Origin of the sequence: Caldibacillus sp. 210928-DFI.2.18 (genome assembly GCF_020554505.1) — a bacterium.
Classification (GTDB): Bacteria; Bacillota; Bacilli; order Bacillales; family Caldibacillaceae; genus Caldifermentibacillus; species Caldifermentibacillus hisashii.
This window is the reverse complement of record NZ_JAJCHL010000004.1, coordinates 1-90385: the sequence shown is the minus strand read 5'-3', so window position 1 is coordinate 90385 and position 90385 is coordinate 1. Positions and strand designations below refer to the sequence as shown.

Below are 90385 nucleotides of genomic sequence, written 5' to 3'. Positions count from 1 at the left end.
AGGAGGAAGATAAGTTCCCGTAAGTGCCCGATTGGTTCTACTAACCATCAGTGGGGATAAAAAATCCCCACTGATGGAAGTTTCACTTTATCTATATGATTTTGGATTTAACGCGTCTTTTAATCCTTCCCCAATAAAGTTAATGGACAGTATTGTCAAGGTAACAGCTAATGCAGGAGGAATCCAAATCCACGGTTTATCCTGTAGTACATCAGGTTCATTTGCAAAAGATAACATATTCCCCCAGCTTGGAGTTTCAGATGGAACGCCAAACCCTAAGAAACTTAACCCGGTTTCTGCAACTATCATACTGGCAAATAAAATTGTAGCCTGAACAATGATTGTCGATAAAACATTTGGCAGTAAATGTTTTATAATCACTTTAAAAGGTGAACATCCAATCGATATTGCTGCAAGGACATATTCATTTTCTTTCTCTGCCAAAATTTTGCTCCGAACAATCCGGGCTACACCGCCCAAACTTAATCCACTAATAACCATGATCAATACCCATACGCCGCTAACCTTATTTTGAAGGATCGCGTTTAGTACGATAACGAAAACTAAGAAAGGAAATGTTAGAACAAAATCGGTAAACCGCATTAACAGATTATCAATGGTTCCTCCAAAATAACCGGCTATGGAACCAATAATCGTCCCAGTAACAATAACAAATGCCGTACAGGCAAGCCCGATAAACAAAGATATTCTTCCACCATATAACAATCTTGTAAAAACATCCCGGCCGTTCTTATCTGTACCAAGCCAATGCTCCGATGAAGGTTCCAGTGAAAATGAACCCATATTTATTCTTGTAATATCATGCGTGGTAATGTATGGTGCTAAAAAAGAAACAATACAAACAAAAACCAAGAAACATAAACTAATCATCGCCAGTTTATTTCTAATAAACTTTCTTCGAGCAATGGCCCATGGAGACATACTTTTCGGCGGCTTAATGTTCACGGCACTATTTTTATCTGTCATTATTTCCATTGCCATTCCTCCTAATCAAGCCTAATTCGCGGATCAACAATCCCGTAAAGGATATCAGCAACTAAGTTCCCGACTAATGTTAATACAGAAAACATCATCGTTAATGTCATTAAAACAGAATAGTCGCGGTTCGTTACTGAAGTTAAGAAAAGTTGTCCAATTCCGGGATAGGTGAAAATCGTTTCCGTAATAATCGCTCCGCCGACTAAGTTTACGATATCAAATCCTAAAAATGTCACTAATGGAATCACTGAGTTTCTAAAAATATGAACATTATATATTTTGCTTTCTGAAGTACCTTTTGCACGGGCTGTCCGAACATAATCTTTCCTACTGTTCTCGATAATATCATTACGTAAAAATTGTGTATAGGATGCCGTATTTAATAGTCCTAAAACGAATGCCGGCAATAACACATGATGGAATCTGCTCAGCCAGTATTCAAATGTTCCCTCAGTGACTGAAATATCAACAGATCCATTGGAAGGGAACCATCCAAGATGAAAAGAAAAAATATAAATGGCAAACACACCGGCAACAAAGGATGGTAAGGCCAGTCCGATATAGTTGGCTGCTGCAATTGTATTGTCTCCAAGTGTATATGGTTTCCGACCGGAATAGATACCCATCGCTAACGCTAAAACATAAGTAATAATTAATGAGGTCAAACTTAAAAAGATTGTATTCGGTAAACGTTCCATAATTATTTCATTTGCAGGAATTTTGTAACGGGTGGATTTACCGAAATCACCTTGAACAAAATTGGTAATCCAACGAAAGTATTGTTCATAAATGGGATCATTGTATCCAAGCTTTTCCCGCATCTGCTCAATATATTCCGGATCCGTATTTGCCGGATCAATCTCTCCACCAAGTGAGTCCCCCGGCATTAATTTTGCCAGGGAGAACACAATAATGGAGATAAGGAAAAGCATTGGAATCATAGCTAATACTCTTCGAAGTGTATATTTCAGCATATGCATTCTCCTTATCTTTCAATCAAAGGAACCATTTCATCATTATTGTTTAATCGACCATTTATGCATATCTTCCATTCCTACAGGAGTAATTTTCACACCTTGAACTTTGTTAGAAATTGCATAAACGTCATTTAGCTCCATAATTGGCAGTGCAGGTACTTCTTCGTTAAAGATTTTTTGCCATTCTACATAAAGATTTTTGCGTTTTTCTTGATCAGTACCAACGACTTCAACATCCACAGCTTGTTTCAACAACTCGTTTGCTTCTTCATTGACCCAACGAGGATAGTTCCAAACTGTATCGTCACCCCATAGTGCCCACGGATCCGGGTCAGCACCTGTACCCCATCCGCCATAGAATGCTTCCATTGTTTCATGGTCTTTTTCAATTTGATCGTAGTAGAGGTTTACTTCTGTCATTGTTAAATTCGATTTAATTCCAACTTCTTCCCAATATTGCGTAATGGCTTTGGCACGGGCCTCATATGTCGGGTTGCCGGTATCATAATGAGCAAAATTGATTTCAAACTTTTTCCCGTTTGGATCTTCACGGAAGCCGTCTCCATCCACATCTTTGTACCCGGCTTCATCCAGCAATTGTTTTGCTTTTTCCGGATCATAAGTGTAGTTGACCGGTAATTCACTGTTATCTGCAGCAATCCAATGTGCTGACGGCATTGGACGATTGACCGGATTACCTAATCCGCTAAAGAATTCTTTTACCCACTCTTCACGGTCGATTGCATATAATAATGCTTGACGTAATTGTTTGTTTGCATATTTGTCTTTATCCATTACAACTTTACCGTCTTTAAATGTGCCCAATTTGAATCCGATATAGTAGTAAGAAAGACCCGGAACTTCTTCTATTTTCACGTTTTTTAATTTTTGAATTTCCGGGAGTAATGATGGGTGGAAGGCACTCATATCCACGCCGTCGTTTTCAAGCTCACCAACGATTAATGAACCGTCGATCACTTTTACCACAACTTTATCAAGTTTCGGTTTTCCTTTCCAATAGTCGTCGAAACGAACTAACTCTACAGACTCACCCGGAATGACTTTTTGGATTTTGAACGGACCGGTTCCAATCGGGTTAACGCGTACTTGGTCAGACGCCAACCAATCATCAATATTTTTATTGCCTTTTAGGTCAGCAAAATGTTTTCTATTCAATGGATATTGCCAAATATTTTCTAAGTTATTTGCTCGAGCTTTGTCGAAAGTAATTTCAATTTCATAGTCATTAATTTTTTTCAAACCGGAAATGGAATCTGCTTTTCCTTCGTTAAATTCTTTTGCACCTTCAATCGTGTTAACATTGGACCAACGTTGATGATCCGGGCCAATCGAAGCAATTGTTTCAAGTGCAAAAATCCAGTCGTCGACAACTAACTCATCACCATTGTGCCATTTAACACCTTTTTCGAAAGTAAACTTAAATACTTTGTTATCTTTCGTTTCCCATTTAGCAATATTCGGTTGTGCTTTAATATTTTCATCAAATGTAATCAATGGATCTGTATTGAAAGTTAAAATTTCATTATCAGATTGACTATCATAGAAGTTGACATCTAATATACCTTTAAATTCAGCTTCCATCGCATACGTTAAAGTGCCTCCGTCTTGCGATCCTGATTTGTTGCCTCCGTCACTAGATTTACTTGTCTTTTTGTCCCCGCCGCCACACGCAGCTAATGCAAGCGAAAGAACAAGCATTAGCACTGTTAGCTTTAGAAATGATTTTTTCATTTTTCTCCCCCTTAATAATTTTTGCTTTTGCTAATTGTAAAGAATACATGCTACTTGATGCCCCGGCCTCACCTCCTTTAAAGTCGGTTTAGCTATTGAACACTCTTCTTTTGCCATCGGACATCTCGTATGGAATGGACAACCGGATGGCGGGTTAACCGGACTTGGAACGTCACCTTTTAAAACGATGCGTTCTTTGCTTTTTCTTGGGTCAGGTTCAGGAATGGCCGATATTAAGGCTTGTGTGTACGGATGCAGCGGTTCATTGTAAATCGAATTACGGTCAGCAATCTCCACGATGTTTCCAAGATACATAACGCCAATCCGATCACTCATATGTTTGACGACACTTAAGTCATGAGCGATAAACAAATATGTTAAGCCAAAATCTTTCTGTAATTCTTTTAATAAGTTTAATACTTGGGATTGTACAGAAACGTCCAGCGCAGAAACCGGCTCATCGGCGACAATTAATTTAGGTTTCAGCGCTAATGCCCGAGCAATTCCGATCCGTTGACGCTGACCCCCGGAAAACTCATGCGCATATTTTTCATAGGCATCTTCCGGAAGTCCGACCCGATTTAACAGGTCCATAACTTCTTCTTTTAATGCTTTTTTGTTTGACTTACCAAAGTTTTTTAAAGGTTCAGAAACAATGTCACCAATCATTTGCATTGGATTGAGGGAAGCGTAAGGATCTTGGAATACCATTTGGAAATCTTTTCTTGCTTCACGCAATGCCCTGCCTTGTATATTTGTTATATCTTTACCGTCAAATATAATTTGCCCGTCTGTCGGATTGATGAGGCGCAGGATCGTTCTGCCCGTTGTAGATTTACCACAGCCTGACTCACCTACTAATCCTAAAGTCTCCCCTTTTTTTATTTCAAAAGAAACATCATCCACCGCTTTGACATTGGCAACCGTCCTTCTGAAAAATCCGCCTTTTACAGGGTAATAGGTTTTTAAATTTTTAACTTCTAAGAGAGTTTTAAAACGATTTTTATTACTGTTTATGGTCGTAAGTTTTGGTTGTGCGTTATTCATTGTACGTTCATCCCCTCCTTAGGCCTGCTCGTTTCATATAGTAAACAAGCTACCTCATGTCCTTGTTCAGTTTCAGCCAATTGTGGAGTGACAAATGAGCACTCCGGCATCGCATGTGGACAGCGCGCAGCAAATTTACATCCAACCTTGGGCATATTTTTCAACGAAGGTACGATTCCCTTAATAGACTCAAGTACTTCTCTATCTTCATCCATTTTTGGAATTGCGCCCATTAATAGCTTCGTATATGGGTGTTTCGGATTGTAGAATAAAGTATCCACATCGGTTCTCTCAACAATCTTACCGGCGTACATGACGATAACATCATCACACATTTCTGCAACAACGCCTAAATCATGGGTAATTAGAATAATCGCCATGTCATTTGCACTTTGAATTTCTTTCAGTAATTCGAGAATTTGGGCTTGTACGGTTACATCGAGTGCAGTCGTAGGTTCGTCTGCAATGAGGAGCTTAGGTTGACATGCAATCGCCATCGCGATCATGACTCGTTGCCTCATGCCCCCTGATAATTGATGCGGATATTCGTCAACAATTTTATCCGGGCGGGAGATTCCTACACCTTTCAACAATTCAATTGATTTCTGTCTTGCTTCCTTTTTGGAAATTTCCATATGATTTAACAATACTTCTTGTAATTGATAACCAATGGTAAATACGGGATTTAATGAGGTCATCGGTTCTTGGAAAATCATTGCAATGTCTTTTCCGCGAATATTATTAATCTCATTCTCTGACATTTTCACCACGTCTTTACCGTCAAATAATATTTCGCCGCTGCAAATTTCACTAATTCCTTTTGGAAGAAGCCTCATTACCGATAGTGACAACACACTTTTTCCACATCCGGATTCACCAACAATTCCGACTACTTGGCGAGGCTTGACGGTAAATGATACGTTATCTACGGCATTATAATATTCACGATCAATTTTGAAGGCTGTTTCTAAATGATTAACCTCTAATAATGGTGCTTTTTTAGATGCATGGGTTAATTTGCTCATAATACACCTCTATCTTTTTGAATGATGATTCAGTTATTTTTTTAAAAGTATAAATTTCTGGCAAGGATGCCAATTAGTTGGAAATTTAAGATTTAAGTATAAGTGCACAAGGAAAGTTTTTTTTACAGCCGATAAAGTTTTTCGGTGAACTATGCATCAATGGTCGTTTAAGAAAGTAAACGTTCGTTCATTCGTTATTGTCTGAAAAGTTAAAAAATAACATCCATACTTTGACAAGTCTTATTATCATGATCCGGGTGATTTTCTTATAGAATAAAAAAGTTTAAAAATAAGGTGGAAAGCTTGGATTAGCCTTATTGTCCGGTTCCGGGCGCCTTCTTTAGAAAAGATACGATTCACCCATTGACATCACCTCTAGTTAAAAAATTGACTGATAATACTACAGGTATTATTACTAATTTAATATGTAAATAGCATTTTTATGAATAATAGTTTTATTTAGCCAAATTCTAATTAATGAAAAAACTCTATTTTACAATATAATATTTTGGAAACATATAAATATTCTTGTTTTGATTTGTTTTTGGTAGTTAAAAAGGGATAGGAAAAATGACCGCATAAAAATAAGGGAATGATTAGCACCAAAAAAAGTTACGGGAAAATTAACGCAAGATTTACTTTTACCATATTTACCATGAGATAAAAAATTATACAAGGAGCCGACAGGAATTCGGCTTTCTTAAGTTTAGTAATCAGGCGAAAAAATTCGGCAGTAAAATAAGGGGCCTTCAACAGGAGGAAAAAATCAACCGTAGTTATTAATCAGCAAAAGTGATTGGAGAATTTTTAACTTGAAAGTTATGAAGTTCAACAGTTTTTTCTATAATTCAACAAGTCTTTTACACTATATAAATCGTGTTAACTCATAAAAAATTATAAAAAAGTATTGAATTTCATCCGGTAAATTTGTTATAGTTTTTGATATAGTCTTTTACCTAAAATCAAAGGGGAGTAGTTTTTACAATAAAGCCGTCATTACATGGGTGGACCCCATCGGTTTTATTGGCAACCTTGCGTTGTTAACAAGACCTTTGAATTATGAAATTTACTCATAATTCAAAGGTCTTGTTCGTTTATCATAATTAAATCACTTGGAGGTAGAAAATGGATTTATCACTGTTTTTACAGTATGGCTCAGTTGTATTAATATTAGTAGTATTGGAAGGCTTGTTATCAGCTGATAATGCTCTAGTATTAGCAGTAATGGCAAAAAGTCTGCCTAAAGAGCAACAGAAAAAAGCTCTAAATATCGGTTTAGCATTCGCATTCGCTTTCCGGATTGGTGCGATTTTTATCATTTCATTTTTATTTAATGTATGGCAAGTCCAAGCAGCTGGTGCAGCCTACTTGATTTTTTTAGCGATTAAACATTTTATCAAAAATGACCATAAGGAGAAAAAGGTAAAAGAAAAGAGTTTCAAAGGTGTTGTCACTCAAATCGCTTTTGCTGATATCGCATTTGCCATTGACTCTATTTTGGCGGCCGTTGCATTAGTAATTGCCCTTCCAGCGACAAGTTTCGGTCATATTGGTGGAATAGATACAGCGCAATTTATTGTCATCGTATTGGGTGCACTTGCCGGTCTAATCATTATTCGGTTTGCATCAGCTTTATTTATCAGATTACTGACCGAGCGTCCCAGTCTGGAATCAGCAGCGATGTTAATTGTGGGATGGGTCGGTGTCAAATTGGCGGTTCATACATTAGCCCATGATGCGGTTCATCTCATTCCTCATTCATTTGTTGAAGGACCAATTTGGAACTCGATTTTCTGGGTTGTCATGATTTCGCTTGCTGTCGGCGGTTGGTTTTATTCGGGATCAAAACAAAAAGAAACTCCACTCCATAATGAAACAACTGCTAATATAACGGAAAAAGAGAAACATAGTATATAAAAGTTAATGTCCCTTATTGTTTTCATTAAAAACAATAAGGGACCAATTCTTGAGATAATATGGATACCGCTGTAAACCGTCCTCGGTTCTAGTTATGGATTTAAATCATACTTCTTCCCTTTTATTAAATAAGCAGCACTTTCAGCAATGTTCGTAATATGATCAGCCGTTCTCTCAAGGTGGCGGTTAACTAGGATTAATTGCACAAGCTGGTTTGTCTCTTCAGGATGTTCACTTAAATAAGCGCTAAGTTTTTTATAATTGGCATCACTAAGGTCGTCAATTTGATCATCCATATCCCCTACTTCTTTGGCAAGGCTGATATTTTCCTCAAAAAACGCTTGTAACGATTTCTCCAACATGCTGATACATCTATTCTTCATAGATTCAAGATCTGTTAAATGAATGAGCGAATGAACATTTCCAATCTGGATGGTTGACTTTGCAATATTCACCCCAAAGTCAGCAACACGTTCTACATCTGTAAGAATTTTTATCGCGCCGATAATCTTTCGTATATCTCTGGCCACCGGTTGCTCTTTAACAATTAACCATATCGCCAATTGGTCAATTTCATTTTGCATATCATCAATCTCATCATCATCTTCAATAACCCTTAAAGCCAGCTCAATATCTTGATTTTGAAGCGCAATAAATGACTTTTCTATTAACGTGCCTGTCAGTTCCCCCATCTCCATCATTTTTTCTTGCAGTTCCTGTAAACTACTATCAAAACTCTCCCGAACAACCATTTGAAACCTCCTCGATTCTTTTTTGCCCTTTTTCAATGACCTCTAATTTTGCGGATGTTTTGCTCACGAGACACGTTCTCACGCTGTAAGACAGGATCATCCAAACCGACCAGTTACATAATCTTCTGTTCTTTGGTCACTTGGCATGGAAAAGATTTTGCTTGTCTCATCAAATTCGATAATCTCACCATTTAAGAAGAAGGCTGTTTTATCGGATACCCGTGCCGCCTGTTGCATGTTGTGCGTTACAATGACAATCGTATAGTCCTTTTTCATTGCCGCGATCAATTCTTCAATCTTCAAAGTTGAAATCGGATCTAATGCGGAGGTTGGTTCATCCATTAAAATCACATCCGGCTTCATCGCGATTGCCCGGGCAATACAAACTCTTTGTTGCTGACCACCCGAAAGTCCGAGAGCGGAAGATTTTAACCGATCCTTTACCTCATCCCAAATCGCTGCACCACGAAGACTGTTTTCAACTATTTCATTTAAAACAGCCTTATTTTTAATCCCTTGCATTCGTGGACCATATGCGACATTATCATAAATACTCATTGGAAACAGATTCGGCTTTTGAAAGACCATACCAACCTTCGTGCGCAATTTAATAACATCATTGGATTCATATATGTTTTCATCATCGATAATAATTTCGCCGCTAATTTTTACTCCTTCAATCAAGTCATTCATCCGGTTTAACGTTCGCAAAAACGTTGACTTCCCGCATCCGGATGGACCGATTAATGCCGTTACTTCTTTTTCTTTAATATCAATTGATACATCAAAAAGAGCCTGTTTTTCACCATAAAATAAATTCAAATTCTCTACATGAATTTTTGTTTTCGTTTCAGGTGTTTCTGTTACGGTTGACTTTTCATCTTTTACCATTTTTGGTTCCAGTGTTGTTGTATACATACCCCAGTCTCCTTTTTTAATATTCGGCTTTATTCAATTTTTTTGAGATCCATGTGGCGGAAAAATTAAGTATTAAAATAATCGCAATAAGAATAATGCCAATTGCGGCTGCGAGTTCAATATCTCCGGCTTCCTGTGTGACTAAATATGAATGGACAGTAAGCGTCCGTGCTGATGAAAAAATACTTTCAGGCATGGCAGCTACCGTTCCAGCTGTTAAAAAGATGGCGGCAGATTCACCGATTATCCGTCCCATGGAAAGAATAATTCCCGATAAAATTCCCGGCATAGCACTCGGCAAAATTACTTTATATAAAGTTTGCAGTTTTGTTGTTCCTAAAGCTAACGAACCTTCCCGATAGCTTTGCGGCACCGTCTTTAACGATTCTTCTGTCGTCCGGATAATGACCGGTAAAATAATTATCGTTAATGTCAAGGACGCTGCAATAATGGACATTCCTAATTTTAAAGTCGTTACAAAAAACACCGCCCCAAACAAACCATATATAATTGATGGAATTCCAGTTAAGCTCTCGGTCGCAAAACGAATGATTCTGACCATTCTTCCTTGTTTGGCATATTCTTGCAAATAAACAGCTGCGAGTATGCCAATCGGGGTCGCGATAAGTAAGGAAATGACAATTGTGTATATCGTTGTCACCACCATTGGCCAAATTCCGCCCCCGCCTGATGGGGAATAATCACCAAAAATAAAATCAAAGCTGATAAGTCCAATTCCTTTGTAAAAAATAAAGCCAACAATGGTTACGAGTACTGCAACTGTAAGGAAAGCGGCAAACCATAATAGCCCCAGTAAAATAAGATCCTTAAGCTTTCTCAAACTTAATTACCACCTTTCGAACTGATTCTTGCCAGCACAAAATTTAATAATAAAATAAAGGAGAATAAGACGATCCCGGTGGCAAACAACATTTCTTGATGGGTTCCAAAGGCATAACCCATTTCTAATGCGATATTCGTTGTTAAAGGCCGGATACTGTCAGTCAAGCTGGTTGGGATAATCAAACTGTTTCCAGCCACTAAAATTACTGCCATTGTCTCACCAATTGCTCTTCCCATTCCTAAAACAACGGCCGTCATAATACCTGATTTTGCTGATGGTACAACAACTTTAAAAATTGTCCCAATCTGGGAAGCACCTAAAGCCAATGAACCTTCCCGGTATGATTTTGGAACAGCCCGGATAGCTGTTTCCGCAACAGTAACAACGGTCGGCAACATCATGATGGCTAAAACGAGAATAACGGCGATTAAACTCTGTCCTTTTATTAAACCGAGCTGATTTTGCAAAAAAGGAACGATAACGGCCAGCCCAAAAACGCCGTATAAAACAGATGGAATACCCGCCAACAGTTGTACGGCCGGCGAAATTATTTTTGCGATACTTTTCGGAGCAATCTCTGCCAAAAAAATCGCGGTAAATAAACCGACCGGAACCCCAATGATAAGGGCACCAATTGTAGCGTAAATGGAAGCAACGATCATAGGAAAAATGCCAAATTGATTTTCACTTGGAACCCAATCGTTGCCGAACAAAAAATCAACGATACTATATCCTTCCCCAATAAACGGCTTGGACCCTTTAAAAAACACAAATCCAATAATAAGTAAAAGGCTAATAACAGAAAGAAGTGCACAAAACAGGAAAACTTTCCCTGATAGTTTCTCCATAAAATACTTTCTTTTATTTGATTTTTCTCTTTTTACAGGTAAGGTTGACATTGTTTACTCCTCCGTGGTTGCTAGTACAAATGTTGCTTTATCTTTTGGTTACATTTTTACAGGGATCGCTCCTGTTTCCCTAACAATTTTTTGACCTTCCGAGCTTAATATAAAATCGATAAATTTTTTCCCTTCATCGGAAAGATTTTCCTCTTTATGAACAAATAAAAATGGACGGGACAGACTGTATTTTTGCCGGAGAACATTTTCTGCTGTTGCCTCGACACCATTAATACTTACTGTGTTTATCGATTCATCAATATATTCAAATGAAATAAATCCAACTGCATGTTTGTTTGTTGCAACGGTTGTTTTAATATTTCCGTTTCCGCTGGCAATAATGGAATTTCTAACCAATTCTCCGGATGAATAACCGACAATTTCTTGGAAAGCGTCACGGGAGCCTGAGCCATCTTCACGGGAAACAACAACAATTTCCAGATCATCTCCTCCAACTTCTTTCCAGTTGGTAATTTTTCCTGTAAAAATATCCTTTACTTGTGCTAATGTTAAATTTTTAACATGATTACTTGGATGGGTGACAACAACTATTCCGTCATAAGCAATCACCGTTTCCTGTAAACTCGCCTTCTCTTCCTCCTTTAAATCGCGGGAAGACATACCGATTTCCGAAACACCATTTACGGCATTGGTAATTCCTGCAGATGAGCCAATCTGGTTAATTTCTATATTTACATTGTTCTTCTCTTTATATTTTTCAGCTAATTTCTCTGCTAGTGGTCCGACTGAAGTAGAACCGGAAATGGAAATTGTAGCAGCATTTCCATTTGTTGTTCCTGATTTTTCTTCATTTTTTCCACAAGCGAATAATATAATTGTTAAAACTAGGGTAATAAGAACCATTCCTTTTCTTTTATCTATCATTTGAAAACCCCCAAGATGCACAAATTGCACAATGCTCATTTATATTCTCTCTAATTTAGAGAATAATTATGTTTTGTAAATGAGCTATTAAGTGAATGTAAAGGTTTTGTAAATTTTATTAATAGATTTGTTTGGAGTGAACAGCTATCGGCAATAATATCCCCGGAACTGTCCGGATTGATAAAGTATTTTAAATTATGTCTTGATGATTAGTTACCCAAGAAAATCCCTGTTATATTACGCAAGATTTGCATGAACAGAATGTCTAACAAAACGGCTCCATGGAGCATTTCGAGTGGAAAAATATGTAAAATGTCCCATAGAACGGCTCTATGGAACAAAATTAGAAGAAATACAAATCGAAATGTCCCATAGGATTGACCGAATCACATTCTATGGGACAAAATCGTCGGAAATTGGGGCTGAACTGTCCCATAGAACGGCTCTATGGAACAAATTTGCTATTCAAATTGGATGATTTTGGTATGTACTGATTATTTTTAATTCGGGTCGTTAAACATTCCTTATAAGTCAATCATTTATGTTCTTTATAACTTTTAAAGAAAAATTGAAAACAGTCATATAATGTTTCCCCTATATAATCAGGTAATCCGGCTGTATAGGAATTCATATAAATTGCTTGGTTTTCTATCCCTTTTTGTTCCGGATTCGGAATCGTTAAACTGCGAATATCGTCCAATATCGCCACACTGGCCCAATATTTTTCCGGATTGGCCTTCCGCATATAAGCAAACCGACCACACTCGGCACTAAGTCCGCTATCTTCCGGAATAGTAAAATGACTTAACATAAATTGGCATTGTTCTAGTTGCTGATTATCACCGTCTGCAATCATCGCATTCGTAATTAAATGATTTGCATCTTTTTTGTTAATCTCATCATTATGTTGCGGCAAATAATAATCTAAGTGAACCGCTTCACACAAATCCGCCAGCAATTCTAATCCTAGTCGGCCAAAATCATTAAACATCTGACCGCTGCCAAGATACACCTTTGCTTCATGGTGGAAATCAAAATCGTTAACTAAATCTTTAATACGGTGCTTTTCCATAAATTGAGAGAGCATTTGTTGAAAATGATTGAGTTGAATCGACTTTGTCTTCATGGAACTTCTCCTTTTCTTCCTACATTATGTAAAAATCAAAAGTCAATAAATATAGTAACACAATCATCTAGGAAAAAAGTAAATTTTATTTTATTATTCCTTTTTGTCTTTTTTATTTTCAAATGCTTCTTCAATAATAAAGAATACAATCACAACAACAATTTCAGTCATTAGTGGAATGGTTATCGATTCCATTACATCATCTACTGTATGGAGAGCAATCCAGGAAAAGAGACAGTCCAAAATCATCCGGGTAACAAATAATTTAAATTTGTTTGTTATATATGTTGATAGTAAACCAAAAAGCAGAATCGATAGGAAATCTAGAATAAGAGCGACTATAAAATATACAACTGCAAAAAGAATTAGTGACTGAATCGATTCATAATGAACGCCAAAGATGTGAAATAGTCCGGCAAAGCCAAAAAAGAAAATTCCAATTATAAAGGAAAGTGCCAAGACTACAAGAAGGATCAATGATACAATAACTAAAATCTTTTCAAAAGGCTTCAAATCAGAAAAAGAGTCGTTTTCTTTATGTTTATTCATTTATACTATCCCTTCTGTTGTCGTATTATCGTTCTTCACATTGTTCTTCCAAATCGTCTGATCGTTCGTTTAAAACTCGGTCCGCACAATATAATATAACCTTATTAGTTGATATTTTTTAAGGAAAAATACGGTTCATCGGAAGCTAACTAATTTAAAAGTTTTAAATAATTTTATCCTCTCCCTTTATAAAAATCATTGTTTATGTTTATATCAATAAAATACGAATTGAATATAAGTTGGTTTCAATTTTCCCATAAATTTATTCGTTTTTTATAACCGAGGTTGGATAAAAACCTGGAATAGAGGGTGTGAGTTGCTTTATAATTTGACGATATCATATTATTCAGGCGAGCGTTCCGTTTTCGCTGGGAGCATAATCCAGAGAGGGACAAATAATTTCTCTTAAATTTGCTTTGATTGAGTTTTCATTTATATGCAAATTCACCTTCCTTTAAAAAGTAATGCATTTCCCTTACAATTGAACTGGAAAGATTTTTCAAAAATGCAAGATGGGGGAAAAATATATGGACAAGCATGAATATATGGCTTTGGACGGGATTGGTCTTGCCCAATTGGTGAAACGAAAGGAAGTATCACCTAAAGAATTAGTTGAAGCCGCCTTTAAACGGTTAGAGGAAGTTAATCCAACGCTAAACGCGGTCATTCGTACACGGAAAGAAAAAGTATTTCAAGAAATAGCTGAACTCCGGATTGGCGAGCAAGAATTTGCCGGGGTTCCGATTGTGTTAAAAGATATATCTCAAGCTGTTAAAGGTGAGCCGTTAACATCCGGTTCCAAACTGTTTCTTGATAATATCGCCAAACGCGACTCCAATTTTGTTGCACGGCTCCGGAAAGCCGGGTTCCTTTTTATCGGTCACACAAACACGCCGGAATTTGGTTTAAAAAATATTACCGAACCGGAAGTCCACGGTCCAACACGGAATCCATGGAATACCGAATATTCTCCAGGAGGATCGAGTGGTGGTTCGGCTGCCAGTATCGCTTCAGGGATTGTTCCGATTGCCGGCGCAAGTGATGGCGGCGGTTCAATTCGGATTCCCGCTTCCTTTACAGGGCTATTCGGTTTAAAACCGACAAGGGGAAGAACTCCGGTTGGACCCGGTGTCGGCCGGCAATGGCAAGGGGCCTCGATTGATTTTGCCTTAACAAAATCTGTTCGAGATAGTGCCGCCCTTCTAGATCTTTTGCAAACAGTACAACCGGAAGCCGCCTACCAAACACCGTTATTCCCCGGCAAGTTTAAGGACGTTGTTGAAAAGCCGGAAAAGCGAAAATTCCGGATTGCGTTCACAACGGAGTCACCTGTTGGAACCCCTGTTAGTGAGGAGGCACGTCTAGCCGTGTATAAAACTATCAAATGGCTGGAAGAACAAGGTCATGAAGTAGAAGAAAAAGCAAATAATGTTGATGGAATCCGCTTAATAAAAAATTATTACATCATGAATTGTGGTGAAATGGCCGGAATGGTAGCGTCAATCGAGGAGGAGGCACTCGGAAGGCCAATTACTGCGGCGGATATGGAAATTGTTGCCTGGGTTTTGACCGTCGCAGGAAAATCGGTGACTGCAGCTGATTATACAAGAAGCCTTGATGAATGGGATGTGGCCGCAGCACAAATGGCTGAGTTTCATCGTACATATGATCTTTATTTAACCCCCGCCACAGCAAGCGCAGCACCGAAAGTAGGCGAACTCACCCAGACAGAAAAAGAAATTGCCGAACTAATGAAAGTTGGTGAGCTGACTAAGGTCGAACAGCAAAAACTTGTCTATGATATGTTCGAAGCCAGTCTTACTTACACCCCATTCACTCAACTGGCGAATCTAACCGGACAACCGGCAATTAGTGTTCCGGTTCATTTAACTGCTGCCGGACTTCCCCTCGGTGTCCAGTTCATGGCACCAAAAGGAAAAGAAGACTGGCTCCTGCAACTTGCCGCACAAATAGAACAGTCTGAACTATGGATAGGGATGAAAGGGAATCCGTTGCTTTAAAACCCCGAGGAGGGTCTGCTGCTTCAAATTTGAATGACAGACCCTCCAAATCTTTTAGTAAAGTGAACTAACTTTTATCAACCTTATATTTTCCACAAATAAATACATGATTACACACGGACATTTTTCAACTTCAAGCCAATCGCCCATCTCCACCCAAAAACTAGGGCCACCGCCAAGACAATCATATATAAATATATTCCAAACGGAAGATATAAGCTTAAATAATGCAAACCAAAGAACGGTAAAATGATGAGCATGAGGCCAAAAATATACCAAGAATCACTTTCTTTCGCTGCCTCAAATGGTTCTGAAAACGGCATGGTAATTTTTCTGAACAAAAAGCAAATTAAGGTGTACAGACACGATGTTAAAAAGACAATGACCAAATCCGGTATAATACGAACGCCAAATATAGCGGCAAAAATCACGCTTAACAGGACATAGATAGGAACGTACAACCTGACCAGAAACGCCTTTAATGTCCCGCTAATGATCATTTCCATATTTTGAACTGGAATCACTTGAAAAATCCAGGCTCCTTTATATTTGCCGGAAAAACTTAGCAATAGTACAACAGACGGAATGACAATCATCGCAAAATAGATGGAAAGATACAAGTTGCTTGCAGCTGTTTCGGCAAAAGGTTGCGAGGCGATTTGGTTAAAAAATAGGATAAATGGAATAACAATTGAAAACCCAAGCGATGGGTAGACTCTTAACTTAAAATCGCGTTCCGTTTTCATCATGATGCCGGCAAAGCAAAAAGACGCGCGTTCCGTTTGGTCTCGGCAAATCAGTTTCAGCAAACTTTTTCCAATTTTTCCTCGTTTCTTTTCTTTTTGCGCTTGAAGTGCTGACAGTTTTTCCAAGCTTTTTTCAAATGAAGGTATCAACCGAAGATAAAGGAGAAAGGAAGCAATTGGGATCAGTACAGCAAAAACACTGAGAACAACCATTGTCGGACTGAACACGTGATTTAAAAACATTTCATAAGGTGCTGCAAACCAGATTGGCGGAATAAAAAGATGCCACCATTTTGGAATAAAAACAATATCAAGATTAACAAGCTCAAATGAACGCACAACAACTTGATAGCCCACCATAATCGAGAGCGAAAGTATTATTTGTACATAGTTAATTATATCCTTTAGTTTCTCACCGTCGAAAAACTTTAAAATTGCCATATAGATCAGCGCCGTGATGACAACAATAAACATATTTAGTAAAATTAATTCAATAACAGTAATAAGGAAAAAGATCGCGCCGTGCCGAAATAAACCGGCCAGCACCGGAATCCCGACAAGTGCAGCAGTTAATAACAGCAAATAAAACATAACATGAACATTTTTCGCCATATTAATTGTTTTTCGGTCAATTGGTCTTGTATATAAAATATTTTTATCGCGAATATCCAAAAGCACCGTTGAAAAATCCGATACCATCGTCGTCATCACCATAAACATGATGATCCCAAAAATCAAACTCATTTGAAATAAATAATTCCCGCCTAAAAAAATAAACGGCAGCAAAAATAAACTCATCAATAAGTAGACCCATAACGATTTGATGAATCCATTGCTTTCTTTTTTCACGGTCCCGTCTTTTTTCTTATTTTGGTTGAAGATCGTTGGGACTCTACGCTCATCCATAATCATCTTCACTTGTAAAATTTTCCTCATTACCGAATAATTAACACCCATGCGGTCAAAAAACCATTGCAACTTGTCCAACACTTTTAATCTTTTAAAATCTCTCGTCTCCATTATTACACCTCTTGAACGAGCGAAACGAATCTTCTTCCAATTTCTTCATGGTTATGAAACCCGGTTAATTGATTGAAAATTTCTTCCAGTGTTCCGCCCTGTTTCTTTTGTAACTCGGCAAAAGATCCATCTGCAACAATCTGTCCGTCATTCAGCAAAACAATACGACTGCTGATTTTTTCAACGACATCCATAATATGAGATGAATAAAAAATCGTTTTTCCCTGTGCAGCCAGTTCAGCCAATATTTCCTTAAAGACCATAACACTATTCGCATCTAACCCGTTAATCGGTTCATCCAGAAAAAGCAGCTCCGGATTATGAAGAAGGCTTGAAATAATCAGCAGCTTTTGCCTCATCCCTTTTGAGTAGGAAGCAATTCTCGTATGAAAAACCTCGCCAATGCCAAACAGATCCATTAATCCTTTGGCCTTATATTCGACTAAGTCATGGTTTAGCCCATATAGCTCGCCAACAAATGTTAAATACTCATAACCTGTTAAATTATCATAAACATCGGCCATCTCGGGTACATACCCAATTTTTTTCTTATAGCTAATATCACCATTAGAAATATCACGGCCAAATATTTTTATTTCTCCAGAATAATCCCCTTCCAAACCGAGCAAAATCTTGACCGTCGTACTCTTCCCCGCACCGTTTGGACCGATATATCCGATAATTTGCCCACGGTAAACGTCCAGATCCACCCCTTTCAAAACTTCCTTCTCTCCAAAATTTTTACGCAAATTACGAATTGATAAGACTTCCTCACTCATGAATATCACCTGCTTTTCTTAACTTTATAATTATTTTCGGGATAAGGAAAATAGGCCTTGTCCGTTTATTTTTCATATTATTTGTCGATTTCCTCCGATTAACATATAATTTTGGAAAGCCCTCCTTGTGGCAAAGGAAGCGGAATTTGAAAATTTACATGGCCTCCCTATAATTGGAAACCTCATGAGTTTGAAATCTCCTTACTTATTTCCTGTATAAAACATATCCTTTAGTTTATTTTGGATTAGTACTCTAATCATAACATTGGATTAGTACTCTAATCATAACAAATAATCAGTGTTTATGCGGCTTTTTTATTGCTATTTTTATTTTTAACCACAAATATTTTTAGGTACGAAACTAAGAGTATATTATAATAAATATATCTAGTTTTTTATGAGGAGATTTATTATGAAAAAGAAAATTAAAGTAGTTGCAGGCGTTATAGAAAATGACCAAGGTGAGATTCTTTGTGCATTAAGGTCACCGAAAATGTCAATTTCAAATCATTGGGAATTTCCCGGTGGCAAGGTCGAAGCGGATGAGGATGTTTTTACGGCACTAAAGCGAGAAATAGAAGAAGAATTTAAATGTAAAATTGAGACTTTTGATATTCATAATGAAAACATTCATGAATACGAAACTTTTATTATTCATTTAATTGCAATAAAGGCAAAAATTATTGAAGGAAATCCTGTACCAGTTGAACATTCAAAATTCATTTGGCTAAAAAAGGAAAATCTAAATTCACTTGTTTGGGCACCCGCAGATATCCCAGCAGTAAAATTATTAATGAATGAAAAGTAGTCTTCTCAAATACGAGAAGACTATACCATTTGTGTAAATTCAGTATATAGATTGGCAGGAATTTCATGCTCCAGTTCAAGTTTTACTGTAATTGGCTTTTCTCCTTCATAATGAACCGTATTCCCCTTACCAATGTAAATATACGGTTCTGTTTTTCCATCTATTTCCCGATATTTCCGAGCAAATAAATGAAGATGGATACCCCGCACTTGATTGAAAATAATACTTTGCCCTCTTTCAGAAGATTGTGCCGTGCTATTTGGGGTTTGCCATTGAAAATACCGCCTATCAATAAATTTATCTTTGTAATTAATACTTTCTTTAATATTAGCTTCTTTATGCAAATCAATAAAAAGAAAATATTCATTTCCATTTGTTAAGAGACCGGATCCTCTAAACGAACTGTGTACTTTGCGATAATTTGATAAAAGGGCGACATCCATCATTTGATATTGTTCATATAATTTGAAATGAGGTACACCATAATAATCCCGTTTGAATTCCTTCTCATATCTAAATATGCCATAATGAATGACATCTTTTATATATTTACGATATTGGTCATGTTGAAGGACAAGATAAAACATTTCTGTTCTTGACACTTTACCATTTTTAATTTCAAGAAGTTTGGCACCCCGATTAATTTGTCCTCTATCACAATAATCCTGGTTCAACACTTCAAAAGCATGGCGAATACTATCGTCATCAACCTTTTCAACGTGTTTTAAAATCTCGCTTTTTGCCTCTTTCATCGTAATTTCATGTTGCTCAAGCAAAATTTTAAGAATAACAAACTCATAGATTCGCTTTAAAGGTAGTCTTGCTGACAAATCTTTTAAAGTTCTTTCAAAGGCATCATTCAGTAATAATTTTTTGATTCCTTCTTTCTTCTCAGTTTTTGCAAGGAAGTGTAAATAGGTCTTTTCTCGATTAATAAATTTTACTGGATCGGGTGCGCCATCATATTTTAAATAATCCATTAAAAGATAAGGAATTTTCCTTTGATTCATTTTTTTAAATTCAAAATACTCCTCACGTAAATATTTTAATGAATTAAAATTTTCCCGATCAATTTGTTCGAGAATGCGTTCTTTCGATATTTCATCCATTTGAATATGAGTTGCACCCGGCATATTGGCAAATCCTGTAGACACTGCCACTTTTAAGCTTTCTTTATCGTAATAACGACTTCCATTCAAAGCTATTGCAATTAAGAAAACCTTTGAGTGATTGCCAATAAAATCAAGAACCGTCAAAAATGACTTACTTTCATGCTTTCTTAATCCCCTACCTAACTGCTGAATAAAAACAATAGGAGAACTTGTCGGCCGTAACATGAGGACGGTATTAATTGAGGGAATGTCCACTCCTTCGTTAAAAATATCTACAGAAAAAATAACTTGAAGTTCATCCTTATCATCTTCTAATCGATTAATAAAATAAGTTCTTTCATCAGGGGAATGTTCACCATGTAAATAGACACTAGGATAACCTCGCTTAGTAAACTCATCAGCCATATACTTTGCATGTTCGATACTTGCGCAAAACCCTAAACATTTTCGTTTGTCCCCATCATGACTATAAAAATTCATTCTTTCAATAATGAAATCTACCCGTTTATTTACATTTAACCGCTTTGTTATTTCGGCAATATCGTCAATATCCACATCACTTAAATCTATCCCCTCAATATCTGTAATTCCAAAATAATGGAAAGGGATAATTAAATTTTCTTCTAAAGCCTCATGTAATCGAACTTCAATAGCCACATTATTATTAAATAGTTCAAACACATTCATATTGTCACTACGTTCAGGTGTTGCGGTCATCCCTAGCATAAATTTTGGGATGAAATAATTCATAACAATTTGATAACTGGGACTTGTTGTGTGATGAGCCTCATCGTAAATAATATATTCGAACTCTTCTTTTCCAAATTCGTGATAACATCTAGAAAGAGTTTGAATCGTTGAAAAAATATAATCAGCATTCTTGTCTTTTGTATTTCCTGTTAACAATCCAAAAGTAATATTTTCATTGGGTAATAAAAATTTGAATGTCTCCAGCGCTTTCTTTAAAATTTCTTCCCTATGAACGACAAATAGTAGTTTTTTAGGCTTATAATTTTTCACATCAAAAGCTGACATATATGTTTTTCCTGTTCCAGTCGCAGCAATAACCAACGCTTTCGATTCTCCATAATTTCTCAATCGCTCAAGGCTTTCAATCGCCCTTTTTTGCATTCGATTGGGAACAATATAATTTCTTTCAAATGTTAATTGAGACATTGGCCTTGACTTGTTTATTGTCTTTAGGAAGTTTTGATATTCGTTTAAAAATTCATCAGTTGCTTCTTCACTTATTTTCCACAAATAGTTATATTCTTTTAAAACTTCTTTTATAAAATTCGATTCATTTTTGGAGACAATTTCAACATTCCACTCAATATTACTTTTTAATGCACTTTGCGTAATATTTGCGGATCCAATGATTATTTTAAATGTATCTTGATATTCAAAAATGTAAACTTTTGTATGAAACCCTTTTTCATCAAAATTATGAAATACCTTTAAGTCTATATTATTAAAGGTACGAATTTTCTCTAGCGCCTTGACCTCGGTGAAATTTAAATATGTAGAAGTAATTATTTTTCCTTTTATCTCTCTATACTCCGCTTCTTTTAAGGAATCTAAAAGTAACTGAAGACCACTGAAATTAATAAAGGCCACACTAAAATAGAAAGATTCACACTCATTTAATGATTTGATTAATTCATTTAATAAATTGCCATTATTAGAATTTACAATTAACCGTTTATCTGTTTCCATTTTAAAACCCCTACAAAGTTATTCAATTATTTTTATTTGATCATCATTTACATTTCCCAATAAATCACAATAAACAATTGTTATATATAATATTAGTGTAATCACTTTCTTGTTGTCGTTCCATACTTTTTTCCAAACATCTGTTACTTCCATTATAATTGAATTTGGCAAATACTAAAGCCATATTTCATTATTCATTTATGAAAACTTAAGCAAAATTTCATAATTTATATATATTTTGACTCACAGATGCAATATTTTGTTCAAATGAAACAGATTAAAATTATATTTAAGAAGCTATGGTGTAAATATTTACATAAACAGAAATTAATTGAAACATTTGTTTGGTTATGATATAATATTTTTGAAAATTCGAATCACGATTATGTTAATATTATACTCTGTAGCGTTTATGTAAAGTTGCCAAAAGAAAAAAAAGACGGATTAACGATTTAAAAATGCTGTTTGAAGGAATTATCATTGGAGGCGGTTCAATATTGCGGGGAAATTTTAAGTCTATTAAAATCATTTACTGATGAAGATTTCATGAAAGCACATGAAGATGCAGACGGAAATCTATTTACTATACATCAATATGTTAACGATTTTATTTGGCATGATCAACATCATATTGGACAGATGAAAAATTTTATGAGCAATTAGTATAAGACGGTGCCTGACTGGAGCAGGCAAAGGATTAAGGTGATTAGTAAATTTTTTACATAGTGGGAATCTCAATATCGAAGGGGAATCAAATTGCATAAAAAACAAATGTTTTTGACCCGTTTTACTCATCACCCGCGATTCACTTTTTTGATTGCTGTGGTGATTACCATCTTATTAGGACTAGCATCGAGGAAGTACAGTCAGATGCTCCCATTATTTATTGCAGAAAATGCCGGGGATACAATTTGGGCTGGGATGGTGTATTTCGGTTTTCGGTTCCTATTCGTGGGAAGGAGCCGGTTAACAGCTATTATTCTTAGTTTTTTGTTTAGCTATACTATCGAATTTAGTCAACTGTATCAAGCAGTTTGGGTTAATCAGATTCGGGGGACTGTACTGGGCTCATTAATTTTAGGGAAAGGATTTCTTGTTGTGGATTTGTTTCGATATACGGTAGGGATCATTACTGCAGCTCTTGTAGATAGGGTCTGTCTCAACTGTTTCATGTAAGAAGTGGCTAAGGAACTTTGATGAGCGCAGGAGTTATAAGTGCGGTCTTCCTCAACTATTTACATGTACGAAGGGACAGACACCTTTAGCCGGGTCTAGCTTGTACCGTGGGTCAGACCCGTTCCCAAAATCGCCTCTCTGCAATGACAGCAATAAATTCATCTTTAAAGTTCGGATTATTTTTAGCAAATACAACGCCTAATAAATTATTTTCTCCCGATACCGGAAGATATTTCTCAGCATTCGTTGCAACTCCGATTGGTTTATAATGTTTATATACTTCTATGGAAAAATTCATCATCTCTTGGTTGAATTTCTTTTCTCGTTTCGAACTTCCTCCAACAACATAAAGTGCATCATATAAATTCGGATTTGTTGTTAAAAAAGTTTGGCTGACAGTGATTTTTGTTCCGTCAACTCCAGTTATTGTTCCTAGCTTTTCACTAATAAAATCTATAAAGATGCCGTGTTTCTTGAGTGCATGAATGACATCCCCTACTTCTTCATCGTCAAAATTATGACCTATCAAAATGCCAACTCTTAATGTTATTGGATATTTCGTTGCATTTGCTATACTTAAGGATGGGAAATAAGATGTGACTGAAACTTGGTTACCTCCGCTTGGTGGCTCGACTCCTACATAATCAGCTATCATGGTGGCCATTCCTGCATCCACATGGCTAAGCATTTGTATAGCTTTCTCACGAATTGAGTGACTTTGAACTTTACTGAGTTGAAAACAAAGTGCTTGAATCAAATGCTGTTTTTCAATAAACGATAAACTATTCCAGAAAATTTTTGGCTGAGAAAAGTAATCTTTAAATGAATCAGGGACAGCTTTAACTTTATAGCCCTCGACCTTCTCCGGATAATGCGTATAGCCGCCTTCGCTTGGATGAGATGGAACTGGAAAATTATTGGCCAGAGAATTTTTCTGGTAATTTACTCTGTCAACAGAAATGAAATGCTTCATATATCCCCTTTGCATATAATTATGAACCAGGCAAACCGAACGATTAATCGGGATTTCATTAAAGTTTGGGCTACCCAGTCGATGCATTTGTGTGTCCCTATAGGCAAATAATCTTCCTTGTAAAATCGGATCATCTGAAAAATCTATTCCCGGAATGACATTGGCCGGATTAAATGCCACTTGTTCTACTTCTGAAAAATAATTATCTACATTCCGATTTAAAGTCATTTTACCAATAACGTCTACAGGGACAACCTCTTCCGGCCATAGCTTTGTCGGATCTAAAATATCGAAATCAAATTCAGCCGAATCCCCTTCTTCAAGTATCTGCACACCTAGTTCATATTCAGGGAATGCGCCGTATTCAATCGCATCCCACAAATCCCTGCGATGATAGTCGGGATCAATACCGGCAATGATTTGTGCTTCATCTAACAATAAAGAATGGACACCAAGGACAGGTTTCCATTGAAATCTGACATATGTTGATTTCCCACTTTCATTTACAAAACGAAATGTATTTATACTAAACCCCTGCATCATTCGCCAACTTCTTGGAGCCGTTCGATCTGACATTGCCCACATAACGAAATGAGTTGATTCCGGATTGTTCACAACAAAATCCCAAAAATTATCATGTGCAGAGGATGCTTGCGGGATATCATTATGGGGCTCTGGGTTCAGTGCATGAATCGCATCCGCAAACTTATAGGCATCGTGGAGTATGAAGACCGGTACCGAAAACATTAGTAAATCATAATTCCCATCTTCCGTATAAAACTTAGTTGAAAACCCACGTGGCCCTAGTGTTGTATCACTTGACCCTTTATTTCCTTGCAAATTTGAAAACCGGACAAAAACAGGCGTCTTTGCCCCACGTTCTTGAAGAAAACAAGCTTTTGTATATTGCTGCATTGATTTATAACATTCAAACTCGCCATGCGCCCCAAACCCTCTTGCCTGTACAACTCGCTCAGGTATCCTTTCATGGTCGAAATGCATTTGTTTTTCAAAGAAATGGATATCCTCCATTAAATTTGGACCACGAACTCCTGCTTTTAATGTATATTCATTGTTGGAGATCTTTACCCCTTCATTAGACGTTAGCCTCTTTCCTTTATTGGTAACACGGAACTGATTGAGTTGATCTGTTTTACGATTCCCACTCAACTTCTTGAAGTTCTTTGAATCACCCATGGAATCCCCCTCATATTAGTAAATTTCCATTCTCTAAGTATACGTATGCCAATAGGGAAGTCCAATATTCACTTCAGTCCCTCCATTACCACTCCGCAGTTCTCACTTATCAGCCCTTCAAAGATAGCTTCGATAAATGCAACTACCGGGGCAAACAAACATATAAAGACCCGACTTCACAAAACAGAAGCCGGGATAAAACAGGTACATATCAGAGAGAGCAAATCCGATAGTATTTTTCTCAATGTTGTTCTCAAAAGATAATAACCAATAACCCTTCCATCCTTATCACACGAATACCTGACGTTGTTCTCAAAAGATATTTAACTATAAACCAATAACGCTACCCTAGCTTGGGTTGTCCTTTATCGGTCGCATCCACCCTACATATCAAACAAACTCAACTGTTCTGTTTGACCGAGTCGCTCGATGACGACCGGGTCATGGTCTTGGAAGTATGCCCGGTGTAACCATTGCTCCTTCGTCATCACTTGTTTGTTATTATCGTTCGATTCCCTTAACCGGCAGCTGTAGATAATCGGGAAGTAATCTTGTAAAAATTTCCCTTCTGCATGGGCGGTCAACGTAATGATTTGGAAACCTAATTGTTCGGCAACAAAAAAGACCGGACTTAATACGTGATCGCTTGAAGCTTTACCAAACGGGTTGTCCAATATAACGGCCCGATGAAGTTTTGTGTTGGGGCGATTTTGTTTTTTCTTTTCCGCTACATAATTTAAAATCCCTAAAAATAATGTCATATTTTTACTCCATTTTTCCCCGCCGGACCAGACATTACTTTGTTCCCATGAATACGATCTTGTCGTTACCTTGTTTTCATTCGTTACTTTTCGGCAGCTTACTTTCATTGCTTCATTCTTCATAACGTTTTGCAAGAGTTGCTTCGATTGTAACCACATTTCAATATCTTTTCTTATTTTCATATCATCTTGACTGCCATCCGGTTTGACATAGCGTTCTGATTCTAATTGAGTTAGGATCCATTCGATATAATCTCTGATTCGTTTTTTTCCTTCCTCTTCTTCCCATTCCGGAATCGAGAACGAATAAATGGTTTTCCAGTCATCCCCTACTTTGACCTTTGTTTTTCTTGGAATTTCCCGCAGTTCTTCTACAATGGTTGTTAAATGCGTATGAATTTGGTTGATAAATGCCTGAAGAGCGGCATCTTCTTTGCGAATACTTTCGTTGGCATAATTTATTGCTATTTCAATTCGTTTGACCATGTTTCGCTGAAATTCGAGTAATTCGTCATACGTATCTTTAAAATCGACGCCGTTTTCCGCCATTTTTCGCATCTTAAAGTCGGAAATGGTTTGGCAAAACTGTCTGAACGTTTGTTTCCCGTTTCCGACATTTTTATTTTCCCCGTCAACATTTTCTCGGGCCGACTCCAGTTCACGGATTATCGATTGAACAGACGGTTTTCGGTGATAGGTAAACGCCATTTTCTCATCGGCATTTAAAGGAGTCGCTTCAATATTAGGTGCGTCAAAATGATGTTTTTCAATAAAACGGTCCATTTCCCGTTCAGCTTCATTAATCGATTGTATTTCTTTTTGAATACGGCTCAGTTGCGTATCAATATATTGTTTCTTTTCGTCCAAATCCCGTTTTTCTTGTACTAAAAGGTCTTTTTCTTCATCGAGAGTGGCTTCAGTAAACTCGACTATTTCCACATCAGGATAATTCCGTTGAAACTGGTCAATCGTCAATTGCCATTTTCCTTTTTGCCCTTCTTTTGCCGCCAATTTTTCTGTTTTCATCTTGTCCAAACCTTTAACTTCTTTGGCTAATTGAACCATTAGCCGGCGTGTGTTTTCCATTAATTGTTCGCCATCACTCGGAAAAACTTGTTCTTCATTGAGTTGTGATTGCTCTTTCCGAAGTTCGTCCATATCTAATTGGACTCGGTTGATATTTTGAATGGCATTCTCCCGTCTTGCTTTCCATTCTCCGTAACTTTGACTGATTTTCTGCAATTTTAATTGAATCGTGTTCATTTTTTCTTGAATGGCCAGTTTACTTTCTCCGGTAAAAATCGGACTATAGGAACGCACAGCTTGATATTCATCAAGATTTTCATAGAATCTTAAACTAGACTCGAGATCCCTTTTTCGTTCTACCAGTGATTTTTCCTGCATTTGATAATCAGTCAACTGCCGGTTCCAACGGGTCATCTTTCTTTGGATATTTTCCAATTCATTCATTAGTTGTTTTTCCTTTTTCTTCGCCTCTTCTACTTCACGGACGTATTGAAAATATTCCATCGCCCTTTCCAAATTTCGTTCCAATCCCTGCATTTCTTCTTTGAATTCAGAAATCGTTTCAGCAAATTGTTTTCCTTTTTCTTGGCAGATCCCACCCTTTTCCTCTTCATTCTTGATTTTTCTTGACATTTCATCAATTTTTCGAATATGTTCGGAACGGGATTCATCTAATAGTTGGACTTTTTCAAACGGGTACATGGTAATAAATTGTTGGAAATCTCTTAAGCCTGTCTCCCATTTTTTCAGTTCTTGTTCTTTTGCTTCCCGAGTATCGGTTGCCGCTTTTGCCCGCTCCTTGATTTCTGTTTTCCAATGGTCAAAAGCCTCTTCGTTCATTCCTTTTTGCCAATGAAGCGGAATCACCCATGTATGAACGTCATCCGTCATGATATCAACTGTAGCTGCTTCTTCCAACGTCATTACTTGGATTGGAAAATGCAATTGTTCAGCTGACATCTGCAATTTTTCTTGTAAGGCCGGTTTCGATTTATTCGTTGTGATGAGTGTAAGTGACCATAGTGGATAGGAACACATTTTCTCGTATTCATGTTCATCAAGGGTTTGTAAGTACTCGACACCGGTAAGAAGATAGTCAAATTGGTTTTTCCACGATTTTATGTGAGAATCAATATAGGAATCGCTGAAAAACAGTTGCTGTTTACCGTAATCGTCTACCAATCGGTATGCAATCCGTTCTTTATATAGCAACTCTTTTTTCTCTTTTGATAAAATATCAATCGACTCCTCAAGTCGAGAGAAAATTGATTTTTCCAGATCATAAATTGACTCAAGAGACGACCACCCGGGGCGGAGAAGACTTAATTTTTCAATAAGTATTCGCTGTTCATAATCAATTCTTTCCCTGTCATTCTCAATGATGTTTAAAGAATTTTGCACTTGTTCCCGTTCTGTTTTCAGTTCATCAATACTTTGGCTGATTTCTTTTTGCTCATGTTCCAATTGTTTTATTTCTCCGGTTAATCGGATGACTTCTTCGTCTAAAAATTGATAACGGTCTTGCCAAAGTTTATATTCACTTTCCACCTTTTGTTGTTTCGGATTAGCAAGGAGCAATTGTTCCAGTTTTGCTAAATCCGTTTGACGTGTACGAATCTGATTTTCAATCGCAGCTGTTTCTTTTTGTTTTTCCGATTCGAGTTTCCCGGCTTCATCCAATTGTTTTTGAATCGCTTCGATTTGTTCCTGAATCGGGTTCAACTCGTATTGAACTTGAGAAATTTCTTTTTTAATCTCGTCCATTGTTTCAACAAAGTAGCCGAGCAATGACCGTTTTGCCTCCTCCAGCTGGATTTCAAGGTCCTCCAATTCTTCTGTTTGGTCCAGCTTTTCGATTTCTTTTTCAATCATGGTTAATTCGTCTTGATAGTTCTTTAACTCCAATTTTAGTTTGGCGAGTTTTAAAGAATAATAGTCCCTGTTAACATTTGCCAATTCCTCTTCCCTTTGGCTAAAATTGGCATAAACTTCTTCATATTCTTTTTCCAGCGCCGTAAATTTCGATTTTTCTATGGCGATTTGGTAGGAAGCTTTTTTAACTTGGTAATGATCATAAGCTGATTGCCACTCTGCTAATGTTTGCATCATTCCATGGTGTTCTTCATTCATATTGCTTTTTTGCATCTGGATTTCTTCCCAAATGCCTTTTGCTCGCTGCTTTGTCTTGTCGTATGCAAGTTTTGCTATATGAAGCTTTTCAAAGGTTGCCACATACTTTTCCAACTCAGCTTGAATGCGTTTATTTTCTTCAATCGTTTCCTTTAATTTTTTATATTGTTTTAAGCTTTCATGTCGCTTTTCAAACATATCGGCAAACATTTTCGGATCATGACCGGAAATCGAGTTTTCCACTGTTGGGATTAACAGCCGGTCGAATAATTGATTCGTACTTTTACAATCATCAAAGAAAGCTTCTACACCGCCTTCTGAGCTATTGATTTTAACAATGCTATCCCATTCTTCGGCAATGATATGGTACTGTTCTTCAATGAATTTTCGATATTCTTTAATTGTGGAGAAGGTTCTTGCTAAAAAATTTCTGTCCCGCATGCCGCTATAGTAATCTTGCATTTCTCCTTTTTCCGCCGGACGTTTTCCATTTTTCCCTTCCCTGACAAACGGCATTTCCTCTATACTGTGAGCGTCACCCGCTCCGTACTCATACACATAGCGCAATGAATCCAGTCCGTCTTTTGTTGTAAACAGTGTAACCGCGGTAACGACGTAGCGTCTCGGTCTTTCATTAATTAACCATTCAATCGCAATATGGGCCGGTGCGTTTTCAAGAACTAATGTGTTTTTTATTTTTCTTTCAGCCAGGTCAGTATGGGGGATGATCGCCTGTAGGACCGTTTGAATAAAAACCGTTTTCCCGCCGCCGTTTTCAAGTAGAATTGCACCATTGTACCCATCAAAGAAAAACAGTTCATCATTATAGCGTTTCTTTCCCTCTTCATACACTACATTTGTTAGTCGGATTTTACTGATAGCCGGCATCTTCATTCTCCTTTTCAAAACCGTAAATAAATTCAAAAATCCCTTTGTTGAATTCGACTTCCATAAAGAACCGCTGAATAATGGTCATCGCCTTTTCAGTCAAAGTCACTTCATTATTACCGATATCTTGGATTAAATCTTGGTCTTTTAAAAATCTTCGTACCGTGTCGATAAAGCTTAATCGACTGATCGTATTTCCGGACTGTCGTTTGGCGGTTTCCTTAATATCATCCATATCATCCCATTTCTCGATGATTACCGTCCAATTATAAGAAAACTCTTTTTCTAGTTCTTTTAGCTCATCGATATCATGAGACTTCAGTTGGTCGATGCGGTCCTGGATAGAATGAACCCAGTCTTCCAATGACAGAAATTGTCTTGTCGGCTCATGGCTTTGATAGGAGTCATAAAAGCTGCCAAATAAGATTAATGTACAAAAATAGAGCAAATAAATGTCTCCGTTCGTTGCGCCAGACCGTAAATAATTTTTCTTAATCCAATCATTGGATACGTGGAATGGAGAAAGCCTTGTTTTTGGTACGAAGAAAAGTTGTTCACTTGTTTTAATGATGACACAATCGACTTCGTAACTAAATAGGTCTAGTAATGCGCGGATATCGTCATCGGCATTGTATAGTTGGACACTATCAACACCAAGTACACCGTCTCGCGCCAATTTTGTATACAGTTGAAAGGCTTGGATTACTTTACTCTCTGAATAGTCCATCGTCTGTCCCCTCCAATTCAAATGTCATATCCTGGATGGAATACCTGTCGACTTTTTGAATAATTATATTTCTTTCCGTTACTATTAACACCCGTCCGTTTAAGCTGGACAGTGCCTCACCAAGCACCGTTTTGCCGCTTGTTTCATCCTCGTTTCCGTGATGAACCGGTGAACGCTGGTGCAAAATCAGCCAGAAGTCGTAAAAGTATCTTTGTTGATAGATCTCCTCCATCCCTTGATTTTCCAAATAGGCAAAAAATCCGGATAATGTTCGAACACCATTGTTTTCATAGGATTGAAGAAACAGTTCCATTAATTCACCGTATTTTTTTGTAAGCCATAAACGATACGGATCATTGGTATTGTCATCGTTTACGTCAAGGAAATGATATTCCACTTTTTCCTCGCGTTCCTCAACCAGGTTTTGTTCCGCCAAAACAGTAAGGGGTGACCATGTCCGATTTTCCTCTACTTTTAAAAACGGATGAAGCAACCCTTTCATTGCGTCCATGGGCAGTGGTGCTGATACGACTCGTGACACTAAATCCTGATCAAAATTGAACGATTGCATGCCTGCATAATAAAGCGATTCCTGCGCTGTCATTAAGGTTGTATTTTTTAAATGAAAAGTCTGGTCAAGTAAGTGGGAATGCTCATAATGCACTTCTTCCAGTTCGCGGTTAATTTTTAAAATATAATTGTACGCATTTCGTTCTTTCTTATGGACATCTTGGGCATATAACCGTTCCCTTGTTTCTTTGACAAAATTACGCAACTCCTTAAATTCCTCGTCTTCCCGTTCGAGCCGGCCGTAAATATCATCGAGAAGCTGTTTGTAACGTTCAAAGGTTTCCTCAGATACTATGCTGCGCTGGATTTCATGTTTTAATTTCTCCATGCGGTCCTCAAGGGTTTCCACATCAATCCGCATTTCATTAATTTGTCTGAGGGCCCCTTTAAACTCGCCCTTTTCCAGCTGTTTTCGTAAAATTAATTGATTGATTGACAATTGAAACTCGCTGTAAAACTCTTTTGTGGCAAAAATCAGTTCCAGTCCGTCGTCATCCAATGTATAATACTGTGCATTTGTTTGCACATCAAAATTGTTTGCTTTTAGTATTGAATATTCGATGACACCCGTTTCCTTTTTTTCCCAATCAAAATATTTATAGCTTCGTTTTTTCCCATGTGTCGGTCTGAACGTTTGAATGATGGTCCGGGCATACTCTTCATATTTCTCGTCACGCAATATATAAACTTGATGGGTCATTTCTTTAAGAAAGGCCGCCAATTGCTTAACACCTGTTTTTGATTCACGAATCAGTTTATTTTCAAAGAAAAATAGTAAAGCTAAAAGACCAAGGCCTTTCATATCAATGTTTTTACCTTCTAAGTCAACTTCCCGTTTCCGTTCCAAATCGTATAACGGGTCAAAGAGGGCAAGCCTTCTCATCCGCTCCATGTAACCGGTCGTTATTTCTTTTAGATCAAGGCTTTCCAATCAGATTCCCTCCAAATCGCTTGCAATTGTTTCGATTTTAGTATTTCTTGCGGATAATAAGTTCCCAGTCGTAATAATTTTTGAATTTTGTCTTGATGGAGTTTAGAAAAATTTGTTAAAAAAGCTTGTAATGCTTCTCGATTTTCTAATTGGTAACCTTTTCCTTTTACCGGTTCTTGGGCTAAACAGGCAATGTAAAACGGCAATGCTAATTTTACCGATTGTCGCTTCGTTAACGAGTACCAAATAGACACACCTTCTCGGTCAAGGTCGCCAAAATAAAAAAACTCATGATTGGCTTCGACCGGATATTGAGCGGGAAATTGTTCAATGCTTTTAATAATTACTTTGCCGCTACCATAAATTAAGGTTGAAAATTCGGTATCCACGAGGGCCGGCAACAATCCTTGATACGTCGTTTTATTTTCAACAATAAGATGGAATTGGTTCTCTCTATGAATTTGTCCCGGATTAACCGCAAACATTAACGGTTCTGAAACCGGAATAATTTGTAACCGTTCATAAAGACCAATCCGTTCTAAAACTTCTTTTCCTCCCTTTTCGACAATCCATTTTTCATCATGTACCAGTTCAAAACTACGCTCAGGTGCCGGAACCGGTTCATTGGGGAAACCAAACGCTTTTAAATAATGATCGATTTTTTCAATAAAGGGAAGGTCTTGTTTCCATACGACCGGATCAATCCGGAAGTATTCATCAAGTAGTATGGCGGGATGCAATTTATTCCGGTATATTTGCAATTCTTGGTGATGGCTTGAGGCCAAAACACTTTTTTGAATACGGTACTGATAGGCGAGGGATGGAGTCCGTGCCGTCCGTCCTTTGGATTTTACCATTTCCAGTATCTGGTCCTTTTCCAATTGCAGAATGACGTCCGCAAACTCCTCATAAGTATGAACGAAGGATTTTGTCAATTCTTCTAAACGGGTTAAATCTATCATACGTTTCGGATAAACAGAGAGGATTCTTTTTAATTCTTCCAAACCTAGCACTCCTTTAAACTCACAACTTTTTCTTTAGGTACTTTTATTTTACTAAGGGATTGTGGAAATGTCATTCGTACCTGACTATATTCAGATAGAAAGTTTTGGATGCTATTCCAAAAAGTTTATGAGGAGAACTCATAAAGAGGAATTTATGAGTTCTCTCCTTATCCGGGCTTCCTGACTTAATTCAGCCATCTGTTTCACCTCATTGGGATTACCTTTTTAACTCATCCTTTAATTCCAAAACCTCAGATTCCGTTAATCCTGTAATCTTAATGATCAAATGAAGGTCTAAACCTTCCATCAACATCATTTTCGCATCTTCCCGTTTGCCTTTTTTTATGCCCTCTTCTATGCCTTCCCCACGAATGGAATTTATGTCCTTCAATGCCTTTTCACGGGCTTCCGCCAACATCCGCGCTTCCCTGTCCATACTTACTGTGCGCAACATATCTACCGCATTTTCTATTATCGGGTCTTGATTTGCCATCTCTTCCCACCTCGCATCATCTTCATTTGTTAAAAAGCGTATCCATTTTGCCATCCGGTCATTCGGATGAATCAGATTTTCCTTATACGTTAAGAATGTATAAATTTCCAGCAAAGAAGCGAATTCGACGTAGTGGGAAATTTTAAGAATTAAGTATAAGTGCAACTATGGCTCTGCTCTCGCCTGAAGGCTCAGCAATCGCCAAGTTTTCTTTATCTTGCCTGACAAACTTCAGCATTTCAATAATACGTAACTTAACTCGTTCCTTTCATTTTTATTATACAAAATTTCATGTATTAAATAACGAATGATGGAAGTTTTAAATAAATTTTTATTTGTAGCAATGCTTGTAAAAACGGGGATGAACTTACACACTTTTATTGGAGAGGGACATTAAGCTGACATTTTTAGTAATAATTCGACATAGGTAAAAAAAATCCTTCTAAATCAGGAAAAATTTTTATATTGACGGAGTTTCGCAAACTCTGTATGATTATTAGGGATTTTGCATAGAGAAACAGGTTTTTAACTTGAAGGGAGTCTGCCGTTAATGGCTGAAAATAAAATAAGTTTCTGGATTTTAACCGCTTTGGTTGTTGGAAACATGGTTGGTTCGGGGATTTTTATGCTACCAAGGACACTTTCGGAAGCCGCCAGCCCTGCAGGTGTTTTACTCGGATGGGGTGTAACCGGATTTGGTGTTTTGTTCTTGGCTTTGGTTGTTGGAAATTTAGCGATACGAAAGCCCGAGTTACACGGAGGACCGCAAATTTACGCAAAGGAATTGTTTCCGAAAAATTCAAAAACCTCACTTATATCCGGTTTTATGTCCTCATGGGGTTATTGGATTGGAAATTTTGCCGGAAATGCAGCAATTATTACAACCTTTGCAAGCTATTTATCAACATTCTTTCCAATATTGAATAGTAAATTAGTAATAGTTGAAATTGGCCCATTCACACTTTATTCAGGAAATCTATTAACATTTTTTGTCTGTTCAATCCTTTTATGGGGATTGCATATAATCATTTTAAAAGGAATGGATGGTGCGGGAAAACTGAACTTTGTTGCAACCGCAGCAAAAGTGATTGGGTTCTTCCTGTTTATCATTATTGCTTTATTTACATTTGAAAAAAGTAATTTATTGCCCCTTTACGCCCCAAGATATGAGGAGACAGGTCTATCTCTTGGCTTAGGCGGCCAAGTTTATCACGCAGCAATTTCAACGTTATGGGCATTTTGTGGGGTTGAATCTGCCGTCGTATTTTCCGGACGAGCGAAAAAAAAGCAAGATATTAAAAAGGCAACAATAATCGGTCTCTTGTTGGCATTGGCTATTTATATCGGAATCAGTTTATTAGTAATGGGAATCCTTCCTCAAAATCAATTAGTGCAATCAGAAAAGCCTTTAGTTGATGCGATGGAAATAGTTTTAGGTCCAATTGGTGCTTATTTACTATCCGGCCTGGGCATTATCAGCTTACTCGGCTCGACCATTGGATGGATTTTATTAAGCTCCGAAGTTCCTTATCAAGCAGCAAAACAAGGGATTTTTATTCCGGCCTTTGCAAAAGAGAATAAAAAAGGAATGCCGGTTTTTTCATTAATCCTGACAAACGCATTTACCCAAGTATTTCTTTTTTCAACCATTTCAAACTCGATGGCCAGCGCCTTTGATTTTGTTATCTATATTGCTACCCTTGCCTTTCTTGTTCCTTATTTGATCTCCTCCTTATATCAACTGAAATTAGTTGTGACTGGGGAAACATATTTGGATCATTTTGGCAGGTGGTCGGATGGAATCATCGCCTGTCTTGCCACCCTTTACTCAACATGGGCCATTTTTGCCGGAACCTCTGATTTAAAAACATTTCTTTTTGGAATGATTTTATTGGCAAGCGGTTTGTTCTTCTTTCCACTGCTCCGTAAACAAAAAAATGTACCAACTAAGCAATCTGCCGCATAAAAGGGGAAGTCAAAAGCGCAGGGCGGAAATGGTAGTCTTTTCCGATAACAAACACAAAAAAAGGAGCTATTTAGTTAGCCCCTTTTTCTCTTTGACTTAACTTTCTCTTTACTGTTGCGGTGCAGAAGGTGTAGAAATACTTTGCAGTGCTTCTCCGGCCTCATTTGCATAAATATTTTCTGTGGCAAGATCACCCAAGGCCACCATTCCGACGATTTGGCCGTTTTCTACAACAGGTAAGCGGCGAATTTGATGCTTAGCCATCAAATCGGCTGCTTCATGTACATCCATATTTGGCGTTCCACTGACAATTTGTTGTGCAGTCATCACTTCTGACACAAGTGTTTGTGGATGTTCTCCCTGTGCGGTTGTACGAAGCGTGATATCCCGATCTGTAATGATCCCTACAATCTCCCCGTTGTTATTAACGACCGGCAGTGAACCAATATTATACTCACTCATTAATGCTGCGGCTTCTTGAACCGTTTGTGATTCTTTAATCGTTACTACATCTGATGTCATAATTTCATTTAAATTGCGTGCCATATCATGAACCTCCATTAAAAAATATATTATTTTCATTTCTTCAATTTATAACAATCAAAAGTACAAAATGATCCGTCGGCAACTTTTTTCCAAAAGTAACATTCAAAATCTTTTTCTCAAAAATCATTCCCATGTAAAATAAAAAAATGTGAAGAAATATTACGATTCCTCTTTTAATTCACGAATTTCTACCACTGTCCGTTCTTCCAAAGGACCTCTCAGATGGACGGTGGCCGTTCTTCCGTCTTCATTCAATTCATCAACCCAGACAGAAACTCCATTATATGTAACTTCTACATCATTTGGAGAAGATAATATTTGCTTTATTCTAGTTTGATCCATCGTTTTCCCCCTTCCTTTTGAAACTACTTATAGAGTTTGCAAATGGTTCATTATTATACAAAAACAATGCAGCGAAATCGTCCGTCCCATTTCACGCATCTTTAGTCCCCATCACTTCATTTTAAAAAAATAAATATCAGCATTTTATCTCAAACTTGTCCTAATCGATATAAAATAATTCCCCTCCTTTTGATTAGTTTTTATCACCCGGATACATTGATGTATAATAGAAGCGTGTTTATTTCATTATTTATTGGAAGGTCGGATTGTTATGAAAGAAATGAATGCGATAAAACTTACTTCGTTAACGACAAAAGGCGGTTGCGGTTGTAAGATTGGGCCGAGTGATTTGGAAGAAGTGTTGCGATTGTTGCCACCTTCGAAAAAAGATCCCAATTTACTTGTCGGTCTCGATACAAGTGATGATGCTGGTGTATATAAAATTAGCGATGACCTCGCTCTTGTGCAGACGGTGGATTTCTTTACCCCGATCGTTAATGACCCCTATTCATTTGGTCAAGTCGCCGCTGCCAATGCAATTAGTGATATTTATGCAATGGGTGGTAAACCTTTAACAGCTTTAAATATTGTTGCCTTTCCAATTAGTAAATTAGACAAAAGTATCCTCTCCGAAATTTTGCGAGGAGCCCAAGAAAAACTGGAAGAAGCCTGTGTAACGTTGGTTGGTGGGCACTCCATCGATGACCAAGAACCGAAATTCGGTCTTGCTGTAACCGGTTTGATTCATCCGGATCAAGTTAAAACAAATGCAGGAGCTGTTCCCGGTGATAAACTGATTTTAACAAAACCGATCGGCGTTGGAATATTAACGACCGCGATTAAACGAGATTTACTCAATGATGAACAAATTTCACGGGTTACTAAAGTTATGACTACTTTAAATAAAACAGCTGCAGAATTGATGAAAAAGTATGAAGTCCATGCTTGTACCGATGTAACAGGTTTTGGTCTGTTGGGTCATGCAACTGAAATGGCTAAAGGAAGCAGAGTTGGTCTAAAAATTAGAAAAAACCAAGTTCCAATTCTTAAGGGTGCCCGTGAATTGGCGGAACAAGGCGTACTTCCCGGAGGATCAAAAAATAACTACGCTCATGTACAAAATATGGTTACGTTTCCCGATACAATGGATCAAGTCGACCGCCATATATTATGTGATGCCGTTACTTCCGGCGGTTTATTGATGAGTGTAGCTGCAAACGATGCAGAACAATTATTAACGGACCTTAAAAATGCCGGTTTGGAAGCAAACACAATCGGTGAAGTGAGTGTAGAACCTGTTGGACATGTCATAGTTGAATAATATGCAACTTCAAACAGTGGAGGAATCAATATCCCCCACTGATTGTTAAGTGACAATGCAAACGCATAATGGGTAACCCCTTTCCACTTGCCAAAAAAATTGAAGGTTTTTTAACTCACTAACAATAGTGTAAAGAGTGTTACAACCGCAGAGCAAAATATAAAACGGGCTGAGTTTTTAATTCACTAACAGTAGTGGATAGAAGGGTCTTTTTTGGAGGTAAAACGAATGTTTACAAATATTACGGTAACAGAATTAATCCCATTAATGGAGAATAAACAGATGACATTAATCGACGTCAGGTCTCCCGTTGAGTTTGAAAATTTCTCCATTCCGACTAGTATCAATATTCCTTTTTTTACCAATGAAGAACGTGCAGAAATCGGTACCATTTACACCCAAATCAGTGAAACAGCGGCAAGAGATCGCGGCTTGGAAATTATCTCGGCGAAACTGCCTGATTTTATTAAGAAATTCAAGGCAATCAATGGTGAAAAAACGGTCTTTTGTTGGCGGGGCGGGATGCGGAGTCGGACAACAGCAACACTTTTAGATTTAATGAATATTCATGTCCACAGATTGGACGGAGGGATCCGTGCTTACCGAAAATGGGTAATCGAACAGCTGGAGAATATCCAATTACCACCTGTTGCTTATGTTCTTAGCGGTTTAACCGGAACCGGGAAAACGAAAATTTTACAGACTTTACAAAAGGAAGGCTATCCAGTGATTGATCTGGAAGGAATGGCGAATCATAAAGGATCAATTTTTGGCCATATCGGTCAGCGTCCCAACAATCAGAAAACCTTTGATGCTTTGCTCGTCCATCGACTAAGGGAATTACAACATGCACCATTTATTATGTTTGAATCTGAAAGTAGTCGGGTTGGCAAAGTGACCCTTCCGCATTTTTTATTGGATTTAAAAGGGAAAAGTAACTTTTTGATGATTGAATTACCGATAGAAGAACGAATCAACGAAATTTTAGAAGAATATCGGCCATGGGATAACCAATCGGAATGTTTAGCCGCTTTTCTTAAAATAAAATCACGTATTCACACTCCGGTTGCCAATCAAATTGAGCAAGACCTTAAATCTGAAAATTATAAGCAAGCTGTCCGGTTACTTTTGGAATATTACTATGATAAACGCTATAAACAAATCGAGCCACAATATCCTGACTCGGAAAAAATAATAATACATGTAAAAAATATTGATGAGGCCATACAAGTCGTAAAACATGTTATCCCTCGGAAAGGCTCGGATCAAATTATCCTTTAAACTTTTATTATTTTGACTCCTCATTAAGGGAATAAAAATCCTTAGGCAGAGTTTATGAACTCTTTACAAATAAAGGGAAATTGTGATGAAAGCAGGTTGAAGTTGGGTGAAAAAAAAGCGAATCTTGGTGATTGCTTGCCTAATTGTATTCATATATATTTTCAATCAAAAATTTGATTTTGCGGAAGAAATTAACTTATTAGCCAAGTCACAGGAAGACTCAACAGAAAATGACACAAGCGAAATTAAAAAAATCCAATTAGATGTACCACTCATCAATCAAATGGAACATCCCCGCCTATACAATGGGTGTGAAGTAACAAGTCTCGCCATGTTACTAAATTATCACGGTATAGAAGTGACAAAAAATGAATTGGCAGAAAAAATAGCTAAGGTGCCACTTCAATATGACAATGGTCTTTACGGAAATCCAAATGTCGGATTTGTCGGCAATATGGAGGATGGACCAGGGCTTGCTGTATATCACGAACCGATTTATCAGTTAGCTGTTCCATATGCCGGCAAAAAAGTCATAGATTTAACAGGAGAACCATTTGAAAAAGTTATTAAGCAATTACAAAAAGGGTTGCCGGTTTGGGTAATTGTAACAAATACATTTCAACCGGTACATAATTTCCAAACTTGGGACACGCCACAAGGGGAAATACAGATCACCTTCAGCGAACACAGTGTGGTCATAACCGGATTTGATCAAGAATATCTATATTTGAACAACCCTTATGGAACGAAGAATCAAAAAGTGGACAGACCAGCTTTTATCCAAGCTTGGGAGCAGATGGGGAAACAAGCGATTGTGATAACAAAATAAAGGAATCAAGCCGCATGTGTTTCTTTGGATAGGGTTAGTTGTGAATTTTCTGATGACAGGCTATTTCTTTGTGACTAAAATATGTCCTTGTGGTTCGAGATTAGAATAGTTCATACATTCGTGTTTCTTGTGATTAGGGTAGGGCAATTTTCCTTGTCAATTGGACATGTTAATCTATTTTTTAAAGTCGATAAATCGGTTTTTCCTGTTTTTTGTTAGGATATTTTTTGTCTGTATAACAAAGAATAGAAATATTGCAATAATCTACTCAGAAATTGGCATAAGTAATTAGGAAAGTTCCGATTTGCTTAAGAATACTGGTTAAATTGATCCATATTTAATATTCAATAGGAGGCTAGACGTGAATACGCCCAATTACTTTTGGTTTTTCGTATTATCAGGAATTAGCCTTATCGTCTTTATCATTACAATCATCAAACATAAAGAGAAAAAAAGATTAGTTCAAACCTATTTTTTTATCAGCGGGTTATCCTATATTGTCGACTATTTTATATTGATCATCTTCCACGGCTATGATTATAAACCAAATTTAATTAAGACCTTTTGGTTTGATTCCACTCTTGGGTCAATTGTTTCACAAGGACTTGCCATACCGACAGCTGCCAGCGTAATTGCTGCCTTTCATTATCCATTTGTTATAATTATTCTCACCACCATATCATTTATAGGGATAGAGGAATTATTCATAAAATTTGAACTATATGATCATCATTGGTGGAGGACATGGATTACTTTTTTACTACTACCTATTTGTTTTTATTTAGCAAAGTTCTGGTATGAAAAGCTCAAATATCCGACAAGAGTCGTGCGATATATTACTATGTACTTGACGATCTCTGTTTATTCCAACACCCTTCAATTCTTGTTGATAGTCGTTTTTTCTACCCATCTTTATTCAGTTGAATGGTTTTCCGATCCCTATAGAAATACCTTGGCTCTAAATGCTCTAATCATCTTTTTATTCATGTTCCTCATTACATTTGTGGTAATGTTTCAATTTAAATGGTATTGGATTGCCGGAGTGTTATTTTTTAAATGGCTACTAGATGATTTCTTAGTAAAAAAAGAGCTTTTATTCCTAGCAGAAAATTGGAATCTCTTCTATTTTTCAATATTACATCTTATAACCATTGTCTTGTTTCGATTTATTTATGTTAAATGGTTCACGAATATTCCAAAGCATTATAACCAAATTTACAGATAAAGCTTTATCTTATACTTTAAGAACATAAAGTAAAAAGGGTGCCATCCGTTATTTCAGAATGGCACCTTTTTGCTGAAGAAAAATCATATTTTTCTCAAACGCAAGTAAAAGATTGGATTTGTCGCAAATCAATACCAAAATAAACCCACGTAAACCCGATCCATCGCCAACCTGCTACTGATCTTCTACCTACAAAAATCGGATAAAACCAGAATTGCTGACCATTGTTCAGCCAAACATAGGTGTATCTAAACAAGCAACGACGAATACCACCCGGATCTACCGCAAATACTCCCGCTTGTTGTGTCGGGATAAAAGATGGAGGTGCACCAGTTGGGGGGCCTCCCTGTTCTCCTCCGCCAGGTTGCCCGATTGGAGGCGAAAAGCTTGGTGGACCCTGCTGTGGTCCCAAAATTCCTCCTGGGAAAAAGGGTGGTAGATTAAATTGTCTTTCATCATAGGCGGCCGGAAAATAGTCTGCCATCGAGTACAGCATTGGATGGTAATACTCAGTTCGACTATTTTCATTATACTCATAGTAGGGACTGTAACTTTGATACATAAGCATCTCTCCTCTTCCTTTCCATTCACTTCATCATATTCATTTAGTCATCTCCCTATCAACTTGTACCTAAGAATTGTGTGTTTGCCTATTTCCCGAGATTCTTTCAATGTTCATTCGTAAATTTGTTATGTTGTTTTAGCTAAGATGAATTTTATGAAAAGGACTCACGAAATCCAGTTTCGCTTGAATATGCTTCAATTTCATGTATAATAATTTTTAAGTATATAGGTAAAATTGTTTTCTAGGGTTCCGCAATGATTATGTTGGTCCGGTCCGAGAGAAAACTCACAGTTCTATAGCTGTGCCACGGAGGGATAAAAGCCCGGGAGAAACTGAATTCAACAGTTTTCTCTCAGGGCTTTTTTGTAGCACAAAACTGGAGGTGCGTTTTAATGAATCAACAATGGATGCGAGTCATTATAGCAGCTATTTTGGAAATATTTTGGGTAATTGGTTTAGCCCATGCTGATAGCTTTTGGACTTGGACAGGAACAATAGTAGCTCTAATTCTCAGCAATTACCTAATGATCACAGCTGCACAAGTTCTTCCTGCCGGGACGGTTTACGCAGTTTTTGTCGGATTAGGAACAGTAGGTACGGTGATTTCAGAGATTCTTTTCTTTAGTGAACCATTTAGGTGGGAAAAAATCTTATTAATATTCCTATTATTAATCGGCGTAATTGGCTTGAAATTAGTCACAGATCATCAAGTTGAAGAAGGAGAAAAAATGTGATGGCTTGGTTTTTATTAATTTTGGCAGGCTTATTTGAAGCATTTGGTGTGGCGATGATCAATCAATTGCAGAAAACGAGAAATTGGCAAACGATCGTTTTATTAATTCTTGGATTTGGTTGTAGTCTGCTATGTTTAGGTTATTCATTACGATTTTTACCAATGGGAACAGCTTATGCCATTTGGACAGGAATCGGTGTCGTTTTTGGTACCTTAATCGGAATGTTTATTTATGGAGAGTCGAGAAATTGGAAAAGGGTCCTGTTTATTGCGATTATTTTATGTTCGACTATTGGCTTAAAACTTGTCTCTTAATTAAAAATGCTTCTATTTAAACATGGTCTATCATATTCCTCTGTAATTCATAATTTTTTAAAAATAATTATATCCAATAAATTTCTGATATTGTGGTATAATCTATCAATAACTGCTGTTTGGGTTTAATTTTGGAGGAACATATGAAACAAAAAAACTTAATTAAAAAGTATGATAAGCAAGTAACGATGTATGAAAAAAATCGGAAAAATCCAAACATGGCTGCATGGAGAAGGAAAATCATAAATTCGGCCTATGGTAACATTCTTGAGGTTGGTATTGGAGTGGGCGCGAATTTTTCCCATTATAACAAAGAGAAAGTTCATGTGACAGGGGTAGATTTTAGCGCTGAAATGATCAAAAGTGCAAAAAAGGCTGCATCCCGGTATCAAATCGATACAGAATTGATCCATGCAGATTTGGATGATTTGGACTTTTCACCAGAATCCTTTGATTGTATTGTATCTACACTAACATTATGCAGCTATCCGGATCCCGTTAACACCTTAAATAAATTTAACAGTTGGTGTAAAAATGATGGCAAAATTTTACTTTTGGAACATGGCCTTAGTCACAACCCCTTCTGGTCTTTAACACTCAAAGCGATTGATCCTATCTACTCAAGAATCGCTGGCTGCCATTGCAATGGCAATATCCAAAAGATAGTCGAAAACTCTAAGCTAGAGGTTGAACAAATGGAACGACATTGGGGCGGAATTCTTTACTTAATTTGGGCAAAGCCAGGATTAAAGCCCAAGGAAACTGTATAAGGTATAACAGTTTTCTCCCGGGCTTTCCATTGTTTGCCATAATACGATTTTTTATGATCTTTTACCCAAATTTTCCTGTGCCATTTTGACAAGTTCTTTCACCATGCTACCGCCTAATCTGCCGCCTACTTTCCCTGCTTGCTCGGCAGTTAATTTTCCATTATAGCCTTGTTGTAATGGCACGCCTACTTCCGCTGCAGCCTCAAATTTTGCTTGTTCTGGATTATTGGTCCCAGCTACTTTTGCTTTTAATTGATCCAGACCTTTCCTTGCTTCCGGTACTAATATTTTATTTCTTCGTGGCATATATCCCCCTCCTCTCCTTTATTATGTCCAGAAGAGGGCGGGGCTATTTGTTGGTCATTTTGCTTTTTAAAAACAGGCAGAATGTTGTTTTTAGGTAACAGGACAGCATTAACATTTTTAGTTAAAAAATAAAACCAAATTTCAGAAAGTATTTTAATTATTTATATTTTTATGATTCTCCTCACATTAACAGCGAAAGGAATCAAGGTCCCAGTTTTGCCAATGGAGCGCTGCACTACCATCGACGGAGAGAAGGCAATGGGTACAAGTACTTTCAGAATAAAAGCGGCTCGTAAACACTTTTTCCCCGTTATTCAAAAATATTTCTACTGAAGAATGGTCCTGTAAAATATGAATATGTTTGACTGTTTCAACTAAGCATTTTCGTGTTTCTTTTTCGGATCTGTCAAAACGCATCCGTTCAAAAGTAACGACACCTTGGTCTTTAAAATAAGTAAGTTTCCAATTCCCTTGTAAATGAAGACTAAGTTCTTTTCCGTCAAACTTGTTAATTTCTATCATTATTTCTTGAAGTTGTGTATGAGTGGGAATTTCTTTTTGTTCATGGACCAAATTAAAACAAGCTTCAAAATGATTCCTACGCAACGTCTTCAGTTCATTAACCGGTCTTTGATAAATCTTTCCCTCTTTTACCCTTAACTCTCGTGGGATTGTTAACGCATGTAGCCAATCGTTTTGGACTGTTGGATGGTTCTGTTCTTGCTCATCCCCCATCCCCATCCAGGCAATTAAAATTCGTCTCTTTTTATTATCTGTAAATGTTTGCGGAGCGTAAAAATCAAAGCCATAATCAAGTTCCTGAAACTTGCCATGTTCAAACCTTTTCGTTTGTCTGTTCCAACTCCCGATAATGTAGCCGGATTGGTATAAGTTTTGGAATTGATACTGTTGTGACTCCAGTCCTTGAGGAGAGTAAATCAATACATCTTTTCCATCTAGAGAAAAGAAATCTGGGCATTCCCACATATAGCCAAATTTATACGACATAGAGATTCTAGGACCTGCTAATGGGCCTTCCAGTTTCCATTGGAGTAAATCTAAAGAAGAATATAATACAACAGTCCCTTCTAATGACTCTGTTTGAGCGCCAACCACCAGATACCATCTATCCTTTTCTCTCCATACTTTCGGATCACGAAAATTTGAGGTGTACCCTTTAGGTAATTCAATAATAGGACCTTTTTTTTCAAAATGTATCCCATCCTCAGAAACCGCTAAACATTGATACGATTCTCTGCCGCCATTGTCTGTTCGAACATTCCCGGTATAAAACAAATATAACTTTCCTTGATGCGTTAGCGCTGAACCAGAATAACAACCGTCTTTTTCAAACCATTCACTAGGGACCAAAGCAGGTGGATGCTCCTCCCATTGAATTAAGTCTTCTGAAGAAAAGTGTCCCCATGCTTTAAATGTATGTTTTGTGCCAAAGGGATTCCATTGAAAGAACACATGGTACTTACCTTTAAAATAAACTAAACCATTTGGGTCGTTCATCAAACCGACTGGTGGTGTTAAATGGAAGGCGAGCCTATATGGGTCCTTCATCTTTTTCGTTCGAACTTGCTCTAGTCTTTTGTTAATTTCCTCACGTAATTGTAGATCCTTATTCATAAATGAACTCCTTTTCTCGTTGTCCTCTTTAGGAAAATTACATATAGAAAGTGAAGCGGTATTGAGTATATCTTGACTCTTTACCGCTTTATCAGACTGTAAAATGGAACTTTATCAACTTGCTTTTGATTCTTGATTTTGTTCCGTTAACATTTTATCGGAAAATCCGAACAACCAAGTTAATATAAATGCTGTTGCAATTGCGACGATATTAACCAATAAATAGAGTAAAATTTGTCCATTTAAATAGAGAAGTGTACCAGGAATAACGGTAATAGCCATTCCAGTTGCTTTCAATCCTAAGATTGCTGAAAGGAAACCACCGACTCCTCCACCTATTAACCCCATAATAAATGGTTTGAAATAGCGTAAATTAACACCAAAAATTGCAGGTTCGGTAATTCCTAAAAATGCCGAGAAAGAAGAAGGTAGTGCTAATGCTTTCAATTTAGGCGATTTAGTTTTTAAACCAACTGCAAGAGCTGCGCCACCTTGTGCTGCAACAGAACATGTAATGATTGCATTATATGGGTTATTGCCAAACGCTTCGAGTAATTGAATCTCAAGCATATTAAAGATATGATGAACACCGGTGACAACGATTAATTGGTTAAGTCCGCCAATAATAAGTCCGCTAATACCAAATGGCCATTCTAATATTGACTTAAACACAGATAAGATGATGTTTTCGCTCGAATGGAAGATTGGTCCAATGATAAATAAAGCCAATGTGATCATGACTAACAATGTTAAAAATGGCGTTATAATCAAATCAAACGTTTCTGGAACCCGTTTGCGGATCCATTGTTCTAATTTTGCACCGACAATACCAGCAATGAATGCAGGCAAAACCGAACCTTGGTAACCAACGACTGGAATAAAACCAAGGAACATTAATGGGCTTGCATCTCCGCCTGCTACAGCATATGCATTCGGTAACGCCGGATTTACAAGCATTAAACCTAGCACAAGTCCAATTACTGGGCTACCACCAAATACACGGAATGTGGACCAAGCAACAAGTGCCGGTAAAAAGGCAAATGCTGTATCTGTTAAAACTTCAGTAAATAGTATAAAGTTCTGTGAGATATCATCAGGTGTAAGACCAAATAAGCCTAAAATTTGTTCTTGCATGACAAGACCACGTAAACCCATAAATAAACCCGTTGCAACAAGTACTGGAATAATTGGGACAAATACATCACCAAATGTACGAATAGCCCGCTGAAGTGTACTCCCACTCTTTGCGGCCTCCTGGGCTTGTTCCGCTTTTGTCGTACCACTAATACCTAATTTCATTGCCTCTTCGTACATCCGGTTAACTGTACCAGTTCCAAAAATAACTTGATATTGACCAGAATTAAAAAATGCCCCTTTAACTTTATCAAGGTTCTCAACCCGTTCTTGATCAATTTTCTCCTTATCTTTAACCATCAAACGAAGACGCGTTGCACAGTGAGCGGCAGAAATAATATTATCCTTCCCACCAATTGCTTCAATTAACTCTTCAACAATTTTACTGTTTTCAGACATACATTTTTCACTCCTTATTCTTTAAGTTAGCAATTCATCAAAACAATTATGTGTGACAGCATTCGATAAAGTGACTACAGGTTGATTTTCGCCGACATGGAATCGATTCCTCAAAACTGTAAAAAAATAAAATGTATATTCATCAAGTTGTGGAATCGATTCCACAATAATTAAAAAAGAGGAGGACTATTTAAATCCTTATTTTTTTATGGAATCGATTCCACTTAGTTCATTATATACTATTTCCTTCCCTTAGTCTATAACTTAAAATAATTTTTTCCTTTTTTATTGTTTCTCCTTTTATCTTGCTTAGTAATAATTCCGCAGCTGCTTTACCTGCCCTCTCATTTTTGAAATCAATGGTTGTCAGTTTGGGAGTAACATATTTCGATATATCACTTGCCCCGATACTTGCAATACTAATTTCTTCCGGTATGTTTATATTTTTTTCTTTTAATAATGAAATTGCGCCGATTGCGATACGATCCGTCGCTGCGAACACAGCATCCGGTAAAGTGTAACTCTTATCAATAATTTCTTTCATACATTGATAACCTGATTCTGTCTCAAAACTTCCAATTACAAGCCATTTTTCATTTACCTCGATATGATATTCCGTTAACGCATCCATATAACCCCGTTTTCTTTCAATACCTACTGCATAGTCCGTTTCCGGGACACCGATATACGCAATTCTTTTTTTCCCTCTTTTTATAAACAACTCTGTTAAAAATTTAGCTGCATGATAATCATCGTTAAAAACAGATGCCACATCAGGCATATTTTGTCCAACGACAATAATTGGGACTTGTACTTGTTTAATTTCCTCGACAACTTCGGGAAGAATATTTGTTGCAACGAAAATAATCCCATCAACATGCCGATTAACTAGAAGCCGTAAATATTCAATCTCTTTTTCAACTTGTAAATTCGTTGTCGCTAATAAAATTTGATATCCTTCTTTACTAAGAACCTCATCAATGCCGGCAACGATTTTACTGGCCGTTTCGGTACTGATTCTCGGTAAGATGACACCAATTACTTTTGTTTCTTTTGTTCGAAGGGATTTTGCCTGTTGACTAGGTACATATCCTGTGTCTTTAATAACTTTCATTACGCGTTCGCGAACTTCTTCACTTACATATCCGGAATTATTTATAACACGAGAAACGGTTGTCCGTGATACATTTGCCATCTTTGCAATATCTAAGATTGTTACCAAATCCACCCCTCCATTGATGGGAAAATTACGTTCGATTCCGAATTCCGACATAAACTATGTATATCTTAACATATTCTGTCAAAACGCGAAATACGAACGAAGAGGAAATGGAAACAAGTTGAAATTGAGTAAAACAATAGCTAATTCGGTTAACGAACCAATTAGCTATTGTTTATCAGTAAATATATTAAGTTGACTTTGAAGGTAAAACTTGTTTGTGCATGGTTAATTTTCCGAATATATTTTGGTCATTTTTTGAATCCTACTTAATAACGAACTGTGTTTTACTGTATCCTTCCTTCGTTTTATTGACTTCCAGGATCGCAGGGATTGTATTTTTCAGCTCTTGAACATGGGAAATAATCCCGATCATTCGACCGGTTTGTTGTAAATCGATTAATGTATCAATGGCCTTTGTTAATGATTCCTCATCCAGTGAACCAAATCCCTCATCAATAAACATCGTATCGATCGACACGCCGCCTTGATAACTTTGAATCACATCTGCCATACCGAGAGCAAGTGACAAGGACGCATTGAACTTTTCACCGCCGGATAATGTTTTTACATCACGTGTTTGTCCCGTGTAGGAATCATATATATCGAGTCCAAGGCCGCTTTGTTTCCCTCTTGCTTCTTGCCGCTCACTGCGAAGTAACACATATTGACCATTTGATAAACGCTTTAGTCGTTCATTGGCAGCAATCAGAATTTGCTCCAGAAATTCAATTTGTAAATAGCGTTCAAAAGAAATCTTTTTATCATTTTGTCCACGAATCACATCATAGAGATCTGCGACAATGTTTTTCCGTCTTTCAAATTCTGTAACACGCTCATTTGCTTCAAAAATGTTTTTCTGCAACTTTTTTACATGCTGTAAATACTGTTCTGATTGCCTTAACTGTTCTTGTGCCTGATCGAAGGCTTGTTTTAATTGATCCAGTTCGGTTTTTAATTCGTTTAAATCAACTTTATGTTTGTCTTTTAATGCTTCATGCAAATCTTTCACCAGGAGCTGTAACGAAGCAATATTGTTATAATAAGATTCAATTTCCGCTTTTAACTGTTTTTGGCTTGTTTCTGCCATTTTTGCCTGACGATATGTTTCTTCATTCGAAAAACCGGCTTTATGCAACATTTCAATAAACTGTTGTTCCGCTTTTTCTTTTTTCTTACGGCTTTCATCCAAAGCGAGTTTTGCATTTTCTAAGTTTACCTTTGCTTTGGCGACTTCTTCTTTCGCTGATTGTATTTGTTTTTGTGCCTGTTCCCAAGCTTGCTCCATTGTCTTTTGAATCGCTTCTGTATCAGCGATTTTTGCCTTTAGGACGGATAGTTGTCGTAAATCTTCCGGAATCCGGTTTAATTGTTCTTGATAGACAGCTTTATTTGCTTGATAGGCAGTATTGTGTAATTGGTAGTCTTCCGTAACAGACGCTTGTTGTTCTTCCATCTGACTTAAGTTTGCTTCCAATTTTTCAAGTTGTGTCTTTAAACGAGCCAACTTTTCTTTTTCCGATTGCAATGAATCAACTTCTGCACTTAATTTTTCCCCATCTTCAACCATTTTTATATAAGTTGCTTCAACATTTTGAACATGGAAGCCCAACTGACGAACTTCAATTGCCTTTTCTTCAAGCTCTGCCTTCAAAGTATTATATTTTGCTTTACTATCTCTATAGGCTCCATCAATTTGGTTGAATTCAATTTTTGCAGCATCCAACGCATCTTTTGTTGGTACATCAACATGACCGCCTGCTTTATTCGGATGTTCTGTGCTTCCGCAAACCGGACAAGCTTCACCATCATGTAAATGGGAAGCGAGAATAATTGCTTGACCATTGATCCAAGCGGCTTCCATTGTTTCGTATTTTTGTTTCGCTGTGCTATATTGATTCTCTTTCGTCTTTACATCTTTATCCATTTCTGCTTGTTTTCGTTGTAGTTTTAAATAACCTTGTAACACGGTTGCCTGATTCCGTAGTTCAATTAACTTCTGTTGTTTATCCGGTAATGTATCTACTCGAATCTCCAACCCCTTAATTTGATCGTTTAATTTCTGTTTCTTTTCTTTTTGCTCTTGAATTGTACTGACAATAGAATCCCGATTTTTAGCCAGGTTTTGAACATTTTTTTGTTGTTCCATAAGTTCTTGTTTTTTCATGTCGATCTCTTGGACTAAAGGTAAAAACTCTTTATAACCGTCTAGCTTTTTCCTTATCTCTTCTCGCTCAGCCTTTTTACTTTCCTGTTCCTTATATGAAGCTTCCGCGGTTTGCAAAGTTTGAACGGTACGATGATAAGATTTTTCTATCAATTGAAAGCGAGCAGACTTTTCCTTTTCATCTTTGCGCCATTCATTCACTTGGTTTTCATAGCTTTCAATTTTTCCTGCCCGCTCTGCATTTTCCAGCTGAACTTTCTTCTCTTTAAAAATTGGCTCTTTCGCTCTTTCTTCTTTAAGATGATTTTCTTTTTCTTCCAGATTTTTAAATTCCTCATTAATCCCTTCTGCCTTATGGTACTCTTCAAGTTTTTTATGATAGGCTGCTTCAGCTAATTTTTCGTTTTGTTTATTTGCTTCAATGGACTTCTCATAATAAACAGATTCTTCATCTAAGCCGTCTAAAACTTGGTAGGTATTAAAATTTTCTTGTGCAAGAGTTGCAAATAAAGTTGATTCATCCCGTGCCGGCAATAAAGTTTGAATATCGGAAAAATAGCGGTCACGCGTTTGTTTTTCCCGAGTAAAATCATCCTCTGCCTGTTGTTTCTTTTCTTTTAATCGTTGGCTAATAAGTGTATAGCGTTCGGTTTTAAAAATTTTACGGAGTATTTCCTCTTTATTTTCCGTTTGCGATGTCAGGAGTTTCCGGAACTCGCCTTGTGGAAGCATGACGATTTGAATAAATTGGTCACGCGTTAAACCGACCAATTCTTCTACCTTTTTATTAATCTCGGAAACAATTTGCCGATCCACACACGGAATCTCTTGTTCTCCTATCTTTTCGTAAAATTCGTAAGCCTCGCCAGTTGCTGTTTTGTTTCCTTTTTTCACATGGGAGAGCTGCCTTTTGATTCGATATAAATGACCACGCAATTCAAATTCTAATTCAACAGAAGTATGTACATCATCATCGGCAAAGTCACTACGCAGTCCTTTTACATCACTGCGATCTTCCCCACTGGCCGCTCCGTATAGAACAAAACAAATGGCATCAAAGATCGTTGTTTTCCCGGCACCCGTATTACCGGATATGACAAATATTCGATTTTCATCCAGCTCGGTAAAATCAATGACTTCCCGATCTTTATATGGTCCGAATGCGGTCATGGTCAGTTTAATTGGTCTCATCTTCCTGTCCACCTCTTAGTCTATTGATTTTGACGCCGCAACTTCTTGCGCTGTTCGTTTTAATTCTTCTTGATTTTCTTGTAATATTTCGTTGAGAACTTCCTTGAAAAGCAATTCCGTTTCCTCTGTTACTTCTGTCCCTTTCACTTCTTGATAAAACGCTCGGAATAAAGACAAGTCATCCATTTGATGACGCGCGACTCTTTCTGTTTTTACACTTTGGCGATCCGTTGGCAAAATAATTTTCCGTTCAACATGCATCGCATTTGGGTAAACGGAACGAACCTTTTCCATCGGTGATAAAACCGGTGTCTCATCGAGTAGACGGACGAACACATAGTCTTCATTAATTGGATGTTTTAATAGGTCATCCATCGTGGCTTCGACCGTTCTCATGTCACGGATTGGTTTCAACAGTTTTTTCTCTATTGTTACTTGACCATGTCCGTCCATTTCCACAATGTAAAACCCTTTTTTATGATTTTCCTCTGAAATCGAATATTTAAGCGGCGAACCTGAATAACGAATCTTTTCGTCTAGTACAAAATGTGCTTGATGGAGGTGGCCAAGCGCTGTGTAGTGGAAGTTTTTAAAATGGTTGGCATCAACATATTCCGAGCCACCAATGGCAAGCGGGCGTTCCGAATCACTTGTGTTTTCTTGTTCTTCCCCGTGCGGAGTTACAAAGGCATGTCCGACAAAGACATGGCGCGCATCCGGATTCATATTTTTTTCAATGGCTTCAGTAATTTTTCGCATCGCATCATTATGAGAGCGAATCTCATCATCTGAAAATACATGTCGAACCACACTCGGATCCGTATAAGGTACAAGATGAAAGTGAACCTCGCCATATTCATCTCTCAGGATGACAGGTTCAAACGTCTGAGATAGTTGACCGACAATATGGTAACCATTCGCTTTCATAATGTTACTACCGAAATGAAGGCGTGTCGGGCTATCGTGGTTCCCGGCAACAGCCAAGACCGGAGTTTTTAGCTTGATAACGATAGTTTCCAGTACCTCATCCAGTAAGTTCACAGCTTCCGTTGGCGGTACTCCACGGTCATATAGATCACCGGCAATAACGACTGCATCCGGTTTCTCTTCTTCTATCGCTTCAATAAATTGTTGCAAAACATACCGTTGATCCTCGGTCATGTACACACCTTGGACAAGTTTTCCTAAGTGCCAGTCTGCGGTATGGAAAAATTTCATGGAATAATCGCTCCTTCATCCTTTTGCTTTTTCGAATCACAGGTTCATTGCTTTCATTTTTTATTTATGACCGTTACTTCTCGTCCTTTTCAATATACCACGTTACGTTTCACAACAAAATACAAAATGTTTCTTTCTCGCTCATATTTTACTGTTAAATGGGAGGTCGGGGACTGTTGAATTAACTGGGGGCACTGTTGATTTTTTTCTTTTTACTGTTGAATATACCCTCCTTTACTGTTGAATTTTGGAATTTTACTGTTGAATTACGGGATAGTACTGTCGAATTACGGGGTTCTACTGTTGAATTAACTGGGGGCACTGTTGAATTCTGCACTTTTACTATTGAATACTAAACGGGCACTGTTGATTTTTTTCCCACTCCCCTTACTGTTGTGCCTCCCGAACTTTTTCGCCCCTTCAACAAAAATACAATTGCCAAATGATTTGAGAAAACATTTATTAGATAAAACTACATACAGTGAGTCATCAGTATTCCCTCAAATGCACATTTACATTTTTTAGGATTTTGTCCATTCCATTTTTCCAATGATGACATACTTTATTAGTGAAATGATATGGGAGGTGAATGTTTGATGAGTGGTGGAGGATCCGGATACGGTGCAGGATTTGCACTGATTGTCGTGCTGTTCATTTTGTTAATTATTGTCGGTACAAACTATGTAGGCTTTGGTTATTAAAATAAGTGCCTCACCTCAGGCGATTAGCCGCTGGGGTAGGTAAAAGTTTCCCACAAAGCCTATAAAATCACAATAAGGGAAGGTGTTGCCTCTTTGCAACTGCCTTCCCTTTTGTAAAACTCCAATCAGTGTTTTATTTTAGAGTCCTGAATGGCGGGTAAAAGTGATATAAAAACACCATAATCATTCCTGACTATATTTAGGTAAAACAATGATTGCTTTAAATAAATCGCCATCAATTTGAATGGAAAATTTCCCTCTTTGGATTTCAATTAAACTTTTGGCAATAGATAATCCTAATCCGCTTCCTTCGCTTGTTCGGGATTCATCCCCTCGTTTAAACCGCTCCATTAGTTCATCCGCTGAGATATTTAATTCTGAGGCGGATATATTTTTAAAAACTAACCGCACATCATTACCTAAATCCTCAATATCAACATAGACTCGGGAACCTTCAAGGGCATATTTAAAGATATTCGATAATACATTCTCGATTGATCTCCACAACAACCGACCATCTGCTGTCACAAAAAGTTTATCTGCAGGAAAATTCAACTTAAATTCCAAATTTCTTGCTAAAATTTTATCGCCCACTTCCCCCAAACCTTGGTTAATTAATGAAATGATATCAATTTTTTCAAGATGGACCGGAATATCGCCGCTGGAAGCCTTTGCTGCTTCAAATAAATTATCTGTTAATACTTTCAATCTCTTTGATTTTTGATCCAATACTCCAACATACTCTTCTATTTTTGTTGGATCCTTTTCATTTTTCAAAAGATCCACATAGGTGATAATGGAAGTTAAAGGCGTCCTTATATCATGGGAAACATTGGTAATCAGTTCTGTTTTTAGCCGTTCACTCTTCAACTCATTGTCTACTGCATTTCTCAACCCATCAGTAATGCTGTTAATATTTTCTGCAAGCCTAGCAAATTCCCCTCGTCCTTTTATATCAATGTGATATTGAAGATTTCCGGCCTTAATTTCCTCAACACCTGCCTGAATCGCATTGAAGGACTTAATTTTTTTCAATGCAAACCATGCGGCAACTCCTAGCGTTACCGGGAATATGAAAAATGTTAAAGCAACCAAAAGCGGGTAGCCAACAACAAGCAAAACGGTTTTCACGGCAAGGCTTCCGTTTCGATAAACGTCTCCGATAAAATGAGCAAATTGACTAATGAGATTATATAACAATGTATGCTTAATGAGTGTTTTGTTTTTCCCATGCTTAATAAGTGAAAAAATAAGCACGAAACCAATCGCAGCAATCAAAACCGTTATGGGAAGAATCATTTTGTTATTCATTTCAAACAATAGATCTAATAATACGGTATAAAGTGCAATCAAGGAGACACATAACAGAACGTTTATATCATTATATAATTTATCAATTACATTTAAGTGAACCTCTAGATCTCGAAACGATTTTCTGCCGGTCACCAGAGCAAGATAGATAAAAGATAAGATAAATCCCGGCACTAAGTATGTCAATTTATATAAATTTTTTGCAGAAAGGGCATTATTTTCCTTCCATTCCTTTATATTTGTATTTAAAAACTTATCCGGAAACGCCAAATAAATAACCGTATTTTCCGGATCCAGCTCGTTTACTTGATCAGTAATCCAATATAAATAATCATTTTCCCTCGTTTCCTTTGGATAAATTTCTTGGTCATAATGATCAAATATAAAAAATGCAGGATAAGTTTCGAACTCCTGTCTTTCTTTCATCGTCGTATTTGTGTATACATTTGTACCATCACTGGCATAAAACAACGGTGTTTCATAATCTTCCATTTTTTGTAGTAAAAGGTAATATTCCCTTAAATCTCTTTGAATAAATTTATCCCTCTCGTGAGAAATCTCGTCGGCATATTCCTTTTTAAATTGTTCATAAATTTCCTCTTCACTTAATTTAGGATTATATTTCTTAGAGTTTTGAAATTGAAAGTATAACTCCTCTTCTTTATCCTTTAACTCATCCTCACTGATCGTTCCACCATTTAAAATATTTTCTTCATTCTTAAATTCACCCATTAATTTTGTTAAGTCGCTGATAAGTCCCTGACTCTCTTGAATGTATGCGGCGCTTTCAAAATAACTTTTTTGCAGTACACTATTAAAAGGGATCGTCATTATTTTCACCAGCGTTGTTATCGTTCCGGAAAAGAAGGCAATCATTATGATAAAAACAATGAATTTTGTCAGTTTTGAATGACTATATTTTTTCAACTTTATATCCAACTCCCCATACGACCTTTAAATATTTTGGCTCTCTTGGATTAATTTCGATTTTCTCACGGATTTTTCGAATATGTACGGCAACGGTATTTTCCGGATTAAAGGCCGGTTCATTCCAGACTTTTTCATAAATATCTTCTATCGAAAAAACTCTCCCGGCATTTGCGGTCAATAGTTTCAAAATTTTATACTGGACCGGGGTCAAATGGACTTCTTCGCCATCAACAGTAATGGTTTTCGTTTCATCATCAATCACGAGGCCTCCGCTTTGATATACATTGTTTTTCGTCTCAAGACTCCCTAATTTCGTATATCTTCTTAAGTTTGCCTTAACCCGCGCGATGAGTTCAAGCGGATTAAACGGCTTCGTTATATAGTCGTCGGCGCCCAGATTTAATCCTAATATTTTATCCGTATCCTCCGATTTCGCAGACAGCATAATTAATGGAATATTATTTTGTTCGCGAATTTTCATCGTTGCTTGAATCCCGTCCATTTTCGGCATCATTATATCCATGATGATCAGATGGATTTCATTTTGCTCAATGATCTCAATTGCTTCGATTCCATTAAAAGCTTTGAAAATTTTGTAGCCTTCATTTTCTAAATAAATCCCGATTGCATCGACTATTTCTTTATCATCATCACAAACCAATATGTTCATGAACGTTCACTCCTACTGTTTTCTCTTTCGCGCTAAATGTATCTTACCAATTAAATCTTAACAAATATTGGATTGATTTCTTAAGATTTTCTTATTGTTTTATACAAAAAAATAGCATATATTCGGTCATATCCATTTAAAATTAAGGTTTTCTTAAGATTTTCATTCACCTTATCTTAAGTTTTATACTTTATAGTCTTCTTAAAAGGATTCTTTACATACGATACGAGGGGGAGCAGAGATGGAAGTAAAAAAGATTTATCTGTTACTAACCGATACCGGAACCTTGTTTTCAAGATTAATAAAATGCTATACGAAAAAGCCCTATAATCATGCTTCGATTGCCTTTGACGGAGAATTAGCAACAGTGTATAGTTTTGGCAGGAAAAAGCCAAGAAACCCATTTTTGTGTGGATTTGTACGGGAGGATATGTTATCTGATTGGTTCAGACGGGCAAATTGTGCGATTTATTCGTTAACGGTAACAGAAGCACAGTTAAATCAAATGAAAAGCTATATTCGAGAGTTGGAAATACAAAAGGAGTTGTTTCGCTATAATTTATTAGGGGTTTTTGGCGTGATGTTCAATAAACCGATAGAAAGAAAAAACGCATTCTTCTGTTCACAGTTTGTCGCATCGGTTCTAAAGCATTGTAACGTGATTGATTTTACAAAAGATGTTTCCTTAATCAAACCACATGAATTGCCTTATACCGCAGCATTTCAATTGGTTTACGAAGGTAAATTGATGGCGTACGGTATGGGAGACCTTGCTGGTGAAAAAGGGGCACCTTCTGTATTGCAGGGATTTGAAGTACCCACCACTTAAGAATTATCAACCTGAAGTGGGGATTCCTGCAAACAACAGCGCAACCAATTGTTTATTGGTTTTTAGGGTGGGAAAATCAAGTTATACAACTGCTCATGCTATGTTTGAACTAAATTAATTTAAAATGAAACCTCTTTGATAATGCTTTAAAGTATGAACACAGTGGGCCATTGTCAAAATATGATAAAATAGTATAGCCAGTGATTAAACGGATTTGGAGGATTTATCATGCAAAAATTAATAGATATCGGACTAAACCTTACTGATAAACAATTTGCAAAAGACCGAGAAGAAGTGGTTGAACGAGCGTTGAAAAATGGAGTCAGTCAAATGATCCTAACCGGTTCCAATGTGAAAAGCAGTAAGGCCGCCGCAAATTTGGCTAAGGAATACCCAAATGTTCTTTTTGCTACGGCAGGCATCCATCCTCATGACGCCAAAAGCTTTCATCATGATTCGATTCAAGAGTTAAGACGTTTAGCTGAGCGGAAAGAAATGGTGGCAATTGGTGAATGCGGACTTGATTTTAACCGGATGTTCTCGCCGCAACCGATTCAAGAACAATGTTTTGAAGCGCAATTAGATTTGGCTGACGAGCTCGAACTGCCACTTTTTTTACACGAGAGAGATGCCCATAACCGTTTTTGTGAAATTTTTGCTCATCATGCACACTTAGCTGAAAAAGCAGTGGTTCATTGCTTTACAGGCAGTGTTGCTGAAGTGAAAAAATATATTTCGATGGGGTTCTACATTGGAATAACGGGTTGGATTTGTGATGAAAGACGGGGGCAGGAATTACAGGAGGCTGTCAAGTATATCCCGCTTGATCGTTTATTGATCGAAACCGATGCGCCCTATCTACTTCCGAGAAACTTGAAAAACAAACCGAAAAACCGGCGAAATGAACCGGCCTTCTTACCGCATATTGCCGGTGATATAGCCAAATACATGGGTGTTTCAGCCGAAGAAGTGGCTGAATACTCAACTGAAAACGCAAAACGGCTCTTTCAGTTACCTTGATTTTAGTGCCTGTTCTCCTGCACTTCATAGGACAGGCTTCTTCATCTTTTACAGATGTTTTTTGAAAACCGGTACTTGTTAAGCATTTTCCATTCCAAGCCATGACCTTTTCCGCAAAACTTTTTTAATTATTTGTAGTTTTGTAAGTTGGAATACTATCGTTCGTCAATGGGAATTAAAGACTAGGTCTTGTTACTCGTTGCTTCTTCCTTTTTATGCTATAATGAATTTTTGTTAAGAAATGGGAAATAATGTAAGAGGCTTGTTCCTTAAAAGCTAAGAAATATAGGGAAGCGGTAATATGACAAATGATGTTGTTCTAGCGTTAATCTTAACTTTATTCGCAGGGCTCGCAGCAGGAATTGGCGGTTTACTTGTTCTATTTACAAAAATAACAAACAAAAAATTTCTTTCATTTTCCCTAGGTCTTTCAGCGGGAGTGATGATTTTCGTATCCTTGGCTGATATTTTCCCGGAGGCTAGGGAATCTTTAACCGGTGTTTTCGGGGATAAATTTGGTTATATGGCAGTCATTATCGGCTATTTTTCCGGGATCATTTTTATTGGGCTACTTGATAAAATAACCGAACAAAAGTTGACTGTAAAAACGAAGGATACAAAAGATCCGGAGTTAATGCGCATCGGTATATTCACTTCCATTGCACTGGCAATTCATAATTTCCCGGATGGAGTCGCTACATTCATGTCCACACTCCAAGAACCGTCAATCGGGTTTGCGATTGCTGTCGCGGTATTTATTCATAATATACCTGAGGGGATTGCTGTTGCGATTCCGATTTATTATGCCACCGATAATAAATTCCGATCATTTTTATGGGCCTTGTTTTCAGGTTTAGTTGAACCTGTGGGTGCCTTATTAACTTATCTGGTTCTTATGCGTTTTTTAAATACAACCGTACTCGGTGTTGTTTTAGCCGTTGTTGCCGGGATGATGGTATTTATTTCTATATCTGAACTTTTACCAACAGCGAAAAAATATGACGAAGGTGACATATCGATATACGGTTTTGTTTTCGGTATGCTCATCATGGCCATCTCACTATTGTTATTGGGTGAATAAACAGTTACATAGGGATAGGTTTAAACCATCTAGTACTATAAAATTTTTGAACCCTCCAGCAAAAACCTATTTTTTGGCTCAGTTTAATTTAAATGTTAAAAAATACAAGGTTTAAAGGAAACCCTATTAGTCGGGCTTCCTTTATTCTTGTTGAACTAAACTCCCGTGAACCGTATAAATCATTGTTGTTCGCTTCTTCTATTCTTGTTGAACTAGCAACCCCTGTTACAAGGAAAATTTTTAAACAAAAAGCCTTTGAATATGATAAATCGTTATTACTAAAGTTGATAAAGAACCTAAAATTGTTAAAACTAAAATTTTCCGGTCTTTTTGCTTTTCTGAAGGTTTATTTAGTTCATAAAATACTGCAATCCACAAAAGAATGGTTGCTAAAGCAAGAATGCTCATTTAAAATTTACTTCCTTCCAGAACTTTTTATTGAATAAGACTGTTGAGGTACTGAATATGATAAAAGCTGCTAATAACGGCCTTTCCGTCAGCAATTTCATTCACTTAACACCTACTTCAAACTCGCAACTCCTTAGTTTGAACTACTTACCATTCTTTCCGTCATTTTCATTATATCTTCCTGAGATAATGAATCAGGTCCTTCGACAATTAATGTATATCGGAGACCATTTTCATCCCAAGTATAAGAATTGATTTCTTTCATGAATTCGGCGTTTTGCCCGCGAATTTTCAACCCCGTGTCCGAAATAGCCAACTCTTTCTCCTCAGGGGTTGGAAAAATGGACAAGTAAATCAGCGGAATTCCATCGCCATTTTTATAGGTGATGGTGATTTCTGTTCGGTTGATTTCACCCTTCAGTTCATCAATTGTAACATTATCCATTGTCAAGTTTTCTTCATTTAGCACTAAAAACGGCTTACCCAACTTTTCTACTGCTTCTTCAATTGTTCCATTACTTTGATTCATTTCGTCTTTAAGATGAACGATTTCAACATTATCCGGTAAAGATAAGGTAAACGTATCATCTGAAATTTTTGTTGATGTGTCGACTTCTGTATATGCGAACTCTGTACGGCTGCTTCCCACGATGTTTATGCTTTTGACCGGAAACCATGTTTTTTGGTCAATCCAAATTTCGATTTCGCCAAATATCGAGTCTTTCTCCTTTGGTTCCAGTTTGATGTGATGTGTTTCAAAGCCATTGACCTTTTCCTTACCAATTAGTTTATACTTATGACTATCTTTCAATGTTTCCAAAAATGAAATCACTTGCTCCTTTTGGCTTTGATTAGGTAAGTCAAGTGAGCTCACATCGTCCATTACCATTGCCTTATTTTGTTTTTTATCAAAAGAAATAATTGATTTCCCGTCATTAACAGTTACACCTTCTTCACCGGTCTTTGTATCCTTCATTGTTATTTTTGCTTTTCCATCTTCACTGTGATATTCTTCCGTTGTATAACTTTCCTCAAGCTTATCATCTTCATAAATCTTTAATTCACCTTTTGCATAGTAAGCTTTTTCATCTTGATCGGCTGCTAACACCTTCGTAATGATTTCATCCGTTGACACACCCGTCACCCCTGAACATCCTGATAAGATTCCGATTGCGATTAAAGAACTTGTAAATATTACTTTTATTTTCAAAACCTTCCATCCTTTCTTAAGAGACTTGTTTATTGTCCCTGTATATAATAAAATTTTTGACTTCTTTCACAACAACAGACGGCGAGTTAATCGTTTCATAGTTGGACAACAAGAATTACTTTTTCTTGAATTGACCCAACTTTTTTCAACAGGCACCTTTATTATTAGGTCTTTATCCTGCTATCCCAGGATGAACCCCGGTCATTTCCGGGAAACTCGTCCCTTGTCATTCCTGAGACGAGGAATCTATCCCCTGCAGCCAGCATGCAACCAGCGTTCCATAACCTGTTTGTGACCATATTTTTATTTTTCCACAGTGTTGTTCAATTGCCATTTTTGCAATGCTTAAGCCGAGCCCTGATGTACCGCCTTGTCCCCTTGCCGCTTCGACTTGGACGAAAGGCTCAAATACTTTCTCCAAATCATCTTCCGGAATAGCTTTTCCTTCATTTTGAATCAATAGAATTGTCCCGTTTTCTCTCCAAGCTTCTAATTCTTCAACAAAGGGAGCAAACACCCATTCAGGAAGCGGACTTGTTTGGGAAACTGCGGCAAGCCAAATATTTTTCCCTTTCTCCGTGTAGCGAATTGCATTCATCATTAAATTATCAACAACCCGAACCATTTGCTTTACATTGAGCAAAAAATTACCTGTAACCGCTTGTTCGCTGATAAGATTTATTTCCCGCTTACGGCAAGGGCCTTCATAACCTCCTAAAAGCATTTCAAAAAACTCTGCGCCATCCACTTCAACAAATTCAAGCTTATTCTTCGCAGACTTTAATGTTGTAAATAAAGTTAAGTCATTGATCATTTCTTTCATATAATTTAATTTTTCAAAAATAACCGCCCGATACTCTTCTTTTTCTTGTTCTGTCAAGTCTTGTCGTCCATTTAACGCTTCAAAATATGCATGAATTGCGGTCAACGGTGTCTTTAAATCGTGTGAAAGAGCGGCAACAATATATTCCTTTTCCTGTTGTTGTCTCTCTACTTCCTTATTTGTTGTTTCGATTTGCTCTCTCATTTTCTCAAAATGCGAAATTAAGTCACCCATCTCGTCATTGGAGCGAGGAAGTTCTTTGTGTCCTTTTTTCCCAATGGCAAAAGCGTTCATTTCCTCCCTTAATAACAGAAGTGGACGAGTTAATTTTCGATTTAACAAATTAATTACCCCGAAGTAAATAACAACAAAAGACAGAAATAGGAAACTTGCTAAGATAAGTGTCCGGTGATTGACACCTTCAAGCCAATCATTTCGGGCAATCGTCACCTCGTAAATCCCGATGAGATCATCACCCGAAAAAACGGTCTGTTTATAAGTGTACGTGCGGTGTTCCTTTTTTAGTGTATTTAAATCTTGATAAAGTGAATCCCGTTGTTTCAATGTGTACATCTCGACGCCAGTCTGATCCAGCGTAGAATATAGCTTTAATCCATCCTTACGGTACAACTTAATATTCATGGACGAATCTGTACGTTCTTGCAATTGTTTATAATTTTCAATCGGTTGTGCTTTGTAGAGGGATGGATTCATCAGCAACGGTTCCAATTGGTCAATTTTTTCCTTCATTTCCATATATTCGACAAAATCACGCTTCTCATCAAACTGCGATAGACTAATATAGAAAAAATATAGAGCGATGATGGGCAAAATCATTACAATTAAGTAACTGGTCATTAACCATGGTTTCAGTCTCATTGTTTCATTTCTCCAATAAAGCGGTAGCCTACTCCCCAGACCGTTTGAATATACTTTGCCGTTTTTGCGTCGTCCTTGAGTTTTGTCCTTAAGCCCTTAACATGAACGGTAACCGTGTTATTTCCATTGAGATCTTCCTGCTGCCAAACATGTTCATATAATTCTGATTTGGAAAATGTTTGGTACGGATTTTTGGCTAAAAGAAATAACAATTCAAGCTCCTTTGCGGTTAGCTGGACGGTTTCGCCATTCACATAAACAAGTTCGTTGTCGAAATCGATTTTCAGCCCGTTATTGTATTCATGAATTTTTGCCTCATCTGTTTGCATATAGCGACGATACCGACGTAAGTGTGAACTAATTCTCGCAGTTAATTCATCTAATCGGAATGGCTTTGTAATATAGTCATCGGCACCTAAGTCCAACCCGCTAATTTTACTGTCGCTTTCGGTTTTGGCACTGACAATTAAAATGGGAATATCACTTTCCAGTCGGATAGTTTTGCAAAGGGTAAAGCCATCCATTTCCGGTAACATAATATCGACAAGTGCCAGATCATAGGTGTCTGTTTTAAAATCTTCCCACCCCTCTTTACCGGTAGATGCCCAAGTAACAAAGTAGCCCTCCTTTCGTAAATGATCACACACAATACGAGCGATGGAAGCATCGTCTTCAACAATCAAAATTTTTTCTTTATTCCCCATCAAACATCCCTCTTTCACTTTTAATTATAAATCGCTGTAAAAATGAATTAAGAAATCTTTATAATTGCTTAATAATTTTGTGCGGTTCCATTGGAAATAGGTTAAGAGCGCACACAAAAAAACGATCCGAGTAAGATTGACTTGCATATATATAGTAGAATAAACTACGAAACCATCAAAGTATAGTGTCGTAAAGTAATCGCATTGATGTTTCTCCATGTTTTTAGTGTTCTCAAACAGGTTTCTTACAGTTTTGGCTTCTCTATTAAAATAAAGAATAAAGAAAACTCGGCGACTGCAGATCCGTAGTCAGCGAAAATACATTTTCGCTTGCGAGGTAATGCTACCGAAGCTTCTCTAGTCACCGAAAAAATATAAAATTTTTTCGGCTGCGATGTATTCCAGTGAAGCTTTCCTTATGCACTTATACTTAATTCTTAAAATTTCCAACTACGTCGAAATTGCTTCTTTGCTAGAAATTTATACTTTCTTAACGTATAAAAAATTAGGACATTTACCCTTGCTCCGATTCCAATCGGTTCATATTAGAAATCTTTCGTCAGCGCTCATGTATAATTTACATTGAATTGCTAAATAATTTGGAATGGAATGTCTGATATACGCAAGAAAACATAAGTCATTTTTGGGATAAAAAAGGGGATCAGAGATAAATTTATAGGGAAACGGACAACATTTGAGGTCCATATCAAACAGGTAAAGGCGGGAGTTATTAATGGAAAATGGTTTGGAACAATTGGAAATGTTGCTGGATGATACATTACAAATTGTTGATCATATGGTCGTCGATCGAGAATATGAAGATATGCTCACTTCTGTAAAAAACGGGCTGCTTATGCAGAGACAAAGCGTTAAAGAAATGAGAAACACTTCAAGAGAGGAACAACAAATAGCAGCTAATTTTATAGATGAAAACTTGAACAAATTAAACGAAATTGTGCAAAAATTAGAAAGCATTTTACTGGATGATTATCAATCAACAACGGAACATCGCATCGAACAATATGAACAGCTGTCTCTTGAAAACCAAATGGAACAAACAGAAACGTACCATGACAAAATCGATTACTTAAGTGCGGTTAAAATCCGGGAAAACATCAATCGGATGACCGAAGTTTTGCTGCAAATCAGATCTTAACTTATTTGTGTTGTGTATCTTTGTAGTTTTTCCACATACTGTCCATGCACTTTTAAATCTATGTTTGTTCATTAAACAGTATTTGGAAGCAAGAACAGACCGCATTTCTAAAAATCGAAATGCGTGTGCCTATTCTTGTATGTTAAGAAAAAAGTCGCAGCTTTTACGTGCAGAATATAGGTTATCTCTTTTCCTAATAAATTTTGAAGATCAGGTAATTAGAGTTCATCTTAATCACCTAATATTTTCACCATATAATCATAATTGTGCTTGTTAATTTGAATCACCTTTTCTTCAGTGTAGCCCAATTTTTTGTATAAGTGTTTGGCAGAAACATTTCCGTGTGCCACATTTAGAGAAATTCGTTTATAGCCTTTTTCTTTTGCAACTGTTTCTGCTTTTTTAATGAGCGCTGTACCAATCCCGTGCCCTTGAAATTTTGGGTGTACACTTAAGGTATCGATATAGTAATCTTTTTCATCAGCTTCCTGATCAAAGGATTTTAAGGGGTTTCCTTGTTTTTTTCTTAGCCTGTTTAATATCGTTTCATCCAAGCGGGCTGCATCCTCACCCGGATAGGTAATCACGAGACCTGCCACTTTATCCATGACACTAGCAATCCAAATATTTTTGTAGCTAAACCGATTGATATCTTCCCGGAAATATAAAGCAAGGGTGTCACGAACATTTTGCGGTTTTGTTTTTCCTGTTAGTAATTCCGCTATATCTCCGTTAGCCACACGAATGAGTTCCGCTGCCGGTTTTGCGTCATTTTTTACAGCCGCTCGCAATATCAATTCCGATGCCAATATTTCTTCCCAAATTGTTCCATAGGGAGCACCACCTGAAGTATAGCCCGCAACAAAATAAAATGTTCCGTCTGACTCTTCTTCAAAATAATCATCATAAGATAATTGTTTCTTCTTTTTCACTTTTTCTATTCTCCTTTTTCGATTCTGGGGACAGGTGTATTGTTCATAAACAATAATCAATCCGGTACACGGACCCTGTACCATTACTCAAATTTTATCAGGAAAAAGTTGCCCATCTTCCCTCCTATCTTTTCTGAGAGTCGCGGAAGACGGCCTATTTATTATATCACATTAACAAAGATTACCTTTTACATAGAGGGGATGAGGATAGGTGCATTAACCTGACTATGCCTATATACTATCGGGTACAGTCAATTTTTGCAAAAAGCATCGTTTTACTTATTCCGACATCCAACAAGAGTCATTATTTCTATTCATTGGACGTAGTACTTATTCCCCGCACTTTCCAAATGTTAAATTTTATACTATAATAATGTAAATAAAATTAACATGAATATGGAGGGTGTTCAATTGCTATTTTTCAAACGGGAGATTAATAAAATTGAAGAAAAAATAGAAGAAACCGAGAATTTTGAAGGTCAAATACAAGTGGCGGTTGATCAACTAAAAGGTGTGGTAGAGCAAGTAAAAATTGCCACTATGCAATTAGAAATGACCTCTTCCTCCAGTAAAAACAGCACGAATAAATTATTAGCACATAGTGAAAAAACAGTCACTTATACGCACCGGGTGGCCGACAAAATGCATTCTATTGAGGAGTCGGCCGTGCATATCTCTGCTTCCTCACAGGAAATATTATCAACTTGTAAAACATCCGAGAAGACGATCGAACACTCATGGGATTCTCTTCAAGCACTTCAAGGAAAATTTGAAGAGCTAAGAATGAGTCATCAAACTTTATTGAAGCAAATGAATCAATTAGTGAAGCTATCCGATCATATCCATGAAATTGTTCATACAATCGGTGCCATCTCACAAAAAACAAAAATCTTAGCCTTAAATGCCGCCATTGAAGCAGCAAGAGCGGGCGATGCCGGAAAGGGATTTTCTGTTGTTGCCAATGAAGTGGGAGAACTGGTTAACCAAACCTCTGTAGCAGTTGAAGATTCTCGAAAAAATATTTATTACATACAAGAAGAAATTAAACGTTCCGCAGAAATGGTTAAAAGAGAAGCAAAGGAAGTGGAAGCCGGCACAATAGAATTTGGAAACGTTCTTCATCATTTAGAATCTTTTAAAGAGAAATTAAGTCAAATTACAAATATGGTTTTTGACTCGACCACTGCCGTTGATCAACAAACAGAAAGCGTTCAGGAAATTACGAATCTACTAGACCAAATCTCATTATTATCCATTGAAAATAAAGAACATGTTATCGTCGTTCATGAAGACATGGACAAACAACATGAAAGTGTCAGACAAATCCTATCGATTAGTGATTCCCTTACAACAACATCAAATGAATTGCAAAAGCTTGTTCATCATGATAGAAGTGAATTCCAGCCGGTGGATACGGCGCTCATTGAAAAAATTAAGAGCAACCTGACTGACCTGTTACAAATGACAGAATTACAAGACATGAGTTTTTCTACCCATAAAAGACTACTTGATGACATACTTAAAAACAATCCGGACTTAGAAGCAATTTGGACAAACAATGTTGATGGAACATTCGTCTATTCAAACCCAAAAGCAGCATTGATCAATGCAAAAGCACGCCCTTGGTTCACACATGCTTTATCGGGAAATCCCTACGTTTCCGAAGTTTATTTTTCAGCATTAACAAAGAAACCATGTATAAGTGTATCTTTTCCCATATATAAGGAAAATCAAATTATCGGTGTTCTTGGTGCAGATGTGACGATTAACTAGGGGACAGGTATATTGTCCCTAAGTGTTTCTGCCTTTTTCGGTTGTAAGACAACATCCCTACATGAATTTCAAAATCTTTAAACATGAAAATATCAATATGGCAAGTTCCCAAAAAACCAATATTTCTGTACAAAAGACACAAAATTTTTTCCTATATGGATACCATATTTCGTTTTCAAATATCTTTTAGGGTTTCAATCATTAACATTCACATCCCTCTAAAAATTTTTAAACCCTATACGTTTTTTATTTATACATATAGGACATCTTTTGGGAAATTGAAAACCTTTTTGTTTGAAAAATTTTTGTTCACCAACCGTAAAGACAAACCGATTTCCACATTCCCAGCATTTTAGGATAAGGTCTTGTGGTGCAGCACCATTTAATAATTGTTCTATCTCTTCCTTTCTTTTTTGTACTGCGATATTATCGATCGGTGCATTCGATTCGATTGCACTTATCGTTTCGCGGATTTTCCCCCTTACTTTTTTGTAATCGATTTTTTCCCAAGCTTCCAAATAAGATGTGTATTTATCATCGCCTGATTCTTTAATTTTATCTAAAAACAAAAAGATCATATGTCGGTTACGATCTTTTAAATACTCCATATTTGGTATCGGTTTCCCCGCTTCTATCCATAAATCCCATTCAGATAATAATTCATCCGCTCTTTGATCTGCTTCAATTTTCCAGCCGCGATCTGTAAAAACAATCATTGGAAGCTTTCCAAAATATTCGATATCCAAAAAGTCATGATCAATCATCCAATCTATTTTTTCTGTAATATCTGCTATTTTTTCTGAGTTAAAATAGCCATAGACCGGACACCGATCTAACCCTAGTGCCAAAACTTTTTTATCACGGGAACCTTTTAATATTTTGGCAAGAATTGTTCGGCCACCTTGTCCAATAATTTCATCAGCTGCTCTTAAAATAGCCAACTTCTCATCTACGGTTAAGGTATTCTTATTGATTTTCATTTTGGTGAGCATCTCCTATTCGTGGTATATTGGGACAGATTCATGGTCCCTAAGCCCAGCAACATATAGAGGAAATTTGCTTGGTATTGCTTTTTTAAGGCATTCCATATGACAGAACATCTGTTGTTCTTGTTGACTACCTTTGTCTTTAGAAAAACTGTTTATTTATTCTTCATCGTTCCTTTTTAGTAAATATATACGTTCATTATTTTCTTATCATAATTCAAGCCTGTCTTCTTATTCAATGCTGACAAAACCGAAATCAAAGATGTTTTATTTTATTGTATCAAATATTTTGCGAGTGTTGCAGTTGGAAAATAGATACTTTTACTGTCGGAATGATGAAAAGTTTCTAAAAAGATTAGCGAAGTAGAATTAATAATTTTAAGGAGTTCTTACATAGTTAAAAAACCCACCATCCGTATGGAAGTGGATTGGTGGGGTCAATTAGGTCAAATCTTTTTCAAAAAGTAAACTCAAGGGAGGGACAGGTTCCTGATATCATCTGTTATTGTCATAATTAAAGATAAAACTCTAGTATTGTTAATTCTTTAAGGAACCTGACCCCTTGTACCGGGTTTTAGTTTAAGGCTGCCATGATACGTTGGGGATCATATCCGATTATCCATTTACCGTTAATTTCCGTTTGAGGTACACCGAATTGACCGGTTTGGTTGACAAGTCTCTGCATCATGATTGGATCTTTCTCTACATTCACTTCTTTAAAAGGGATATTTTGTTGAGTTAAGAAGTTTTTTAACATTGTACAATAAGGACAATGAGTTGTTGTATAAACCGTTATTTTATTTTCCATAAAAATTCCTCCTTGAATAATTTTATACATATAGGGGTATTGAAACTGCTAAAGATAAGACAGCAGTAAATTACCGTGTACCCGTGAAATTGATATTTTTCTATATTCACTTACCTCTCTAATGCCAAGCACTCATGCCGCCTTTTACGTTATAAATTTTTTGAAAACCTTGTTTCTTTAAGATTTTCGCTGCTTTTGTACTCCTCATACCGCTTTGGCAAATAACAACAACTTCTTTATTTTTATCAAGTTTGTTCAATTTCCTTGGCAATTCTGAAAGGGGTATATTAATGAATTGCGGCCGGTGATTTGCTTTATATTCTCCAGGTGTACGGACGTCGATAAATTGAACCCCTTTATCACTAAATTTTTCTTTCACTTGTTCGACTGAAATATTTGTGATACCTTTCACCGGTAAAAATCGACGAATAATAATTAAAGCAAGCAAAGTGATTAACACCCATTGTAAAATTTCCATTGTATCTCTCCATATTTGCATATTTTATACGAAAAATTATGTTTAATCCTTGTCCATAATTGTTGAAATGCGATCGTGTAAATTTTTTGTCACCCCTATATACCCGCATAGGTATTAAAAGTTGTAAAGAAAACTCGGGCGTCTGGTCCTTTAGGCAACCAAAGAGCCGTAGTCAGCGAAAAAACATTTTCGCTTGCGAGGTAATGCTACCGAATCCTCTCTAGTCACCAAATTAATATAAAATTTTTTCGGCTGCGATGTATTCCCGCGAAGCTTTCCTTGTACACTTATGCGTTAGGAAAGTAGAAATTGAAAAATTTTTACTTTCCTATTAGCTGAAAAATTGATGAACTTTATCTACTTTTTACCAGTAATTCGACCGCTTCTTTTACAAGTTTTTCCGTGCTTTCTCCTTTTTCAATATTTTCACGAACACATTGTTCTAAATTCAAGCTGACAATTAAACCGATAGTCCGATCGATGGCGCTGCGAGAAGCTGATAATTGGGTGACCACATCTTTACAGTCTTTATTTTGCTCAATCATGTTTAAAACACCTTTAATTTGACCTTCAATTCGTTTTAGCCGGTTTACGACAGATTTATTATACTGCAATTATTCTCCCTCCTTACCAAGAGCCGTTCATATTTGCGATGCCATTTGAAAACTTCGCCAATCTGTAATAGCAGCAATCGTGTTGTTTTTGACTTTTTCATTGATTTCCCATGAAAATACACCCGATAAAGCAATAATACTACGAGACTGTCTTAAAAGCACACTGTTCCCTAAAAGTTTCAATTGTTTTCCAACCAAGCAGTATGACGGGAAATTATCCCACGGGCTGCACTCACTCTACTCTTTACATTTCGATAAAGGAATTTTGGGACTGCCCTTAAGGTTAAATCCTATTATTTAAAATTATATTCGGTTACGATTTTTTCTCTTCCGGTCACTAAATCATTATAGTACTCATATAAGCTGATACCAAGATAAGAACCGGAAATATTATACACATTTGTATACCCTAAATGCTGCAGTGCCATTACCATATTATAACTACGCTGACCGGAGCGACAATGAATATAAACCGGACGATCTTTCGGAATTTCATCCAATCGCTCTCTAAACTCACTTAATGGAATATTAATTGCGTTTTTTAAATGACCTGCATTATATTCACTTTTTTCACGAGCATCAATGATGAATGCGTTACCTTCCACTAACTTTCGAACCTCTGAAACTTTCACTTCACGATAGACGCCATGCAATAGATTCAATGCAACCATTGCAGCATGGTTCACCACATCTCTTGCTGTTCCGAGCATCGGTGAGTATGTTAATTCCAAATCTTTCAAGTCCTCTAACGTCCCATTCATGGTAATCATCGTTGCAATCACATCAATCCGTTTATCAACATTCCCTTTACCAATTGCTTGAGCACCTAGAATTCTTCCAGTGGGAACTTCATAGACTAATTTAAAGTGCATAGGTTTGCTGTTTGGCATTAGCCCAACCTTATCTCCCGGCAATACGTAAACTGAATCACATTGAATCCCCGCTTGTTCAGCAGTTCGCACATTTAAACCGGTTGCTGCCGCATTTAAATCAAATAGGTGAATAGAGAATGAACCAATAACACCTTTTTGTCTGTTCATATTTCCATATATATGGTCGGCAGCAGCTCTTGCTTGTTTTTGGGCTGGTCCTGCAAGCGCTAATCTTGTTGGTTTGTGCAAAATTTTATGATAAACTTCAATCGCATCTCCAACAGCATAAATATCCCTGTCACTTGTTATATAATTCGCATCAACTTTAATAGCTCCGGTTTCACCTATTTCAAGACCGGCATCTTTCGCTAACGTTATTTCCGGTTTAACTCCAATAGCCAATACAACTGTTTCGGCATCGACTTTCTTACCGGAGTTCGTTACTATATAGTTCTCCTCTATTTTTGCTAAACCGTCATTGACAATTAGATTGATGCCGTTGTCAACCATCTCTTTATGGAGAATTTGTACCATATCGTAATCAAATGGTGTCATCATTTGATTGGCAAATTCAATTAACGAAACTTGGTAACCGGCAAGTTTCAAATTTTCCGCTACTTCAACTCCAATAAATCCGCCACCGATTACAGCAATATTTTTTACCCCGTTTTGTTTAATATGCGTATTTAAATGGTCAATATCCACTACATTTCTTACTGTGAAAACATGCGGCTGGTTTACTCCTTCAATATTTGGTCGAATTGGTGAAGCGCCGGGTGAAAGCACTAATTTATCATAACTTTCTTCATATGTTTTTTCGGATAGTAAATCTTTTACTGTAATCGTTTTTCTGTCTCGATTAATTTTTACGACTTCATGATGGACTCTTGCCTCAATATTGTATCTTTTTTTGAACACTTCCGGTGACATGAGAACTAATTTGGAACTATCTTCTACAATCCCACTTAAATGATATGGGAGCGAACAGTTTGAAAAAGACACATGCGGTCCTTTTTCGAACATAATCACTTCCGCATTTTCGTCAAGTCTGCGAACTCTGGCTGCAACCGAAGCCCCGCCAGCTACGCCCCCGACTACTAAAATTTTTCTTCTCATATTGTATACCTCTTTTCAAATTTAGTTAATGTAGAAATCAAGCTATAGCTCTCGTACATATTTTTAGTTAGGGTTCCACGATATCTCCTTGCCAAGCCATCATTCCACCAAGCATATTGGTTACGTCAAAGCCTTGTTCGACTAAAAATTCACAGGCCATCGCACTTCTTCCCCCGGCATGACAAACAATGTAATAATGTTCATTTTTATTAAGGTTACTTAAAGAATTTGGCAAATCTCCCAAGCGGATATGCTTTGCTCCGGGAATCATGCCTTGAGCGACTTCATCATCTTCGCGAACATCAATGATATTTACCTTTTCTCCCCTTTCTAATTTCTCTTCCAACTGTTTTGCAGTAATATTTTTCATTGATATACCTCCAAATAATTTGTGATAGGTTGATTTTTTTGACGGGGTGCAAGACAATTACCCCTGTGGGTATTTTTTAGATAATAACTCTCTTATATTTATAATGGTAAGATAATCATATACCGGGTGGGGTAATTTTGTCAACCGATTTGAAACTGATGATTCTGAGATAATACCCTTGATTCAACTGGCGGTCTGTTTGAGCGTAGTTTTTTCCTGCTGCTTATTTTATTGATTGGTTATACCGGTTACCAAATTTATTTATAATTGACACATTCCGTACCGGGAAGATCTAATTCGCTATCCACCGTATGGAATGTTATATGTTATTCAGTTAACATTATTCGTTAACTGTTGTCGATTTCTATAATACCCTATAAATTTTCTCAGAGTCTGTTTAAACCATCTCAAATTTTATCCTATCGACATAGTAAAACAGGGACTAACATGGAGACCGGTTTATTGATTGCACTTGGGACGACGAACTGTCCCGGTGTGTTTTTCTTGTCAAATACATTGGTAACCGTTTACAATAGTAGTGAATTCGTATCCATTGTAAGAATTCGGGGATTCTAAGTTATTAGTAATTAATCTTATTACTATTTATAACTTAATTACAAAATTTAGAGAGGGTGGATCGCTTTTCCGGAAAAGACTTAATGGAATGTCACGTTTCAAATTCTTAGGGGATTGTATTTCAAATAGTTAACAGCAAAGGGGATGGAGAAATGGTAACATTTTTTGGGGGAATTGCACTTTTACTATTAGGATACTTCACTTATGGTAAATATGTAGAAAAAGTATTTATGCCAAATTACGAGCGAAAAACGCCAGCCTATTCGAATGCAGATGGGGTGGATTATGTGCCAATGAGTAAGACAAAAAACTCGCTCATCCAATTATTAAATATTGCCGGTACAGGACCAATTTTCGGTCCAATTATGGGTGCGCTATTCGGACCGGTGGCGTTTTTGTGGATTGTTTTAGGCTCCATTTTTGCCGGTGCCGTTCATGATTATTTAACAGGAATGATTTCTATCCGAAACAGAGGTGCACATATCCCGGAACTTGCAGGAAAATTTTTAGGAAAAGCATCGAAGCACGTAGTTAATGCATTTGCACTGTTATTATTATTACTCGTTGGTACCGTTTTCGTTACAACGCCTGCTTCCATGCTTCATATTTTAATTGATAAAAAAGTTGCTTTAGGAGTAATTATTGGTGCAATCTTTTTTTATTACTTATTATCTACAGTTCTACCGATTGACAAAATTATCGGTCGCCTCTATCCATTCTTTGGTGCCGTTTTATTAATAGGAACCCTTGGCGTAGCGGTTGGTATGTTTGTAAGTGGCGATGCAGCTAAAATTCCGGAATTATCTTTAACGAATATGCATCCGGACAACATACCAATTTTTCCAATGTTATTCTTTACAATAACTTGTGGGGCCCTATCCGGTTTCCATGCTACGCAATCGCCAATCATTTCAAGAACAACAAAGAGTGAAAAAGAAGGACGCTTTATTTTTTACGGAATGATGATTGCTGAAGGTATTATTGCCATGATTTGGGCCGCAGCTACAATGGCCATTTTTGATGGAATGACGTTAAAGGAAATGATTGCTGAAGGTACTCCTTCACTTGTTGTGAATGAAGTGTCTGTTTATTTACTCGGTGCTGTAGGAGGTACGATTGCTGTTTTGGGTGCAGTTGTATTACCGATTACTTCCGGCGATACTGCTTTCCGTGCAGCTCGAAATATTATTGCAGACTATATTAAACTACCACAAAACAAACTGGCAAAACGTTTATTTATTGCACTGCCTTTATTTGCAATTTCTGTTGTATTAACACAAATTGATTTTAACATCCTATGGCGCTATTTCTCTTGGGCGAACCAAGGAACCGCTGCACTTGCTCTTTGGATTGGTGCTATGTACTTGTATGTTAAAAAGAGAAATTACTGGATTGCGTTTATACCGGCCGTTTTTATTACGTATATGGTATTTGTCTACATTCTAAATGCGCAAATTGGATTTAGGTTGGATTTAAACCTTTCATTTATCATCGGGATTTTTTTAACAGCTGCTACAATTGGTTATTTTTATTGGAAAGGTCGCCATAACCGTCAAGAAAGTATAAACGTTGACGAAGAAGCGGCATAATACGAAACAACGGCTGCTCCCGATTACGGTGGGCAGCCAATTCTTTTGGTTACAATAGTCACCGATACCATTTGGTGTTCAAGAACGGGGCATTTAATTATTAGATGGGACAAAATACGAAATACTACTTTTTAAATGCGTGCTCATCTTTCAACTTTTCTATAAGCCACTTCATATAGTTTCTTAATAAAACATTTTAGTAGCTCGAAATTTTTCTTTGAATCAATACATTCAAGTGGAATATAAACTTCATGTTTTTTCAGGCTGAAACTTCTCATTTCTTTAATATCAAATTTTAATATTTCTTGGATTTCCTTTTGAATGGTCTTCCCTTTTGTAGATTCAGGGTTCCCCGGGTCAACATGAAGGATTAAGTATTGGTACTTTTTATCTCCATGTAAAGTTGCAAATTTCCTCTTGCCTCTCCAGCCAAGCCGGTTATACCCTGGGGCAAAACTACTTTCTGGAATCGCAACTTCCATTTGGCCAAGTTTGCACAGGTATTTATGTAAATCACCGAATACTAGTAGCTCGTTCATTTTTAGTTAACTCCCTAGTTTGGTGAATAAAAGTTCCAATTAATTTTTCTTTATCAGTTAAAAATGAAGCAAACTTTTAAGCACCTCTAACTCTGCTTGGGTTAAAGTGATTCCTTTTCCCATTTTCTCTTTGTTCGGGGCCCAATCACGCAAATCATATTTCGGCTCTTTTCCGTTCCAACTAATGACGTTTAATTCTTTCGTCCAACCTTTTGATGACTCCGAAAGCACACCAATATGTTCAACGATTTCATATTTTAATTCTGCCATAGAAAATATCTCCTTCATTATTTAGTTAGTGCTGTTGAAATTACCCAATATTTTTAGAAAGTAGCCTAAAAGAATCACTAAATTTGGGTTTTTGTAATAAATTTGCTGCTACTCCTTCCATGAACATGTCTTATGCTACGTTATGCCCTATCCTCATCGATCTCAATCCCAATTACAAACCGGTCAAACCGATTTTTCCCTTGAAAGTATAATACCTTAATTACTGATAAAGTCAATTCGTTTTTAAAGTAATTATCTCTATAGATTTCCTTCTATAAGGAACTTTTATAGGAACAGTAATTAGACTTCCATCAAATGAAAGTTTCATTGTATTCTTCACACCTTTCTTTTTGAACGTCTCTTCTATACTGCTTCGATGATGAAATCCATAAATGACTGAATGATAATGTTATTTTGATGACTAAAAGAATTTACAATTCTAATAGTTATTTAAAATGCTCCTCTTAATACCAGATTAATGTATGTGTCCTTTTCTAATAACCTACTATTCTTTAGTGTCTCAATCGTGGCATCAACACTATCACGAACTTGAGCAAAGATTTGTTCTAATGTTATATTGGACACTAATTCCAGACGGTTTATAACGACAGACATAACTTGTTCAATGTACTCATAGAGATGTTTTATAAATAGATTTGTGTTATAAAGCAACTCACCAGAATGTACAATTGAATTTCTAATTCGATAAAGTCTGTGCACATGTTGTTGGATATTTATTTTATGTTTTTCTAATAAATCAGCACATTTTTTTCCATCTTTTAGGATACTTATGAACTCTATAAATCTGTAAAATAATAAACTATTTAATTCTGTGCAAGTTTTTTTCATTTCTTCAACAAATTTTTCATCCCAAAAATAATCTAACGCCTCTTGCGCTTGTAATCTTCCTATACGTATTAATTGTCCATCATATTTTATTTCTATTTTACATCGATTACAATCCTCTAAAAAATTTCTAATAATACTATATAAATAGTTATGTGTAGAGGTATATGCAATAACTGTTTTTACACTTTCGATACCACCATCAAATTCCTTTGACTGAGCAAAAGACTCAATTCCTATCCATAGGTTTATAAATGTAGATTGGGGAGAAAGAGATTCATCACTTATCCTAGTAAATTCATACAAGCTTTTTAGTTTACGATTTACCTCAACATCACCATTTTTGAGTTGCATTATAACTCGATTCATCATTGTAATTGGTGCTCTGAATTTTTTCCTTTTAGCTAAAAGATCCACCTTAACATTTCTAATATATTTTGGTGTTTGTGGTAATAAAATTATAGGAGCAATATCAAAGTCAGGTATATTATAGCCATAAAAATTAAGTACTTCTATACTTCCAACGACTTTTTGCCAAGCATTGTTTACACCTGTATATACATCATAGCTTTCCAAAATAACTCTAACATAAATCTTATCTACTGATATGTGCTTATCTAATTTATAATCTTTATATGTTTCAATTATTTCCTCCCCAGTTATAAATTCAACATTCAATTTTTCTAATAACGAGATTATTTCTTTTGATATATCACCTTTGAAAGTAAATAAAAAGATATAAGGTTCAGGAGATTTGTTAAACCTATTAAGTATTTCATTAAATTTCCCCTGAACAGTAAGATTATTTTTAAATATCCCCTCATGAACAACCGAATATAATGCCTGTAATGACCATCCATTGCCTAGTAATTCACTTGCTAAAGTTTGAAGAATATTATCTATCATCTCAAAATTTTCATCATCAGATAATAGGACTTGTTGCAGTTTCTCAATAATCCATGTTAAGTATTGGTCTTCAATATAATTAATTGCATATTCTATTTGAAAGATAATTGAATAAAGTTTTGGTATATTATCTGCTTTTGGTATTCCTTGAAGAGTATTATCTAGAATTTGAAAATGAGATGGTGCATTTTCCTTAAAAATTTGATCACTACTCAATACTCTCTTTACTTCCTTAAATACCAATTTTAGATGATTATCATTTTTCTTAATTGTCCCCTCAATCATTCCCTTACAAACATAATGGAGTTCTTTTAATGCTTGGTGAGAATTTAAATATCGTACAGCATATTTACTGTGTGTATGTATATTTAGCATCTCCGACCATCTTTGAATAAAGAATACTTGGTTTTTATTAAAATTACCATATTTTAATATATCTTTATTGTTCAAGCTCTTCTCCATCTTAACCCCCAACTTTTTATTGAAAATTTATTAAGAAACGTATATAATAAAAAAAGTCTACTTTTTATTGATGAATTGAACCAAATATAGTATACTTTAATTGAATCAAACATATAATATTATTGATAATACAGGAGCCCCGCTGGTCTTGAGGTTGAAACCCAACCCAGCGGATAAGCTCCTTTTTATTATACCTAAAAAGAACGTTTGTTTCTATATTAATTTGAGAAAACAATTTTTTATCAAAAGCAAACCAATTCCTTCACCGTAAATAAATCTTTTAGGGACCTCGTTCTTAAAAATAAGGCTGCCCCTTTATTCTGTACGGACAGCCTTTGTTCTAATGTTTACCCATTCACTTCCGCATACACCTCATTCATCATGTCTCCATGATAAAATTCCGAAATTCCTCATTCTCCAAGATCTGCATGAAGAATTTTTCGTTGCTGCTCATGCGGTCGATGATGAAATCCATAAATGACTATTCGAAAGCGAATTTGAAGTTTTCTTTCGTGTTGTTTTTGGCTTTTTCTTGAATGTCTTCACTTTTTAACATATCTTTTTTCACTTGTTCACGGGATAGGAAGTCGGTTTCGGTAAAGTCCGTTCCAAACCGTTCATTAAGTTTTTCAACAATTGTGGAAAGCCGCACCTTTTCGCCTTTTACAGGGGCAAACTGGGACATAAAACCCTGTTCCTTGGTCCTTACTCGTTTAAAAACTGAATATTGCCCGGCACTGTTCACTAATTTTAGTGTTAACATAACAAATAGTGTATAATTAAGAAGAAAGAAACCTTTTAAGAGGTGATAAAATGAGTATTCGCAAGGAGGACCTTCATTTTCTTGTAGATCTGATTGATGATAAAGATACAAAACTTGTGTATGATTTGATTAAAGTTGTGCTTGAAAAAGATAATCAAAAAAAAATTGCCGTGGAAGCTGATAATTCACCTTTAAGTGAAGAGGAAAAAAAGATTTTAAAAGAGGCTGAACACGATATTAAAAACGATGATCTCATTGATTGGGATGATCTCCATGTCTAAATACAAGGTAAAATTAAGGAAACCTGCAGCTAAATATTACGAGAAATTGCCACCGAAATTAAAGAATAAAGTGAAAGATGTGATTAATCAACTTCGGGAAAATCCATATGCTATTCCAAATGTAAAACCATTAGAGGGATCCGAACATGATGATTATCGAATTCGTATTGGATCCCTCCGCTTACTTTATCGGGTACATAATGATACATTGATTATTATTGTTTTAGACCTCGGACCCCGTGGAGATATTTACAAATGATATTTTGCAGTACGTACAGCAGTGACGATCACCTTCTTTAAAATCTCCGTACAGACGAACAATTTCTTCTATTTGCTCATCGGTAATTTCATTTCGTTTATTACCGAGACTTTTCTTCATCTTTTTATAAAAATTGACCGCATTTACTCGGTTCAATATTGGTTCACGCGCATCTTCATTTAAGTGTTTAAATTTTTCGGAACTCGTCAGCACCTCTTCTTTTGTGCTTTCTAGAACACAATCAAACCGGCGCAACACGGCAAGGGGTAGAACAACTTTACCATAATCTTCCGGCTTATATGGTCCTCTTAAGATTTCTGCAATCGACCAGATGAAACTTACTTTATCTTGAAAATGAATCATTTCGATCTCCTCTTAATAAACGGGTACAGACCCCCAATTTTATACTTTTATTACAATTGTACCATTATAACGGAACTTTTTAATAATATTCCACTATATTGGTATCTCTTTTTTTGGCTTTTTCTCTAGCATTTATGGTAGAGGTGAAATAATGACGAATTTGAAGGGACTAATTGGCACACAAATCAAAGCAATTCGAAAAGCAAAGGGGCTTTCTCAACAAGACGTTGCGGATAGAGTGGCAGAAAATACAGGTCAAATGAGTTTTAGCAAATCACGCATTTCTGAAATCGAAACCGGGAAGCAAAACACTACTTTAGAAACTTTAGAAATGATTATCAAGGCTTTAGGAGTCAAACCCGTTGAATTTTTTGATTTCAAAAAAATCATTGAAGAAGATAGGGAAAATGAAATCATGGACAAATCACTGTTGTTGGATTGCCATTATTCCATGTTGAAGGAACGAGAACTAGATGAGGTTAAATATGTAGTAAAAACAACGAAGGAACTTTTTAAAACAATGGATGGAAAAAAGAAGAAAAACTAAAACAGCTACAGTGACCTTGAGTGTCATTGTAGCTGTTTTGTCTTAGGATGACTTATGGAGACAAAAAGTTAAAAATAATTTCTAATGGTAGTTAATACCCTTTCTAAATCACTTTCATATAATTTTCCAATTTTAAATAATAATTCTTGATAATGTAATGTATTTAATTTTGAACACCTGACTACAGAAGGCTTGTCTAGGCCAGCTTCTTCCCAATATTCAATAACAACATCAAACTCATTTCGAACCTGTTTGCTAGTAACAGTCGCAATTAAATGATCTAGTTCTGCAGCTACATTGTCATTGCTCACGATAACAACCGGTCTTCTCTTACCATTTAACTCCACGGTCCAGATTTCACCACGTCTCCCACTTCTAGTCATCGTCAGTACCCCAAAAAATTTCTTCTTTCTCTTTTATAATTTGTTCTCTTGGAGGTCTGTTGTCAAAGTAGCAATCGTATAACTTATTCAATAATTTTATTCGTTCGCTATTATCCATTTCTATAATTGCTTTTAAAATTTCTTCAGCAGTCATATAAACCACCTCAAATAAATTTCATTCCATGTATATTATACAGTAATTTTTATCATGTTGACAAAAATACCATTTTTCAGAAAAGGTTAAAGTACCAGTTTAAAGCACTAGTGTGTTACTACACATATAATTGTTTTCAATTTTTCCATTAAATAAAGTCAAATATTGAAAAAATTTTATAAAAATAACTATTCTTACTATTTATTGCGTTAAGAAACTCCCTTGATAGTTTTTTCCACCATGTAATATTCATGGAACAACAAAGTTTGTATCTAAGGCAATGACAACCAATCGTTTCTCCCCTTTATTCTTCGTCTAATTCAGCTTCTCAGTCATCATCGAAGTTTTCTCCAAGTATTTCAGCTAATTTTTCATGTGTGTCATCATTTTCTATTCGTTTTTCGGAAAATTCAAACCCCTCAGCAGGTATGAACCATTTCCCTCGATCGGATAATTGCTTCCCCGAAATTTTCCCATCCTTTATCCAATTGCGGACGGTTTCTGTTGATACACCGTAGTAATCTTCAACTAATTTTGTATCTACATACCTCACTCCATTTTTGTCAATTGATTCCTCAGAAAGGCCCATAACAAAAGGTTTTACCGTATCCACTTTAATTAAGTTATGAGTGGTTTCAGCTTCAATTTGATAGTCTTCTGTATTTTCCATTATGACAACCTAACATCAGAAATAACGACTCATCATTTGATATTTTTCCGCAACCAAAACTACTTGGAAATATGTGAATAAAGTTTCTTTGGTAATGTGCCAAGCACCTATCGAATGCTTAATCATTTTCTAATCTGTAAAACCGAGCTGTTGCTACCTCACGATCATTTTCTTCCACAGCCCTTTTTATCGCCTCTTTATACAGCTCCTTTGCCTTTTGTTTATCCGGATGAAGTGAGCCCATTTTCGGATTATACAAATCTCCCCAGCCAATAAATAACCATGGACAATTTTCATGTTTCCTTGCATAATCTTCAAGTATTTGATTCGCTTCCTCAATTCGTCCTTGATGGAACAATTCTTCCGCCTGTACTCGGGTTAAATTCTCTTTCATTGAAAGATTTAAATCTGTAAAAAAGTTCAAAATATCACTGACAAAATTAAATCTTATCTCATGAAATGATGGAAGATCAGTACCGACATTATGCGAGACCGTTTCAAAATCAGTTATCCACTCGGAAAAGAAAAAATTAAGTTTATCTCTCATTCCATCTAACTTCTTAACCGAGTAAATGTTATGATTCTTTAACCAATTTTTCCATTCCTGCCACGCATCGTGCCAAATCATTGCGGCTTTCTGCTCATTGTCTTCCATCTCCCACGCATTATAACCTGTTTCAACCATATGGTCTAAATGCTCGATTAACAAATGGTCAGGAACGAGTCTAGTACTTAATACGATAATTGCCAAATATATAAAATCAATTATTTGACTATAAATATCAAGTTTATAACGTTTCTCCCATTTTTTAAGGATGTCATTAGCAGACCAAGATTCACTTATTTCATTAATAAACATTTCTTTATTGACTAAAACACCAAATTTCATCAATTTCCGAAAAATTTCTTCCGTTGGTAATTCCTCAACCATATCTTGTGTCCACCAAATAATTGCATCTTTATCATTCTTTGACTGATTAGGGTCAATTTTCCCCATACAGCACTTTTTATACTTTTTACCACTGCCACACGGACATGTATCATTTCTTCCTAATTTCACTTAAATTCTCCTTCCATCGAAATATAAAAGTATCTACTATATTACTTTTATTATAAAGGGCTTTAACAAAAAAATAAAATACACATTAAAAGATAGAATTGTCGGAAGAACACGTTTCTGTATTCACCCGAAAGGTCTTGTGGAAGAAGCTAAGAAAGTTGCTGGAATTAAAGATATAAATATCGAAAAAAAATTAGACTGGTAAAACTAGATTTTAATTTTACATTGAAAAAAGAGAACAAGAAAGAAATTGTAGAACAGTTGAAGAGAGACTTCCCATTGTACGTATGCGAATTCCAATCTGTTCAAGATGCTTATCATATGATTAATGATTTTGGAGAGTTGACAGATTGGGTAAAAGAAGCTGCGTTATATCTAAATGGGTGGGAATATCCTTTTTAAATTGTCGATTCAGATAAAATCGATATTTACATGTTAACTGTTCAAACTCCCAAAATAAAAATATATACTCATCGGCATAGGAATCATAATGTAATATTGCCTCCATTTCATCAAAACAATGGCTGTTACAATATTGATGATGATCGATATCAATTAAATTTTATTTTGTTAAATCGTAACTCAAATTAATTAATTTGTAGATTTCTTCTTTTGGAAAAGGACAATCTAAAACAATTGTAATCCAATGCTCCTTGTTCATATGGTATGCTGGCAAAATTCCTTGTTCATTCCTTAATAAACTTATTAACTCAGGGTCGCACTTCAAGTTTATTATATCGACACTTCCTTCCCCTGATAAACCTAATTTGGTTCTTAGTACATTCATGATTAGTCCATACCACTTGCCATTTCCATTATGTCTTAGCACCGCATAATTCGGAAACTTAACCCAAGGATAATCTGGCTCTGTATGAAATTTTTTCTTGGCATAATCGAAAATTTCGTCTCTATTAATCAAAAAGGTACCTCCCAAAACTCCTAGTGATCTTTCTATTGCATAATTAAAGATTTTCTACTTAATTTACTAATTTACATCTATTCTCACCTTTAGTAGCGGGGCTCTTCGGATATGAATGACAAGTTCCTCAATAGACGTGTGATAAACAACTATCTCTTCTTTCGCATTGAAAAATGCTTGATTTGCATCCTTATCAGAAATTGCCCGTATAGGGGTTACTTCATCAATAATTTTTTATCCCCTTCTTCGTGGAGTCTATGATGGAAACGAGAACAAATTGATTAGGAAAAAGCTCCCTTACTTCTTGCCACTTCATTCGGACTCGTCTTCTTTCCTCATTTTCTTTATATTATCATTTTACCATACAGGCGAATTCAACAATGATTCGCCATATATTCCTAGATTTAATTTTCCTTTACTAACAGACCTGTTCCCCACCGCTCAAAATCGAAAATCTCCATTCATTAATTTTTCTTTCAACTCATCCAAGCTTTCATCAATCTTAGTAACGTCAATAAAAAATAATTGAACCTGGGTTTCCAAAACCTCGTTCTTTATCGATTCAAAATGGAGATTGGCATCCGTCATTTCACCGGTCATCGGGTATATCAGCCAAATTTCACTTGATCGATATTTTTTCGAATAGGCGTACATTTGGTACATATCAGACTGGGATATACCATAAACAGCGCTTCATTCAGTCCAATCTTTTTCGCTAATGTCGGTAGAACTAAAATTGGACTTTCATTGATTAATAGCTTGCTCATTTTCGACTCCCCCTTGTAATTATCCTTTTATTAGTGTTATAGATTCCCTTTTGCAAAATGAACATAAGACTTTTAAAAATTTTTTGATAGGGAGGGTCACGGGGACTGGCATCAATGTAATTTAAAATTCCTCAATTCCCAATGAAAAATTTAAATGACTAATTATCTCCACCGAATAGTGCCTGTCTTTCAAAACTAATAAATTAACGTATTGAGAGACAGATACCGTTTGGAAAAAGTGTTTAGTGAATCAAAACGTACCGGTGAGCTGCGGACGTCCATGGGAAAATCGAAAAGAGGTGCAACTAAATGATGCACCTCTTAGACATTATATTTTTACTTCAAATACAGATTATGCTTTTAACAGACTTAGTAATAGTGATAAAGATAATTTTGTAGATTTTTCCTCTTACGTAGGTTCGGTTCATAAAGAAGTAGCTTTTGTAAGTTAACGTAAGAAAAGCGCAGAGCGCCCGCTTTGCGACGAGCTGAACATCCGCTTCCTCGAATAGGCTATGGCGCATGAGCACATTAAAGGGGAGTTAGTTTCTCAGTCGCTGGCGCTCGGAGCTAGACAATAAAACTAATTCCAAGTTATTTACTTGTATTTTTATACTTTCTTATCTTTTAAAAAAGCAAACGGAAACCCACAAGCCTCTTTTCTGTTTGCCCATTATATTAGAAAAATAGAAAACCAATGGAAATCGGGATAAAGCTATAAAGCAAAATCATGACACAAAAACCCATGATATCCCGAATATGAAGCCCCGCAATTGCTAAGGCAGGCAATGCCCAAAACGGCTGAATCATATTTGTCCAAGCATCTCCCCAAGCAACACCCATTGCTGTTTTGGCAACATCAGCATTAATCGCCATTGCAGCATCAATCATAATTGGACCCTGTACGGCCCATTGTCCACCTCCTGAAGGGACAAAAACATTAATGATACCACCACTTACAAAAGAAATGAAAGGCAACGTATGTTCATTGGCTAAGGAGACAAACCATAAAGCAATTTGTTCAGATAGGCCGGATAACGTCACCATTCCCATGATCCCAGCATATAGCGGAAATTGAATGATAATCCCACCCGCATTTTTAACACCATTTGATACGGTATTTAGGAATTGCCTAGGTGTGTTGTGAAGCAAAATTCCTAAAAATAGGAAGATAAAGTTGACAATATTAATATTTAAATCAAAACCCTTCGTTGCAAAGTGATAGAAAATATAGGCCAGCCCCATTACGCCAATTAATAACGATATAATCCTACTATTTTCAAGCTTTTCGGCAGGTGTTCCAGGAGCTTTTTGGACAGGTTCGACTTCATCATCAGGCACGGTCCATTTTGAACGATCTTGATTAAGCGAGTCAGCATTTTTCATCAGGAACCGATTAAATATCGGCAATGTCAAAACCAAAGCTGCAACAATAAAAAGATTTGATGGACTAAATAATGTTTCATTTACCGGGATCGTTCCCATTTCCTTTTCCAAAAAATGACCCGGTGTTGCAATCGATAACGGAATGGAGCCGGACAATCCTCCATGCCAAACGAGAAATCCGCTGTATGCTCCAGCTACTAAAATACGAAAATCTGCAGAAGGTACTTGCTTAGCCACATGGATTGCAAACAATGCACCAACGACCAGTCCAAATCCATAGTTGATTAAACATGCGATTGCAGAAACAAAAGTCACAAGCATAATCGCATGAGCGGGTGTTTTTGCTAGTTTACTCAATCCGGCAAGGAAATTCTTGATCGCCGGCGCATTGGCTAAAATATAACCGGTTACAACTACCAAGGCCATCTGCATGGTAAAGGCAAGCAAATCCCAAAATCCGGTTCCCCAATGATTAATCATGTCAACCGGACCACTATCGGTAAAAATGATGCCGATTACAAAAACAAGAAAGGTAAGGATAATAGCAAAAAGAAAGGCATCCGGAAGATAACGCTGCACCAGCCGGTCAAAAAATCCCGTTAACGCTTTCAAATATATCACCCCTTTTTTAGTAAATATAAAAAACCATTAAAACTATTAAGCTTACTGAAGCCTTACTATGACACTATGCGTTCATTTAATAAAATATTCCGTAATGAGTATTTCAAAAAATGATTGCAAAAGTTTTGAAAGCGCTTTATAATTTCAAGTAAGAAGATCCGGGGCGAAAAAAGTCTGATAGTGTCATAAATAGTCCATAGACTTAACCTAGGTCTATCACCTGCTATATTTAAAGAGCACCTCTCACTATATTAGTCAATTGTTTATTCCATTTTACCGGAAGATATCGCCTATGGTGCCGTATATCTGGCTTCTGATGAATCACGCTTTGTAACCGGTGCCGAATTTGTCATTGACGTTGGACAAATTGCGAAATAGGAGACAGATTTCTTGACCGAATATAGCCTAATAATAGTGCCTGTTCCTCAATGTTTACGTATGAACATACAGAGGGGCAGGCACTGATTTTCTGTGAAATCCATGGGGACAGAACCTTTTCCCCAGTTCTTTCCCATTGATTCTGGATCGCGGTGCCTGTCCCTCTGGCACGAAGGCATTACCGCCCCTCTGTCATTTTTTCCAATAAACCGCCATCACCAAACATACTAAACACTTGGATTTTTCCTTCGTCATTAATGTTAATTTGGCCGGTCACTTTGGCAGTATTTTGTTGATCACTGCCAGTTTTTTGAAAGCTAACTGTGACTGTAAAATCATAATAATTTCCTTCCATTTCTAATTTTTCTATCTTCAAATCATTCACTTTAAGCACATACCCGTACCAATCTGCTTGCATGAGAAATGTCAAACCGCTCGTATTTATATAATCTGTTATCCTTCTTCTGTAAAATACGGTTTAAAATATTTGTCTGTATATTGCCTCAATGGATCCGGGGTGGATGTGATAATTCCGGAATTGACTCCCTCCCCTGTATCGGGCACTGCATTTTCCCAAGCATCCACTGCCTTTGAGAATTCCTTACTTGGTCCCGTGAGCATTTGGTTTAAGACCGTTTCAATCGTTTTTATATTTTTATCGGCCGGAGATGCTTGTTGCAGTCCGCCGGAATTCAGTGCAAGGAATAATAGCCACCCTGCCAATCCGATGAAAAGTAGTGCCGTTAAAAGTTTTGGGACTAAGTACGTTTTTTGTTTCTTGTGCACTTTCATCAAAAATTTCGTTTTATCCTCTTCCCGAACTAAAGGTTCTATTCCAATGATTTCATCCATGGCCATTTTTAATTGCTCATTCGAATTCTTCAAAACCATCGCCCCCTAACTGTTCCTGTATTTTTTTCTTCCCACGCATAATTCTTGTCCGGACCGTGGATTCCGGTATTCCTACAGCCTCACTAATTTCTTTAATGGTAAAATCTTGGTAAAACCGCAAAACGAATATTTCCCGATATTTGATAGGCAGGGAAAAAATACATTGAGCAAGTTGCTGATAATATTCTTTTTTCAGAACCTGGGTTTCTGCGGATTGTGAAGTTTTTATCAAATCAGATTTTATGCCCGGCGAAAATATACGGTTGATGGGCGAACGTAGATAATCTTTACATGTATTAATGGCAATCCGATAAAGCCATGTTTTCAAGGAGGATTTCCCTTGAAACTGTCCAATATTTTGATAAACTTTTAGCAAAAAGTCTTGAAAAAGATCATCAGTTTGGGCGTAATTTTTTACATACGTGAAAATCAGTCGCTTATTAATTCCCTCTCCGTAGTAATCAATAATGTAAACGATGGCTTCTTCATCCGTTCCTCGAAAAATAAAGTCCTCTACTCGGCGTTCCACTCCTTCTCATCCTTTCTGTATTTTTTCATTAGACGATTGATATATGGAAAAAGTCCCGTTTTTATAAAATTATATTTGGAAATATAAAGAAAACTCGGCGACTGGCGAGCCTTAAGGCGATGGCAGAGCCGCAAGAGCACTTATGCGTTAGGAAAGTAGAAATTGAAAAATTTCCACTTTCCTATTAGCTAAAAAAAGCCCACGGACTATTTTTACGCGGGCTTTCTTTTAGTATTCATATACCGAACAGTTTCAAGCACTGTTCGGTTCTGAGACAAGGTACCTGTCCCTATGACTCTTTTTTAAATTGAATAAAGTAATTTAACGAATCCGGATTTGCCAATGATCCTTTGTTCACTGCCTTTTCCACAGGTACACCCATCAAAATTTTTTTAATGGGCACTTCTAGCTTCTTGCCATTCAACGTTTTCGGAACTTCATTCACAGAATAAATTTCATCCGGCACATGCCTAGGTGAGCAGTTTTGACGAATCGTTTGATTGATTCGTGCTTTCAGTTCGTTTGAAAGTTCAATCCCGGGCTTTAACACGATAAATAGCGGCATATAAGAACGCTCCTCATCCAACGGGATATCCACGATTAAACTATCATCTACTTCGCGAATACTTTCAAGCGCACTGTAAATTTCACTTGTCCCCATTCGAATGCCACCACGGTTAATCGTTGCATCGGACCGTCCATAGATGATGCAGCTTCCCCTATGTGTAAATTTCACAAAATCACCATGCCGCCAAACATCCGGAAAAACATCAAAGTAACTTTCTTTATAACGTTTACCGTCCACATCATTCCAAAAATAAATTGGCATAGAGGGCATCGGTTTCTTAATCACAAGCTCACCGATTTCTTCAATGACTTCTTCTTCATTGTCATTAAGCGCTTTCAAATCTGCTCCTAATGCACGCGCTTGCAATTCTCCTGAATAAACCGGAAGCAATGGACATGGTCCTAGAAAAGCTGAGCAAACATCTGTACCGCCACTTGTCGAAAACAGCCATACATCTTCTTTAACATGTTCATACACCCATTCAAATCCTTTTTCAGGAAGTGGAGAACCGGTTGAACCAATGCTCTTTAAATGGGATAAATCAAATTGTTCCTTTAGTTTCACGCCTGCTTTTACACAAGCCATAATAAAACTGGCACTTGTCCCGAATGTGGTGATTTTGGCTGATTCTGCAAACTTCCACAATGTTTCATAATTAGGATAGCCGGGATTCCCATCATATAAAACAACGGATGCACCGGTAAGCAACCCTCCAACAACCTCATTCCACATCATCCAGCCAGTCGTTGTATACCAAAAAAACCGGTCACCCTTTTTTAAATCCGATTGCAGCATCAGGAATTTCAAGTGTTCTATTAATATACCGCCTTGACTTTGCACAATCCCTTTTGGCTTTCCGGTCGTTCCTGATGAATATAAAATCCATAAAGGATGGTCAAAAGGAACCTGTTTAAAAGTTAACTGAGCCCGAGCATTTTCTTTTAAAATCTTATCCCATTGGGTTGCATTCTTTAACCCGGACATATCCGGCTGATCTTTAAGATAAGGAATTATTATCGTTTCATTTAATGTCGGCAACTCCGCTTGAATTTGTTTGACCAGTTCAAGCCTATCGTATTCCTTTCCGCCATATTTATATCCATCGACCGTAATCAATACCTTTGGCTCAATCTGCTTAAACCGATCGATCACACTTTTCATACCAAACTCCGGTGCACAGCTTGACCAAACGGCACCGATGCTGGCACATGCTAAAAATGCCGATAATGTTTCATGAATATTCGGTGTGTAGGCCACGACTCGATCCCCGGGCTTAATGCCAATCGACTTTAAATGTTGTGCGATGGAAGCAGTAGTTTTTTTCAGTTCTGCCCAAGTTAATTCCCCTAAAGGACGTGTTTCGGATTCATAGATGACAGCCACATTTTCAGGGTCTTCATTGCGAAAAACATGCTCGGCATAATTTAATGATGACCCTAAAAACCATTTTACATCCGGCATTTTCCCACCTGATATAACCTCATCATAGGGCTTAGATGACTTTATTTTGAAAAAGTCCCAAATGGCCGACCAAAACCCTTCGATATCAGTTACGGACCAATTCCACAATTCATGATACTCTTCAAATTTTAACCCCCTTGTTTTCCCCAACCATATCATGAATTCCCTCATGTTCGAATTGTCTTTAAATTCCGGTGAGGGTACCCAAAGCAATTTTTCATTCGTCTTTTCAATCTTCATTTTATCCCTCCCAAAAACTCCCCTTATAAATAATCATTTTAAAAAATTTCATTACAAAATATTACTACATTAGCAGTAATTTTATGTTTATATTACAATGAACAATGAAAACAGTAAATAATTTTCATACATTTAAAATGTTACTTTATATCAAATTAATCACATTAAAATTTTACTATTTTGGTTGAATTGCTTCCTTGAAAGGATTTTTCTCATCTTTTGAATGAACGCCACGTCCCAAGATTTATCCGAAATATTCCCATTTTCTACTTTTGCAAGGATAGGAATTCGTTCAGGTGTGACACCCATCCCCAGAACGATTTGTTTTAAATCAGGTCTATGGGCCTTACTATACC

The 90385-nt window shown here is 36.8% G+C and carries 84 protein-coding genes, 3 pseudogenes and 1 riboswitch; of the genes and pseudogenes, 26 read left to right on the top strand and 61 right to left on the bottom strand.

Going from position 1 to position 90385, the window contains the following annotated elements:
* Positions 1–87: 87 nt before the first annotated feature.
* The 5 genes from opp4C to LIZ98_RS02305 are packed head-to-tail and all read right to left on the bottom strand — an operon-like array spanning position 88 to position 5800.
* The gene (opp4C, locus tag LIZ98_RS02325; protein WP_227138779.1) at positions 88–996 is read right to left on the bottom strand and encodes an oligopeptide ABC transporter permease; all 909 of its coding nucleotides are present in this window, start codon (positions 994–996) and stop codon (positions 88–90) included.
* An 11-nt stretch (positions 997–1007) separates the two neighbouring features.
* Positions 1008–1973, bottom strand: coding sequence for an oligopeptide ABC transporter permease (gene opp4B / locus LIZ98_RS02320; RefSeq protein ID WP_041848201.1), 966 nt, complete (start codon positions 1971–1973; stop codon positions 1008–1010).
* Between the two features lie 42 nt (positions 1974–2015).
* On the bottom strand, positions 2016–3728 hold the full coding sequence (gene opp4A, locus LIZ98_RS02315; protein ID WP_227138778.1) for an oligopeptide ABC transporter substrate-binding protein: 1713 nt from the start codon (positions 3726–3728) through the stop codon (positions 2016–2018).
* Positions 3729–3758: 30 nt separating this feature from the next.
* Positions 3759–4775, bottom strand: coding sequence for an ABC transporter ATP-binding protein (locus LIZ98_RS02310; protein WP_051989022.1), 1017 nt, complete (start codon positions 4773–4775; stop codon positions 3759–3761).
* On the bottom strand, positions 4772–5800 hold the full coding sequence (locus tag LIZ98_RS02305; protein WP_041902093.1) for an ABC transporter ATP-binding protein: 1029 nt from the start codon (positions 5798–5800) through the stop codon (positions 4772–4774). The genes LIZ98_RS02310 and LIZ98_RS02305 overlap by 4 nt, the downstream gene beginning before the upstream one ends.
* A 1125-nt stretch (positions 5801–6925) precedes the next feature.
* Here LIZ98_RS02305 and LIZ98_RS02300 point away from each other — a divergent pair.
* Positions 6926–7717, top strand: a complete 792-nt coding sequence (locus LIZ98_RS02300; RefSeq protein ID WP_041845969.1) for a TerC family protein — start codon at positions 6926–6928, stop codon at positions 7715–7717.
* Positions 7718–7809: 92 nt separating this feature from the next.
* Here LIZ98_RS02300 and phoU read toward each other — a convergent pair whose 3' ends face one another.
* The 5 genes from phoU to LIZ98_RS02275 all read right to left on the bottom strand — a co-directional run bounded on the left by phoU (position 7810) and on the right by LIZ98_RS02275 (position 12015).
* Complete coding sequence (gene phoU / locus LIZ98_RS02295) at positions 7810–8469, bottom strand: phosphate signaling complex protein PhoU (RefSeq protein WP_034768902.1); 660 nt, start codon at positions 8467–8469, stop codon at positions 7810–7812.
* Positions 8470–8565: 96 nt separating this feature from the next.
* Positions 8566–9360 (bottom strand): phosphate ABC transporter ATP-binding protein PstB, encoded by a 795-nt coding sequence (pstB, locus tag LIZ98_RS02290; protein ID WP_041902108.1) that lies wholly within the window; start codon positions 9358–9360, stop codon positions 8566–8568.
* Positions 9361–9403: 43 nt separating this feature from the next.
* The gene (pstA, locus tag LIZ98_RS02285; RefSeq protein ID WP_108897751.1) at positions 9404–10228 is read right to left on the bottom strand and encodes a phosphate ABC transporter permease PstA; all 825 of its coding nucleotides are present in this window, start codon (positions 10226–10228) and stop codon (positions 9404–9406) included.
* Positions 10229–10230: 2 nt separating this feature from the next.
* Entirely contained in the window at positions 10231–11130 is a 900-nt protein-coding gene (pstC, locus tag LIZ98_RS02280) for a phosphate ABC transporter permease subunit PstC (RefSeq protein ID WP_034768899.1), read from the bottom strand.
* A 48-nt stretch (positions 11131–11178) separates the two neighbouring features.
* Positions 11179–12015 (bottom strand): phosphate ABC transporter substrate-binding protein, encoded by an 837-nt coding sequence (locus LIZ98_RS02275; RefSeq protein ID WP_041845967.1) that lies wholly within the window; start codon positions 12013–12015, stop codon positions 11179–11181.
* 295 nt (positions 12016–12310) lie between these two features.
* Here LIZ98_RS02275 and LIZ98_RS02270 point away from each other — a divergent pair, with 295 nt between their 5' ends.
* The gene (locus tag LIZ98_RS02270) at positions 12311–12493 is read left to right on the top strand and encodes a hypothetical protein (protein ID WP_227138777.1); all 183 of its coding nucleotides are present in this window, start codon (positions 12311–12313) and stop codon (positions 12491–12493) included.
* Between the two features lie 57 nt (positions 12494–12550).
* Here LIZ98_RS02270 and LIZ98_RS02265 read toward each other — a convergent pair whose 3' ends face one another.
* Entirely contained in the window at positions 12551–13141 is a 591-nt protein-coding gene (locus tag LIZ98_RS02265) for a nucleoside 2-deoxyribosyltransferase (protein WP_034768895.1), read from the bottom strand.
* Positions 13142–13234: 93 nt separating this feature from the next.
* Positions 13235–13690, bottom strand: coding sequence for a YrvL family regulatory protein (locus LIZ98_RS02260; RefSeq protein WP_041845966.1), 456 nt, complete (start codon positions 13688–13690; stop codon positions 13235–13237).
* Positions 13691–14217: 527 nt separating this feature from the next.
* Here LIZ98_RS02260 and LIZ98_RS02255 point away from each other — a divergent pair.
* Complete coding sequence (locus LIZ98_RS02255; RefSeq protein WP_227138776.1) at positions 14218–15711, top strand: amidase; 1494 nt, start codon at positions 14218–14220, stop codon at positions 15709–15711.
* 110 nt (positions 15712–15821) lie between these two features.
* On the opposite strand, the gene LIZ98_RS02250 is transcribed toward LIZ98_RS02255, so the two are convergent.
* Together LIZ98_RS02250 and LIZ98_RS02245 are read right to left on the bottom strand one after the other, a co-directional pair.
* Positions 15822–17477, bottom strand: coding sequence for an ABC-2 family transporter permease (locus LIZ98_RS02250; protein ID WP_227138775.1), 1656 nt, complete (start codon positions 17475–17477; stop codon positions 15822–15824).
* Positions 17478–17479: 2 nt separating this feature from the next.
* Positions 17480–18256, bottom strand: coding sequence for an ABC transporter ATP-binding protein (locus LIZ98_RS02245; protein ID WP_095141388.1), 777 nt, complete (start codon positions 18254–18256; stop codon positions 17480–17482).
* Between the two features lie 412 nt (positions 18257–18668).
* Between LIZ98_RS02245 and LIZ98_RS02240 the strand changes: the two genes are divergently transcribed.
* Complete coding sequence (locus LIZ98_RS02240; protein ID WP_034768884.1) at positions 18669–19064, top strand: (deoxy)nucleoside triphosphate pyrophosphohydrolase; 396 nt, start codon at positions 18669–18671, stop codon at positions 19062–19064.
* Positions 19065–19084: 20 nt separating this feature from the next.
* Here LIZ98_RS02240 and LIZ98_RS02235 read toward each other — a convergent pair whose 3' ends face one another.
* Positions 19085–21892 (bottom strand): DEAD/DEAH box helicase, encoded by a 2808-nt coding sequence (locus LIZ98_RS02235; RefSeq protein ID WP_095141387.1) that lies wholly within the window; start codon positions 21890–21892, stop codon positions 19085–19087.
* Positions 21893–22372: 480 nt separating this feature from the next.
* Between LIZ98_RS02235 and LIZ98_RS02230 the strand changes: the two genes are divergently transcribed.
* Both LIZ98_RS02230 and LIZ98_RS02225 read left to right on the top strand, forming a co-directional pair.
* Positions 22373–22555 (top strand): DinB family protein, encoded by a 183-nt coding sequence (locus LIZ98_RS02230; protein ID WP_227138774.1) that lies wholly within the window; start codon positions 22373–22375, stop codon positions 22553–22555.
* A 108-nt stretch (positions 22556–22663) separates the two neighbouring features.
* On the top strand, positions 22664–23068 hold the full coding sequence (locus LIZ98_RS02225; RefSeq protein WP_227138780.1) for a ribosomal maturation YjgA family protein: 405 nt from the start codon (positions 22664–22666) through the stop codon (positions 23066–23068).
* 112 nt (positions 23069–23180) lie between these two features.
* Here LIZ98_RS02225 and LIZ98_RS02220 read toward each other — a convergent pair whose 3' ends face one another.
* From LIZ98_RS02220 to LIZ98_RS02195, 6 genes are all read right to left on the bottom strand, one after another.
* Positions 23181–25238, bottom strand: a complete 2058-nt coding sequence (locus LIZ98_RS02220; protein WP_227138773.1) for a catalase — start codon at positions 25236–25238, stop codon at positions 23181–23183.
* A gap of 383 nt (positions 25239–25621) precedes the next feature.
* A complete protein-coding gene (locus tag LIZ98_RS02215; RefSeq protein ID WP_227138772.1) occupies positions 25622–30043 on the bottom strand; it encodes a hypothetical protein in 4422 nt (1473 codons plus the stop codon).
* A complete protein-coding gene (locus tag LIZ98_RS02210; protein ID WP_034768879.1) occupies positions 30027–30770 on the bottom strand; it encodes a DUF6063 family protein in 744 nt (247 codons plus the stop codon). Before LIZ98_RS02210 ends, LIZ98_RS02215 begins: the two co-directional genes overlap by 17 nt.
* Positions 30751–32271, bottom strand: a complete 1521-nt coding sequence (locus LIZ98_RS02205) for a replicative DNA helicase (protein ID WP_227138771.1) — start codon at positions 32269–32271, stop codon at positions 30751–30753. Before LIZ98_RS02205 ends, LIZ98_RS02210 begins: the two co-directional genes overlap by 20 nt.
* Positions 32253–33284, bottom strand: a complete 1032-nt coding sequence (locus LIZ98_RS02200) for a Wadjet anti-phage system protein JetD domain-containing protein (protein ID WP_375293561.1) — start codon at positions 33282–33284, stop codon at positions 32253–32255. Before LIZ98_RS02200 ends, LIZ98_RS02205 begins: the two co-directional genes overlap by 19 nt.
* A 208-nt stretch (positions 33285–33492) precedes the next feature.
* Entirely contained in the window at positions 33493–33933 is a 441-nt protein-coding gene (locus LIZ98_RS02195; RefSeq protein ID WP_227138770.1) for an Rpn family recombination-promoting nuclease/putative transposase, read from the bottom strand.
* Positions 33934–34318: 385 nt separating this feature from the next.
* Here LIZ98_RS02195 and LIZ98_RS02190 point away from each other — a divergent pair, with 385 nt between their 5' ends.
* Positions 34319–35734, top strand: coding sequence for an amino acid permease (locus LIZ98_RS02190; RefSeq protein ID WP_227138769.1), 1416 nt, complete (start codon positions 34319–34321; stop codon positions 35732–35734).
* Between the two features lie 108 nt (positions 35735–35842).
* On the opposite strand, the gene LIZ98_RS02185 is transcribed toward LIZ98_RS02190, so the two are convergent.
* Both LIZ98_RS02185 and LIZ98_RS02180 read right to left on the bottom strand, forming a co-directional pair.
* Positions 35843–36280: a CBS domain-containing protein gene (locus LIZ98_RS02185; RefSeq protein WP_034768870.1), complete on the bottom strand. Its 438-nt coding sequence runs from the start codon at positions 36278–36280 to the stop codon at positions 35843–35845.
* 159 nt (positions 36281–36439) lie between these two features.
* Complete coding sequence (locus LIZ98_RS02180) at positions 36440–36622, bottom strand: H-type small acid-soluble spore protein (protein ID WP_034768868.1); 183 nt, start codon at positions 36620–36622, stop codon at positions 36440–36442.
* A gap of 280 nt (positions 36623–36902) precedes the next feature.
* Here LIZ98_RS02180 and selD point away from each other — a divergent pair, with 280 nt between their 5' ends.
* The 4 genes from selD (at position 36903) to LIZ98_RS02160 (ending at position 41278) form a co-directional block, all read left to right on the top strand.
* The gene (gene selD / locus LIZ98_RS02175) at positions 36903–37943 is read left to right on the top strand and encodes a selenide, water dikinase SelD (protein ID WP_375293562.1); all 1041 of its coding nucleotides are present in this window, start codon (positions 36903–36905) and stop codon (positions 37941–37943) included.
* Between the two features lie 228 nt (positions 37944–38171).
* Complete coding sequence (gene mnmH, locus LIZ98_RS02170; protein WP_227138767.1) at positions 38172–39224, top strand: tRNA 2-selenouridine(34) synthase MnmH; 1053 nt, start codon at positions 38172–38174, stop codon at positions 39222–39224.
* Positions 39225–39330: 106 nt separating this feature from the next.
* Positions 39331–40053, top strand: coding sequence for a C39 family peptidase (locus LIZ98_RS02165; RefSeq protein WP_227138766.1), 723 nt, complete (start codon positions 39331–39333; stop codon positions 40051–40053).
* Positions 40054–40414: 361 nt separating this feature from the next.
* Positions 40415–41278 carry a hypothetical protein gene (locus LIZ98_RS02160; protein ID WP_108897737.1) on the top strand — a complete coding sequence of 288 codons (864 nt, stop codon included), beginning with the start codon at positions 40415–40417 and terminating at the stop codon, positions 41276–41278.
* 94 nt (positions 41279–41372) lie between these two features.
* Here the strand turns inward: LIZ98_RS02160 and LIZ98_RS02155 are convergent, their stop codons facing one another.
* A complete protein-coding gene (locus tag LIZ98_RS02155) occupies positions 41373–41840 on the bottom strand; it encodes a hypothetical protein (protein WP_051989019.1) in 468 nt (155 codons plus the stop codon).
* A 233-nt stretch (positions 41841–42073) separates the two neighbouring features.
* Positions 42074–42174, top strand: a riboswitch (guanidine-I (ykkC/yxkD leader).
* A 61-nt stretch (positions 42175–42235) separates the two neighbouring features.
* Here LIZ98_RS02155 and LIZ98_RS02150 point away from each other — a divergent pair.
* The 3 genes from LIZ98_RS02150 to LIZ98_RS02140 all read left to right on the top strand — a co-directional run bounded on the left by LIZ98_RS02150 (position 42236) and on the right by LIZ98_RS02140 (position 43661).
* Entirely contained in the window at positions 42236–42577 is a 342-nt protein-coding gene (locus LIZ98_RS02150; protein WP_034768858.1) for a DMT family transporter, read from the top strand.
* Complete coding sequence (locus LIZ98_RS02145; protein ID WP_227138765.1) at positions 42577–42891, top strand: DMT family transporter; 315 nt, start codon at positions 42577–42579, stop codon at positions 42889–42891. Before LIZ98_RS02150 ends, LIZ98_RS02145 begins: the two co-directional genes overlap by 1 nt.
* 143 nt (positions 42892–43034) lie before the next feature.
* The gene (locus tag LIZ98_RS02140) at positions 43035–43661 is read left to right on the top strand and encodes a class I SAM-dependent methyltransferase (protein ID WP_227138764.1); all 627 of its coding nucleotides are present in this window, start codon (positions 43035–43037) and stop codon (positions 43659–43661) included.
* 51 nt (positions 43662–43712) lie between these two features.
* Here LIZ98_RS02140 and LIZ98_RS02135 read toward each other — a convergent pair whose 3' ends face one another.
* The 6 genes from LIZ98_RS02135 to LIZ98_RS02110 form a co-directional block, all read right to left on the bottom strand.
* Positions 43713–43967, bottom strand: a complete 255-nt coding sequence (locus tag LIZ98_RS02135) for an alpha/beta-type small acid-soluble spore protein (RefSeq protein WP_227138763.1) — start codon at positions 43965–43967, stop codon at positions 43713–43715.
* Between the two features lie 186 nt (positions 43968–44153).
* A complete protein-coding gene (locus LIZ98_RS02130) occupies positions 44154–45602 on the bottom strand; it encodes a glycoside hydrolase family 32 protein (protein ID WP_227138762.1) in 1449 nt (482 codons plus the stop codon).
* A gap of 114 nt (positions 45603–45716) precedes the next feature.
* On the bottom strand, positions 45717–47135 hold the full coding sequence (locus tag LIZ98_RS02125; protein ID WP_227138761.1) for a sucrose-specific PTS transporter subunit IIBC: 1419 nt from the start codon (positions 47133–47135) through the stop codon (positions 45717–45719).
* Between the two features lie 232 nt (positions 47136–47367).
* Entirely contained in the window at positions 47368–48363 is a 996-nt protein-coding gene (locus LIZ98_RS02120; RefSeq protein ID WP_309240436.1) for a LacI family DNA-binding transcriptional regulator, read from the bottom strand.
* Between the two features lie 256 nt (positions 48364–48619).
* The gene (locus LIZ98_RS02115; protein WP_227138759.1) at positions 48620–51712 is read right to left on the bottom strand and encodes an AAA family ATPase; all 3093 of its coding nucleotides are present in this window, start codon (positions 51710–51712) and stop codon (positions 48620–48622) included.
* A 15-nt stretch (positions 51713–51727) separates the two neighbouring features.
* Positions 51728–52930: an exonuclease SbcCD subunit D gene (locus LIZ98_RS02110; RefSeq protein WP_034768850.1), complete on the bottom strand. Its 1203-nt coding sequence runs from the start codon at positions 52928–52930 to the stop codon at positions 51728–51730.
* Between the two features lie 596 nt (positions 52931–53526).
* Here LIZ98_RS02110 and LIZ98_RS02105 point away from each other — a divergent pair.
* Positions 53527–53631 (top strand): YjcZ family sporulation protein, encoded by a 105-nt coding sequence (locus tag LIZ98_RS02105; protein ID WP_072012646.1) that lies wholly within the window; start codon positions 53527–53529, stop codon positions 53629–53631.
* 183 nt (positions 53632–53814) lie between these two features.
* Here LIZ98_RS02105 and LIZ98_RS02100 read toward each other — a convergent pair whose 3' ends face one another.
* Together LIZ98_RS02100 and LIZ98_RS02095 are read right to left on the bottom strand one after the other, a co-directional pair.
* Positions 53815–55869 (bottom strand): HAMP domain-containing sensor histidine kinase, encoded by a 2055-nt coding sequence (locus tag LIZ98_RS02100; RefSeq protein ID WP_227138758.1) that lies wholly within the window; start codon positions 55867–55869, stop codon positions 53815–53817.
* Entirely contained in the window at positions 55856–56542 is a 687-nt protein-coding gene (locus tag LIZ98_RS02095) for a response regulator transcription factor (protein WP_034768846.1), read from the bottom strand. The genes LIZ98_RS02100 and LIZ98_RS02095 overlap by 14 nt, the downstream gene beginning before the upstream one ends.
* Before the next feature lie 241 nt (positions 56543–56783).
* Here LIZ98_RS02095 and LIZ98_RS02090 point away from each other — a divergent pair, with 241 nt between their 5' ends.
* From LIZ98_RS02090 to zupT, 3 genes are all read left to right on the top strand, one after another.
* Positions 56784–57371, top strand: coding sequence for a hypothetical protein (locus tag LIZ98_RS02090; RefSeq protein ID WP_227138757.1), 588 nt, complete (start codon positions 56784–56786; stop codon positions 57369–57371).
* 228 nt (positions 57372–57599) lie between these two features.
* Positions 57600–58391, top strand: a complete 792-nt coding sequence (locus LIZ98_RS02085) for a TatD family hydrolase (RefSeq protein WP_227138756.1) — start codon at positions 57600–57602, stop codon at positions 58389–58391.
* A 301-nt stretch (positions 58392–58692) separates the two neighbouring features.
* Entirely contained in the window at positions 58693–59472 is a 780-nt protein-coding gene (zupT, locus tag LIZ98_RS02080) for a zinc transporter ZupT (protein ID WP_227138755.1), read from the top strand.
* A 240-nt stretch (positions 59473–59712) separates the two neighbouring features.
* Here the strand turns inward: zupT and LIZ98_RS02075 are convergent, their stop codons facing one another.
* From LIZ98_RS02075 to LIZ98_RS02060, 4 genes are all read right to left on the bottom strand, one after another.
* Positions 59713–59880 (bottom strand): hypothetical protein, encoded by a 168-nt coding sequence (locus LIZ98_RS02075; protein WP_227138754.1) that lies wholly within the window; start codon positions 59878–59880, stop codon positions 59713–59715.
* Between the two features lie 133 nt (positions 59881–60013).
* Positions 60014–61090 (bottom strand): LolA family protein, encoded by a 1077-nt coding sequence (locus tag LIZ98_RS02070; RefSeq protein WP_227138753.1) that lies wholly within the window; start codon positions 61088–61090, stop codon positions 60014–60016.
* Positions 61091–61316: 226 nt separating this feature from the next.
* Positions 61317–62792: a HAMP domain-containing sensor histidine kinase gene (locus tag LIZ98_RS02065; RefSeq protein WP_227092593.1), complete on the bottom strand. Its 1476-nt coding sequence runs from the start codon at positions 62790–62792 to the stop codon at positions 61317–61319.
* Positions 62789–63496, bottom strand: coding sequence for a response regulator transcription factor (locus LIZ98_RS02060; RefSeq protein WP_034768834.1), 708 nt, complete (start codon positions 63494–63496; stop codon positions 62789–62791). The genes LIZ98_RS02065 and LIZ98_RS02060 overlap by 4 nt, the downstream gene beginning before the upstream one ends.
* 733 nt (positions 63497–64229) lie before the next feature.
* Between LIZ98_RS02060 and LIZ98_RS02055 the strand changes: the two genes are divergently transcribed.
* Positions 64230–64652, top strand: a complete 423-nt coding sequence (locus tag LIZ98_RS02055; protein ID WP_041902453.1) for a hypothetical protein — start codon at positions 64230–64232, stop codon at positions 64650–64652.
* Between the two features lie 230 nt (positions 64653–64882).
* Here the strand turns inward: LIZ98_RS02055 and LIZ98_RS02050 are convergent, their stop codons facing one another.
* Entirely contained in the window at positions 64883–65584 is a 702-nt protein-coding gene (locus LIZ98_RS02050; protein WP_082025967.1) for a GNAT family N-acetyltransferase, read from the bottom strand.
* A gap of 411 nt (positions 65585–65995) precedes the next feature.
* Between LIZ98_RS02050 and LIZ98_RS02045 the strand changes: the two genes are divergently transcribed.
* A complete protein-coding gene (locus LIZ98_RS02045) occupies positions 65996–67357 on the top strand; it encodes a methyl-accepting chemotaxis protein (RefSeq protein WP_227138752.1) in 1362 nt (453 codons plus the stop codon).
* A gap of 218 nt (positions 67358–67575) precedes the next feature.
* Here LIZ98_RS02045 and LIZ98_RS02040 read toward each other — a convergent pair whose 3' ends face one another.
* The 6 genes from LIZ98_RS02040 to LIZ98_RS02015 all read right to left on the bottom strand — a co-directional run bounded on the left by LIZ98_RS02040 (position 67576) and on the right by LIZ98_RS02015 (position 72601).
* Positions 67576–68337, bottom strand: coding sequence for an RQC-minor-1 family DNA-binding protein (locus tag LIZ98_RS02040; RefSeq protein WP_227138751.1), 762 nt, complete (start codon positions 68335–68337; stop codon positions 67576–67578).
* Positions 68338–68917: 580 nt separating this feature from the next.
* The gene (locus tag LIZ98_RS02035; protein WP_041845520.1) at positions 68918–69151 is read right to left on the bottom strand and encodes a glutaredoxin family protein; all 234 of its coding nucleotides are present in this window, start codon (positions 69149–69151) and stop codon (positions 68918–68920) included.
* Positions 69152–69269: 118 nt separating this feature from the next.
* Positions 69270–69629 carry a rhodanese-like domain-containing protein gene (locus LIZ98_RS02030; protein WP_041845519.1) on the bottom strand — a complete coding sequence of 120 codons (360 nt, stop codon included), beginning with the start codon at positions 69627–69629 and terminating at the stop codon, positions 69270–69272.
* A 353-nt stretch (positions 69630–69982) separates the two neighbouring features.
* The gene (locus LIZ98_RS02025) at positions 69983–70243 is read right to left on the bottom strand and encodes a metal-sensitive transcriptional regulator (protein ID WP_041846969.1); all 261 of its coding nucleotides are present in this window, start codon (positions 70241–70243) and stop codon (positions 69983–69985) included.
* Between the two features lie 293 nt (positions 70244–70536).
* On the bottom strand, positions 70537–72231 hold the full coding sequence (locus LIZ98_RS02020) for an FAD-dependent oxidoreductase (protein WP_227138749.1): 1695 nt from the start codon (positions 72229–72231) through the stop codon (positions 70537–70539).
* A gap of 67 nt (positions 72232–72298) precedes the next feature.
* On the bottom strand, positions 72299–72601 hold the full coding sequence (locus LIZ98_RS02015; RefSeq protein ID WP_041846971.1) for a rhodanese-like domain-containing protein: 303 nt from the start codon (positions 72599–72601) through the stop codon (positions 72299–72301).
* A gap of 447 nt (positions 72602–73048) precedes the next feature.
* On the opposite strand from LIZ98_RS02015, the gene LIZ98_RS17910 reads away from it, so the two are divergent.
* The gene (locus LIZ98_RS17910) at positions 73049–73177 is read left to right on the top strand and encodes a hypothetical protein (protein WP_255601896.1); all 129 of its coding nucleotides are present in this window, start codon (positions 73049–73051) and stop codon (positions 73175–73177) included.
* Between the two features lie 152 nt (positions 73178–73329).
* Positions 73330–74766 (top strand): carbon starvation CstA family protein, encoded by a 1437-nt coding sequence (locus LIZ98_RS02010; RefSeq protein WP_227138748.1) that lies wholly within the window; start codon positions 73330–73332, stop codon positions 74764–74766.
* Between the two features lie 143 nt (positions 74767–74909).
* Here LIZ98_RS02010 and LIZ98_RS02005 read toward each other — a convergent pair whose 3' ends face one another.
* The 4 genes and pseudogenes from LIZ98_RS02005 to LIZ98_RS01990 form a co-directional block, all read right to left on the bottom strand.
* Positions 74910–75305: a hypothetical protein gene (locus LIZ98_RS02005; RefSeq protein WP_227138747.1), complete on the bottom strand. Its 396-nt coding sequence runs from the start codon at positions 75303–75305 to the stop codon at positions 74910–74912.
* Positions 75306–75362: 57 nt separating this feature from the next.
* Positions 75363–75575: a YdbC family protein gene (locus LIZ98_RS02000; protein ID WP_227138746.1), complete on the bottom strand. Its 213-nt coding sequence runs from the start codon at positions 75573–75575 to the stop codon at positions 75363–75365.
* Positions 75576–76025: 450 nt separating this feature from the next.
* On the bottom strand, positions 76026–77789 hold the full coding sequence (locus LIZ98_RS01995; protein ID WP_227138745.1) for a hypothetical protein: 1764 nt from the start codon (positions 77787–77789) through the stop codon (positions 76026–76028).
* Positions 77790–78136: 347 nt separating this feature from the next.
* Positions 78137–78447 (bottom strand): annotated as a pseudogene (locus tag LIZ98_RS01990) (type I restriction endonuclease subunit R); the annotation flags it as partial.
* A gap of 155 nt (positions 78448–78602) precedes the next feature.
* Between LIZ98_RS01990 and LIZ98_RS01985 the strand changes: the two are divergent.
* On the top strand, positions 78603–78833 hold the full coding sequence (locus LIZ98_RS01985) for a hypothetical protein (RefSeq protein WP_041846975.1): 231 nt from the start codon (positions 78603–78605) through the stop codon (positions 78831–78833).
* A complete protein-coding gene (locus tag LIZ98_RS01980; protein WP_176458886.1) occupies positions 78826–79092 on the top strand; it encodes a type II toxin-antitoxin system RelE family toxin in 267 nt (88 codons plus the stop codon). Before LIZ98_RS01985 ends, LIZ98_RS01980 begins: the two co-directional genes overlap by 8 nt.
* Here LIZ98_RS01980 and LIZ98_RS17905 read toward each other — a convergent pair.
* Complete coding sequence (locus LIZ98_RS17905; protein WP_255601893.1) at positions 79057–79455, bottom strand: type I restriction-modification system subunit M N-terminal domain-containing protein; 399 nt, start codon at positions 79453–79455, stop codon at positions 79057–79059. The genes LIZ98_RS01980 and LIZ98_RS17905 overlap by 36 nt on opposite strands.
* 151 nt (positions 79456–79606) lie before the next feature.
* On the opposite strand from LIZ98_RS17905, the gene LIZ98_RS01970 reads away from it, so the two are divergent.
* Complete coding sequence (locus tag LIZ98_RS01970; RefSeq protein WP_034768763.1) at positions 79607–80002, top strand: helix-turn-helix domain-containing protein; 396 nt, start codon at positions 79607–79609, stop codon at positions 80000–80002.
* 68 nt (positions 80003–80070) lie between these two features.
* Here the strand turns inward: LIZ98_RS01970 and LIZ98_RS01965 are convergent, their stop codons facing one another.
* The 8 genes from LIZ98_RS01965 to LIZ98_RS01920 all read right to left on the bottom strand — a co-directional run bounded on the left by LIZ98_RS01965 (position 80071) and on the right by LIZ98_RS01920 (position 85953).
* Positions 80071–80385 carry a type II toxin-antitoxin system PemK/MazF family toxin gene (locus tag LIZ98_RS01965; RefSeq protein WP_227138744.1) on the bottom strand — a complete coding sequence of 105 codons (315 nt, stop codon included), beginning with the start codon at positions 80383–80385 and terminating at the stop codon, positions 80071–80073.
* Positions 80378–80539 carry a hypothetical protein gene (locus LIZ98_RS01960; protein ID WP_162835742.1) on the bottom strand — a complete coding sequence of 54 codons (162 nt, stop codon included), beginning with the start codon at positions 80537–80539 and terminating at the stop codon, positions 80378–80380. The genes LIZ98_RS01965 and LIZ98_RS01960 overlap by 8 nt, the downstream gene beginning before the upstream one ends.
* Before the next feature lie 328 nt (positions 80540–80867).
* Positions 80868–81209, bottom strand: coding sequence for a MerR family transcriptional regulator (locus LIZ98_RS01955; protein ID WP_227138743.1), 342 nt, complete (start codon positions 81207–81209; stop codon positions 80868–80870).
* Positions 81210–81327: 118 nt separating this feature from the next.
* Positions 81328–82269, bottom strand: coding sequence for a YecA family protein (locus tag LIZ98_RS01950; protein ID WP_227138742.1), 942 nt, complete (start codon positions 82267–82269; stop codon positions 81328–81330).
* Positions 82270–82831: 562 nt separating this feature from the next.
* On the bottom strand, positions 82832–83188 hold the full coding sequence (locus LIZ98_RS01945) for an MmcQ/YjbR family DNA-binding protein (protein ID WP_227092340.1): 357 nt from the start codon (positions 83186–83188) through the stop codon (positions 82832–82834).
* A 441-nt stretch (positions 83189–83629) separates the two neighbouring features.
* On the bottom strand, positions 83630–83842 hold the full coding sequence (locus LIZ98_RS01935) for a hypothetical protein (protein WP_375293560.1): 213 nt from the start codon (positions 83840–83842) through the stop codon (positions 83630–83632).
* Positions 83797–83955 (bottom strand): hypothetical protein, encoded by a 159-nt coding sequence (locus LIZ98_RS18175; protein ID WP_375293559.1) that lies wholly within the window; start codon positions 83953–83955, stop codon positions 83797–83799. Before LIZ98_RS18175 ends, LIZ98_RS01935 begins: the two co-directional genes overlap by 46 nt.
* 678 nt (positions 83956–84633) lie before the next feature.
* Entirely contained in the window at positions 84634–85953 is a 1320-nt protein-coding gene (locus tag LIZ98_RS01920) for a short-chain fatty acid transporter (RefSeq protein ID WP_034768753.1), read from the bottom strand.
* A 285-nt stretch (positions 85954–86238) separates the two neighbouring features.
* Here LIZ98_RS01920 and LIZ98_RS01915 point away from each other — a divergent pair.
* A pseudogene (locus tag LIZ98_RS01915) lies at positions 86239–86340 on the top strand (SDR family oxidoreductase); the annotation flags it as partial.
* 178 nt (positions 86341–86518) lie between these two features.
* On the opposite strand, the gene LIZ98_RS01910 reads toward LIZ98_RS01915, so the two are convergent.
* The 5 genes and pseudogenes from LIZ98_RS01910 to LIZ98_RS01890 all read right to left on the bottom strand — a co-directional run.
* The gene (locus LIZ98_RS01910; RefSeq protein WP_227138741.1) at positions 86519–86758 is read right to left on the bottom strand and encodes a hypothetical protein; all 240 of its coding nucleotides are present in this window, start codon (positions 86756–86758) and stop codon (positions 86519–86521) included.
* Between the two features lie 35 nt (positions 86759–86793).
* The gene (locus LIZ98_RS01905; RefSeq protein WP_227138740.1) at positions 86794–87225 is read right to left on the bottom strand and encodes a hypothetical protein; all 432 of its coding nucleotides are present in this window, start codon (positions 87223–87225) and stop codon (positions 86794–86796) included.
* Positions 87209–87760, bottom strand: coding sequence for an RNA polymerase sigma factor (locus LIZ98_RS01900; RefSeq protein ID WP_227138739.1), 552 nt, complete (start codon positions 87758–87760; stop codon positions 87209–87211). Before LIZ98_RS01900 ends, LIZ98_RS01905 begins: the two co-directional genes overlap by 17 nt.
* Before the next feature lie 289 nt (positions 87761–88049).
* Positions 88050–90029 (bottom strand): acetoacetate--CoA ligase, encoded by a 1980-nt coding sequence (locus LIZ98_RS01895; RefSeq protein ID WP_227138738.1) that lies wholly within the window; start codon positions 90027–90029, stop codon positions 88050–88052.
* Positions 90030–90188: 159 nt separating this feature from the next.
* Positions 90189–90385, bottom strand: a pseudogene (locus LIZ98_RS01890) (IS1634 family transposase); the annotation flags it as partial.

Bases quoted from the DNA above. Each gene is read 5' to 3' on its own strand.
- LIZ98_RS01960 (WP_162835742.1), bottom strand. From the start codon at position 80,539: ATGACTGCTGAAGAAATTTTAAAAGCAATTATAGAAATGGATAATAGC.
- LIZ98_RS02015 (WP_041846971.1), bottom strand. From the start codon at position 72,601: ATGAAAAATATTACTGCAAAACAGTTGGAAGAGAAATTAGAAAGGGGA.
- LIZ98_RS02085 (WP_227138756.1), top strand. From the start codon at position 57,600: ATGCAAAAATTAATAGATATCGGACTAAACCTTACTGATAAACAATTT.
- pstB (WP_041902108.1), bottom strand. From the start codon at position 9,360: ATGGTAAAAGATGAAAAGTCAACCGTAACAGAAACACCTGAAACGAAA.
- LIZ98_RS02150 (WP_034768858.1), top strand. From the start codon at position 42,236: ATGAATCAACAATGGATGCGAGTCATTATAGCAGCTATTTTGGAAATA.
- pstC (WP_034768899.1), bottom strand. From the start codon at position 11,130: ATGTCAACCTTACCTGTAAAAAGAGAAAAATCAAATAAAAGAAAGTAT.
- LIZ98_RS02190 (WP_227138769.1), top strand. From the start codon at position 34,319: ATGGCTGAAAATAAAATAAGTTTCTGGATTTTAACCGCTTTGGTTGTT.
- LIZ98_RS01965 (WP_227138744.1), bottom strand. From the start codon at position 80,385: ATGACTAGAAGTGGGAGACGTGGTGAAATCTGGACCGTGGAGTTAAAT.
- LIZ98_RS01895 (WP_227138738.1), bottom strand. From the start codon at position 90,029: ATGAAGATTGAAAAGACGAATGAAAAATTGCTTTGGGTACCCTCACCG.
- LIZ98_RS02140 (WP_227138764.1), top strand. From the start codon at position 43,035: ATGAAACAAAAAAACTTAATTAAAAAGTATGATAAGCAAGTAACGATG.
- LIZ98_RS02305 (WP_041902093.1), bottom strand. From the start codon at position 5,800: ATGAGCAAATTAACCCATGCATCTAAAAAAGCACCATTATTAGAGGTT.
- LIZ98_RS02115 (WP_227138759.1), bottom strand. From the start codon at position 51,712: ATGAGACCAATTAAACTGACCATGACCGCATTCGGACCATATAAAGAT.
- LIZ98_RS17905 (WP_255601893.1), bottom strand. From the start codon at position 79,455: ATGATTCATTTTCAAGATAAAGTAAGTTTCATCTGGTCGATTGCAGAA.
- zupT (WP_227138755.1), top strand. From the start codon at position 58,693: ATGACAAATGATGTTGTTCTAGCGTTAATCTTAACTTTATTCGCAGGG.
- LIZ98_RS17910 (WP_255601896.1), top strand. From the start codon at position 73,049: ATGGAGACCGGTTTATTGATTGCACTTGGGACGACGAACTGTCCCGGT.
- LIZ98_RS02055 (WP_041902453.1), top strand. From the start codon at position 64,230: ATGGAAAATGGTTTGGAACAATTGGAAATGTTGCTGGATGATACATTA.
- LIZ98_RS02035 (WP_041845520.1), bottom strand. From the start codon at position 69,151: ATGGAAAATAAAATAACGGTTTATACAACAACTCATTGTCCTTATTGT.
- LIZ98_RS02135 (WP_227138763.1), bottom strand. From the start codon at position 43,967: ATGCCACGAAGAAATAAAATATTAGTACCGGAAGCAAGGAAAGGTCTG.
- LIZ98_RS01995 (WP_227138745.1), bottom strand. From the start codon at position 77,789: ATGGAGAAGAGCTTGAACAATAAAGATATATTAAAATATGGTAATTTT.
- LIZ98_RS02005 (WP_227138747.1), bottom strand. From the start codon at position 75,305: ATGAACGAGCTACTAGTATTCGGTGATTTACATAAATACCTGTGCAAA.
- LIZ98_RS02240 (WP_034768884.1), top strand. From the start codon at position 18,669: ATGAAAAAGAAAATTAAAGTAGTTGCAGGCGTTATAGAAAATGACCAA.
- LIZ98_RS02095 (WP_034768846.1), bottom strand. From the start codon at position 56,542: ATGAACATATTGGTTTGTGATGATGATAAAGAAATAGTCGATGCAATC.
- LIZ98_RS02220 (WP_227138773.1), bottom strand. From the start codon at position 25,238: ATGGGTGATTCAAAGAACTTCAAGAAGTTGAGTGGGAATCGTAAAACA.
- LIZ98_RS02110 (WP_034768850.1), bottom strand. From the start codon at position 52,930: ATGAAATTTTTCCATACCGCAGACTGGCACTTAGGAAAACTTGTCCAA.
- LIZ98_RS01935 (WP_375293560.1), bottom strand. From the start codon at position 83,842: ATGTACGCCTATTCGAAAAAATATCGATCAAGTGAAATTTGGCTGATA.
- LIZ98_RS02235 (WP_095141387.1), bottom strand. From the start codon at position 21,892: ATGGAAACAGATAAACGGTTAATTGTAAATTCTAATAATGGCAATTTA.
- LIZ98_RS02310 (WP_051989022.1), bottom strand. From the start codon at position 4,775: ATGAATAACGCACAACCAAAACTTACGACCATAAACAGTAATAAAAAT.
- LIZ98_RS02090 (WP_227138757.1), top strand. From the start codon at position 56,784: ATGGAAGTAAAAAAGATTTATCTGTTACTAACCGATACCGGAACCTTG.
- LIZ98_RS02010 (WP_227138748.1), top strand. From the start codon at position 73,330: ATGGTAACATTTTTTGGGGGAATTGCACTTTTACTATTAGGATACTTC.
- opp4C (WP_227138779.1), bottom strand. From the start codon at position 996: ATGGAAATAATGACAGATAAAAATAGTGCCGTGAACATTAAGCCGCCG.
- phoU (WP_034768902.1), bottom strand. From the start codon at position 8,469: ATGGTTGTTCGGGAGAGTTTTGATAGTAGTTTACAGGAACTGCAAGAA.
- selD (WP_375293562.1), top strand. From the start codon at position 36,903: ATGAATGCGATAAAACTTACTTCGTTAACGACAAAAGGCGGTTGCGGT.
- LIZ98_RS02185 (WP_034768870.1), bottom strand. From the start codon at position 36,280: ATGGCACGCAATTTAAATGAAATTATGACATCAGATGTAGTAACGATT.
- LIZ98_RS01955 (WP_227138743.1), bottom strand. From the start codon at position 81,209: ATGGAAAATACAGAAGACTATCAAATTGAAGCTGAAACCACTCATAAC.
- LIZ98_RS02210 (WP_034768879.1), bottom strand. From the start codon at position 30,770: ATGGACTATTCAGAGAGTAAAGTAATCCAAGCCTTTCAACTGTATACA.
- LIZ98_RS02040 (WP_227138751.1), bottom strand. From the start codon at position 68,337: ATGAAAATCAATAAGAATACCTTAACCGTAGATGAGAAGTTGGCTATT.
- LIZ98_RS02145 (WP_227138765.1), top strand. From the start codon at position 42,577: ATGGCTTGGTTTTTATTAATTTTGGCAGGCTTATTTGAAGCATTTGGT.
- LIZ98_RS02245 (WP_095141388.1), bottom strand. From the start codon at position 18,256: ATGAGTGAGGAAGTCTTATCAATTCGTAATTTGCGTAAAAATTTTGGA.
- LIZ98_RS02130 (WP_227138762.1), bottom strand. From the start codon at position 45,602: ATGAATAAGGATCTACAATTACGTGAGGAAATTAACAAAAGACTAGAG.
- LIZ98_RS02020 (WP_227138749.1), bottom strand. From the start codon at position 72,231: ATGAGAAGAAAAATTTTAGTAGTCGGGGGCGTAGCTGGCGGGGCTTCG.
- opp4B (WP_041848201.1), bottom strand. From the start codon at position 1,973: ATGCTGAAATATACACTTCGAAGAGTATTAGCTATGATTCCAATGCTT.
- LIZ98_RS02215 (WP_227138772.1), bottom strand. From the start codon at position 30,043: ATGCCGGCTATCAGTAAAATCCGACTAACAAATGTAGTGTATGAAGAG.
- LIZ98_RS18175 (WP_375293559.1), bottom strand. From the start codon at position 83,955: ATGAGCAAGCTATTAATCAATGAAAGTCCAATTTTAGTTCTACCGACA.
- LIZ98_RS02000 (WP_227138746.1), bottom strand. From the start codon at position 75,575: ATGGCAGAATTAAAATATGAAATCGTTGAACATATTGGTGTGCTTTCG.
- LIZ98_RS02075 (WP_227138754.1), bottom strand. From the start codon at position 59,880: ATGAGCATTCTTGCTTTAGCAACCATTCTTTTGTGGATTGCAGTATTT.
- LIZ98_RS02060 (WP_034768834.1), bottom strand. From the start codon at position 63,496: ATGGGGAATAAAGAAAAAATTTTGATTGTTGAAGACGATGCTTCCATC.
- LIZ98_RS01970 (WP_034768763.1), top strand. From the start codon at position 79,607: ATGACGAATTTGAAGGGACTAATTGGCACACAAATCAAAGCAATTCGA.
- LIZ98_RS02265 (WP_034768895.1), bottom strand. From the start codon at position 13,141: ATGAAGACAAAGTCGATTCAACTCAATCATTTTCAACAAATGCTCTCT.
- LIZ98_RS02225 (WP_227138780.1), top strand. From the start codon at position 22,664: ATGTTTTTGACCCGTTTTACTCATCACCCGCGATTCACTTTTTTGATT.
- LIZ98_RS02275 (WP_041845967.1), bottom strand. From the start codon at position 12,015: ATGATAGATAAAAGAAAAGGAATGGTTCTTATTACCCTAGTTTTAACA.
- LIZ98_RS02030 (WP_041845519.1), bottom strand. From the start codon at position 69,629: ATGGAAATTTTACAATGGGTGTTAATCACTTTGCTTGCTTTAATTATT.
- LIZ98_RS02255 (WP_227138776.1), top strand. From the start codon at position 14,218: ATGGACAAGCATGAATATATGGCTTTGGACGGGATTGGTCTTGCCCAA.
- LIZ98_RS01910 (WP_227138741.1), bottom strand. From the start codon at position 86,758: ATGCAAGCAGATTGGTACGGGTATGTGCTTAAAGTGAATGATTTGAAG.
- LIZ98_RS02180 (WP_034768868.1), bottom strand. From the start codon at position 36,622: ATGGATCAAACTAGAATAAAGCAAATATTATCTTCTCCAAATGATGTA.
- opp4A (WP_227138778.1), bottom strand. From the start codon at position 3,728: ATGAAAAAATCATTTCTAAAGCTAACAGTGCTAATGCTTGTTCTTTCG.
- LIZ98_RS02065 (WP_227092593.1), bottom strand. From the start codon at position 62,792: ATGAGACTGAAACCATGGTTAATGACCAGTTACTTAATTGTAATGATT.
- LIZ98_RS02250 (WP_227138775.1), bottom strand. From the start codon at position 17,477: ATGGAGACGAGAGATTTTAAAAGATTAAAAGTGTTGGACAAGTTGCAA.
- LIZ98_RS01985 (WP_041846975.1), top strand. From the start codon at position 78,603: ATGAGTATTCGCAAGGAGGACCTTCATTTTCTTGTAGATCTGATTGAT.
- LIZ98_RS02105 (WP_072012646.1), top strand. From the start codon at position 53,527: ATGAGTGGTGGAGGATCCGGATACGGTGCAGGATTTGCACTGATTGTC.
- LIZ98_RS02300 (WP_041845969.1), top strand. From the start codon at position 6,926: ATGGATTTATCACTGTTTTTACAGTATGGCTCAGTTGTATTAATATTA.
- LIZ98_RS02155 (WP_051989019.1), bottom strand. From the start codon at position 41,840: ATGTATCAAAGTTACAGTCCCTACTATGAGTATAATGAAAATAGTCGA.
- LIZ98_RS02260 (WP_041845966.1), bottom strand. From the start codon at position 13,690: ATGAATAAACATAAAGAAAACGACTCTTTTTCTGATTTGAAGCCTTTT.
- LIZ98_RS02125 (WP_227138761.1), bottom strand. From the start codon at position 47,135: ATGTCTGAAAACAGTAAAATTGTTGAAGAGTTAATTGAAGCAATTGGT.
- mnmH (WP_227138767.1), top strand. From the start codon at position 38,172: ATGTTTACAAATATTACGGTAACAGAATTAATCCCATTAATGGAGAAT.
- LIZ98_RS01980 (WP_176458886.1), top strand. From the start codon at position 78,826: ATGTCTAAATACAAGGTAAAATTAAGGAAACCTGCAGCTAAATATTAC.